This window comes from Pseudomonas sp. S32, assembly GCF_016648095.1.
In the GTDB taxonomy this organism is placed as follows: domain Bacteria; phylum Pseudomonadota; class Gammaproteobacteria; order Pseudomonadales; family Pseudomonadaceae; genus Aquipseudomonas; species Aquipseudomonas parafulva.
This window is the reverse complement of record NZ_JACVVF010000003.1, coordinates 55,903-165,479: the sequence shown is the minus strand read 5'-3', so window position 1 is coordinate 165,479 and position 109,577 is coordinate 55,903. Positions and strand designations below refer to the sequence as shown.

General features: G+C 61.0%; 116 protein-coding genes, 4 tRNA genes and 3 pseudogenes (2 of these 123 only partly in view). 67 read left to right on the top strand and 56 right to left on the bottom strand.

Going from position 1 to position 109,577, the window contains the following annotated elements; all coding sequences use genetic code 11:
- A protein-coding gene (locus IAE38_RS02885; RefSeq protein ID WP_201215715.1) for a histidine phosphatase family protein crosses the window boundary here: on the bottom strand, positions 1 to 489 show its 5' portion. The gene continues 222 nt to the left of window position 1, outside the view; the window shows 489 of its 711 coding nt (coding positions 1-489); it begins with the start codon at positions 487 to 489; its stop codon lies beyond the left edge, outside the window.
- Positions 490 to 686: 197 nt separating this feature from the next.
- On the opposite strand from IAE38_RS02885, the gene sohB reads away from it, so the two are divergent.
- Together sohB and IAE38_RS02875 are read left to right on the top strand one after the other, a co-directional pair.
- Positions 687 to 1,706 (top strand): protease SohB, encoded by a 1,020-nt coding sequence (sohB, locus tag IAE38_RS02880; RefSeq protein WP_201215792.1) that lies wholly within the window; start codon positions 687 to 689, stop codon positions 1,704 to 1,706.
- Positions 1,707 to 1,860: 154 nt separating this feature from the next.
- Positions 1,861 to 1,934: transfer RNA gene (locus IAE38_RS02875), tRNA-Cys, on the top strand.
- 100 nt (positions 1,935 to 2,034) lie between these two features.
- On the opposite strand, the gene IAE38_RS02870 is transcribed toward IAE38_RS02875, so the two are convergent.
- A complete protein-coding gene (locus tag IAE38_RS02870) occupies positions 2,035 to 2,229 on the bottom strand; it encodes a hypothetical protein (protein ID WP_236403420.1) in 195 nt (64 codons plus the stop codon).
- Positions 2,230 to 2,725: 496 nt separating this feature from the next.
- A complete protein-coding gene (locus IAE38_RS02865; protein WP_201215712.1) occupies positions 2,726 to 3,019 on the bottom strand; it encodes a hypothetical protein in 294 nt (97 codons plus the stop codon).
- A gap of 286 nt (positions 3,020 to 3,305) precedes the next feature.
- On the opposite strand from IAE38_RS02865, the gene IAE38_RS02860 reads away from it, so the two are divergent.
- Positions 3,306 to 3,776 carry a lysozyme inhibitor LprI family protein gene (locus IAE38_RS02860; protein ID WP_201215710.1) on the top strand — a complete coding sequence of 157 codons (471 nt, stop codon included), beginning with the start codon at positions 3,306 to 3,308 and terminating at the stop codon, positions 3,774 to 3,776.
- Between the two features lie 523 nt (positions 3,777 to 4,299).
- Here IAE38_RS02860 and IAE38_RS02855 read toward each other — a convergent pair.
- Positions 4,300 to 4,572: a hypothetical protein gene (locus tag IAE38_RS02855; RefSeq protein ID WP_201215796.1), complete on the bottom strand. Its 273-nt coding sequence runs from the start codon at positions 4,570 to 4,572 to the stop codon at positions 4,300 to 4,302.
- A gap of 210 nt (positions 4,573 to 4,782) precedes the next feature.
- Between IAE38_RS02855 and IAE38_RS02850 the strand changes: the two genes are divergently transcribed.
- Entirely contained in the window at positions 4,783 to 5,490 is a 708-nt protein-coding gene (locus IAE38_RS02850) for a hypothetical protein (protein WP_201215708.1), read from the top strand.
- A 77-nt stretch (positions 5,491 to 5,567) separates the two neighbouring features.
- On the opposite strand, the pseudogene IAE38_RS02845 reads toward IAE38_RS02850, so the two are convergent.
- The 3 genes and pseudogenes from IAE38_RS02845 to IAE38_RS02835 form a co-directional block, all read right to left on the bottom strand.
- Positions 5,568 to 6,393: pseudogene (locus IAE38_RS02845) on the bottom strand (DNA cytosine methyltransferase); the annotation flags it as partial.
- Positions 6,394 to 6,679: 286 nt separating this feature from the next.
- Positions 6,680 to 7,567 (bottom strand): annotated as a pseudogene (locus IAE38_RS02840) (IS3 family transposase).
- 254 nt (positions 7,568 to 7,821) lie between these two features.
- Positions 7,822 to 8,010, bottom strand: coding sequence for a hypothetical protein (locus IAE38_RS02835; protein WP_201215706.1), 189 nt, complete (start codon positions 8,008 to 8,010; stop codon positions 7,822 to 7,824).
- A gap of 1,324 nt (positions 8,011 to 9,334) precedes the next feature.
- Between IAE38_RS02835 and IAE38_RS02830 the strand changes: the two genes are divergently transcribed.
- The 3 genes from IAE38_RS02830 (at position 9,335) to bla (ending at position 12,427) form a co-directional block, all read left to right on the top strand.
- Positions 9,335 to 9,640, top strand: coding sequence for an NIPSNAP family protein (locus IAE38_RS02830; RefSeq protein ID WP_201215704.1), 306 nt, complete (start codon positions 9,335 to 9,337; stop codon positions 9,638 to 9,640).
- 370 nt (positions 9,641 to 10,010) lie between these two features.
- Entirely contained in the window at positions 10,011 to 11,342 is a 1,332-nt protein-coding gene (locus tag IAE38_RS02825) for a hypothetical protein (protein ID WP_201215702.1), read from the top strand.
- A 206-nt stretch (positions 11,343 to 11,548) separates the two neighbouring features.
- The gene (gene bla, locus IAE38_RS02820) at positions 11,549 to 12,427 is read left to right on the top strand and encodes a class A beta-lactamase (protein WP_201215700.1); all 879 of its coding nucleotides are present in this window, start codon (positions 11,549 to 11,551) and stop codon (positions 12,425 to 12,427) included.
- A gap of 37 nt (positions 12,428 to 12,464) precedes the next feature.
- Here bla and IAE38_RS02815 read toward each other — a convergent pair whose 3' ends face one another.
- On the bottom strand, positions 12,465 to 13,370 hold the full coding sequence (locus tag IAE38_RS02815; protein WP_201215697.1) for a LysR family transcriptional regulator: 906 nt from the start codon (positions 13,368 to 13,370) through the stop codon (positions 12,465 to 12,467).
- A gap of 93 nt (positions 13,371 to 13,463) precedes the next feature.
- Between IAE38_RS02815 and IAE38_RS02810 the strand changes: the two genes are divergently transcribed.
- The 10 genes from IAE38_RS02810 (at position 13,464) to IAE38_RS02765 (ending at position 19,681) form a co-directional block, all read left to right on the top strand.
- Complete coding sequence (locus IAE38_RS02810; protein WP_201215694.1) at positions 13,464 to 14,408, top strand: ketopantoate reductase family protein; 945 nt, start codon at positions 13,464 to 13,466, stop codon at positions 14,406 to 14,408.
- Complete coding sequence (locus IAE38_RS02805; RefSeq protein ID WP_201215692.1) at positions 14,405 to 14,803, top strand: VOC family protein; 399 nt, start codon at positions 14,405 to 14,407, stop codon at positions 14,801 to 14,803. Before IAE38_RS02810 ends, IAE38_RS02805 begins: the two co-directional genes overlap by 4 nt.
- A complete protein-coding gene (locus IAE38_RS02800; protein ID WP_028633423.1) occupies positions 14,800 to 15,255 on the top strand; it encodes a MaoC family dehydratase in 456 nt (151 codons plus the stop codon). The genes IAE38_RS02805 and IAE38_RS02800 overlap by 4 nt, the downstream gene beginning before the upstream one ends.
- Positions 15,252 to 16,484 carry a CaiB/BaiF CoA transferase family protein gene (locus IAE38_RS02795; protein WP_201162392.1) on the top strand — a complete coding sequence of 411 codons (1,233 nt, stop codon included), beginning with the start codon at positions 15,252 to 15,254 and terminating at the stop codon, positions 16,482 to 16,484. Before IAE38_RS02800 ends, IAE38_RS02795 begins: the two co-directional genes overlap by 4 nt.
- Positions 16,481 to 17,299: a shikimate dehydrogenase gene (aroE, locus tag IAE38_RS02790; protein ID WP_201162390.1), complete on the top strand. Its 819-nt coding sequence runs from the start codon at positions 16,481 to 16,483 to the stop codon at positions 17,297 to 17,299. The genes IAE38_RS02795 and aroE overlap by 4 nt, the downstream gene beginning before the upstream one ends.
- Positions 17,300 to 17,414: 115 nt before the next feature.
- Positions 17,415 to 17,591: a hypothetical protein gene (locus IAE38_RS02785; protein ID WP_154660064.1), complete on the top strand. Its 177-nt coding sequence runs from the start codon at positions 17,415 to 17,417 to the stop codon at positions 17,589 to 17,591.
- A gap of 379 nt (positions 17,592 to 17,970) precedes the next feature.
- Complete coding sequence (locus IAE38_RS02780; RefSeq protein ID WP_201162388.1) at positions 17,971 to 18,666, top strand: lipopolysaccharide kinase InaA family protein; 696 nt, start codon at positions 17,971 to 17,973, stop codon at positions 18,664 to 18,666.
- Positions 18,667 to 18,784: 118 nt separating this feature from the next.
- Entirely contained in the window at positions 18,785 to 19,048 is a 264-nt protein-coding gene (locus IAE38_RS02775) for a hypothetical protein (protein WP_201215689.1), read from the top strand.
- A gap of 94 nt (positions 19,049 to 19,142) precedes the next feature.
- Positions 19,143 to 19,406: a hypothetical protein gene (locus IAE38_RS02770; RefSeq protein WP_201215686.1), complete on the top strand. Its 264-nt coding sequence runs from the start codon at positions 19,143 to 19,145 to the stop codon at positions 19,404 to 19,406.
- A gap of 35 nt (positions 19,407 to 19,441) precedes the next feature.
- Positions 19,442 to 19,681, top strand: coding sequence for a hypothetical protein (locus tag IAE38_RS02765; protein ID WP_201215684.1), 240 nt, complete (start codon positions 19,442 to 19,444; stop codon positions 19,679 to 19,681).
- Between the two features lie 46 nt (positions 19,682 to 19,727).
- Here the strand turns inward: IAE38_RS02765 and IAE38_RS02760 are convergent, their stop codons facing one another.
- The 11 genes from IAE38_RS02760 to IAE38_RS02710 all read right to left on the bottom strand — a co-directional run bounded on the left by IAE38_RS02760 (position 19,728) and on the right by IAE38_RS02710 (position 30,499).
- On the bottom strand, positions 19,728 to 22,202 hold the full coding sequence (locus tag IAE38_RS02760) for a TonB-dependent siderophore receptor (RefSeq protein ID WP_201215681.1): 2,475 nt from the start codon (positions 22,200 to 22,202) through the stop codon (positions 19,728 to 19,730).
- A 93-nt stretch (positions 22,203 to 22,295) separates the two neighbouring features.
- Positions 22,296 to 23,225: a FecR domain-containing protein gene (locus tag IAE38_RS02755; RefSeq protein WP_201215678.1), complete on the bottom strand. Its 930-nt coding sequence runs from the start codon at positions 23,223 to 23,225 to the stop codon at positions 22,296 to 22,298.
- Positions 23,226 to 23,228: 3 nt separating this feature from the next.
- Entirely contained in the window at positions 23,229 to 23,732 is a 504-nt protein-coding gene (locus IAE38_RS02750) for a sigma-70 family RNA polymerase sigma factor (protein WP_201162376.1), read from the bottom strand.
- A 58-nt stretch (positions 23,733 to 23,790) separates the two neighbouring features.
- Positions 23,791 to 24,726: a LysR family transcriptional regulator gene (locus tag IAE38_RS02745; protein ID WP_201215676.1), complete on the bottom strand. Its 936-nt coding sequence runs from the start codon at positions 24,724 to 24,726 to the stop codon at positions 23,791 to 23,793.
- A gap of 8 nt (positions 24,727 to 24,734) precedes the next feature.
- Entirely contained in the window at positions 24,735 to 25,775 is a 1,041-nt protein-coding gene (locus IAE38_RS02740) for a methionine synthase (RefSeq protein ID WP_201215673.1), read from the bottom strand.
- Positions 25,776 to 25,802: 27 nt separating this feature from the next.
- Positions 25,803 to 26,789, bottom strand: coding sequence for a DUF1852 domain-containing protein (locus tag IAE38_RS02735; protein ID WP_201215670.1), 987 nt, complete (start codon positions 26,787 to 26,789; stop codon positions 25,803 to 25,805).
- 131 nt (positions 26,790 to 26,920) lie between these two features.
- The gene (gene hcnC, locus IAE38_RS02730; protein ID WP_201215668.1) at positions 26,921 to 28,159 is read right to left on the bottom strand and encodes a cyanide-forming glycine dehydrogenase subunit HcnC; all 1,239 of its coding nucleotides are present in this window, start codon (positions 28,157 to 28,159) and stop codon (positions 26,921 to 26,923) included.
- A gap of 1 nt (position 28,160) precedes the next feature.
- On the bottom strand, positions 28,161 to 29,555 hold the full coding sequence (hcnB, locus tag IAE38_RS02725; protein WP_201215665.1) for a cyanide-forming glycine dehydrogenase subunit HcnB: 1,395 nt from the start codon (positions 29,553 to 29,555) through the stop codon (positions 28,161 to 28,163).
- On the bottom strand, positions 29,552 to 29,857 hold the full coding sequence (locus IAE38_RS02720) for a (2Fe-2S)-binding protein (protein ID WP_033728003.1): 306 nt from the start codon (positions 29,855 to 29,857) through the stop codon (positions 29,552 to 29,554). Before IAE38_RS02720 ends, hcnB begins: the two co-directional genes overlap by 4 nt.
- Positions 29,858 to 30,006: 149 nt before the next feature.
- Entirely contained in the window at positions 30,007 to 30,243 is a 237-nt protein-coding gene (locus tag IAE38_RS02715) for a hypothetical protein (protein ID WP_028633408.1), read from the bottom strand.
- Between the two features lie 25 nt (positions 30,244 to 30,268).
- Positions 30,269 to 30,499, bottom strand: coding sequence for a hypothetical protein (locus tag IAE38_RS02710; protein WP_201215662.1), 231 nt, complete (start codon positions 30,497 to 30,499; stop codon positions 30,269 to 30,271).
- 202 nt (positions 30,500 to 30,701) lie between these two features.
- Here IAE38_RS02710 and IAE38_RS02705 point away from each other — a divergent pair, with 202 nt between their 5' ends.
- The gene (locus IAE38_RS02705) at positions 30,702 to 31,478 is read left to right on the top strand and encodes an alpha/beta fold hydrolase (RefSeq protein WP_201162364.1); all 777 of its coding nucleotides are present in this window, start codon (positions 30,702 to 30,704) and stop codon (positions 31,476 to 31,478) included.
- On the top strand, positions 31,478 to 32,275 hold the full coding sequence (locus IAE38_RS02700; protein WP_201162363.1) for an SDR family NAD(P)-dependent oxidoreductase: 798 nt from the start codon (positions 31,478 to 31,480) through the stop codon (positions 32,273 to 32,275). The genes IAE38_RS02705 and IAE38_RS02700 overlap by 1 nt, the downstream gene beginning before the upstream one ends.
- A 62-nt stretch (positions 32,276 to 32,337) precedes the next feature.
- On the opposite strand, the gene IAE38_RS02695 is transcribed toward IAE38_RS02700, so the two are convergent.
- Positions 32,338 to 33,018 carry an SOS response-associated peptidase gene (locus IAE38_RS02695; RefSeq protein WP_201215661.1) on the bottom strand — a complete coding sequence of 227 codons (681 nt, stop codon included), beginning with the start codon at positions 33,016 to 33,018 and terminating at the stop codon, positions 32,338 to 32,340.
- Between the two features lie 346 nt (positions 33,019 to 33,364).
- On the opposite strand from IAE38_RS02695, the gene IAE38_RS02690 reads away from it, so the two are divergent.
- A complete protein-coding gene (locus IAE38_RS02690; protein WP_201215660.1) occupies positions 33,365 to 33,583 on the top strand; it encodes a hypothetical protein in 219 nt (72 codons plus the stop codon).
- A gap of 28 nt (positions 33,584 to 33,611) precedes the next feature.
- On the opposite strand, the gene adhP is transcribed toward IAE38_RS02690, so the two are convergent.
- Entirely contained in the window at positions 33,612 to 34,622 is a 1,011-nt protein-coding gene (gene adhP, locus IAE38_RS02685) for an alcohol dehydrogenase AdhP (RefSeq protein ID WP_028633403.1), read from the bottom strand.
- A 429-nt stretch (positions 34,623 to 35,051) separates the two neighbouring features.
- Between adhP and IAE38_RS02680 the strand changes: the two genes are divergently transcribed.
- Positions 35,052 to 35,243, top strand: coding sequence for a hypothetical protein (locus IAE38_RS02680; protein WP_201215659.1), 192 nt, complete (start codon positions 35,052 to 35,054; stop codon positions 35,241 to 35,243).
- 1 nt (position 35,244) lies between these two features.
- Here the strand turns inward: IAE38_RS02680 and IAE38_RS02675 are convergent, their stop codons facing one another.
- Together IAE38_RS02675 and IAE38_RS02670 are read right to left on the bottom strand one after the other, a co-directional pair.
- Complete coding sequence (locus tag IAE38_RS02675; protein WP_201215657.1) at positions 35,245 to 35,658, bottom strand: DoxX family protein; 414 nt, start codon at positions 35,656 to 35,658, stop codon at positions 35,245 to 35,247.
- Between the two features lie 104 nt (positions 35,659 to 35,762).
- Positions 35,763 to 35,847 (bottom strand) — tRNA-Leu (locus tag IAE38_RS02670).
- Between the two features lie 294 nt (positions 35,848 to 36,141).
- Between IAE38_RS02670 and IAE38_RS02665 the strand changes: the two genes are divergently transcribed.
- The 3 genes from IAE38_RS02665 to IAE38_RS02655 are packed head-to-tail and all read left to right on the top strand — an operon-like array spanning position 36,142 to position 39,117.
- The gene (locus IAE38_RS02665) at positions 36,142 to 37,302 is read left to right on the top strand and encodes a two-component system sensor histidine kinase NtrB (protein ID WP_201162356.1); all 1,161 of its coding nucleotides are present in this window, start codon (positions 36,142 to 36,144) and stop codon (positions 37,300 to 37,302) included.
- Between the two features lie 5 nt (positions 37,303 to 37,307).
- The gene (locus tag IAE38_RS02660) at positions 37,308 to 38,753 is read left to right on the top strand and encodes an ATPase domain-containing protein (protein ID WP_201215655.1); all 1,446 of its coding nucleotides are present in this window, start codon (positions 37,308 to 37,310) and stop codon (positions 38,751 to 38,753) included.
- Positions 38,754 to 38,763: 10 nt separating this feature from the next.
- Positions 38,764 to 39,117, top strand: a complete 354-nt coding sequence (locus IAE38_RS02655) for a response regulator (RefSeq protein WP_028633399.1) — start codon at positions 38,764 to 38,766, stop codon at positions 39,115 to 39,117.
- Positions 39,118 to 39,162: 45 nt separating this feature from the next.
- On the opposite strand, the gene csrA is transcribed toward IAE38_RS02655, so the two are convergent.
- From csrA to IAE38_RS02615, 8 genes are all read right to left on the bottom strand, one after another.
- Complete coding sequence (csrA, locus tag IAE38_RS02650) at positions 39,163 to 39,354, bottom strand: carbon storage regulator CsrA (protein WP_028633398.1); 192 nt, start codon at positions 39,352 to 39,354, stop codon at positions 39,163 to 39,165.
- Positions 39,355 to 39,693: 339 nt separating this feature from the next.
- On the bottom strand, positions 39,694 to 40,716 hold the full coding sequence (locus IAE38_RS02645; RefSeq protein WP_201162352.1) for a DNA topoisomerase IB: 1,023 nt from the start codon (positions 40,714 to 40,716) through the stop codon (positions 39,694 to 39,696).
- Positions 40,717 to 40,786: 70 nt separating this feature from the next.
- Positions 40,787 to 41,878 carry a molybdenum ABC transporter ATP-binding protein gene (gene modC / locus IAE38_RS02640; protein WP_201215653.1) on the bottom strand — a complete coding sequence of 364 codons (1,092 nt, stop codon included), beginning with the start codon at positions 41,876 to 41,878 and terminating at the stop codon, positions 40,787 to 40,789.
- A gap of 1 nt (position 41,879) precedes the next feature.
- On the bottom strand, positions 41,880 to 42,560 hold the full coding sequence (gene modB / locus IAE38_RS02635) for a molybdate ABC transporter permease subunit (protein ID WP_028633395.1): 681 nt from the start codon (positions 42,558 to 42,560) through the stop codon (positions 41,880 to 41,882).
- Positions 42,560 to 43,315: a molybdate ABC transporter substrate-binding protein gene (modA, locus tag IAE38_RS02630; protein WP_060483191.1), complete on the bottom strand. Its 756-nt coding sequence runs from the start codon at positions 43,313 to 43,315 to the stop codon at positions 42,560 to 42,562. The genes modB and modA overlap by 1 nt, the downstream gene beginning before the upstream one ends.
- 85 nt (positions 43,316 to 43,400) lie before the next feature.
- The gene (locus tag IAE38_RS02625) at positions 43,401 to 44,477 is read right to left on the bottom strand and encodes an NAD(P)H-dependent flavin oxidoreductase (RefSeq protein WP_201215652.1); all 1,077 of its coding nucleotides are present in this window, start codon (positions 44,475 to 44,477) and stop codon (positions 43,401 to 43,403) included.
- 45 nt (positions 44,478 to 44,522) lie between these two features.
- Entirely contained in the window at positions 44,523 to 44,693 is a 171-nt protein-coding gene (locus tag IAE38_RS02620; protein ID WP_169338813.1) for a hypothetical protein, read from the bottom strand.
- Positions 44,694 to 44,700: 7 nt separating this feature from the next.
- Positions 44,701 to 45,003: a DUF1883 domain-containing protein gene (locus tag IAE38_RS02615; RefSeq protein WP_028633392.1), complete on the bottom strand. Its 303-nt coding sequence runs from the start codon at positions 45,001 to 45,003 to the stop codon at positions 44,701 to 44,703.
- 159 nt (positions 45,004 to 45,162) lie between these two features.
- Between IAE38_RS02615 and IAE38_RS02610 the strand changes: the two genes are divergently transcribed.
- From IAE38_RS02610 to IAE38_RS02575, 8 genes are all read left to right on the top strand, one after another.
- Entirely contained in the window at positions 45,163 to 45,528 is a 366-nt protein-coding gene (locus tag IAE38_RS02610) for a hypothetical protein (RefSeq protein ID WP_028633391.1), read from the top strand.
- 77 nt (positions 45,529 to 45,605) lie between these two features.
- Positions 45,606 to 46,256: a c-type cytochrome gene (locus IAE38_RS02605; RefSeq protein WP_201215650.1), complete on the top strand. Its 651-nt coding sequence runs from the start codon at positions 45,606 to 45,608 to the stop codon at positions 46,254 to 46,256.
- On the top strand, positions 46,253 to 47,167 hold the full coding sequence (locus IAE38_RS02600) for a c-type cytochrome (protein ID WP_028633389.1): 915 nt from the start codon (positions 46,253 to 46,255) through the stop codon (positions 47,165 to 47,167). The genes IAE38_RS02605 and IAE38_RS02600 overlap by 4 nt, the downstream gene beginning before the upstream one ends.
- A 220-nt stretch (positions 47,168 to 47,387) precedes the next feature.
- Positions 47,388 to 48,227, top strand: coding sequence for a UTP--glucose-1-phosphate uridylyltransferase GalU (gene galU / locus IAE38_RS02595; protein WP_028633388.1), 840 nt, complete (start codon positions 47,388 to 47,390; stop codon positions 48,225 to 48,227).
- A 92-nt stretch (positions 48,228 to 48,319) separates the two neighbouring features.
- Positions 48,320 to 49,675 (top strand): glutathione-disulfide reductase, encoded by a 1,356-nt coding sequence (gorA, locus tag IAE38_RS02590; protein WP_201215648.1) that lies wholly within the window; start codon positions 48,320 to 48,322, stop codon positions 49,673 to 49,675.
- A gap of 208 nt (positions 49,676 to 49,883) precedes the next feature.
- Positions 49,884 to 50,447 carry an alkyl hydroperoxide reductase subunit C gene (gene ahpC, locus IAE38_RS02585; RefSeq protein ID WP_004375926.1) on the top strand — a complete coding sequence of 188 codons (564 nt, stop codon included), beginning with the start codon at positions 49,884 to 49,886 and terminating at the stop codon, positions 50,445 to 50,447.
- Positions 50,448 to 50,571: 124 nt separating this feature from the next.
- A complete protein-coding gene (gene ahpF, locus IAE38_RS02580; protein ID WP_201162338.1) occupies positions 50,572 to 52,134 on the top strand; it encodes an alkyl hydroperoxide reductase subunit F in 1,563 nt (520 codons plus the stop codon).
- 101 nt (positions 52,135 to 52,235) lie between these two features.
- On the top strand, positions 52,236 to 52,424 hold the full coding sequence (locus tag IAE38_RS02575) for a hypothetical protein (RefSeq protein ID WP_028633385.1): 189 nt from the start codon (positions 52,236 to 52,238) through the stop codon (positions 52,422 to 52,424).
- A gap of 5 nt (positions 52,425 to 52,429) precedes the next feature.
- Here the strand turns inward: IAE38_RS02575 and IAE38_RS02570 are convergent, their stop codons facing one another.
- The 3 genes from IAE38_RS02570 to nhaR all read right to left on the bottom strand — a co-directional run bounded on the left by IAE38_RS02570 (position 52,430) and on the right by nhaR (position 55,328).
- Positions 52,430 to 53,077: a YceH family protein gene (locus tag IAE38_RS02570; protein ID WP_201215646.1), complete on the bottom strand. Its 648-nt coding sequence runs from the start codon at positions 53,075 to 53,077 to the stop codon at positions 52,430 to 52,432.
- 74 nt (positions 53,078 to 53,151) lie between these two features.
- Positions 53,152 to 54,363 carry a serine/threonine transporter SstT gene (sstT, locus tag IAE38_RS02565; RefSeq protein ID WP_060483198.1) on the bottom strand — a complete coding sequence of 404 codons (1,212 nt, stop codon included), beginning with the start codon at positions 54,361 to 54,363 and terminating at the stop codon, positions 53,152 to 53,154.
- Between the two features lie 71 nt (positions 54,364 to 54,434).
- Positions 54,435 to 55,328 (bottom strand): transcriptional activator NhaR, encoded by an 894-nt coding sequence (nhaR, locus tag IAE38_RS02560; RefSeq protein WP_028633382.1) that lies wholly within the window; start codon positions 55,326 to 55,328, stop codon positions 54,435 to 54,437.
- A 135-nt stretch (positions 55,329 to 55,463) separates the two neighbouring features.
- On the opposite strand from nhaR, the gene IAE38_RS02555 reads away from it, so the two are divergent.
- The gene (locus IAE38_RS02555) at positions 55,464 to 55,703 is read left to right on the top strand and encodes a hypothetical protein (protein ID WP_201162332.1); all 240 of its coding nucleotides are present in this window, start codon (positions 55,464 to 55,466) and stop codon (positions 55,701 to 55,703) included.
- Between the two features lie 28 nt (positions 55,704 to 55,731).
- The gene (locus IAE38_RS02550) at positions 55,732 to 56,484 is read left to right on the top strand and encodes a TerC family protein (protein WP_028633380.1); all 753 of its coding nucleotides are present in this window, start codon (positions 55,732 to 55,734) and stop codon (positions 56,482 to 56,484) included.
- A 63-nt stretch (positions 56,485 to 56,547) separates the two neighbouring features.
- Here IAE38_RS02550 and IAE38_RS02545 read toward each other — a convergent pair whose 3' ends face one another.
- Positions 56,548 to 56,724 carry a hypothetical protein gene (locus IAE38_RS02545; RefSeq protein WP_201211440.1) on the bottom strand — a complete coding sequence of 59 codons (177 nt, stop codon included), beginning with the start codon at positions 56,722 to 56,724 and terminating at the stop codon, positions 56,548 to 56,550.
- A 224-nt stretch (positions 56,725 to 56,948) separates the two neighbouring features.
- Between IAE38_RS02545 and IAE38_RS02540 the strand changes: the two genes are divergently transcribed.
- Positions 56,949 to 57,632 carry a peptidase C39 family protein gene (locus tag IAE38_RS02540; protein ID WP_201215645.1) on the top strand — a complete coding sequence of 228 codons (684 nt, stop codon included), beginning with the start codon at positions 56,949 to 56,951 and terminating at the stop codon, positions 57,630 to 57,632.
- A 53-nt stretch (positions 57,633 to 57,685) separates the two neighbouring features.
- Here IAE38_RS02540 and IAE38_RS02535 read toward each other — a convergent pair whose 3' ends face one another.
- Positions 57,686 to 58,969, bottom strand: a complete 1,284-nt coding sequence (locus tag IAE38_RS02535) for an NAD(P)/FAD-dependent oxidoreductase (protein WP_201215643.1) — start codon at positions 58,967 to 58,969, stop codon at positions 57,686 to 57,688.
- A gap of 201 nt (positions 58,970 to 59,170) precedes the next feature.
- On the opposite strand from IAE38_RS02535, the gene IAE38_RS02530 reads away from it, so the two are divergent.
- Both IAE38_RS02530 and IAE38_RS02525 read left to right on the top strand, forming a co-directional pair.
- A tRNA-Val gene (locus tag IAE38_RS02530) sits at positions 59,171 to 59,247 on the top strand.
- A 132-nt stretch (positions 59,248 to 59,379) separates the two neighbouring features.
- Positions 59,380 to 59,949 (top strand): SPOR domain-containing protein, encoded by a 570-nt coding sequence (locus IAE38_RS02525; protein WP_028633377.1) that lies wholly within the window; start codon positions 59,380 to 59,382, stop codon positions 59,947 to 59,949.
- Positions 59,950 to 59,964: 15 nt separating this feature from the next.
- Here IAE38_RS02525 and IAE38_RS02520 read toward each other — a convergent pair whose 3' ends face one another.
- Together IAE38_RS02520 and IAE38_RS02515 are read right to left on the bottom strand one after the other, a co-directional pair.
- Positions 59,965 to 60,681: an endonuclease gene (locus tag IAE38_RS02520; RefSeq protein WP_201211446.1), complete on the bottom strand. Its 717-nt coding sequence runs from the start codon at positions 60,679 to 60,681 to the stop codon at positions 59,965 to 59,967.
- 6 nt (positions 60,682 to 60,687) lie between these two features.
- The gene (locus IAE38_RS02515; RefSeq protein ID WP_201162320.1) at positions 60,688 to 60,930 is read right to left on the bottom strand and encodes a DUF1654 domain-containing protein; all 243 of its coding nucleotides are present in this window, start codon (positions 60,928 to 60,930) and stop codon (positions 60,688 to 60,690) included.
- A gap of 161 nt (positions 60,931 to 61,091) precedes the next feature.
- On the opposite strand from IAE38_RS02515, the gene IAE38_RS02510 reads away from it, so the two are divergent.
- The gene (locus IAE38_RS02510) at positions 61,092 to 63,200 is read left to right on the top strand and encodes a TonB-dependent receptor (RefSeq protein ID WP_201215789.1); all 2,109 of its coding nucleotides are present in this window, start codon (positions 61,092 to 61,094) and stop codon (positions 63,198 to 63,200) included.
- 9 nt (positions 63,201 to 63,209) lie between these two features.
- Here IAE38_RS02510 and IAE38_RS02505 read toward each other — a convergent pair whose 3' ends face one another.
- The gene (locus tag IAE38_RS02505; protein ID WP_201215642.1) at positions 63,210 to 64,520 is read right to left on the bottom strand and encodes a hypothetical protein; all 1,311 of its coding nucleotides are present in this window, start codon (positions 64,518 to 64,520) and stop codon (positions 63,210 to 63,212) included.
- A 205-nt stretch (positions 64,521 to 64,725) separates the two neighbouring features.
- Complete coding sequence (locus IAE38_RS02500) at positions 64,726 to 65,814, bottom strand: asparaginase (RefSeq protein WP_201162316.1); 1,089 nt, start codon at positions 65,812 to 65,814, stop codon at positions 64,726 to 64,728.
- Positions 65,815 to 66,163: 349 nt separating this feature from the next.
- Here IAE38_RS02500 and IAE38_RS02495 point away from each other — a divergent pair, with 349 nt between their 5' ends.
- From IAE38_RS02495 to IAE38_RS02465, 7 genes are read left to right on the top strand one after another with little or no spacing between them, the layout of a single operon-like run.
- The gene (locus tag IAE38_RS02495; RefSeq protein ID WP_201215641.1) at positions 66,164 to 67,120 is read left to right on the top strand and encodes a sugar ABC transporter substrate-binding protein; all 957 of its coding nucleotides are present in this window, start codon (positions 66,164 to 66,166) and stop codon (positions 67,118 to 67,120) included.
- Positions 67,121 to 67,140: 20 nt separating this feature from the next.
- On the top strand, positions 67,141 to 68,694 hold the full coding sequence (locus tag IAE38_RS02490) for a sugar ABC transporter ATP-binding protein (RefSeq protein ID WP_201215640.1): 1,554 nt from the start codon (positions 67,141 to 67,143) through the stop codon (positions 68,692 to 68,694).
- On the top strand, positions 68,691 to 69,686 hold the full coding sequence (locus tag IAE38_RS02485) for an ABC transporter permease (protein WP_060483210.1): 996 nt from the start codon (positions 68,691 to 68,693) through the stop codon (positions 69,684 to 69,686). Before IAE38_RS02490 ends, IAE38_RS02485 begins: the two co-directional genes overlap by 4 nt.
- Positions 69,687 to 69,690: 4 nt before the next feature.
- Positions 69,691 to 70,713 carry a LacI family DNA-binding transcriptional regulator gene (locus IAE38_RS02480; RefSeq protein WP_201215639.1) on the top strand — a complete coding sequence of 341 codons (1,023 nt, stop codon included), beginning with the start codon at positions 69,691 to 69,693 and terminating at the stop codon, positions 70,711 to 70,713.
- 9 nt (positions 70,714 to 70,722) lie between these two features.
- A complete protein-coding gene (gene rbsK / locus IAE38_RS02475) occupies positions 70,723 to 71,631 on the top strand; it encodes a ribokinase (RefSeq protein WP_201162308.1) in 909 nt (302 codons plus the stop codon).
- Complete coding sequence (rbsD, locus tag IAE38_RS02470) at positions 71,628 to 72,026, top strand: D-ribose pyranase (protein ID WP_060483213.1); 399 nt, start codon at positions 71,628 to 71,630, stop codon at positions 72,024 to 72,026. The genes rbsK and rbsD overlap by 4 nt, the downstream gene beginning before the upstream one ends.
- Positions 72,027 to 72,070: 44 nt before the next feature.
- On the top strand, positions 72,071 to 73,072 hold the full coding sequence (locus IAE38_RS02465; protein WP_201215638.1) for a nucleoside hydrolase: 1,002 nt from the start codon (positions 72,071 to 72,073) through the stop codon (positions 73,070 to 73,072).
- Here IAE38_RS02465 and IAE38_RS02460 read toward each other — a convergent pair.
- On the bottom strand, positions 73,065 to 73,256 hold the full coding sequence (locus IAE38_RS02460) for a hypothetical protein (RefSeq protein WP_028633364.1): 192 nt from the start codon (positions 73,254 to 73,256) through the stop codon (positions 73,065 to 73,067). The two genes, IAE38_RS02465 and IAE38_RS02460, sit on opposite strands and share 8 nt — an antisense overlap.
- Positions 73,257 to 73,513: 257 nt before the next feature.
- Here IAE38_RS02460 and IAE38_RS02455 point away from each other — a divergent pair, with 257 nt between their 5' ends.
- A complete protein-coding gene (locus tag IAE38_RS02455; RefSeq protein ID WP_028633363.1) occupies positions 73,514 to 73,834 on the top strand; it encodes an I78 family peptidase inhibitor in 321 nt (106 codons plus the stop codon).
- Between the two features lie 92 nt (positions 73,835 to 73,926).
- On the opposite strand, the gene IAE38_RS02450 is transcribed toward IAE38_RS02455, so the two are convergent.
- Entirely contained in the window at positions 73,927 to 74,139 is a 213-nt protein-coding gene (locus IAE38_RS02450) for a cold-shock protein (protein WP_028633362.1), read from the bottom strand.
- A gap of 162 nt (positions 74,140 to 74,301) precedes the next feature.
- Positions 74,302 to 74,607, bottom strand: coding sequence for a hypothetical protein (locus tag IAE38_RS02445; protein ID WP_028633361.1), 306 nt, complete (start codon positions 74,605 to 74,607; stop codon positions 74,302 to 74,304).
- 330 nt (positions 74,608 to 74,937) lie between these two features.
- Here IAE38_RS02445 and thrS point away from each other — a divergent pair, with 330 nt between their 5' ends.
- The 14 genes and pseudogenes from thrS (at position 74,938) to IAE38_RS02375 (ending at position 91,376) form a co-directional block, all read left to right on the top strand.
- A complete protein-coding gene (thrS, locus tag IAE38_RS02440) occupies positions 74,938 to 76,860 on the top strand; it encodes a threonine--tRNA ligase (protein ID WP_201215637.1) in 1,923 nt (640 codons plus the stop codon).
- Entirely contained in the window at positions 76,860 to 77,411 is a 552-nt protein-coding gene (gene infC / locus IAE38_RS02435; protein WP_016499016.1) for a translation initiation factor IF-3, read from the top strand. The genes thrS and infC overlap by 1 nt, the downstream gene beginning before the upstream one ends.
- 60 nt (positions 77,412 to 77,471) lie before the next feature.
- Positions 77,472 to 77,666 carry a 50S ribosomal protein L35 gene (gene rpmI, locus IAE38_RS02430; RefSeq protein WP_003250667.1) on the top strand — a complete coding sequence of 65 codons (195 nt, stop codon included), beginning with the start codon at positions 77,472 to 77,474 and terminating at the stop codon, positions 77,664 to 77,666.
- A 27-nt stretch (positions 77,667 to 77,693) separates the two neighbouring features.
- Positions 77,694 to 78,050: a 50S ribosomal protein L20 gene (gene rplT / locus IAE38_RS02425; protein ID WP_003250671.1), complete on the top strand. Its 357-nt coding sequence runs from the start codon at positions 77,694 to 77,696 to the stop codon at positions 78,048 to 78,050.
- 109 nt (positions 78,051 to 78,159) lie between these two features.
- Positions 78,160 to 79,176, top strand: a complete 1,017-nt coding sequence (gene pheS, locus IAE38_RS02420) for a phenylalanine--tRNA ligase subunit alpha (protein ID WP_028633359.1) — start codon at positions 78,160 to 78,162, stop codon at positions 79,174 to 79,176.
- Positions 79,177 to 79,206: 30 nt separating this feature from the next.
- Positions 79,207 to 81,588, top strand: coding sequence for a phenylalanine--tRNA ligase subunit beta (pheT, locus tag IAE38_RS02415; RefSeq protein WP_201215635.1), 2,382 nt, complete (start codon positions 79,207 to 79,209; stop codon positions 81,586 to 81,588).
- A gap of 4 nt (positions 81,589 to 81,592) precedes the next feature.
- A complete protein-coding gene (gene ihfA / locus IAE38_RS02410; protein ID WP_003250679.1) occupies positions 81,593 to 81,895 on the top strand; it encodes an integration host factor subunit alpha in 303 nt (100 codons plus the stop codon).
- Entirely contained in the window at positions 81,876 to 82,232 is a 357-nt protein-coding gene (locus IAE38_RS02405; protein WP_014591553.1) for a MerR family transcriptional regulator, read from the top strand. Before ihfA ends, IAE38_RS02405 begins: the two co-directional genes overlap by 20 nt.
- Positions 82,233 to 82,343: 111 nt before the next feature.
- A tRNA-Pro gene (locus IAE38_RS02400) sits at positions 82,344 to 82,420 on the top strand.
- A 303-nt stretch (positions 82,421 to 82,723) separates the two neighbouring features.
- A pseudogene (locus IAE38_RS02395) lies at positions 82,724 to 82,956 on the top strand (hypothetical protein).
- Between the two features lie 913 nt (positions 82,957 to 83,869).
- Positions 83,870 to 85,030 (top strand): ATP-binding protein, encoded by a 1,161-nt coding sequence (locus tag IAE38_RS02390; protein WP_201215634.1) that lies wholly within the window; start codon positions 83,870 to 83,872, stop codon positions 85,028 to 85,030.
- A 1-nt stretch (position 85,031) separates the two neighbouring features.
- Positions 85,032 to 87,254 (top strand): hypothetical protein, encoded by a 2,223-nt coding sequence (locus tag IAE38_RS02385; RefSeq protein WP_201215632.1) that lies wholly within the window; start codon positions 85,032 to 85,034, stop codon positions 87,252 to 87,254.
- Between the two features lie 259 nt (positions 87,255 to 87,513).
- Positions 87,514 to 89,157, top strand: a complete 1,644-nt coding sequence (locus IAE38_RS02380; RefSeq protein WP_328822886.1) for a HamA C-terminal domain-containing protein — start codon at positions 87,514 to 87,516, stop codon at positions 89,155 to 89,157.
- Positions 89,154 to 91,376 carry a DEAD/DEAH box helicase gene (locus tag IAE38_RS02375; protein ID WP_201215631.1) on the top strand — a complete coding sequence of 741 codons (2,223 nt, stop codon included), beginning with the start codon at positions 89,154 to 89,156 and terminating at the stop codon, positions 91,374 to 91,376. Before IAE38_RS02380 ends, IAE38_RS02375 begins: the two co-directional genes overlap by 4 nt.
- Positions 91,377 to 91,478: 102 nt before the next feature.
- Here the strand turns inward: IAE38_RS02375 and mobH are convergent, their stop codons facing one another.
- Positions 91,479 to 93,206, bottom strand: a complete 1,728-nt coding sequence (gene mobH / locus IAE38_RS02370) for a MobH family relaxase (RefSeq protein ID WP_201215630.1) — start codon at positions 93,204 to 93,206, stop codon at positions 91,479 to 91,481.
- A 233-nt stretch (positions 93,207 to 93,439) separates the two neighbouring features.
- Between mobH and IAE38_RS24135 the strand changes: the two genes are divergently transcribed.
- On the top strand, positions 93,440 to 93,625 hold the full coding sequence (locus IAE38_RS24135) for a DUF7740 domain-containing protein (RefSeq protein ID WP_328822885.1): 186 nt from the start codon (positions 93,440 to 93,442) through the stop codon (positions 93,623 to 93,625).
- 122 nt (positions 93,626 to 93,747) lie between these two features.
- Positions 93,748 to 94,113 (top strand): histone-like nucleoid-structuring protein, MvaT/MvaU family, encoded by a 366-nt coding sequence (locus IAE38_RS02365; RefSeq protein ID WP_201215629.1) that lies wholly within the window; start codon positions 93,748 to 93,750, stop codon positions 94,111 to 94,113.
- Positions 94,114 to 94,195: 82 nt separating this feature from the next.
- Here the strand turns inward: IAE38_RS02365 and IAE38_RS02360 are convergent, their stop codons facing one another.
- From IAE38_RS02360 to IAE38_RS02350, 3 genes are all read right to left on the bottom strand, one after another.
- Positions 94,196 to 95,134, bottom strand: a complete 939-nt coding sequence (locus tag IAE38_RS02360; RefSeq protein ID WP_201215628.1) for an ArdC family protein — start codon at positions 95,132 to 95,134, stop codon at positions 94,196 to 94,198.
- 84 nt (positions 95,135 to 95,218) lie between these two features.
- Positions 95,219 to 95,542: a hypothetical protein gene (locus IAE38_RS02355; RefSeq protein WP_236403378.1), complete on the bottom strand. Its 324-nt coding sequence runs from the start codon at positions 95,540 to 95,542 to the stop codon at positions 95,219 to 95,221.
- Positions 95,543 to 95,840: 298 nt separating this feature from the next.
- Positions 95,841 to 96,206: a DUF3085 domain-containing protein gene (locus IAE38_RS02350; protein WP_201215627.1), complete on the bottom strand. Its 366-nt coding sequence runs from the start codon at positions 96,204 to 96,206 to the stop codon at positions 95,841 to 95,843.
- Positions 96,207 to 96,671: 465 nt separating this feature from the next.
- Between IAE38_RS02350 and IAE38_RS02345 the strand changes: the two genes are divergently transcribed.
- Positions 96,672 to 97,034 (top strand): hypothetical protein, encoded by a 363-nt coding sequence (locus IAE38_RS02345; RefSeq protein WP_201215626.1) that lies wholly within the window; start codon positions 96,672 to 96,674, stop codon positions 97,032 to 97,034.
- Positions 97,035 to 97,038: 4 nt separating this feature from the next.
- Here IAE38_RS02345 and IAE38_RS02340 read toward each other — a convergent pair whose 3' ends face one another.
- Genes IAE38_RS02340 through IAE38_RS02325 form a run of 4 tightly spaced genes read right to left on the bottom strand, consistent with a single transcriptional unit; the run spans position 97,039 to position 101,221 of the window.
- The gene (locus IAE38_RS02340) at positions 97,039 to 98,577 is read right to left on the bottom strand and encodes a conjugal transfer protein TraG N-terminal domain-containing protein (RefSeq protein WP_201215615.1); all 1,539 of its coding nucleotides are present in this window, start codon (positions 98,575 to 98,577) and stop codon (positions 97,039 to 97,041) included.
- Positions 98,578 to 98,586: 9 nt separating this feature from the next.
- Entirely contained in the window at positions 98,587 to 98,892 is a 306-nt protein-coding gene (locus IAE38_RS02335) for a hypothetical protein (RefSeq protein ID WP_201215613.1), read from the bottom strand.
- On the bottom strand, positions 98,889 to 100,244 hold the full coding sequence (locus tag IAE38_RS02330; RefSeq protein ID WP_201215611.1) for an integrating conjugative element protein: 1,356 nt from the start codon (positions 100,242 to 100,244) through the stop codon (positions 98,889 to 98,891). Before IAE38_RS02330 ends, IAE38_RS02335 begins: the two co-directional genes overlap by 4 nt.
- Positions 100,244 to 101,221, bottom strand: coding sequence for a TIGR03756 family integrating conjugative element protein (locus IAE38_RS02325; protein ID WP_201215609.1), 978 nt, complete (start codon positions 101,219 to 101,221; stop codon positions 100,244 to 100,246). The genes IAE38_RS02330 and IAE38_RS02325 overlap by 1 nt, the downstream gene beginning before the upstream one ends.
- 478 nt (positions 101,222 to 101,699) lie before the next feature.
- Between IAE38_RS02325 and IAE38_RS23805 the strand changes: the two genes are divergently transcribed.
- Complete coding sequence (locus tag IAE38_RS23805) at positions 101,700 to 101,915, top strand: hypothetical protein (RefSeq protein WP_236403377.1); 216 nt, start codon at positions 101,700 to 101,702, stop codon at positions 101,913 to 101,915.
- Here IAE38_RS23805 and IAE38_RS02320 read toward each other — a convergent pair.
- Positions 101,869 to 102,597 (bottom strand): SOS response-associated peptidase family protein, encoded by a 729-nt coding sequence (locus IAE38_RS02320; RefSeq protein ID WP_201215781.1) that lies wholly within the window; start codon positions 102,595 to 102,597, stop codon positions 101,869 to 101,871. The genes IAE38_RS23805 and IAE38_RS02320 overlap by 47 nt on opposite strands.
- 102 nt (positions 102,598 to 102,699) lie before the next feature.
- On the opposite strand from IAE38_RS02320, the gene IAE38_RS02315 reads away from it, so the two are divergent.
- Genes IAE38_RS02315 through IAE38_RS02305 form a run of 3 tightly spaced genes read left to right on the top strand, consistent with a single transcriptional unit; the run spans position 102,700 to position 104,583 of the window.
- Entirely contained in the window at positions 102,700 to 103,128 is a 429-nt protein-coding gene (locus IAE38_RS02315) for a LexA family protein (protein ID WP_182375179.1), read from the top strand.
- Positions 103,118 to 104,392 carry a Y-family DNA polymerase gene (locus tag IAE38_RS02310; protein WP_201215608.1) on the top strand — a complete coding sequence of 425 codons (1,275 nt, stop codon included), beginning with the start codon at positions 103,118 to 103,120 and terminating at the stop codon, positions 104,390 to 104,392. The genes IAE38_RS02315 and IAE38_RS02310 overlap by 11 nt, the downstream gene beginning before the upstream one ends.
- Positions 104,386 to 104,583 carry a hypothetical protein gene (locus tag IAE38_RS02305; protein WP_201215606.1) on the top strand — a complete coding sequence of 66 codons (198 nt, stop codon included), beginning with the start codon at positions 104,386 to 104,388 and terminating at the stop codon, positions 104,581 to 104,583. Before IAE38_RS02310 ends, IAE38_RS02305 begins: the two co-directional genes overlap by 7 nt.
- Before the next feature lie 134 nt (positions 104,584 to 104,717).
- Here the strand turns inward: IAE38_RS02305 and IAE38_RS02300 are convergent, their stop codons facing one another.
- The 4 genes in view from IAE38_RS02300 to IAE38_RS02285 are tightly spaced (each overlapping or abutting the next) and all read right to left on the bottom strand, a layout consistent with a single transcriptional unit that may run on beyond the window.
- On the bottom strand, positions 104,718 to 107,459 hold the full coding sequence (locus tag IAE38_RS02300) for a conjugative transfer ATPase (RefSeq protein ID WP_201215604.1): 2,742 nt from the start codon (positions 107,457 to 107,459) through the stop codon (positions 104,718 to 104,720).
- Complete coding sequence (locus IAE38_RS02295) at positions 107,459 to 107,878, bottom strand: TIGR03751 family conjugal transfer lipoprotein (protein WP_201215603.1); 420 nt, start codon at positions 107,876 to 107,878, stop codon at positions 107,459 to 107,461. The genes IAE38_RS02300 and IAE38_RS02295 overlap by 1 nt, the downstream gene beginning before the upstream one ends.
- Positions 107,841 to 109,349, bottom strand: a complete 1,509-nt coding sequence (locus tag IAE38_RS02290; protein ID WP_201215601.1) for a TIGR03752 family integrating conjugative element protein — start codon at positions 109,347 to 109,349, stop codon at positions 107,841 to 107,843. The genes IAE38_RS02295 and IAE38_RS02290 overlap by 38 nt, the downstream gene beginning before the upstream one ends.
- On the bottom strand, positions 109,339 to 109,577 hold the 3' portion of the coding sequence (locus IAE38_RS02285; protein WP_201215599.1) for a TIGR03749 family integrating conjugative element protein. 568 nt of this gene lie beyond the right edge of the window; the window shows 239 of its 807 coding nt (coding positions 569-807); its start codon lies off the right edge, out of view — the gene reads right to left on this strand; it ends in the stop codon at positions 109,339 to 109,341. The genes IAE38_RS02290 and IAE38_RS02285 overlap by 11 nt, the downstream gene beginning before the upstream one ends.

Here is a 109,577-nt window from a genome sequence, read left to right as displayed (position 1 = left end):
GCTGCCCGCAGCCTCCAGCACACGATCCAGGCCGCCCTGTACACGCCTGGTGAATGCAGCCCAGCTTTCCAGGCCTTCCAAGGCATGCTCACCACGGTGCCAGCGTTGAACCATGATGGCGAACAACCGTTGGAATTCGCTTCGGTTGTTGGCGCAGTCCCGCAAAACGTCTAGTGCATTGGGCTCGTCTGCCATCAAGCTTGGCAACAGGGCGCGAATCACTCCGTCGGCATCGAACTCGTTGAACGCAGCGTCGGTCTCAATGGCCGGCACGGGGGAACCCCGGTGGTGCAACGCTTGAAGTGCGAGCCGGGCGGTGTCCTGCTGGCGGCGCAGGTTGCCAGCCACGCAGCGGTCCAGGCGCAGGCCCAATTGAGCCAGGTGTTCACCCAGTGCCTGGCTCTGACGGACGCCGACGGGCGAAAGGACATCGTAGTCATCCGCACCGAAAGAAGCTTGGCCATGTCTGATCAGGTAAAGGTTGCCCACGTAAGCGTCCGGCCTGTTGGTGATTGTTGCCGAGGTTAGGACGCCAAAATCGGGCTGTCAACGAAAAACATACAAGCGTTTGAAAAGGTTGTTTGAAAGATGTTGCCGGCATTTGCAACCGCTGGCGGCACCCCAGGCGCACCGGTATGCTTGCTACAGTTACGCGCCAGATGGCGCAGCAATTCAAAGGAGTCAACGTGGAGTTTCTTGCCGAATACGCAAGCTTTCTCGCCAAAACCGCCACCTTGGTCATCGCCATTCTGGTGGTGCTTTCGGCTGTCGCCGGCCTGCGCGGCAAGGGCCGGCGCAAATCGGGTGGGCATTTGCAGGTTACAAAGCTGAACGATTTCTACAAGGATTTGCGCGAACGCCTGGAGTCAGGCCTGTTCGACAAAGCCGAGCTCAAGGCCTTGCGTAAACAGCAGGGCAAAGCGGAAAAGAAGGTCAAGAAGGCCAAGGCTGAAGATAAAGGCCGGGTCTACGTGCTGGATTTCGACGGCGACATCAAGGCCTCTGCCACGGAAAGCCTGCGTAACGAAATTACCGCGCTGCTTACCCTCGCCACCCCGCGGGACGAGGTGGTACTGCGGCTGGAAAGCGGCGGCGGGCTGGTGCACAGCTATGGCCTGGCAGCTTCGCAGTTGGCACGCATTCGGCAGGCGGGCATACCGCTGACGGTGTGCATCGACAAGGTAGCGGCCAGCGGTGGTTACATGATGGCCTGCATCGGCGAGAAGATCATCAGCGCACCCTTTGCCGTGCTCGGTTCGATCGGCGTGGTTGCCCAGTTGCCCAACGTGAACCGCCTGCTGAAGAAGCACGACATCGATGTCGAGGTGCTGACCGCCGGTGAGTACAAACGCACCCTTACCGTGCTGGGTGAAAATACCGAAAAGGGTCGGGAAAAATTCCAGGAAGACCTCGACGTCACCCATCAGTTGTTCAAGGACTTTGTCGCCCGTTATCGTCCGCAGCTGCACATCGATGAGGTAGCCACTGGCGAAGTCTGGCTAGGCGTCTCGGCACTCAACCGCCAACTGGTGGATGCCCTGCAAACCAGCGACGAGTACATCAGCGACCGCGCCCGCACCGCCAACGTGTTCCACCTGCATTACGCAGAGCGCAAGAGCCTGCAGGAGCGTATCGGCATGGCTGCCAGCGGCACGGTCGAGAACGCTTTGGTAGGGTTGTGGAGCAAACTCAACCGCCTGCGCTAACACCTTGAACCTGTTGAAATTTTTTTTCGATTAGGGGGTTGCAAGGTGAAACGAATGCAGACATAATGGCGCCCATCGAAACGCAGCGAACTTTGAAAAAGGGGCAGCGTTTCAAGGAGATAGCGAAGCGCAAGCGGCTAACTCCGAACTTTGAGGCCGAGTAGCAAAGTGGTTATGCTCCGGATTGCAAATCCGTCTACGCCGGTTCGATTCCGACCTCGGCCTCCATATTCGAAAACCCCGCAGATTAACGTCTGCGGGGTTTTTCTTTGTGCCCTGGAAACCCGGATCGTTTCCGCATCATTGGGCACCGTTTCCTCATCAGTCCCTACTTGGTCGGGCTGACCACCTCACCGACGCTGCGATAAACGCGCTTTGTGATGCCCTCAATTTCCGACGCTGCCTTGGGTCGAATATCAAGAAGCTGGAACTGCCGAACTTTGGTCGCCAAGTGTGCATTGCCGTCGGCGGTAAGCTTCCTGGAGGCCATATCACGCGCTTCGCTGAAGCGATTCCTGAGCATTTCCCCAGTTCATACGCAGGCCGGCGTCGTTGTTTATTAGCCGCGAGCTTCGAACACCCTGCAGCCTCCGCCGCTCCAAGCGCGCGTCGATGACAGGCCCAGTGATCAGTAGGCGGCGGGTTGCTGTTTTGCTTGCCGCAAGCCATGGACCCGATGATAGCGTCGCATAGCAGGCGCTTGTAGTTGTTCTTTCCATCAAGACTCAGGCCGCCACGACGGCGCAGGGAGCTCACGACCTCGTCTACGTTGAGGCCGCTGTCCTTGTGCACGATGTCGAGTTCAGGCTTTTCGGGGGGGTAGATGACCAGAGCCAACTTGGCTTCCGGCCAGAGACCGGCGCGCCAGGCGCTCCACGCAGTTATTAGCGGTGTGGTGGAATCGTTCTGTTGCGGACACAGGTCATCCTTGCCCGCGCATGTCGGCGGGCTTGAGTAGTTGGTGCAGGGATTAGCAGTTGACGGCGAACTGGCAGTCGCGCCGCCAGGGAGGGGAAGAGCTAGGGTGACGGAGAAGTCATCGCCGGACATCCCGCACTCCTGATCGATGTAAACGTCGCCGAGGGCGAAGCCGTTGTCTTGGGGGCGCCTGATGGCGCGTCGACGATCTCGTAGTCGTAGGTGTTCTTGGCGGCTTCAATCTCTTCCTCGACCTGGGCGAACACCACTTCCCTAATCAGCTTCTTCACCATTTCCAGCGCAGGGGCGTTGCGCGCCTGCTGATCAAGATGGTACTGGGTCAGCGCTTTGTCGGCCGCCCGCATGATCTCGAAGCACCTCATCAGTGATTGCAAAGATGTTGCTCATGGCCCCCTGTATATCAGGTAGGCCATGTACAGCAGGGGTAGGGGCATAGAAGGTGTCCTCCAGCATCCAGCAGGGTGTCTCGCTCTTGCCGAAGGCTCATCGCGCGCTCTGATCAAGGTCTTGATTGCGGTTGAAATATTGCGATGCCCCAGCTCAATGGTGATGGCAACGCATACAATGCGTTAGGACCACCTCGGCCCGGCTTTTCGCCGAGCCAAACCCGCCTGGAACGGCACCACGCCGGCCGGGCTATCACTCAGGGAAATGAGAAAAATGAAGACCGCTATCAAGGCCGGTATCGCAGGCGCGGTGCTGGTAGTAGTGGGCGCAGCCCACGCCGAGCTGCACGGCGAAGAAGCAGAGATTGCAGCACGGGATGCAGCGGTGCGTCAGTACGCGGCGAAGCTGGAGGCTGATTGGCAGCAGTGCTTGAGGAAGCCGGAGACCAAAACCACTCAGGATTCAGCTCATTGCGCATATGAAATGCGGGAGGCGGCTAAGGATGCGGTGAAAGAGAAATACCAGAAAGCCCTGGCCACCGCAAAAGAGTACGTCGATGAAGGCTCGCTCCCGAAAAATGTACCGGCCATGATGCCCCAGGCGCAGGCGGCGTGGGAGAAGTTCGTAGAGGCAGATTGCGGCGTGGTGGGTGCTCTCGTCACTGGGACCGCGAGCTCTACCTATCAGATAGTGTGCGAGTACAAGCACCAGATACAACGTCTCCACGACTTGGACGAATGGTGATTTTGATGGTGATTGATAGGCGCAGGTCGTCGTAGTCAGGGCGGTCGTTCGTTTTTCGACGCCTCGATGATTTCTCCGAAGGTTTTCATGGCCTGATTCCAGCGGCCAGGGCCTCAGCCTTCAGTGAGGCGCACGCCACGCCATCCAACGCGCTGTCCTCGGGATACTTCTCGGGGTTCTGCCACTGGCCACGACCTTGACGATCTGCATCAGCAGCCAAGCTTCTGCTTCCGTGAGATCGCGGCCGGTGGCATTGAAGGCTTGGACCGTGTTCACCATGCTGCGGGTGCCCGGGCGTCAGACGACGAGGCATGATGCAGCAGCCTTCGGGGGTCTGCATGACCGGCGCGCTCGGCTCTGCGCTGCCGGATAGGGCTGCAGCGATTCGATGCCCCATGTGCAGCGTGTGCGAATAAAATGTTCCGATCTTGGCGCCGTCCAAGTTGGTAACGCTGTGCAACAGGGTCCGGGTCTCGGCCAGCAGTGCATCCCACTTTGCCAGGCGGTAGCGGAGTTCTTCGGCTTACGCTTTCCAACTATCAACAGCCAGCATTTCATGTTCGAGGCGGCTATCCATTTGCTCCACCAAGCGTGAATCAGTCATCGGGCCCAGCCCAACAATCGGCATCCCAGTCTCCGCCGCATCCCTCCCTGCTTCTTCTTTGGTCCACCAGAAGGCAGTGCCAACCATCCAGGCTATAGGGTCGGGGTAGGGCTGCTGGGCTGTCGCTTGAGGGAAGGCCAGCATGTAATCGCGCAGGTCGGATGCGATATCAAAGTGAAGGCGGTTGTTCATGGCCGCACTGGTCGCAACGGTACGTCTGCGGTTCGAGAGATTCTGTCAGGTACTCCAGCATGTTGCGGTCTGTATCTGCGGCAAGCAGCGTGGGCACGTTGACCCTCTCGGTGTTGCTGGATCGGTTTTCTGTGGGCACGGGGATGCCTCGGGGCCTTGCACTGTGCGAGCATGGGCGCTCAAAAAAAGAATCGATAGGGTTGGTGAGTCGTGGAAGAAAAGGTACTGAAGGCAAATTCTTGGGTAGCTAATTATTTCAACTCAAAGGTTTGCGAATACCAGCACTACCTTGAACAGGTGGTAGGCCACTGTGACACCTCGCTGGCGGGGTTTTCCCAAAACCCCTTGCCCGGCGTCAACGACCTTACGCTTCTTACCTATCCATTCGGCTCGCTCAGCAACATTGTGCAGACCTTGAAAGATGGTGGATCGGTGTTTCTTCCTACTCCCATTACCTGGGCAGACATAAAGACACTCCGTCATGGCGAGTTTTTCTACCTGTCACGTAACGCATCTACGCACGATGGGAACCCGATAATCAACGGATGGGTAGACGGTAAGTACTATGTAGCCCACGATATTGAACGGTTCGATGGCAATGGAAAATTCATCAAAATCCAAAGACCTGTCGAAGACGTCCGTACGTTCACGCTTGAGTTCAGCCTTGACCTCTATGGCCTGCTCGCTGCTCGGTTAACGCTCCTCGGGGATGATCATCAGTTAATCCAGCCGCTCATAGGCCCCTCCGAAATTGAGCAGATCATGGGATCTCAAATGATTCCAGAGGACGTGAGAAAACTTTTTTCAGGTCAACTGGACGTAATCAAGGAGACGGCAGGACAGATAAAAGTTGATCCTGTTGCGAAAGCGCTGGAACAAATCCGTAAAGGTGTCGAGTACATTCGGCGCGTTTCATGACGTTTCTCAGCCGGCTCGACACCGACCTCACTTGTTCGCTTGAGTGTAAGGCGCTGGCCGGCAGTGGCGGAGGGGCACGCGGCTTTCATCGGTGCCTCAATCACACGATGCCCGGCCAGAGGTGGTAGCGCGTTTCCGGCCATGTGCATGATCAGCCGGTGTTCGTCTGGGCGAAGGGTGTCGGCCGGGAATGATATGGCGGCCAGGGTCTCGCTGGCGCTGAGCATCCGCATGCGGTCGCCGTCGACCAGGGCCCAGCGGTCCAGGGTTGTGATGGTGCCGATTGGCCGGTTGATATCGCGGCCGGTGGTGCCGGAGCTTTTGCCGTAGTAAGGCATGGTGAAGCGGTGGCCGAAGCCCTGGCAGCCGGAACGTGCTGGCACTGCTGCAGTTGCAGCTGTATCGGCGCCTTGCTCTTGGTGCAGATCAGGAACAGGCGCACCTGTTGCTGCGGCACGCCAAGGTCGGCGCAATCGACATGAGGTGCGACCCAGTACCCCAGGCGCCGCATCGCATCCACCCAGCAGGGGTAGAGCACCCAGTTCACGAACTCGGGCACGTTCTCGACTACCCAAGCATCTTGTTCCAGCACCTCAGCAGCAGACGGAACGGCCCAGGCCTTGGATCTCGAAGTATAATGCTTCGGGTTTCCGTTCTTCTTGCCGCGGGCCTTTTTGTGGCCCTGGCAGCACGGGGAGGTGATACCGATGTCGGTCGCGGAACTGCTGCCCAGTTGGCTTGGTGCAGGTCTTGGCATACGTGGTTGGTTTCTTGATGGTTGGCTGCGTGCCATTTCACGGCCTCAGGCCAGTGGGTTGCCGCCCAGAGAACCTGGACGCCTGCGGCACGCGCGCCGGTGCTCCATCCGCCAAGGCCGGCGATCAGGTCGATTGCGGTGGTCATGTAGGAGTTACCGCGAGCCCCTTACGGGGCCCGGGCCTTGTCGATTAGAGGACGCCGAACTTCACTTGGAGGCATTTGAGCGCTACGGCGCCCCAGAAAAGCCCGGACGAGAAAACCTTCAGGAATGCGTTGTTGCAGTTGCAGCTCATGTGTAATCCTCACGAGATAAGTCACAAGCGGATTGCCTGTAACTTAATAGTGGGAAGCCACAGCCCCCTTTTTTTGGGGTAGAGATGAAAATTCGTAAAATATTTTCTGTCGCCGCACATGCAGTCGATGTCGTGGATCAACTGATCCCGGACACAGTTTTAAGTTTTTCTTCAGCTTTTGCCGGAGCCAGCCCGTCGTTGAATTGATGCGGGCGGATCCAGTTGTAATGGCTCATCAGGTACTGGCTGATGTCTCGTTGAGTTTGCTGCCCAGTCAGGTACCCCGTGGTAGGTTCTACTCTGATTTCAAGCTACGAAATACCCGCTCCATCGGCGCATTATCCCAGCAGTTGCCTCGCCGGCTCATGCTCTGGCGCATGCGGTAGCGCCACAGTCTCTGGCGGAACTGACGGCTGCGATATTGCGACCCAGTAGCCCTTGAGGTTTCCCACGTTGTTCGTAAGCCACGTCCAGTGCTTTGACCGCGAGGTCTGCGTCCGGCTTTTCTGATAGGGCCCAGCCCACCACTCTGCGTGCATAGAGATCCAGGACAACTGCCAGATATGCCATTTGCCCTGCGCTCAAACGTAAGTGATGTCACCACACCAGACCTGATTTGGCGCTTCCACATCAAACGCCCGGTTCAAAATATTCGGAATGTCTGGCCGCTCCACTGTGGGCTTTTTGTACGCATGCGACCCTGGCTGCTTGCTGACCAGAGCTAGCTCACGCATTAAGCTGCGCACCTTAAACCGCCCGATTTGCTCACCTGCTTCTTGCATCACTACCTTGATGCTACGGCTGCCGGGCGCACTCTTGAATTTTTGCTGGTCTGGCGACAACGCTTTGCTGGCCGGCGTGATGCCGCGACGTTCCTGCTGAGGCTGGTTAACCCAACAGCGTAGGGCCGACTCGACCAAACCGAGCGAGCGGGCTGCTTCGGCATGACTGTAAACTTGATCGAGCACCAGGCAGGCGCCTTCGCGTTTGAACTCAGGGGTAAAGGTACGACGTTGCTTGGTCATCAGACACCTCTCTGTGGCGAGCATTCTCGCCTAAATGGGTGTCCGGTTTCGTTAGACCACTACATAACGATCAGCCAACCGTTAGCATTTTCAGCGCAAGGTGAGATGTTCGGACGGTTACTAATCAGCAGCTAAAAATCGGGCCTATCCGTATTCTAAGCCGTCCATTTCCGGCTGGGAGCAACCCGTTAGGCGTTCCTCAGGCCAATCCCCCAGTCCATAGGCCTTCTGGCAACGGACTGGGGCGAAGAACATTACTGGTTGCGCTCAACGTCGGCCAGGTGACTGTCCAGCACCAAGAGTGCTTCCGTAAGCCCATCGATAGCATCAGTCAGGCCTTTGACAATAATGAGCATGTCATCGCCCTGCTTTTGCGCTTGGGTCAATGCAAATCGCGACCTTGACTTGGCCATTTCGATAGCTGATTTGATGTGCGGCCTCATGATGCTGTCCTTGCTGGCTGGTGGTGATCAAAACTACTACGCCTGAATGATGGCTGTATACTGGCATTTCATCCATGCTGGCTGTCTAATCACCCCGGCTGCTAGAGTCGGGCTTCAAGAGGAATGTCATGCGAATCCTGATAGCTGGCTTGGGGATGGCGATGCTGGCGGGGTGTGTGGCCCCAACGATGAATGAGGCTCGCGGAAAAGGCCCCTATAAAATACTGAACTCGGCTAAGTCCGACCAAGCGCTGGCAAAGTGTGTGCAGTATGCGTGGGAAAATCAGCCGATCTTTGGCGGAGCGCCCGGAGCCACTCTGCAGTCAGGGCATGATGCTGGTTACACGGTCCACACTTTTGGGTCTGAGTATTTTGTCGACATTAGGCCAAGGGGAAGTGGCTCGGAAGCGAGGTACTACGTGGTGCTTGGCAACTGGATCGCCAAAAAACGCCTTTCCGCTTTACAGGGCTGCTTGTAGACCTGGGCCGTAGCAGTTTCCCCTCAGCAAAAGAGCCGTCCCCGGACGGTTTTGACCATGAGGGAAGCGCCTGCCCCTTGGCAGGGTGTTTCGGGCCGTCTCGATTGGCGACCTTATGACTGAGGGGCGGCACTGATAACCAAAGGTTGAAAACCATTGGTACTGTTTCATTTTTATAGGAGGGGACCTATGCGAATTCCTATCGGGGCAATAGTAGTGGCAGCGCTGGCGGGGTGCGCAAGTGTCGGCGACACGCGAAGCAACCCGCCCCTGTTGGAGCTGAAGTCATCGAGGCAGCCTCAACAGGTTGCTGAATGCATCCGTGATGCCTGGCAGAACACCACGGTGCTGGGTGTAAGCGTAGGTGGCATTTTGCAGGCATCTGGAGCCCGCTACTCTGTCTTGGCACCTGACGCACAGGCCCCGCTACACCTGGTCGATGTTAATGCGGCGCCAGGCGGTTCGACCATTCGCTACCACTTTTACCGCACTTGGCAATCACCACTCGAGCGCGTGAAAGATGCGGTCAGGTCATGCAGCATGGGCGCCTGAAAGCACGCTCAGCAGCGCCCCAACTAGCTACCGCATTCGGTTAGACATTGATCTGGTAGGCACGCCGGTGATGGCTTTAGTGCAGAGCCGTCCCGTGGGTGCCGAGGTTCGCATTTACACGCGCAACGGTACGTGGTCCAAATGGGTGATGGTGGCGCGCACCTGCATTTGAACGGGTCTAAAACTAATTCTTCTTCTTCTCAGCCATCACGCTCGCATTGGGGCCCTGCGGTTTTCTGTTGTACCGTGGCCGCCCCCTCTACAATAAAGATCCCAAATCAAGGAGTGATTTAATGGTCACCTGCCATGTCCGTTATATCATTGACCCCTACCAGCTCGATGCATTCGAACGCTATGCTCGCGCTTGGATACCCGTGGTCACCAGAATGGGTGGGCAACACCACGGTTACTTCCTGCCGGCGGAAGGCGCCAACAATGTTGCGTATTGCCTCTTCAGCTTTTCCAGCCTTGCCGACTACGAACGGTACCGGCAAGAAGCCGCCGTCGATCCTGACTGTGTGCGCTTGGTTGATGAAGCGTCCAAACTGAAGTTCATCGTGAGCTACGAGAGAAGCTTCCTTCGCCCTTTGCTTGCGTAATGCTTTTGAGCAAGTGGCCCGCACTGGGTGCGGGCTGACATCCCACCACCTATTTTGAACTGCTCTCGCGAACCCAATCTATCAAACGATTGAGCGCACCTTTACTACGCGGCTCGCACTGATAACGGGGGGAGAGGCATCGCAGGCAAGCGCCGTCGGGCCGGTCGACTGCCCTGGGCCGCTGCCGGAATAGTGGGAACACCCATCAACGAGCGCCCATTGCTCGATACCCCTCTCAGGGCCCCACCACCGGAGCGTTCAATCCCCGCCATCGATGTGGCGCAATCAGCGACCTATCATTTTTGCCAGTTGGAGAGCCACATCCACTGCCTTAGTCTCAAGCCATCCTAACATTGAGGGGTTCACCAACATGTATGCACAATCTCCCGGCACGCCTGACTATGACTACGGCACGCAAGGCGTGGCCGATATTCCGCCCGAACCTGGCTATAACCCGGACGTGGCCTCTCTCCAAGTCGGGCCATCCACCCTCGACGCCAAGGGACGGGTGGTGGTATTCGGCCGTAACCCTGCAGACTCCAGCCCAGGATTGCTCACCCGGCTCAATGCCGATGGCCACTGGGACGAAAGTACCGGCCATGTGGTAGTAGACGCTGCCAATTTGCCCGATGAAACACTGGACTTCAGAGGAATTGTCGGCGCCACGATCAATGGCCAGCAGACCTATTTCGCCGTTGGCTTGCCCACCTATTTCGATGCCAACTTCGAGCAGTATCTAAACTTCATCGGTGTCAGTCGCTTTGATGAATACTTCAAACCGGTCACATCCTTCGGCGATAACGGCCATGCGTTACCAGACCCCGGCGAAGGTTGGCAAACGGGTGACGAAGGCCGCGCAAAAATGCGTCGGGTGGAGGACTCGACGAAAGCGCTTTTATCCTCCGGCGAGCGCCCATTGGCATTTGCGAACGGCTCACTGCGAGCCATCTTCCCCTACACCGTTGGAGATGAGTACGACGAGCACCCGGAAAGCTGGTTGGCGGTCTTCAACCCTGAGACTGGCGAGTTGGTACATGAGCTCGGCGAGGCGCGTGATCTCGGCATGTTGCCACTGACCGACAACGCCGGTTTTTCATTGCGGGTCTTGCGTGCGCACTTCTTCGCCGACGGTAGTTTCCTGGTGCTAGCAGAAAGCACCAACCAACGCGTCATCGTGAGGCGTTACGACCGGCATGGCATCGCCGATGAGCGTTTCAATGATGGCCAGGGGCAGCGAGACCTGTTCGCCGTTCAGGCAAGCATGCGCCTGGGTATATTCTCAAGAAATGGTCGGATCGCTGTATCCAGGGGCGAGGAGTACCAGCTCCAACAACCCACGACAGTATTCGTGTTGGCCGAGTCAGGTGCGAACGACCCAACCTTCAATCGCGGCCAACCCTTAACGCTCGGCAGCGATGGCCATGGTCTGGCCCTGGGCGAGATTTACATCGATGACCAGGATCGCATTGTGCTCGGTGGCGCCCTGCTGACCGCCACCAACGTCGGCCGTTTGCAAGTGTATCGCCTGACACGGTCCGGAGAGCTCGACAGCGCCTTCGGCAACGGGGGGCTGTTCGACGGTGGCCCTGACTTCAGGACGGCAAACAAGGTGTTTGCCAGTGCGCACGGCATACACATCCTGACGCTGTCCCCCACCCGCGGCTCCTACTTCTTGGAAAAGGTGCTCAAGCTGCACGATTGATTGGTTTCTGCGGCACCTTGCGTACCTCACATGCTTGCTGACGCAGAGTCCTTGCGTCAGTACTGCGACCGGTGCCGCCTATAACCCGTCATTCCGATGCGCTCAATAAAAGTTATGCAGCTGCCCATTCCATGGCCAAGCACTGCCCCCAACTCACACGCGCACTGTAGAATCCCACCTCACGCATTCAACACAGGGAGCGCTTAATGGTCCAGCCGGTAACCCGCAGGCAGTTGATCAAATCGGGCATGATTTCAACTTGCGCTGCGGCGGCCTGGCCCACCTGGGCCGCTACCGACATCGACAGCGACCTGTCCACTGTCGAGCACTCATTCAACGTGACCCTGGGCGTCTGGGCCATCGATACGGCATCAGGCAAGACCGTCGCGTACCGCGCTGGGGACCGCTTTGCATTCTGCAGCACCTTCAAAGTCATCCTGGCGGCCGCCATCCTGGCAAAAAGCGCCAAAGACCAGGCACTGCTGGACCGGCGCATCACTTACGCCGCAGACCAGCTGGTGACCTATTCGCCGATTACCGAACAGCACGTCCAAACCGGCATGACGGTTCGCGAACTGTGCGCTGCAGCGCTGCAATACAGCGATAATACGGCGGGTAACTTGCTGCTTGAACTCATCGGTGGCCCAGAAGGGTTGACGGCCTACGCCCGAACCTTGGGTGACCCAGCGTTCAGGTCAGACCGTAATGAGCCTTCACTGAACACCGCTCTACCCGGTGATCCTCGTGATACGACGACGCCCCTGGCCATGGGCGTGACATTGCAAAAGTTGCTGCTTGGAAGTGGCCTTGCGGAGGATGCCCGTCAACAATTGCAGGGCTGGCTGAAAGGCAATACCACCGGTGACAAACGCATCCGCGCCGGCGTGCCACAGGGCTGGTTGGTCGGCGACAAGACTGGCTCTGGAGACTACGGTGTGGCAAACGACGTGGCAGTGATCTGGCCGCCCGGCAAAGCCCCCTGGATCGTTGTAGTGTTCTCGCGCGCCGAGACTAAAGCCTCTGAGTGGAACAATGACGCCATCGCCGCCTCGATGAAAGCGGTTGTCAGCGTACTGGGGCATTAACCCCTTCTGGCGGGGCAGAAGCACCGTTGCCCTGGGGTCACTCCGACTGAAACAGCCCCCGGATCACCTCTCTCAACCAACGGTTACCTGCATCCTGGTGATAACGCGCATGCCAGTGCTGTTTGACCGTGAACCCCTCTACCGCAAAGGGGCAGTCATGCAGCCGGAGCCCGTGCATGTCGGCAAGCGTTTGCCCGATATGCCGGGGCAGGGTCGCGATCAAATCCGTAGACCCTACAATCATGCCCAGGCCAAGAAAACCCGGCAGCTCCAACATGATCCTGCGTTCAATCCCGGCGCGGGTCAGGCTGCCTTCCAGCAGCTTCTGGCCCGTGCCGGCACTGATCTGTACATGCCCTTCGGTCTGGTAGCAGGCAGTGGTCAGGGGCCCCTGCAAGCGGAGGTGTTGCGGGTTGCTCAGGCACACCCAGTCCTGATTGAACAGCACCTGTTGGTACATGCCACCCCCCAGCCATGGCACAAAGCCTATCGCCAGGTCCGCTTCACCGGACTCCAGTGCGCTTTCTGTATTGCCATCGATGCGCACGGCATCGAGGCGTATACCCGGTGCATGGTTGCGCAGGTGGTTGAGGATACGGGGCAGTAACGTGATATGGCTGGCATCACTGACGCACAGGCGAAAGCGTCGCTGGGCAGTAGCCGGTGCAAACTGGGACTCCCAGGTGGTCAGGCGCCGCAGGGATTCCAGCACCTCACGGCACGGGCCGATCAGCTGGTCGGCGCGCGGCGTTGGCGCCATGCCGCCAGGTGTGCGCACGAACAGAGGGTCTTTGAGCTGCTCGCGCAGGCGTGCCAGCCAGATACTGATGGTGGGCTGGCTTTGCCCGAGTTGCTCGGCGGCCCGTGTGACGCTGCGGCAGTGATACAGCACGTCAAACAGCTGCAGCAACTTAGGCTCAGGAAGGTGCTGCAACTCACTCATTATTGCGATTCTTAATGATTGTATTGAGGCCATTGTATAGCGCGAATAAGCTCTGCCGCCTAGTGTGGTCGCAAGCCGAAGGAGGTTTGCGACTTGAAAATATGCATTCTGGGCGCTGGTGCCCTGGGTTGCGCCATTGGCGCGGCCTTGAGCGAAGCCGGGCATGAAACCTGGCTGTTGAACCGCGGGCGTGCGCATGTGGACGCCATCAATCGGGAGGGGCTGCGGGTACAGGACGAACGCGGCGAGCGATGGGTGAAGGTAAATGCCACATCCGATGCGGCGGATGCAGGCGTAGCCGACCTGGTCCTGGTGCTTGTGAAGTCGTTCCACACTGCCGAGGCCATCGCCGGGGCTGCCGCCCTCATCGGCCCGCAGACCGTGGTGCTGTCGCTGCAGAACGGGCTGGGGCATGAGGACATCCTGGCAGCCGCCGTGGGCCGCGAGCGGGTGCTGGCTGGCAAGACCTACGTCGGTGGCGTGATGCTGGCGCCGGGCTGCATCCGTGCCGGCGTGGCCGGCAAGCAGACCTACATCGGCGAGCTGGACGGGGCCGTGACGCACCGCGTGCAGGCCATCGCCGACGCCTTCAATGGTGCCGGGCTGGCGACCGCCGTCAGCGACCACATTCTCGGCACCATGTGGGACAAGTTGCTGGTCAACGTGGCTACCGGCGCGCTCACCGGCATTACCGCCCTCAGCTATGGGCAGTTGTACAGCGAACCCCTGCTGGAACGGACCGCCAAGGCCGCTGTGGCTGAAGCCATGGCCGTTGCCGAGCGTGCCGGGATTTGCCTGGGCCTCACCAGCGCCGACGCCGTCTGGGCCCTCGCCGCTGAAGGGCTGCCGCCAAGTTTTCGCACCTCGATGTTGCAGAGTCTGGAAAAAGGCTCGGTGACTGAAATCGACTTCATCAACGGCTCCGTCGTGCGCTGGGGCGAACGCCACGGCGTGGCCACACCGGTCAACGCCACACTGGTGGCCTGCATCAAGGGCATCGAACGCGCCATGGCCGACAAGCAGAAGGAAACCCTATGAGCCAGCCAAAGGCCTACCTTGAACACGTAGCGTTCTGGGTGAGCGACATCCACTGGCATATCCGCTTTTTCAGCGAGGTATGTGGCATGACGATGCGCGAAGTGCAGGGGAGTGTTGAGCAGCCCTCCCAGTACTGGACGCTGGGTGGTTTGCAGTTCATTCACCAACCCGGCTTCGCCGGCCCGGAAGGCCGCATGGCCCACCTGGGCATCATGTGCGAAGACCTCGCAGCAGCCCTGGCAGCCGCGCAGCGTTTTGACGTGAGCGAGATGCCTCAAGGGCGCAACTGGCTGCGCCTGCCGGACGGTCTGGCTGTTGAGTTCATCCAGGCGCAACCGGCGAACTGCGTCGCCAAGGCCTTGGCCATTGACCCGCGCGCGGAGGTGCAGGCATGAGTGTGGTGGAAAAATACTGGGACGATGCCCGTGAAGGTGACGAATGCCTGAGCCCCACCTACACGGTCACCCGCGAACGGATCCTGGCCTACGCCGACCTCACCGGTGACCACACCCCGGTGCATGTGGATGAGGCCTATGCCAACGCCAGCCACTTCGGCTGCCTGGTCGCCCATGGCCTGTTTGGGTTGTCGATTGCCGACGGATTGAAAACCCAGTGCGAGTACCGCTTTGTACCGGGCATGTCGTTGGGCTGGACCTGGGACTTCGTGCTGCCGATCAAGGTCAACGATGTGCTGCAGGTGCGCATGCGCGTGGGCTCGATGCGCCCGAGCAACAGCAGGCCAGGCTGGGGCATTGTGGTGCTGCCCTCCGAGTTGATCAACCAGCACGGCCAGGTGGTGCAGCGCGGCGAGCACCGCTTGATGGTGCCCAGGAGGGCCGCAGCATGAGCCAGGCCCTTCCATTGGCAGGTATCCGTGTGATCGACTACAGCCACTTCCTGGCCGGGCCATACGTAGGCCGTTGCCTGGCTGCCCTGGGCGCTGAAGTGATCAAGGTCGAGCGGCCAGGCAGCGGCGATGCCGGGCGCCAGCATGCGTATGCACTGGATGACCAGCAAAGCGGCTATTTTCTGCAACTGAACATGGGCAAGCAGGGCGTCAGCGTGAACATGAAGGACCCGCGCGGCAAAGCCTTCATGCAAAGGCTGACCGACTCAGCGGACGTATTCATCGAAAACTATCGCCCGGGCGCCCTGGACAAGCTGGGCCTGGGTTACGCCGAACTGTCGGCGCGCAACCCGCGCCTGGTGTACTGCTCCATATCGGCTTACGGCCATACCGGCCCGGATGCACACCGTGCCGGTTTCGGGCTGATTGCCGAAGCCAAGAGCGGCATCATGCAGATGGTCGGTGTGCCAGGGGAGGCGCCACCGTTGCTGCGTATCTCACTGGGTGACATGTACACCGGCATTCATGCGGTGGCGGCGATCAATGCCGCGCTGCTGGGGCGGGTGAACAGCGGCGCTGGCCAACACATCGACATGGCCCTGTACGACACGCTGGTGTCGATGCACGAGTATGCCGTGCAGTGCTACACGCTGTCTGACGGTACGGTGTTGCCGGAGCAAACCGGCCATGACATGCCTACCTCGACCTTGTACGGGGTGTTCCGCGCGGCCGATGGCGACCTGGTGATCGCGGCCCAGGTCGACGACGCCTGGCAGCGCTTTGCCGCCATGCTCGAAGCCCATGGCGGGCCAGCAGGCTTTGGCAGTGACGCCCGTTATCACAACCTCAACGGCCGTAACATCCACCGCGAATCCATTCTGGCCGTGGTCCGCAGCTGGGTAGGGGCCCGCTCGGTGGCCGATGTACTCGCCTTGCTCGATGCCGTCGACATCCCCAGTGCCAAGGTACAGCGCATTGATGAGGTATTGGCCGACCCGCAAATCCAGGCGCGCAACATGGTGCTTGAGCAAGAGCACCCGCGCTACGGCACCTTGCGCCTGCCCAACCTGCCATTCCGCTTTTCGGGTTGCGATACCACGGTGCATCAGGTTGCCCCAGACCTGGGCGAGCACAACGCGCAAGTCGCGGCTGGGCTTGGCTTCAGCCCCGAAGAAATCACCGCCATGCAGGCGGACGGTGTGTTATTCAGACACGGAGATGCACGATGAGCGACCGCTATGCAGTGATCGGCCGGCCGATCAACCACACCAAATCCCCGTTGATTCATGGCCTGTTTGCCAACGCCACTGGCCAGCAGCTGGAATACGGCGCCATCGAAGGTTCGCTTGAGGCGTTCGAGGCCCAGGTGCACCAGTTTCGCGACGGTGGCGGCCTTGGCATGAATATCACCGCACCCTTCAAACTGCGCGCCTTCGAGCTGGCCGACCAGCGCAGTGAGCGTGCCCGCCTGGCCCGCGCGGCCAATGCGCTGAAGTTCGAGGGTGGCTGCATCACGGCTGAGAACTTCGATGGCATAGGGCTTTTGCGCGATATTGAAGTCAACCTGGGTGAGCCGCTGCGCAACCGCCGGGTGCTGGTGCTGGGGGCCGGTGGTGCAGTGCGGGGGGCGTTGCTGCCATTCCTGGGCGCTGAACCTGCCGAGCTGGTGGTTGCCAATCGAGACATGGCAAAAGCCATGGAATTGCGCAACGAGCTGGACCATCCACGGCTGCGCATCAGCCGCTACGAGGCGCTAGAGGGTCAGGCCTTCGACATCGTGATCAACGCTACCTCGGCGAGCCTGGTGGGTGAACGGCCGCCGTTGCCGGGTCAAGTATTGGGCACTGCACAGTTGGCCTATGAACTGGCCTACGGCAAAGGCCTCACGCCGTTTTTACGGCTGGCAGGGGAGCAGGGCGTTGGACGCCTGGCCGACGGTGTAGGCATGCTGGTGGAGCAAGCGGCCGAAGCGTTTGCCTGGTGGCGGGGCGTGCGCCCGGATACCCGGGCAGTGATCGACCAACTGACCATCCCGCTGGAGTGAGCCATGGGTCGCCACGTGCGGGCTTGGCTTAAAGCCCGCTCGCGCCGTGGCGAGGTGTTTCATTGAACTGCGCCTAGTGAGTTCGGGTCGGTGAGTTAAAGAGGGAGGATCCGCAATGCCAGTCACACTCAGAACACTGACCGATGACGAAATACCGCAGGCTTACCGCGAACCTGACCTCGCCGAGCTGTACGAGGTCGACGACGGGGAGGGTGAGGTTCACTACCTGAAAAGTGACGCAGACGCAGCCAAGCTGGTCGTCGAACTGACAGAGAAACACGCGTCAGCCTGATGGGCCGCCCTGGAGGCGTGCTGCGGCGCGCCAGGCACTGGTTGTCGCGACGCTGGATGACCCCGGCCCGCCAGCGCTGGGCGGGCGTTTTGCTGATTATCCTCGGCCTTGTGGGGTGGTGCCTGAACCCCGGCAGCAGGTGGCCGTGGGTGCTTGCAACAGGGGTTATCTGGCTGCTTGCGGCATGCCCCGCCACCTGGTTTACCAGGAGATCGCACCGCTCACGCCTTGGAAAGCGTCGGGGTTGAGGTTTGAGCCGTAAGTCACGCTTGTCCGAATTTCAAAGCAGGTGTGGGCAATATCTTCGCCATTCGTACGAATTGGCTGATATATTTTCTCCCTCGCCACGTCGTGGCTCATAACAAGTAGTAGGCTCCTCATGACTTACCAACTCTCCTCTGATCTGGGGCCAAACCACCCGCCGGTGAAGGATATCCTCAACGCCCCCGGTGTCTGGGTGGAAGAACCCAATATCCGCAGAGGCGGCGAAAGCGGGGTGCTAAAGGTTGAGGTGGAAGGTTTCACCTTCTACAAAAAGCAGCAGGTTGGGCATATTTACCGCAGCCTGTTGCACCCGTTCGGCTACCCAACGGTTGCCCGCGAAGCCAAGGCCTTGCGCGCTGCCGCTTCGCTTGGCGTGGCTACGCCTGCGCTGCTGCATAGCCATGTGCACAAACAAGCGGGCGAATGGCAGGCCGTGATGGTTACCGCCGCGCTGGACGGGTACCTGTCGCTGGAGGACTTCTACCTGCAAGGCGTGGATAAAACCGTCGGGCCTCGGCGCCACCACGAGATCCTTGAGGCATACGGGCGTGCGCTGGCCAGGTTGAACCTTGGGCGTTGGCAGCATGGTTGCCTGTACCTGAAACATGTATTCGTCGATTTCAGCGAGTCGAGCATCAAGGTAGCCTTGCTCGATTTCGAAAAAGCCCGCCAACGCATGACAGCGACCAAAGCCAGCCGCCATGACCTGCGGCAGGTCAAACGCAGGTCTGGCTGGGAGGCTGCGGAATGGGAGGCCTTCTGCAGAGGCTACCGCTATGGTTACGGCGCTGACGTGGAGCGTCTTCTCTAACCACTCGGATCAACGTGGTGGGCGGTCGCCCACTTTCAGATTTGTCTGAGGATATTTCTCCTGCGGGTCCAGTCGGTAGCCATAACGACTGGACCACCGCTTTTGTGCAGGAGACCTTATGAGTGCCACCAAACGGGAACGTCAGTATCAGGCGTACCAAGCGCTGAAGCAGCTCAGTGATGCTGCCGGCGAAACCATGAAACAGATTGCCTACGACCAGTTTGATCACATCGACTGGCAGGAAACCTGCCGGCTCCACCGCGAGGTATTCGAGCGGTGGATCATCTATGCCCAGGCTCAAGGCCAGCTTCTTTCGAGCCCGAATTCCGATACGCTCAACGCGGTGCCACAATCGGTGGGCGGTTGCCTGCCAACGCGGTGAGGGTGTTAATGATAAATGCAGGTGTGCGCGTGCGGGGTTCTCTGTCTAGAGTTTTCAGTCGAAACACTGATTTCCAAACCACGGAGAGTTACCCATGAAGATAAGGACATTTGCGGCTGCAAGCTTGGCGTTTGCCGCCCTGTTGGGGGTGTCGGCCGCCCAGGCTGAAGGCGAACTCGGCAAGGGCGTGCGGCACGATGTGCGTGAAGTCGACAAAGGTGTGGACCACAGCGCCGATGAAGTCGAAAAAGGCATCCACCACGATGGCGAGGAGATGGAGAAAGGCGCCGACCACCTGGACAAGGAACGCCACAAGGCAGACAAGCACGTTGATAAAGAGGTCAAGAAGGACCTGTAGCCATTCTGGACAACCCCAACCTTGAGGCGCTTTGAATGAAAACTATCATCGCAGTTGCGTTCGGCATTCTGCTGGCCCCAGGTTTTGCACTGGCCAAGGACCACCAGCATGAATGCGAGGCGGCCTTGGATAAACTGAAGGCAGCGACAGAAGCAGACTTCACGCAAAACGGTCATCATGAGCATCAGCAGGCCAAGGAAGCGCATGCGTCCGGGGACTACAAGAAATGCGCTGACCAGGCCAACAAGGCGCTGTCGCATCAGAAGAGCGGCTGATCAAGTCGTTCAGAACGAGCCCAGGATGCGCTGGGCTCACTTACTCTCAGTATTTCGCCCGGATTGTCAGCAGGTAGTTGCGGGGCTCCCCGTAGAAGTTGCCATACTCCGCCATACCCACCGTCGAGTAGTATTTCTTGTCCGTCAGGTTGTTGGCGTTGAGTGACACCGTCCAGTGTGTGTCCAGCGCGTATTCGGCGTGCGCATTCCACACGGCATAGCCCGCCTGCGAAAAGGCGTAGGTGTTGGACGTTTCTTCCAGTTCCCCGTCTGCGCCCCTGGCGTATACCGTACCGCTGACGTAGGCGGGCGTCTGCGCGACAACGCCGCCGCCTACCTTGAACTTGTTCAAGGCGCCCGGGAGTTGGTACGTGGCAAACAATTTGAACAGGTGCTTGGGCGTTACCGTGTTGTAGGCATTGCCGGCAATGTTGTTGCGGGTGGTGTTGAACGTATACCCCAAGGTCGCCTGGAGGCCCTCCGCCAACTGGCCGCTGACTTCCAGGTCTACGCCCTTGCTCACATTTTTGCCGCCGTCACGGTAGCAGCAGTCGGATGCGTCGCCTGGGCGGTCGTAAATGCCTTCGCCGTCGCGGTTCACGTAATAGATGGCCGCGTAGGTATTCACGCGGCCGTCGAACAGCTCGCCCTTGATACCAAACTCGTTGCTCACACCGGTGATGGGTTGCAGCGGTGCGCCTGAACGGTCACGCAATGAGGCCTGGGACTTGTAGATATCGGCGCGGCTGAAGTACAGGCTCCAGGCCGGCGAAAGCGCATAGGTGGCCCCGTAAAAGGGCGTTAACACGTCCCGGTCGCGGAAGAACGTACCCGATGAAGAGCCGTTGGCATTGCGGCGCGTGTAGCGTTGTTCATAGTTGCTGTAGCGGGTGCCGACAATGAGGTGCAGAGGCTCGGCGATGTGTATCCGCCAGCTGCCGTACAGGCCTTTTTGTTCGATGCGCTGGACATCCCGATAACTGAACGCCGAGTCGCTCGCTGAGGAAGGGTAGTCGTGGGGGTCGAACGCATGGATATTATCGATTTCCCGGTACGCCCCCTGGCGGTGATCGGACCCAAAGTAGTTATTTGTCCAGCTGGCCCCAAGCAGGAAGTCGTTCTCGAAACCGCCGAGGGTTTCCGAGCCCTTGACGTTCAGGTCATAGGCCCTGGAATAGTAACCCTGCTGTTGACCCTGCCAATTGGCGGCAGACCCGGCACCGGTTGCCGGGTCGATGGCACCATAAAAGTTGTAGTAACTGCGGTCCTGGTCCATCACCGCCACCGTGGTGTCCAGGGTGGCAGCCCAGCGCTCGCCCAGCTGCTGGTTCAGGGTGGCGAAGTAGGATTGGGTCTTGCTGTTCTTGTAGTCATGAGCCCCGCCCAGGAAGGTGCTGCGTGGCAACTTCAAGTCTGCACCGTCCAATGCTCGTGGCCAGCCGTACGCCTGGTCTGCGGACTTGGCGTCGTCGTTGGTCAGGCCTGCCAGCACGGTGGTGGTGTCGGTGATGTCAGCTTCGATCACGCCATAGAACAGGCTGCGCTCGGCATTGGCGGTGTCGTAGAACATGTCGCGGTTGTTGTAGACCACCACCGTCCGCCCGCGCATCTTGCCGTCCAGAGCCAGCGGGCCGCTCACGTCCAGCTGTGTGCGGTAGTTGTGCCAGCTGCCCACGGACGTTTCCAGGCCATACTGGTTCTCGAAGGTGGGCTTCTTCCTGACCAGGTTGATGGTGCCACCTGGCTCGCCAGCGCCGGAGAACAGGCCGTCGGAGCCGCGCAGTACTTCTACCCGGTCATAGATAGCCATGTCGTGGTCTTTGGGCGAGTAGGTGGCGTTGTCGATAGGTGCGCCGCCATCCACCCGGTAACTGGTAATTTCAAACCCCCGTGACAGGTAACGGGAGTTGGTGAGGCTGCCCTGATAGGGCGTGATGCCGGTGGTTTGCAGCATCACGTCGTTGATGGAGTTGAGGCCCTGGTCTTCGATCCTTTGCCGGGTCATCACGCTGACAGTTTGCGGCGTGTCCTTGATCGACTGGGGCGTCTTGCCGAGGGTGACCTGCCCCGCGGTGTAGGAACCAGTGCCTTCGCTGACCGTACCTGACCAGCCTGCCGACGCATTGACGTCGGTTGGCTGCAGCTGCAGGGCGTGCTCGTCGCTGGCAACCAGGGTGTAGCTGTTGGCCGAGCGCTCCAACGCCTGCAGGCCGGTACCCTGCAACAGCGCGTGCAGCGCTGCTGCGCCAGTGAGGTGGCCCTTTACCCCCATCGAGCGCTTGGCCAGCGTGGTGGCGGGTTCGAACGACAGGTTTGCCCCGGTGACGCGGGCATAGTCAGCGATGGCGTTCTCCAGGTTACCGCCAGCGATATTGAAGTCGTACTGTGCTGCACTGCCCTGCGCCCAGGCCGCCAATGGATAGACGCTGGCCGCCATCGGTGCGGTGAGCAGGGCTGCAGTGATCACCACTGAGCATGCGCGTTTGTTGAAGGGCGGTGAGGGGTGGGCACTCTGTAGCATGTCGGGTCCTTGAGGTGGCAGTGAAGGGCGTCTTTGCGCCTCTACTGACCTAGTCGGACGAGAATCAAAAACACCAACCCCTGGGCGCTGAATTCACGCAGGTTCCACCGTGGCCCAATAGCGGGTGAAGCGGTTGATACGCACAGGCAGTGTGCCGCTGAGGTTGTCCAGCACCCGGTCGGTGTCCCCCAACTGGAATGCCCCCGACACACGCAACCCCGCAACCGCAGGGTCACAGGCCAGGTGCCCCGGGCGGTAGCGTGACAGCTCGTCGATGAACCCCCCCAGGGGCCAGCCACTGACCACCAGCTGGCCGCCACTCCATGCGCCGGTGCCTGCCTGCAGCGGCAGCACCGCGCCGTGGGACGAGGCGGTGAAGCGCAGCTGCTGGCCGGCTTCAAGGTGTACCGTGGCGCCTGCATTAGCCACCTCGATGGCCTGCTCAAGCACGCTGGCCTGGGCCCAGGCGTTCTCGCTGCGCACCAGAAACCGCGCGGCGTGGGTGTGAATTCGGCCTTGTGCAAGCTGCACGATCAGAGGCCGCTGCCCCGGGTCAGTCGCTGTGCCCACCAGCAGTTCGCCATGGTGCAGGGTGATCAGCCGCTCGGTGGCGCTGAAGTCGATGCCCATGGCCGTGCGGGTGTTGAGCGTGACCTGCGTGCCATCCGGCAGCCGCACCTGCTGACGCTGGGCAGTGGCTGTACGATAGGTGGCCAGCGCGCCTTGCCAGGGTGTGACGCTTGCCGCCAGGCCCGCCGCGCTGGCTGCCATGAGCACCCCCAGGACTTTCAACACACTGCGCCTGTCGACGACGGTGGCCTGCAGCAGGGGCCGTGCCGTGACCCCGTCCAGGCGGCCGAAGCTGGCCTGCAAGCGTTCTACCCGCGCCCAGGCCTGAGCGTGGTGCGGGTGGCTGCGTAACCATTCGGCGTGGGCCTTGCAGGCCTGTTCATCGCCCTGGTTGAGGGCAACGTACCAGGTGGCAGCTGCCTCCAGCGTTTTGATGTCCAGCGTATCGTTCAAGGCTCAGTCATCCATCAGCAGCAGGCAATGGGTCATGGCCCGTACGAAATGCTTGCTCACGGTATTGGTCGACAACCCCAGCTGGCGTGCGATCTCCACGTGCTTCAACCCGTCGAGCTGTGCCAGCAAAAACACCTCGCGGGTGCGTGTACCCAGGCCGTCCAACAGTTTGTCGATCTGCACAAGGGCCTGCATGATCATCTCGCGCTGCTCGGCGCAGATCGAAACAGGCGTGGGCGCAGCTGCCAGGCTGTCCAGATAGGCTTGCTCCAGTAGCCGACGCCGGTATTGGTCGATCATCAGGCTGCGGGCGATGCGGCTCAGGTAGCCGCGAGGGAAGCTCAGGCGAACCTGCTGGCGCTGCGCGAGCAGGCGCACGAATGTGTCCTGTGCGATGTCGGCAGCCTGTTCACGGCACCCCAACTTGCGTCTTAGCCAGTGGCGCAGCCATTCGCTGTGTTCAGCATACAGGGCGTGAAACGATTGAGGTTCGGAGGTGTGGGACATCAACAGCAAACCCGTAGGCAGTTTTACTGATAATGTATCTCATTAGTATATTGCCTGCCTACAGGGTGCACGCCGCGCCTCCCACCGCATTCACGCCCTCCAGGGTGGTAAACGAAATATCTTTGGCGGTGAGCAGAAAGTCGCTCATGTAAGCCATCTCCAGCATGTCGCTTCGTACCCCGGCGTACAGCGTTGCCTGCACGCCTTCGGCACCCAGGCGCTTGGCGAGCACGTAGCCACGGGTGGTGTATTCATGCACCGCCCAGTTCGGCAGGCAGCAGACACCCCGGCCGCTGGCCACCAGTTGCATCATCATGATGGTCATTTCTGCCGTGCGTACCTGTGCGGGTTCAAGGTCGGCCGGGTCCAGGAAGCGGGTGAAGATGTCCAGCCGGTCGCGCTCGATGGGGTAGGTGATCAAGGTTTGCCCGGTGAGGTCGGCAGGTTCCACGTAGGCTTTTGCACGCAGCGCATGGTGTTTGTCGATGGCCAGCACGGCCTCGTACCCGAACAGCGGCACGTAGGTGATGCCGGGCAGAGGAATGGGGTCGGAGGTGACCACCAGGTCCAGGTCGCCGCGTGCCAAGGCCGGCAGTGGCGCAAACGACAGCCCCGACGCGAGGTCCAGTTCCACCTCTGGCCAGGCGCTGCGAAACTCGTCCAGCGAGGGCATCAGCCACTGGTAGCAACTGTGGCATTCGATAGCGATGTGCAACCGGTCCGCCGCACCGCCTGCCAGTTTGGCCAGGTTACGCTCGGTGCTGCGGATAAGCGGCAGCACCTGGTCCGCCAACTGCAACAGCTTCAAGCCTGCAGTGGTGAAACGCACCGGTTTGGACTTGCGCACGAACACCGGCATGCCCACCCGGCTTTCCAGCTCGCGAAACTGATGCGACAGCGCCGACTGGGTCAGGTGCAGGCGTTCGGCAGCGTCGGGCAGGCTATCGGCCTCGCGCAGGGCACGCAGGGTGCGCAGGTGTCTGAGGTCGATCACGGGCAGCGCTAAGGCAGTTGCTGCGCAGCGAGCTCACGGCGCACGATGTCGGCACCTGCACTCAGCGCCCGCAGCTTGCCACTGGCCACCTGGCGGGGCAGAGGTGCCATGCCGCAGTTGGTGCACGGGTACAGCTTGTCGGCATCGACAAACGCCAGTGCCTTGCGCAGCGTATTGGCCACTTCTTCTGGCGTTTCGACGGCGTGGGTTGCCACGTCGATGGCACCTACCATCACCTTCTTGCCACGGATCAGTTCGATGAGGTCCATGGGCACGCGCGAGTTGTGGCACTCCAGCGAAACGATGTCGATGCTGGACTGCTGCAGTTTCGGGAACGCTTCCTCGTACTGGCGCCACTCCGAACCCAGTGTCTTTTTCCAGTCGGTGTTGGCCTTGATGCCGTAGCCGTAACAGATATGCACGGCGGTTTCGCATTTCAGGCCTTCGATTGCCCGCTCTAGCGTTGCCACACCCCAGTCGTTCACCTCGTCGAAGAACACATTGAACGCGGGTTCGTCGAACTGGATGATGTCCACGCCAGCCGCTTCCAGCTCGCGGGCTTCCTGGTTGAGAATCTTGGCGAATTCCCAGGCCAGCTTTTCGCGGCTCTTGTAGTGGCTGTCGTAGAGCGTGTCGATCATGGTCATCGGGCCAGGCAATGCCCACTTGATAGGCTGGCGGGTTTGCTGGCGCAGGAACCGCGCATCCTCTACGAACACCGGCTTGAGCCGGGCTACCTCGCCGACCACCGTGGGCACGCTGGCATCGTAGCGGTCACGGATTCGGACGGTTTCGCGCTTTTCGAAATCAACGCCGCTGAGGTGTTCGATGAACGTGGTAACGAAGTGCTGACGGGTCTGTTCGCCGTCGCTGACAATATCGATGCCGGCGTGCTGTTGTTCTTGCAGTGCCAGGCGCAATGCATCCTGCTTGCCTTCGCGCAGGCCAGCGTCTTGCAGCTTCCACGGTGACCACAGGGTTTCAGGCTCTGCGAGCCAGGAGGGTTTCGGCAAGCTGCCGGCGGTTGAAGTGGGCAATAACGTTTTCATGGACAGTAGCCTTGCATGCAGGGGCGGTCAGGCCGCGTAGTTCGCGGACCATTGCTCGAGAATCGTGTGGTAGGGCGTGATGAAGTGCGCTTCGGCAAATCGCCCTTGTTCAATGGCCAGCCGGCTGCGCTCTTCGCGGTCGTACACGATGCGCGTCAGCGAGTAATCACCGTGCTCGAGGCTGGGCTGGTAAGTGGCGCCTGCCACGGCATTGGCATTGTAGATTTCAGGCCGGTAGATCTTCTGGAAGGTGTCCATCGTGCTGACGGTGCTGATCAGTTCCAGGGCGGTGTAATCGTTAAGCAGGTCCCCGGCGAAATAGAAGGCCAGCGGCGCCACACTGTTGGGCGGCATGAAGTAGCGAACGCGCAACCCCATCTTTGCAAAATAGTCATCGGTCAGGGAGTACGCGTCCTGCTGGTACTCGTAACCCAATACCGGGTGCTGGTTCTCGGTACGACGGTAGGTGCGGCTGCTGGAGACACTCAGGCAAATAACCGGCTGTTTTTCAAAGTGCGCCCGGTAGGCGTCCGATTGCAGGAAATGTTTGAACAGCTTGCCATGCAACTCGCCGAAGTGCGCAGGGGTGCTGAATGCCTTGCGGTCGCGGTTGTGCTCCAGCAGCACGACACTGAAATCATAATCGCGCACGTAGGACGAAAAGTTATTACCGACGACGCCTGGCAGGCGGGCCCCTGTTTGCTGGTCGACAACGGTGGTTTTAAGAATTTCGATCAGGGGCAGGGCGGTGCCGCTGCGCCCGCTGCCGATCGCCATTTCGACAGAAATGATATCCAGTTCTACGCGGTAACGGTCGGCGTTTGGGTTGTCCCAATGGGCCAGGGCATTGAAGCGGTTATTGATCATGCCCAAGGTATTGCGCAGGTTTTCCTGGCGCTGCTCACCCCTCGCCAAGTTGGCAAAGTTGGTGGTGATGCGGGTGTTTTCGCAGGGGCGATAATGTTCGTCAAAACTGACGCTTTTAAGGCTGAATGTAAACGGGGAAGTTGTCATGATCGCGAGGTCCACTCAGATGCCAAGGCCTTCAAATTGAGGGGCATCTTAAAGTGGCGCATTGGCCAGGCGGAACTGAAACGATTTCAGCCCGCCTTCAATCCTGTTCATGACGTGACCGGCGCACTGTTTCAGGCCGGGGTGGCTACCTTGTGGAACCGCCGCGCCAGAAACGGCGTGATATCCAGCGGCAGGGCTTCGTCGTGGATCACTTTGTCCAGCATGACCCCTGTGATGGCCGAGGTCAGGATGCCGGTGCGGAAATGCCCGCAGGCATTGAAGTACCCCGGCATGTCGTCCACGGGGCCCAGAATCGGCAGTTCATCTGGCGAGCCTGGCCGCAGGCCGGCCCAGGTGCGCTTCAGGTTGACGTCGGCCAGTGCCGGCACGCAACGGGTTGCACCCTGCACCAGGCTGCTGATCTCCGGGAATGTGGTGGTGACGTCATAGCCCTTTTCCTCGGTGGTACTGCCTATCAGGATTTCGCCGTTATCCTTCTGTGCCATGTAGCAATCGCTGGTGGTGATGCAGCCGTTCAGCAGCTTGGGCAGGCGCTCGGTCAATACGATCTGGCCTTTCACCGGCTTCACCGGAATGGACAGCCCCGTGGCCCATGCACTCAGCTCAGCGGCCCAGGCACCGGCTGCGTTGATCAGGGTGTTGCAATGGAAATCCCCCGCCTGCGCCGTGCGCACGCCCTTGACCCGCCCACCTTGGTGCAACACGCCTGTGACCGGAGTGTTGAGGTACAGGTCGACACCGTTCTGCCGCGCCGCTTCCATATACGCATCGCCCAGGCGATAAGGGCTCACCTGGTGGTCGCAGAGAAACTCCAGGGCGCCATTGGCCTGGTCGGTGACGGCGGGCTCCGTTTCGCGCAAGGCCTTGCGGTCCAGCCAGCGCACCTGCGCCTGCAGGTGCGGGATGTGCCGCACGATGTGCTCGGCGTACAGCTGGTCCTCGTCGTCTTGGATCACGTACTTGAGGCCAGTGCGCTCGAACTTGAAGTCCATGCCATGGCGTTCGATCAGTTCCTGGTGTAGCTGGGGGTACAGCGCATTGGACTGTAAGGCCAGGTCGAAAAAACACTGGGGCAGGATGTGCGGTGTACTCGAATCCACCGCCACTGCCGCGCCATGGGCCTGGCGCTTGGCCTGGGACGAGAGCATGCGAAAGAAGATTACCCCGCAGCCCAGGCCCACCGATTCGCCGATGGCCCACAGCCCCCCGGCCGAGGCGCGGGTGGCGTTGCCAGGGCGCTTGTCGTCGATCAGCGCGATGCGCAGGTTACCGCGCTTTGACAGCTGGTACGCACACGAAGCGCCAATTACTCCGGCGCCGGCGATTACGATGTCGTAGGTCTTGTTCATGTCAGGCCTCCGTGCCCAGGTGCTTGAATGCGGAGAACGGGACGGGGTCCACCGGGAACCTCGGTCTTAACCAGCCCACGTCGGAGCGGCCGGTGGCGGCGCGCAGCCGGTCGCTGCAATAGCCCACGCACATGCGCCCCTGGCAGTCGCCCATGCTGACCCGGGTGCGCATTTTCAGCCCGGCCATGTCCTGCACGCCCTGCTGCAGGGCGAGGTCGATGGCATCCCGGGTGACCTGTTCGCAGCGGCAGATCACCGTGTCGGCCTGTGGCAGGTCGACTTGCGCGGGGCCCCGTGCGGTGTAGCGCTCCACCCCGGAGCGAAAGCGGCCAATGCCCGCCAGTTGCCCCAGGTAACGCTCGCGCCGCTCGATGGCCTGCTCGGCGTTGAGTACGCCGCGCTGGTGCAGAATAGACACCGCCGCAATGCGCCCGGTCAGCATCGCTGCCTCACCCCCGCGGATGCCGGCCATGTCGCCGGCCAGGTGTATGTGCGGCAGGTTGCTCTGCTGCCACGCGTTGTATTCAGCACGCAGGTAACCGTCTGCGCTATAGCCATGGGCCAGCCCCAACTGCTGGCTTAGCTGGGTGCGTGGAATGAAGCCATAACCCACCGCCAGGGTTTGCACCGACTCGCGCTGCACCCGTTTCAGGTCGGCCTGCCAGGCCTGGTCGTAGGGCGCAACGCTGACCTCGCTCAACTCCCCCTCGCCACGCGCCGCCACCACGCCCCAGCCGTAGTGCATGGGGATGCCATGCAATTTGAGATAGCCCAGCATGCTCAGCCCATCGAGAAACAGCTGCGGCTTGTTCATCAGCGCCAGGGTCTCCCGGGCAATGCGGGAGAAGGCACAGGCCTCATATACACCTGCTACTTTGGCGCCGGCCGCATGCAGTTGGCAGGCAACCAGTGGCAGCAACGGGCCGGTACCGGCAATCAATGTACGGCCCAGCGGCTTCACCACGTTGCTCTTGATCTGCAACTGCAACCCGCCCAGCAGCATCACGCCGGGCAAGGTCCAGCCCGGGAATGGCACATTGCGTTCGTGGCAGCCTGCCGCCAGAACCAGTTGTTCATAGCCCACCGGTTGCAGCTGCTCCTGCTCGTCGAGCACCATCAGGTTCTGTTTGTCGGCGCCTACCACGCGGCTGTTGAGGCGCAGGTCGATGTGCCTGGCGCAGGTGGCGAAGTCTGCGTGCAGCTTGCCCAGCGCCTTGCTGTAGCGTGCGCCCAGGTAACCCACGTCTACACCGCTTCTCAGTGGCCCGCGAAACACCACGCCGCCGGGGCGCGACGCTTCGTCGATGAGCACACTGCCCACCCCTTCCTTGGCCAGCTCGATGGCGGCAGCCATACCGGCCGAGCCACCGCCGACAATCACCGGGCGCATGCTCATGCCGGCACCTCGCTACAGATCGGGTTGACCAGCGTTTCGACACGCATGCCCGGGCGTACCACGGTCTGGCAGGCGCGACGCTTGGCGCGCCCGTCGATGGCTACCAGGCAGCAATGGCACACCCCCATGCCGCAGAACGCGCCACTGACCTGGCCATGATCGTTGCGCGCCAGCTGGCGCAAGCCCACGGCGTTGAGCACGCTGAGCACCGTCTCGCCTGGGGCTGCGTTGACGGGTGATCCGTTGATATGGAGGGTGATGGGGTCAGCCGCAAGCGGCTGGATATCGAGGGTTCGTTCCATGAAGTACTCCTGCAATCCGTGTGCATGGGGTGGCACAGAGTACGGAAGATAGTTGCAGGAAAAATTGACCTGGAGCGGTGAATTAGGTGGATTCTATTGTAGGTAAAAATATGAGGTGACAGCCGGTCAAGCCGCTTGCGAGATCAGCATCAGCCCTCGGGAAGGCTGATGCCACAAACGAACTCATCGGAACCTAACCGGTGTGATCCGTACTCCACAACGTAATCCGCACCGCGTCGGCGGGCCTCCACGGTTGCGGTCGCGTGGTCGGCGTACACATCCACCAAATGCCACGGATGGCGATCACGCAATACGCCCCACCCAAACACCCAGCCTTCTTTGAAAGGGTCTTTGGGCAGGTTTTTCGCAAGGCTGCGAATGGTCATGAAAGGCTCCTGATAACACCCGAACTCAGGGCAGGTACAGGATGGTGTAGGACGCGTCACACTTGGGGCCGAGCACCACAGGTTTCTCGAACAGCGTAGTACCGCTCAGCCCGACGCCGTAATGTGCACCGCTGGCTTTTTCCAGGCGAGCCCACAAACCCAGGTCATGGATTTCGATGCGCGTCGCCACGCGGGCATGGTGGCCGAGTTCGTACTCGATGCGCTCTACAACATCTTTGGCTTCTTCTTCTGTCATGCTGTGTGCTCCTCGCCAAACCAAGTACCGCCCACACCCAGGTGAACACCTGTCATGAGCCTTCACAATTAATTAGAGCCCAAGACAGTCGGGTTGGTTCTTTTACCCGACGGACGTGAGGTGCGCGTGCCACCCACCTTAATTTCTGAACTCTTCAAAGTTGCGCCGCCTCAATTGAGAAACATCTTGAGGCAATATTTCGATGCTCCCACACAGCCAGCAAGGTCAAGGCCCCATCACGTTTGTATTGATGCACTTTCTGGGTGGATCCCACCGCACGTGGGGCCCCACATTGCCGTTTCTTGACCGCGAACACACCTGTGTGGCGCTGAATACGCCGGGCTACGGCGATGCTCGCGACGTCACGGGTTATACGGTCGAGCAGATGGCAGACCATGTAGACCTCAGCATTCGTGAGCTCGGGCTGCAGCGTTGCATTCTTGTGGGCCATTCCATGACCGGCAAGGTAGCCGTGGTGCTGGCTTCGCGCCGGCCAGCCTACCTGCAAGGGCTGGTGCTGGTAGCGCCATCGCCACCCGGCCCACAACCGATGAGCGACAGCGACCGTGATAGGCAGCGTGCCTACGGCGCTTCCAGGGAAGAGGCGGAGGCGTTTGTTGATGAATCCAGTTGCCACCGTTTGCCCGAAGCCCTGCGCGAAGTCGCGATTGCCGATGCCCAGTCGGTAAACCTGGAAGCCTGGCGCGCCTGGGTTGACCACGGCAGCCGCGAGGACTGGGAATACCGCATCGGCACCTTGCCTTACCCTGCGCTGCTGATATGCGGCAGTGATGACGTACAGGTCCCCGGCCCAGATGAGCAGCAGCGCACCACCTTGTCCCATTTCCCGGACCACCTGCTGCTGACGCTCCCCGGCGCAGGTCACCTGATGCCCTTGCAAACCCCGCAGGCGTTGGCCCACCCCATGCTCAAATTTGCTGAACGTATCGCTGCATCTACCCCTGAAGGAGAACGTTGATGGACTTAGGCTTGAGTAACCGTGTAGCTCTCATCAGCGGCGCCGCTGGCGGGATAGGCCTGGCAACCGCACACCTGTTGGCGGGTGAGGGTGTAAAGCTGGTATTGACGGACATGGACCCGGACAAGCTGAAAAAGGCTACAGCTGACCTGCAGGGCGAGCCCCTGTTGATTGCCGCAGACATGACTGACCAAGGGGAAGTCGATGGGCTTGTGCGCCAAGCAGAAGCCCACTTTGGCCAGGTGGATATCGTCGTGCACACCGCAGGGGTCACCGGTGCCAAGGGCGACCCGCTCGAGCTGGCGGATGCCGACTACCAGGAGGCCTGGGACACTGACTTCTTCAGCGCTGTGCGCATTGCCCGGGCGGCCATACCGGCCATGCGCAAACGGGGTTGGGGCCGCCTGGTGTGCATCACCTCGGAAAACGCGGTGCAGCCGTATTGGGAAGAGGCCGTGTACAACGTGGCCAAGGCCGCGCTGGCAGCTTTCATCAAGAACCTGTCATACAAGGAAGCAGCCCACGGTGTGCTGTGCAACACCGTATCCCCGGCCTTTATCGAAACAGGCATGACCGACGGCATGATGAAAAAGCGTGCCGAGGAAAAGGGCGTCAGTTTCGATGAGGCGGTGAAGAGCTTCCTGGAAGAAGAACGCCCAGGCATCGTGCAACAGCGGCGTGGCCAGCCAGAAGAGGTGGCGGCAGCCATCGCCTTGCTGGTATCCGAGCGGGCGTCCTTCATCAATGGCAGCAACCTGCGGGTTGACGGCGGGTCGGTGCAGAGCGTTCAGAACTGACCGGTGCCATGCAGCGGGCTGCAATGCGGCCCGCTGCGCCGCCATGGCACAGTTTCAAGGCCTCAGCCGGAAACAGGCTCGATTAAATGGGCGCCTTCGCAGCGCACGTTACCCACACTGGCATCCACCTTGTGCCAGGTAAAGGCTGAGGCTGGGCGGCCGCCGCTGTACACGATGGCCTCTGCCCGTTGCACCGTCGTGCGCGGATCCAGCCATTCCCTGGCCAGGGCTGGTGTAAGCACCAGCGGCTTGCGGGCGTGAATAGCCGCAAGTTCTCCATCCGCAGCCGTAGTAAGCACCACGAAACCACCACCCTGTTCAGGCCTTGCATCTGCCAGGGCGGCGAAGAACAAAGCCTCCCCGTTGGCCGCCTGTATATGGTAGGGCTGCTTGCCTTTCAATGCGCCAGGGTCGCTGACCCACTCGAACCAGCCATTTGCCGGCGCCAAGGCGCGCCCATTGGGCCACAGCGCTTTGAAGAAAGGCGATTGCGTAACCGTTTCGGCCCGTGCATTGATGGGCACCGGGCCCTTGCCAGTGGCCCAGGGTGGCGCCCAACCCCACGGCACCTTGCCCACGCTCAAGCCACCTGGCGCTTCACGTATAAGCGCCGCCTGGCTACGCGGCGCTACGTTGTAGCGGTTGATCGGCGCTTCGTCATAGCCGTTGATTACCACCAGGTCCAGGGCCAGCTGACGCAGGTAGAAGTCCATGCTCTCGTAGAGCGAATAGCGCCCGCACATGGTTTACCTCCCGTCGCTGCTGCTGGCTCGCCAGCACTGCAGGGTATTTGATCTGTATGTATATACAGTTTGCTCTGCATGTGCAGCAAAGGCCAGCGGCCGTGCAGCGATACCGACGGGCGGGTTTGCGCAACGTAGCAGAGAAGGGGGTTTGCCGTGTGCGCCTACCCTGGGTGACTGCTAGGCTGATACTACCTGTCGGTGTTTTTGGCTGAACCTCGCGCAGCAGAGCGGGTCATTATTGAAAGGGTTCGCCAGTTGTCGTGTTTTGCGTTGCCAGTTTCTGAAGGTTGGCTCGCTCAGGTCAGGCTCTTCAGGTGAATCACTGCGGCAATGGAGGCAGGCTATGGATTATTCCAGCATGGTTGAATCGTTGAACAAGATGCTGAAGGCAGCAGCGGATGCGCGTGAGCGTCGCGGGGAGAGTGTGGAGACGAAGGTTGTTGTCGAGGAACAGGTTGATAGCTGTGAAACGGAGCAACTGGAACAACTGTCGTGGAAAGCCGACAGTCGCCCCAGAATGAACCGCTTGGTAGTCGCTCGCGACGGCCGTTGTACGCCGTGAGCGCCCTGGCGCACCGGAGTTCTATGAGTTACTCATTGAACTGGATGACCATGCGGCCTTTTATCTTCCCTTCGATCATTTCTTCGAAAATCTGATTGATGTCTTCTACCGGTCGCAAGGTGACCTTCGGTACGACCTTGCCTTCTGCAGCAAACTGGAAGGCTTCTTCCAAGTCCTGACGCGTACCGACCAGCGAACCGATTACCTGGATGCCGTCCAGTACCAAGCGTGGAATATTCAGGTTCATGGACTCTGTAGGCAAGCCCACCGCTACCAACCGCCCGCCTGCGCGCAGGGCGTCCACGGCTGAGTTGAATGCAGCCTTGGCTACAGCGGTTACAACCGCAGCGTGAGCGCCACCGGTTTTGGCCTGGATGACCTTGGCGGCGTCTTCTTCGAGCGGGTTGATGACCAGATCTGCGCCCATCTCGCTGGCGAAGCGCAGTTGCTCCGGGTTCACGTCGATGGCGATCACCTTGGCGTTGAATACGTTCTTCGCGTACTGCAGGGCCAGGTTGCCCAGCCCACCGAGGCCATAGATGGCGATCCATTGGCCGGGGCGGATGTTGGAGGTTTTCACGGCTTTGTAGGTGGTAACGCCGGCGCAGGTAATGCTGCTGGCAGCGCCAGAATCCAGCCCGTCTGGCACCTTGACCGAGTAGTCGGCCTGCACGATGCAGGCTTCAGCCATACCGCCGTCCACGGTGTAGCCAGCGTTCTTCACATCACGGCACAGGGTTTCGTTACCGCTGGTGCAGTACTCGCAGTGGCCACAGCCTTGGTAGAACCAGGCCACACTGGCGCGGTCGCCCGGTTTGAGCGAAGTAACGCCCGGGCCGACTTCCTGAACGACGCCGATGCCTTCGTGACCCAGCACTACGCCGGTCTTGTCACCGAAGTCGCCATTTTTCACGTGCAGGTCGGTGTGGCACACGCCACAGCACTGCATCTTCAGCAACGCTTCGCCGTGCTCGAGCGGGCGCAGGGTTTTCTCCACGACTTCCACGCGACGGCCTGGTGCAACAACAGCAGCTTTCATATGAACCTCCGTGTTTATCCGGTTTGGCTTGCACATCAGCGGCTAAGCATAGCCCCTGTGTGCGGCGGTAAAACTGCCACAGGTCATGGAAGCGTATGAGGGCGACTGGTAAATCGCGCGCAAAGAAAAGCCCGCGGCAAGGAGGCGGCGGGCTGCAAGAACGTACGGAGCAGGGTCAGAATGCCAATGCAGATGTCAGTATTTCGTGAACGGCAGGTGATGAGAGCGTTCAGGCCAGCAATTGATTTGGGCGTGTGCGCCAGCAGGGTCGCACGCATAAAAGAGCCCGCCACAGTGGGCGGGCAAGATGCGCTTGAAGGGAACACGCACAGGTTGCAAGTGGCGGGTTAAGCCTGCATTAAGCGCGGTATATTTGACCCGTCAGCAGCATCAGCCTATACAGGCGTGCCCATCTACCCAGGAGCCCCCATGCGCGACGACGATGACCTGCACGAACCTGAGCACGATCACTTACTCGACCACGAGTTTCTCTATGAGGGCTATGAGCCGGAGGCCGATGCCCAAGGTGCTGAGGATGAACCGGATGCGCAAGCTCCGGATGACCTCGACGCTGACGAGCGCGATCACCCGGCCTGGTTTGATGATTGTGACGACGACTGACTCAACGCCCGTCTACGGAGAACCGCCCAGGGCCGCTGACAGCCAGCGATAACAGGCCGCCCATGATGGCGAGGTTTTTCAGGAACTGGGTCATGTTGGCGCTGCGTGCAGGCTCGATCATCGTCCAGAACGGGTGGCCCAGCAGTGCAGTGCCCAGTACGAACAGCGCGAACAGCAACGCCAGCGGGCGGGTATAGAAGCCTAGGATCAACAGGATGCCAACCGCAAACTCCATGCAGACGGCAATGCCTGCTGCCAGGGTGGGGGCCGGGGCTCCCAGCGAAGCCATGTAGCTGACTGTGCCGTCAAAACCGGTCAGTTTGACCCAGCCGGAAAACACGAAAAGAGTCATGAGCAAAACGCGGGCGAGCAGCAGGACGAGGTCGCGTTGACCTTCAAGCATCGAATAGCGCATGGCGAGCTTCCAGTGGGCAGGGACAAAAACTACTGTAGCAGGTGCGCGAAACATTGCTGCGCCCAGCAAAAAGGCGCCCGTTGGGGCGCCTTTTTAATAGTGAATGGTGCGAGTGGCGGGACTCGAACCCGCAAGGCTCACGCCGACAGATTTTAAGTCTGCTGTGTATACCAATTCCACCACACTCGCACGCTTGAAAGGGTCGCAGTGACCAGCTCGCTTCCTGGCAGAAGGGCTTCGCAATCAAGCGCGCTTTATAACCCATCGTTATAGTTGAGTCAACTCTAGCACCTATGCTCAACACAGGAGCGTTCGGTCAAATGGAGAATTGACAGGCTGTTGTCGATGGCCCACTGTAGCCCGATCACTGGATCCAAACAGTAGGGCCAGGTGTTGCGGGGCCAGGCTTCAGCGCTTGGTATGTCGTCCAGGGCGACGCCCGATTTTTCATTTTGTCCCTCCCGCTGTGCCAGTGGAGTTCTCATGGTTTCAGCCGATTGCCCGGTTACCCCGGTGATACCCGCCTCGCGATATGAACAGTTGGTTCAGTCGGTGGTGGATTACGCCATCTATATGCTCGACCCTGCTGGCCATGTGGTGTCGTGGAACGCCGGCGCCGAGCGCATCAAGGGCTACACCGCCGACGAGGTGGTTGGGCGGCATTTTTCGATCTTCTTCCCCCCGCAGGATTGCGCTGACGGCCGGCCCGAGCAGCTATTGCGCCAGGCGCTGGAAAGCGGACGGGCGCAGGATGAGGGCTGGCGGGTGCGCAAGGACGGTACGCAGTTCTGGGCGCTGGCGGCCCTGGATGTGATCAGGGACGACGAAGGGCAGGTTGTGGGCCTGGCCAAGGTCACCCGGGATGTAACAGACCGTCGCGAGGCTGCGCTGCAGCTCGATAACGTTCGGGCGCAATTGTTCGAGGCGCAGAAGCTCGAAGCGCTCGGCCAGCTGACGGGTGGCCTGGCCCACGACTTCAACAACCTGCTGACCATCATCATCAGCTCTGCGCGCATGGCGCTGACTTCGGACGACCCGGAGCGCCCCAGGCGCATGTTGCAGAACATCCTGGAGGCCGGGCAGCGTGGTACCGACCTGACCCGCCAGTTGCTCAGCTTTGCTCGCCATCGCAAACTCGATGTGGCCAGTATCGACCCCAGCAGCTTGCTGGATGCTACCCGCGGCCTGCTGGAGCATGCGCTGCCTGATGCCATTCGGCTTGAGGTGCAGGTACAACCCGACCTGCCGCTTATTGAGGTGGATGCCGGGCAGTTGCAGATGGTGCTGCTCAACCTGCTGTTCAATGCACGGGACGCCATCGCAGGGCCGGGGCGCATTGGCTTGACGGTTGGGGTGGTGGGCCTGTCGGGGGAAGTGGAGGGCCTGCACGGCCGCTTTGTCTGCTTCCAGGTTCAGGACAGCGGTGAGGGTATCGCGGCGGACGTACTGCCGCGCATCTTCGAGCCTTTTTTCACCACCAAGGCGTTTGGCAAAGGTACTGGGTTGGGCCTTAGCCAGGTTTACGGCTTCGCCAGGCAGAGCGGCGGGGCCATCAGCGTGCACAGCGTGGCCGGGGAGGGCACGTGCATGCAGCTTTATCTGCCAACCTCTCATGGCCATACACACAGCCTTGCGCACAGGTAGCGAGCATGACACACGAACTCAAGCGGCTGGTGACGGGGATCGAAGGGCTTGATGCACTGCTCAGGGGCGGGCTGGTGGCTGGTGCGGCCTACATCGTTCAGGGGCCACCGGGTGCGGGCAAAACCATTCTGGCCAACCAGTTGGCCTGCGGCCATGTGCGCAGCGGCGGGCGGGTGTTGGTAGCCACCTTGCTCAGCGAGTCTCACGAACGGCTGTTCCAGTATTTGGGCACGCTGGATTTCTTTGACCCGGCGCTGGTAGGTGACCAGATGCAGTTCGTCAGTGCGTTCGATACCCTGGAGCAAGAAGGGCTGGACGCGGTGGTGCGGCTGCTGCGTCAGGAGATTGCCCGGCAAAAGGCCACGCTATTGGTTGTGGACGGGGTGCTCAACGCCCGCGCACGTGCCGAAAATGCACTCGACACCAAGAAGTTCGTCTCCGCCCTCCAGGGCCATGCCGCTTTCGCAGGCTGTACGGTGCTTTTGCTCACCAGCGCGCGGATGGAAGAAGGCAGCCCGGAGCACACTATGGTCGACGGCGTGATCGAACTGGGCGAGCAACTGGTGGGTAGCCGCGCAGTGCGCAGCATTCAACTGCGCAAGACGCGTGGCAGCGCTGCGTTGTCCGGGCGCCATGAGTGCCTGATCGATGGCACTGGCATGCGGGTGTTCCCACGGCTAGAGTCGTTGTTCAGCCACCCCAGCCAGCACGGCAGTTGTGCCCCAGGGCGGGTCAGCAGTGGTGTGCCCAGCCTGGATGACATGCTTGATGGCGGCTTGGCAGCAGCCTCTGTGACCCTGCTGATGGGCCCATCCGGCATTGGCAAGACTTCGCTGGGCCTGGCATTTCTCAGTGCCAGCACGAAGCAGGTGCCAGGGTTGCATTTCGGTTTCTACGAACCGCCCGAACGCCTGCGCAACAAGGCGGCCTCGTTAGGCTTCGATTTTCGTTCGATGGAGCAGGAGGGTAGCCTGCAGTTGTGCTGGCAGCCTACTACTGAAGGCCTGCTGGACCAATTGGGCGCACACCTGATCGAGCAGGTGGATGCCATGGGCGCCAAGCGGGTGGTGATCGACAGCCTGGGTGCTTTCAGCCGGCTGGCCATGGAGCCCACCCGCCTCAACGCGTTTTTCCGGGCATTGACCGGCGAGCTCAGGGCGCGCGATGTGAGTGTGATGCTCACGTGGGAGATGCGCGATATTTTCGGGGCAGAAATCAGCGCCCCGGCGCCCGACCTTTCCAGCATTGTCGACAACCTCATGCTGATGCGCTTCGTTGAGCTCGACTCAACCCTGCGGCGCATGCTCTCCATACTCAAGGTACGCGATGGGCAGCACCATACGTCCCCACACGAGCTGATAATAGGCACGCGGGGCATAAGCCTGCACAAGGCCTTCGAAGGGGCCAGCGGCATGCTTTCGGGCACGGCTGTGGCGAACCCCAGCGGATGATGGCCAGCCCATGAAAACCATCCTCATCGTCGATGACGAGTACCTGATCGCCGAGATTCTGGGCTATGCCCTGGAGGATGAAGGGTTTCAGGTGAGAAAGGCCAGCAACGGGGTCAAGGCGCTTGCAGCGTTGAAGGATGCACCGGTGCAGCTGATCATTACCGATTACATGATGCCGCTGCTCAATGGTGAGGAACTGGCCCGTGCTCTGCGCAAGGACCCGGCGTGGCGCACGCTGCCGATCATTCTCATGAGCGGTGCCCAGGCCAACCAGGGTTGCCCTGACTTGTTCGCAGCCGTGTTTGACAAGCCTTTCGACATGGACCGCATGATCGCGACGGTTCGCGACCTGCTGGGCAACTAATCGGCAAGCAGGCGCATCCATGCTGCCTGGCGAGTGCCTTGGACGTTAGTCTTCGTGCTTTTCCGGGGCTGGGCTGCCGGCCTGAATGCGCTTGAAGATCTCTTCGCGGTGAACCTGGACATCTTTGGGTGCATCGATGCCTATCCTCACCTGCATCCCCTTCACGCCCAAAATGGTGACTTTGATGTCATCGTTGATGACGATGCTCTCGCCAACCTTGCGGGTGAGTATCAGCATGTAGTTCTCCTTGGTGATAAAAAAGTCCGCTGAGCCAGTGCCCTGGCGGTGGGAGCGTGTCCCTCTTCCTTCTCATTAAAGACGCTTTCGGCGGCTAGTAATTCCCCTGGGGAGACAAAAACTGTCGCGTGTTCAGGAGGCAGGCGCCGAGGCAAACCCCTGCGGGTCTGTCGGCCAAGGTGCTCGGTGGCAAGAATAGGGGGGTTGCTGGCCAATGGGAAATTTCTTTGCATGATGGTGGGGATAGACGGGGTTAATGCTAAACCCCGAGTACCACCGGACACCTGTAGGAGCGAGCAGAGCTCGCGATGCGCCGCGCAAGCGGCGCCCAACACACCCTCACCCCGCCTGCTGTTCCTCCAACGCCTGCAAGAACAGCAGCAGGGCAACCTCTTCCGGGTCCAGCCCCTTGCGCACCCGGTTTTTGGGCAGCGCAGCCAGGCGGCCGAGTGCGTAATGTTCAAGCACAGCCGGGTGAATATAACAGCGCCGGCAAACGGCCGGCGTATTGCCCAGGCGCGCGGCCACCTCGCGCACGATCGACGCCACCTGGCGCTTGGCCTCGGTTTCCGGCTCCCAGGCAAGCGGTTTGAGCAGGTCAAGGGCCAGGCTGCTGCCTGCCCAGGTGCGGTAGTCCTTGGCCGTAAAGTCGGCGCCGGTGAGCGTTTGCAGAAACTGGTTAACGTCGCTTGAGCCAATGCTGTGCCGTTGGCCCTCTTCATCGAGGTACTGGAACAACGCCTGGCCCGGCAGCTCCATGCAGCGTTTGAGCAGGCTGGCCAAACGCCGGTCGCGCAAGGTGACATCGTGTTCCACACCGCGCTTGCCGCGGAACTGAAAACGAATGGTGCTGCCTTTCACCTCCACGTGGCGGTTGCGCAGGGTGGTCAGGCCGTAGGAGCGGTTGTCGCGCATGTAGCGCTGGTTGCCGATACGGATCAAGGTGTGGTCCAAAAGGCTCACGACCAACGCCATCACCTTTTCCCGGTCCAGCCCCGGGCGGGCCAGGTGGGTTTCCAGTTGTGCCCGCAGTTTTGGCAGCACCTGGGCAAAGGCGAGCATACGCCCGTACTTGTGCTGGTCCCGGGTTTCGCGCCATTGCGCATGGTAGCGGTACTGCTTGCGGCCCCGGGCATCGCGGCCAGTGGCTTGCAGGTGGCCCTGCGGGTCGGCGCATATCCACACATCGGTATACGCGGGCGGTATGACGAGGGCCGCGATGCGCGCGAGTACCTCAGGGTCGCGCACGCGCTCGCCGTCAGCGTCCTGGTAGATGAAGCGGTCCCGCCAGCGGCGGCGGGTCAGGCCAGGCTGGCTGTCGTCTACATAATGCAGGGATGCGGGAAGCGGGCAGTCAAGCATGGGCGGCAGGCCTCGATCAGGTCACTGATCAATGGACATCAGCCGCTTGACCGTTGCTCCATTCAAATGCTCAGCCCAACAGCGCCACCGACTTGATCTGCGCGAACAGCAACTGGCCGGGGTGCAGGCCGAGCTGGTGCGCCGAGTAGCGGGTAATGCGAGCCAGCAGGGCATTGCCTCCGGCGTCCAGGCTGACCAGCACATGCGCCGGGTTGTCGGCAGGGCGGGTTTCGCACACCCGTACCGGCACGCGGTTGAGGATGCTGGACGCACTGTCGGCATCCAGCGCCAGGCTGACGTCCCGGGCCTGCACTTTCACCCTCAGGGTGCTGCCCATCACGTGTGCCGGGTGGGCGAAGCGCAGCAATGGGCCGCTGCTGCCAGGGAGGCGCAGGTCGAGCAGGTCGTACTGTGGGTCATGGCCAACCACCAGCCCTTCGAACACCACGCCTGCGTCTTCGCTCTGGGCCAGCGACAGGTCAAGGCGGGCGAGGGTTTCGCCGATGGGGCCACTGGCAACCGCCTGGCCTTGTTCCAGCAGCACCAGATGGTCTGCCAGGCGCGCCACTTCGTCCTGGGCATGGCTGACATACACCAACGGGATGTCCAGTTCGTCGTGCAGGCGCTCCAGGTATGGCAGGATTTCGCGCTTGCGTGGCCCGTCGAGCGCAGCCAGCGGCTCGTCCATCAGCAGCAGCCTTGGGCTGCTGAGCAGGGCGCGGGCGATACCTACCCGCTGCGCTTCGCCGCCGGACAGGGTCGCCGGCCGGCGCGCCAGCAGGTGGCCTATGCCCAGCAGCGCGCTGGCCTGTTCAAGGCTGACCTTGCGCTGCGCAGGTGCGACGCGACGCCAGCCAAACTCCAGGTTGCCGCGTACGCTAAGGTGTGGGAACAGGCTGGCTTCCTGGAACACATAGCCCACTGGCCGCAGGTGCGGTGCCACGAAATGGCCCCGGGCGCTGTCTTCCCAGACTTCGCCATTCACCTCCACGTATGCGCTGGCAGCGCGTTCAAGGCCAGCAAGGCAGCGCAGGCAACTGGTCTTGCCCGAGCCGGAGTGGCCGAACAACGCGCTGATACCGCGCCCGGGCAGTTGCAGGTTTACGTCCAGGGTAAAGTCGTCGCGTGCCAGTTTCAGGCGCGCCACAATCGCTTGGGTCATGTCAGCTCCAGCCAGCCTTGCCGCGTCGTCCGGCATACAGCAGGAGCAGCACCAGGAAAGAGAACACCAGCATGGCGCCAGCCAGCCAGTGGGCTTGTGCGTAGGCCATGCCTTCGACGTGATCGAAGATCTGCACCGAGACCACGCGCGTCTTGTCAGGGATGTTGCCGCCAATCATCAGCACCACGCCAAACTCCCCCACGGTATGGGCAAAGCCCAGGATGCTGGCGGTGACGAAGCCTGGGCGCGCCAGTGGCAGCACCACATGCACGAATGTGTCCCACGGGCTGGCCCGCAGTGTGGCGGCCACTTCCAGCGGGCGCTGGCCAATGGCGCCGAAGGCATTCTGCAGGGGCTGCACCACGAACGGCATGGAATAGATCACCGAGCCGATGACCAGGCCGCTGAAGCTGAACACCACGCTGCCCAGGCCCAGTGCCGCCGTGGCCTGGCCCAGCCAGCCGTGGGGGCCCAGGGCGATGAGCAGGTAGAAGCCGATGACCGTAGGGGGCAGCACCAGTGGCAACGCCACCACCGCGCCCACGGGCCCGCGCAACCATGACCGCGTGCGGGCCAGCCACCAGGCGATCGGCGTACCAACCACCAGCAGGATCAGGGTGGTCAGGCTGGCCAGTTTCAAGGTCAGCCAGATTGCACCCAGGTCACTGGCATCCAGTGGCATCAGATTTCATAACCGTAGGACTTGATCACCGCAGCGGCCTTGGGGCCCTTGAGGTAGTCGACCAGCGCCTTGGCAGCCGGGTTGTCCTTGCCCTTTTCCAGAATCACCGCGTCCTGGCGGATAGGGTCGTGCATCGACGCCGGAACGATCCAGGCCGAGCCGCTTTGTACCTTGCCGTCCTTGTAGATTTGCGACAGGGCCACGAAGCCCAGTTCGGCATTGCCGGTGGAGACAAACTGGAATGCCTGGGTGATGTTCTGACCTTCCACCAGTTTAGGCTTGGTGGCCTCGGTCAGGTTCAGCTTCGCCAGTACCTGAGTGGCGGCGAGGCCGTAGGGGGCGGTTTTCGGGTTGGCAATGGACAGGTGCTTGAACTGGTTTTTTTGTAGCACCTCGCCTTTTGCGTCGACGTACCCAGGTTGCGCAGACCACAGGGCCAGGGTGCCGATCGCATAGGTGAAGCGCGACCCTGGCACGATGGCTTTTTCTTCTTCGAGCTTGGCCGGGGTGCTGTCGTCAGCCGACAGGAAGACTTCGAACGGCGCGCCGTTCTTGATTTGTGCGTAGAACTGCCCGGTGGCGCCGTAGGCGGCTACCAGCTTGTGGCCGGTGTCTTTTTCGAAGTCCTGGGCAATGGCCTGAATGGGGGCGGTGAAGTTGGCTGCAACTGCAACCTGGACTTCGTCTGCCCAGGCAGCATTGAGGGCGAACAGGCCGGCCAGTGCAGTGACCAGGTGAGACGGGCGAATACGCATCGATACAGCTCCTTGGGGTTATCGTTATAACCTCAACTATATAGCGATAGGCCATGAAGCGGGAAGAGGGTAGATAAAGCGCTGTTTAAACGCCCACCACCGCCAAGGCGCGTGCGGCGATTTCACGCGTCAGCACAGCGGCCGCTTCGTGCCGGCCCAGCCGCAATGCCTGGCCGGCCCAGAGGTTGCTGAAAGCGCTGTCGCCCTGCGGGTCGGTGATTGCCCGCAAGGGCATCAATGCGCCGCCGGCCAACGGGAAGCGGGGCGCCAATGCGCTCATGGGCCCCAGCTCGCGCATGATGCGGTTGTTGATGCCGCGCGCCGGGCGGCCCGTGAACAGGTTGGTCATTGCCGTATCGCTGGCCGGGGCGGTGTCCAGCGCCTGGCGATGCGCTGGCGACACCTTGGCTTCGGGGCTGAACAGGTAGGCAGTGCCGATTTGTACCGCACACGCACCCAGCGCCAGCGCCGCCACCAGGCCGCGGTGGTCGGCAATGCCGCCTGCGGCGATCACCGGCAGGCCGACCGCATCCACCACCTGCGGCACCAGCGCGAAGGTACCGATCTGGGTGGTGATGTCCTCGCTGAGGAACATGCCCCGGTGGCCACCCGCTTCGGCGCCCATGGCAATGATGGCATCGCAACCGTGGCCCTGCAGCCACACGGCCTCTTCAACGGTGGTTGCGCTGGACAGCACCTTGGCACCCGTGGCCTTCACCCTCTGCAGGTGGGCGGCAGAGGGCAGGCCGAAGTGGAAGCTGACCACCTCTGGGCGCACCTGCTCCACCAGCTGGCAGCTCTGCTCGTCAAACGGTGCACGGTTGGACACCGGCGTTGGCGCATCGAAGTCAGCGCCCAGCTCACGGTAGTAAGGTTCGAGCGCCTGCTTCCAGCGTTGACCTGCCGCGGCATCCGGGGCGGGCGGGGTGTGGCAGAAGAAGTTGAGGTTCAACGGGCGGCCCGGGCAGGCTTGGCGAAAAGTGGACACTTCTTGCCGTACCTGCTCGCCAGTGAGCATTGCACACGGCAAAGCCCCCAGCCCGCCTGCCTCAGCCACGGCGATCGCCATGGCCGAACCTGTCGCCCCCGCCATCGGCGCCTGCAAGATGGGCACTTCGATGCCCAGCAAATCGAGGATACGGCGATCGGGCCAACGGCTCATGCAATGCTCCTTGTGGGGCGGGGGGCAGGGGGGCGGCAGCGGTTGTTAGAGGGCCTTGCTGACCTGGATGTCGCTGATCTTGTCGGCGTCCTCGCCATGGATCTTGCGCAAGGCGTCCAGGGCCTGAGCCTGCGAGTCATCCTGCATCAATGCGAAATCCCAGCGGCGCTGGCCGTCGAGTTTGTATTTGATCACGTACTTGATGGTCTGGGTCATGGTGGCCTTAGCTGAGTTTCGACGATGAACGGCGGATGATCTTGATCTTGTGGGTCAGGCTGGGCTTGCGCGTGACCGAGATCGGGCGCGTGGTCACCGTGTCGAGGGTGATGTTCCAGAAGCCGGTGCTGGGCACGGTGATCTTGGCTGGAAACTTGTCGAAATGCCCGCCGTGGTAAGTGTGACGGCCGCCGTTCTTGAAACTGCGGAAGTTGGCGTCGTTCATCAGGCGGATATTGCAGCGCTGGGAACACTCGACGACGACGATGTCGTCCTCGTTGAGGTGCTCGCGCTGGTGTACGAATTTCATGTGGGGCTCCGCAAAGTCTGGTTCTGCAAATGCGCAAGATACCACGATGTGCACGCACGCCGCCGCCCCGCGCAACGGGCGCGGATAAATCTGCCAAAGCAGGGAGCAAATGCGCCCGGGCACGGTCGAACAGGGCTGGTAATGGTTGAGGTGCAACAGATGAAGTGGATGGTGGCAGCGCTGACCCTGGCGTTGGCAGGTTGTGCCAGCGTGTCGGACATTGAACAGTCGCACGAGACGATGGACGTTATCTCGGGCAAGACACCCCGCGAATTCGCCGATTGCGTGAAGGCCGGGCTTGCGGATTCTCGCGGGCCGCTGCTGGAAGAAAAACGGGGTGATGGCCTGCGGCTGATCGTGCCGCAAAAATTCTCGCCAGGCGCTGGCCCGGCCGCGGTGCTGGATATCGGTGAGCGGGGCAGTGGCAATGGCAGCAGCGTGAAGCTGCACGAGCGCCTGAGCAACTTCCCGTTGCGCCCAGGTGACGTGCGCAAGGCAACCACCCAGTGCATTTCAGGAAGTTGATCTAGCGCAACGGGTCGCGCTCCTTTTGCTTATATGTTTTAGGTCTAAGCATATAACAATAGAAAAGGAGATTCGCGATGACACCCTTCAAACGCGCGGTGCTCGGCAGCCTGCTGGCGCTGAGTTGGCCGGCCGCCCAGGCGGCCGATGGCCAGAAGGTATTTACCCAGGGCGGTGCCGACCCCGCCGCACTGGCGTGCATCGCCTGCCATGGTGCAGACGGCGGTGGCATGGCGGCAGCCGGCTTCCCGCGCCTGGCGGGGTTGCCGGCCGCTTACCTGAGCAAGCAATTGCGCGACTGGCGCACCGGTAGCCGCCGTCAGGCGGTGATGGAGCCGGTGGCCAAGGCCTTGACCGAGGATGAAATCAAGGCAGTCAGCACCTACCTGGCCAGCCTTCCTCAAGCACCAGCCGGCCACCTGCGGCGCCAGCAAATTGCCAATGACCCAACCGAACGGCTGGCCCTGTACGGCGACTGGAGCCGCCAGATCCCGGGGTGCGTGCAATGCCACGGGCCGGGTGGCGCAGGGCTCGGCGAGCACTTCCCGCCACTGACCGGCCAGCCTGCCAGTTACCTGGTGGCGCAACTGGACGCATGGCGCGACGGCAGCCGCAGCAATGACCCCAACCAACTGATGGTAGGCGTGGCCAAGGCCATGACCGCTGACGAGATCAAGGCCGTGGCCGAGTTCTTCGCCCGTTCTGCCAGCCAGGAGGTCAACCCATGAAGCTGCTGATACCCGCCACGCTCCTGCTTGCCGCCGCCACCAGCCAGGCCAGCCCCGTCACCATGGAAGACCAGACACAGCTCAACGTGCCCGATGCCCAGCGCGCGCCGCAGTTCGTACCGCCCGCCGAGGGCGAGCTGCCCGACAATGCGTTCGGCAAGATGGTGCGCGACGGGCATGCCCTGTTCGTCGACACCCGCCGCCTGATGCCCGATGCGGTGGGTAATGGCATGAACTGCAGCAACTGCCATCTGGACCAGGGGCGCATGCCCCATTCGGCGCCGCTGTGGGGTGCCTACCCGATGTACCCGGCCTATCGCAAGAAAAACAACAAGGTGAACACCTATGCCGAGCGCATACAGGGCTGCTTCCAGTTCAGCATGAACGGCAGGCCGCCCGCGGCCGACAGCCCGCAGATGACCGCTTTGGCGGTGTACTCGTACTGGCTGTCGACCCAGGCGCCCACGGGGGTGGAACTGGCCGGGCGCGGTTACCCTGAGGTGCCACAACCCACGGGTGGCTACGACTTCGCCCGTGGCCAGCAGGTGTACCAGGCGCAGTGCGCGATTTGCCACGGTGACCAGGGCGAAGGGCAAAAAGTGGCTGGCGAGTACGTGATGCCGCCGCTGTGGGGCAAGGACTCCTACAACTGGGGCGCCGGGATGCACCGCATCAACACCGCAGCGTCGTTCATCAAGTACAACATGCCGCTGGGCAAGCCCGGCAGCCTCACCGACCAGCAGGCCTGGGACGTGGCGGCATGGATCAACCGCCATGAACGGCCCCAGGACCCGCGCCTGGTGCAAGGCTCCATCGAGAAGACCCGTGTGAAGTTCCATGCCAATGACGGGGTCAACCTGTACGGCCAGAAGGTGGACGGTGTACTGATCGGGCAGGGCACCGGAGGGTAACTGATTGAGCAACCGGCCTTGCCGCCGTTAAGGGGCGGGGCCGGTTGTTTCATCGCCAATGGGCGCTGCCGGGCACATGAAAGTTGGGGCCCCCTTTGAACTATCCCGCCCGCGTTCCCTCTATTTTCCCAATGTGTGGCCGCGGGTGGGGCATTGTAAGGTGACCGCCGCCTGATTAGACTGCGCCAATCCACAGGCCCTAGCCTTTTTAAGGACGTTTATGATCAAGAAATGCTTGTTCCCGGCAGCTGGCTACGGCACCCGCTTCCTGCCTGCTACCAAAGCCATGCCCAAGGAAATGCTGCCGGTGGTCAACAAGCCACTGATCCAGTATGGCGTCGAAGAAGCGTTGGATGCAGGGCTTAGCGAAATCTCCATCGTCACCGGCCGTGGCAAGCGCGCCCTGGAAGACCACTTCGACATCAGCTACGAGCTGGAAAACCAGATCAAGGGCACTGACAAGGAGAAGTACCTGGTAGGCATCCGTCGCCTGCTGAACGAGTGCTCGTTCTCCTACACCCGTCAGACCGAAATGAAAGGCCTGGGCCACGCCATCCTCACCGGCCGCCCGCTGATCGGTGACGAGCCGTTCGCCGTGGTACTGGCCGATGACCTGTGCGTGAACCCGGAAGGTGACGGCGTACTGACCCAGATGGTCAAGCTGTACAACCAGTTCCGCTGCTCGATCGTTGCCATCCAGGAAGTCGACCCGCAGGAAACCAACAAGTACGGTGTGATCGCCGGCGACATGATCCGTGACGATATCTTCCGCGTCACCAACATGGTCGAGAAGCCAAGCCCGGAAGACGCCCCGTCCAACCTGGCCATCATTGGCCGTTACATCCTGACCCCGGACATCTTCGACATCATTGCCAATACCGAACCTGGCAAAGGTGGCGAAATCCAGATCACTGACGCGCTGCTGCACCAGGCACGCAACGGTTGTGTGATCGCCTACAAGTTCAAGGGCCAGCGTTTCGACTGCGGCGGCGCCGAAGGCTACATCGACGCCACCAACTTCTGCTTCGAAAACTACTACAAAACCGGCAAGGCCTACTAAGCGGCAAGCTGCAAGCTGCAAGCTACAAGCCGAGCTGCTTTTTCTTGCAGCTTGAGGCTTGAAGCTTGCAGCTTTTTTTTGGGGGGTAAGACGTGGCTTACGATTTTGATCTGTTCGTGATTGGTGCGGGTTCGGGTGGGGTGCGTGCCGCGCGCTTTGCCGCAGGCTTCGGCGCCAAGGTGGCCGTGGCCGAGAGCCGTTACCTGGGCGGCACCTGCGTCAACGTGGGGTGTGTGCCCAAGAAGCTGCTGGTGTACGGCGCGCACGTGGCCGATGAGCTGGAACAGGCAGCCGGTTACGGCTGGTCGCTGGAAGAAGGGCACTTCGACTGGGGCACGCTGATTGCCAACAAGAACCGCGAAATCGAACGCCTCAACGGCATCTACCGCAACCTGCTGGTCAACAGCGGCGTTACCTTGCTGCAGGGTCATGCGCGCATCACCGGCGCCCATGAACTGGAAATAGAGGGCGAGCGTTATACCGCCGAGCATATCCTCATCGCCACCGGTGGCTGGCCGCAAGTGCCGGATATCCCAGGCAAGGACCTGGCGATCACCTCAAACGAAGCCTTTTACCTCAAGGACCTGCCCCGTCGCGTGCTGGTGGTGGGCGGTGGCTACATCGCCGTTGAGTTCGCCGGTATTTTCCAGGGCCTTGGCGCCGCCACCACGCTGCTGTATCGCGGCGACCTGTTCCTGCGTGGCTTCGATGGTTCGGTACGTACCCACCTCAAGGAAGAACTGGAAAAGCGCGGCCTGGACCTGCAGTTCAATGCCGACATCCAGCGCATCGACAAACTCGAAGACGGCAGCCTGAAAGCCACGCTCAAGGATGGCCGCGAGCTGGTGGCCGACTGCGTGTTCTATGCCACCGGCCGGCGCCCCATGCTGGACAACCTGGGCCTGGAAAACACCGGCGTCGAGCTGGATGAGCGCGGCTATGTACGCGTGGACGACCAGTACCAGACCACCGCACCGTCGATCCTGGCCATTGGTGATGTGATCGGGCGCGTACAGCTCACCCCTGTGGCCCTGGCCGAGGGCATGGCCGTGGCGCGGCGCCTGTTCAAACCCGAGCAGTACCGGCCGGTGGATTACCAGAACATCCCCACTGCGGTCTTCAGCCAGCCCCCGATCGGGACGGTCGGGTTGACCGAGGAGCAGGCGCTGGAAGCCGGGCACAAGGTCAACATCTATGAAAGCCGCTTCCGCGCCATGAAGCTGACCCTCACCGATATCCAGGAAAAGACCCTGATGAAGCTGGTGGTGGATGCCCAGACCGACAAGGTGCTGGGTTGCCACATGGTAGGCCCGGACGCGGGGGAGATCATCCAGGGCCTGGGCGTGGCGTTGAAAGCCGGCGCCACCAAGCAGCAGTTCGACGAAACCATCGGTGTGCACCCAACCGCCGCCGAAGAGTTCGTCACCCTGCGCACCATCACCCGCTAACCAAAGCCCCCCACAAAACCCGTAGGAGCGAGCAAAGCTCGCGATTGGGGCCGCCCAGCGGCCCCCCCAACTTCACCAATCGATCTAACCCCCACCCCCTTCATAGCCAAAACCAATCATCAACATCATGTTTGCCAATGAGCCTTTATCGGGACCAGCGGTTAGGATTCTCTCCGTCAACTGATTCCAACCCATGAAGGAGCTACTCATGCCTATCATCAACAGCCAGGTCAAACCGTTCAACGCTACTGCCTACCACAAGGGCGAATTCGTCCAGGTCAGCGAAGCCGACCTGAAAGGCAAGTGGTCCGTGGTGTTCTTCTACCCGGCCGACTTCACCTTCGTCTGCCCGACCGAACTGGGTGACCTTGCTGACAACTACGCCGAGTTCCAGAAGCTGGGCGTGGAGATCTACGGTGTGTCCACCGACACCCACTTCACCCACAAAGCCTGGCACGACACCTCGGACACCATCGGCAAGATCCAGTACCCGCTGATCGGTGACCCGACCCACGTCATCTCCCGCAACTTCGACGTGCTGATCGAAGAAGCCGGCCTGGCAGACCGTGGTACCTTCGTGATCAACCCAGAAGGCCAGATCAAGATCGTCGAGCTGAACGACGGTGGTGTTGGCCGTGATGCCGCTGAGCTGCTGCGCAAGGTCAAGGCTGCACAATACGTAGCTGCCCACCCAGGCGAAGTGTGCCCAGCCAAGTGGAAAGAAGGCGAAGCCACCCTGGCACCGTCGCTGGACCTGGTCGGCAAGATCTAAGGCCATGTGGCAACCGCGGGCGGTGTGCAGCCGCCAGAGCTGAATGCAGCACCGCCCCGTCAAACGCCCGGGCGACCTCGCCTGGGCGTTTTTGTATCCGAGTTTTGTAAAAGGAATCGCCCGTATGTTGGACGCCACGCTTAAATCGCAACTGAAAACCTACCTGGAGCGGGTCACCCAGCCGATCGAGATTGTTGCCTCCCTCGACGACGGCGCGAAGTCCCGCGAATTGCATGACCTGCTGGTGGAAATCGCCAGCCTGTCCAACCTGATTACCTTGCGCGCCGACGGCGACGACGTGCGCCGGCCTTCGTTCTCGCTGAACCGCCCCAACGGCGAGATCAGCCTGCGCTTTGCCGGCATCCCCATGGGCCACGAATTCACCTCGCTGGTGCTGGCGTTGCTGCAAGTGGGTGGCCACCCGTCCAAGGCCAGTGCTGAGGTGATCGAACAGATCCAGGCGCTGGAAGGCGAGTTCACCTTCGAAACCTACTTCTCGCTGTCCTGCCAGAACTGCCCGGACGTGGTCCAGGCGCTGAACCTGATGGCCGTGCTCAACCCCAACGTGCGGCATGTGGCCATCGACGGTGCGCTGTTCCAGGCCGAAGTGGATGCACGCCAGATCATGGCGGTGCCCAGCGTTTACCTCAACGGTGAAGTGTTCGGCCAGGGCCGTATGGGCCTGGAGGAAATCCTCGGCAAGATCGACACCGGTGCAGGTGCCCGCCAGGCCGAGAAGATCAACGCCAAGCAAGCGTTCGATGTACTGGTGGTGGGCGGTGGCCCGGCCGGCGCCTCGGCCGCTATCTACGCCGCACGCAAAGGTATTCGTACCGGTGTGGCTGCCGAGCGTTTCGGTGGCCAAGTGCTCGACACCCTGGCGATCGAGAACTTTGTTTCGGTGCAGGAAACCGAAGGCCCGAAACTGGCCACCGCGCTGGAAGAGCACGTCAAGCAATACGACGTCGACATCATGAACCTGCAACGGGGCGAAGCGCTGATCCCCGCTACCGACGGCGGCCTGCACGAAGTGCGGCTGGCAGGGGGAGCATCGCTGAAGGCCAAGACCGTGATCCTGGCCACCGGTGCCCGCTGGCGCGAAATGAACGTGCCGGGCGAGCAGCAATACCGCGCCCGTGGCGTGGCCTACTGCCCGCACTGCGATGGCCCGCTGTTCAAGGGCAAGCGGGTGGCGGTGATTGGCGGCGGCAACTCGGGGGTGGAGGCAGCCATCGACCTGGCCGGTATCGTGGCCCAGGTAACGCTGATCGAATTCGACAGCCAACTGCGTGCCGATGCCGTGCTGCAGCGCAAACTGCACAGCCTGCCTAACGTGAAGGTGATTACCAGCGCGCTGACCACCGAGGTGCTGGGCGATGGTGAGAAAGTAACCGGCCTGCGCTACAAGGACCGCGTCACCGATGCGCAGCACGAACTGGCACTGGAAGGCATCTTCGTGCAGATCGGCCTGCTGCCCAACACCGACTGGCTCAAGGGTACCGTCGAGCTGTCGCCCCGCGGCGAGATCATCGTCGATGCCAAAGGGCAGACCAGCATCCCTGGCGTGTTTGCCGCCGGTGACGTGACCACCGTGCCGTACAAGCAGATCGTGATCGCCGTGGGCGAGGGCGCCAAGGCCTCGCTGGCCGCCTTCGACCACCTGATCCGCACCTCCGCGCCGGCTTGACTCAGGCCCGCCCCCGTAAGCGGGGGCGGGTTTGCCGGTTTGGGGCCTTGAAGCCTGAGGGTGTCTATGCTTAGCAGCAAACACCCTCAGGACACCGCACCATGACCCTGATCAGCCGCGAACCGTGGTGGCTCGTGCCGCCCAAGCCCGGGCAGCAAGAGCAGGACCTGCACTGGGGCTACCTGGAAATCTACGCCGACGGCCGCACCGTGTTCGTCGACCAGCGCCCCAGTGATCGCGAACTGGCCGAGCGCAAAAGCTGCCGCAACTTCCCCGAACCTGAACAGTGAATGGCCTAGCCTTCCAGCTCGGCCAGCCGTGCCTCCAGTGCTGCAATGCGCGCTTCCAGGGCGTCGATTCGCTCCTCCGAGGCAGTGGCGCCGCTGCTGCGCGTGCCGCCTTCCTGCTGACGTGCTGCCAGAATTGCATCGGTTTCTGCCGGGTCACCCAGCGCGTGGGTGTAGCGGTCCTCACGTTGGCCCGCCTGCCGCGGCAGGTGCAGGGCCAGGCCACGGGACACCAGGCGCTCGAGCTGGTGCTGCACCTGTTCGGTGTCGTCGAATTCATGCAGGCGGTTGCTGCGGCTCAGCAGTTCGCTCAGGGTTTGCGGCCCACGCAGGAACATCAGGCCCAACAGCACCCGTTGCGCGGGCACCAGCTCCAGCGCCTTGTCTACCCGCTGCTCCCAACGGTCCGCACGGCTGCCCATCTGCAGGCGCGCCATGTCCTGCCCCTCCAGGCTGCGCAGGGCCTGGCCGACCTGGCCTTGGGTCAGGTTCATCACCGGTTCACGGCTGGTCTTCTGGTTGCAGGCCAGCAGCAGCGCGTTGAGCGTGAGCGGGTAGCTTTCGGGGCTGGTGGCCTGTTTTTCGATCAGCGCGCCCAGCACCCGGATCTCGATGCTGTTGAAGCGGCCTTCGCCTGCGCTTTCGTGGTCGGACATGGCCGTGCCTCATCTGTAGGAAAAGGCCACTAGCGTAGGTAAAGCGCGCATGGGCCGCAAGGCGGCCCGGTGTTTCAGGCGCTGCGCCGTGCTTCGCCCTGGCACGCGGCGGCGGTGAACAGCACGTCGGTTGAGGAGTTGAGCGCGGTTTCGGCCGAATCCTGCAGCACGCCGATGATGAAGCCAACGGCCACCACCTGCATGGCGATTTCGCTGGGGATGCCGAACAGGCTGCAGGCCAGCGGGATCAGCAGCAGCGAGCCACCGGCCACGCCTGAAGCGCCACAGGCGCAGACGGCGGCCACCACGCTCAGCAGTATGGCCGTGGGCACGTCCAGGGCAATGCCCAGCGTATGCACGGCCGCCAGCGTGAGCACGGTGATGGTGATCGCGGCGCCAGCCATGTTGATGGTCGCCCCCAGCGGGATGGAAACCGAGTAGGTGTCTTCATGCAGGCCCAGCCGCTCGGCCAAGGCCAGGTTGACCGGGATGTTGGCTGCCGAACTGCGGGTGAAGAACGCCGTGATACCGCTTTCACGCAGGCACAACAGGGTGAGCGGGTACGGGTTGCTGCGGGTTTTCCAGAACACGATCAGCGGGTTCATCACCAGGGCAACAAACAGCATGCAGCCGATCAACACGGCCAGCAGGTGCAGGTAACCGAGCAGGGCGTCGAGGCCCGACTGGGCCAGGGTGGAAGTGACCAGCCCGAAAATGCCCAGTGGCGCGAAGCGGATGACCATGCGCACGATCAAGGTTACGCCGTTGGACAGGTCATCCACCACGGTGCGGGTGGTGTCGCTGGCATGGCGCAAGGCAATGCCCAGGCCGATGGCCCAGGTAAGCACGCCGATGAAGTTGGCGTTCACCAAGGCACTGACGGGGTTGTCGACGGCACTGAGCAGCAGGTTTTGCAGCACCTCGGTGATGCCGCCGGGGGCGCTCAGCGTGGCCTCGCTGGTGTTCAGCACCAGATGCGACGGGAACACCATGCTGGCCAGCACGGCCACCACGGCTGCGCCGAAGGTACTGAGCAAGTACAGCCACAAAATCGGGCGAATATGGGTTTGCTGGCCGTGCCGGTGGTTGGCGATAGAGGCCATCACCAGCACGAACACCAGCACCGGTGCCACCGCCTTGAGCGCGGTGACGAACACCTTGCCCAGAAATGCCAGGTCGCGCGCGACGTTGGGCGCCAGCAGGGCCAGCGCGATGCCGGCCAGCAGGCCGATGACGATCTGCGTCACCAGGCTGGTGCGGTTGATAAGGCGAACAAACGGCGTCATGTGCAGCAAAGTCCTGAAACGTCAAAAGGGCGGGACTTTACCACACCCTCCCACTGGCAGCGCCGTGCTGGCTACCAGTTGAACAGCTCCCGCCGCGCCCCCTCGGTAATCGCCACGATGCCCGGGTGCTTGACCTTGCGCTCCACCGAAATGGCGTAGAAGGATTCGTTCACCGCCTCGGTCTGGCCGATCAGTTGCACGCCGTACTGGCGGCACACCTCGTCGGTGATCACACTGGGTGCCACGAAGATGCCGCTGCCTGATTGGCCAAACGCCTGCATCAAGGCGCTATCGTCGAACTCGCCGACGATGCGCGGCTGGATTTGCTGTTCGCCCAACCAGCGCAGCAGGCGGCTGCGCACCACGGTTTCCTGCCCAGGTATCAGCAGCGGTGCATCCTGCAGGCAGGCAGGGAAGGGGCCGGCATGCCGCTGGGCCAGCGCCGGCGTGGCGAAGAAGCTCAGGCCGCATTCGCCCAGCTTCTGGCTATAGCCTTTGATGTCCAGGTGGTTGGGCATGGGGCTGTCGCTGATGACCAGGTCCAGGCGCTGGATAGCCAGGTCCGCCAGCAGCCGTTCCAGTTTGTCTTCACGGCAGTTGATGCGCAGCACGCCGTCCAGCTCCATGGTCGGTGCCAGCAGGCGGTAGACGATGGGTTTGGGCACCACGTCGGCCACACCTACCCGGAACAGAATCTGCTCCTGCGGCCCTGCGCGCAGCATCGCTTCCAGCTCGCTGCCCAGCTGGAACATCTGCTCTGCGTAGGCCAGGGCCTGGCGCCCGGTTTCGGTCAGCTCCAACTGCCGGCCCACGCGCTGGAACAACTCCAGGCCGTAGGCCTGCTCGAACAGGCTGATCTGGCCGCTTATGGTCTGTGGGGTGAGGTTCAACTGCTCGCTGGCGCGCACGATGCTGCCGGTCTTGGCAACCACCCAGAAGTAGTGCAGCTGGCGATAGTTGAGCATCAGCAACCTCCCGATTCGTTAAAACCGAAGTATACCCTGCAAAAATACGAATTTTACTGATGTATTGGCTTGTCTAGAATTCCGAGCTATCAGGCGCCCTGTGCGCCTTGGCGGTTATACACACGCGAGGCCCCTATGCTCTATCTGAAATCCATCGGTACACCGCTGGTCATGGCACTGGCCCTGCTGAGCCTGGCCGGTTGTGACCAGGCCGAAAAGTCTGCCCAGCAGATGCTGGACCAGGCTGCCCAATCGGCCAAGCAGGCCATCGAAGACACCAACCAGGCCGCACAGCAGGCGCTGAGCGAGGCACTGGGCACCGAAGGCCGCAAGCCCGAGGCCCCGGAGCCAAAACCCGAAACCCAGGACATTTGACCCCTAACCCCGCAGCAGGATGTGAACAATGGAATATTTGCTGGAACTTGCCGCTAGCCCCACAGCCTGGGTGGCCCTCGCCACGCTGGTGGCCATGGAAGTGGTACTGGGTATCGACAACCTGATCTTCATCTCCATCCTTACCAACAAGCTGCCCGTGGCCTACCGCTCCAAGGCGCGGCGCATTGGTATCAGCATGGCGCTGATAATGCGTTTGGCGCTGCTCAGCACTGTCGCCTGGATCGTGCAGCTCACCGACCCGGTGTTCGAGGTGTTCGGTAACGCGTTCTCGTGGAAGGATGTGATTCTGATTGCCGGTGGCCTGTTCCTGCTGTGGAAAGCCACCCGGGAGATTCACGAAAACGTCGACCCGCGCGGTGCCAAGCAGGAATCCAAGGTGGGTTCAACGGTGACCCTGGGCTTTGCGGCGGCGATCTTCCAGATCCTGCTGCTGGACATCGTGTTCTCGGTCGACAGCATCATCACTGCAGTGGGCATGACCGAACACCTGCCGATCATGATCATCGCCGTGATCACTGCGGTGATCGTGATGATGGTGGCGGCCGACCCGCTGGCCAACTTCATCAATGACAACCCCACGGTGGTGATGTTGGCCCTGGGCTTCCTGATCATGATCGGCATGACGCTGATCGCCGAAGGTTTCGGTGCCCATGTGCCGAAGGGCTATGTGTATGCCGCCATGGCGTTCTCGACGGTGATCGAGATGCTGAACATCTTTGCAAGGCGGGCGAGGATGAAGCGCGAAGCGTCCGAAGGCTGACCCGCGCAGGCAGGGCGCCCCAAACGCCGGTGTTCCGGCGCTTGGGGCCTTGGTGTTAACCAGTCAGTGAGCGCCGGCAGGGCGCCGGGCGGGTACCACAGGCCGGGGCTTGGCGGCGGCCTTGGGTTGCACGTGAGGGTGGGCGTGGCGACGGGCGATGCGCAGTACACCCCACAGCATGGCAGCTGCCACGCTCAGCCACATGCACACCAACATGATGATTGCCAGGGTCATGCTCATATCTGTGCCTCCATCTCTACGGCGAGCGCTTTGAACGCCAGCGTTTGCCTTCCAGACACTTGTTTAGTCTAGCCCGGCCTGTGTGACGTTCCATCGAATAACGCCCGATGGCTGCGTGAGATTATTTTCATGTGCCTGTCGGGCTGTACCGCCGCCGCTGTCCGACCTATGATCGCCAGCAGAGCCGGGCGCTGTCTGCCCGACGTTGGTACAAGCGAGTGTCCATGCCGCACCTTTCTTCCAAGCCGCTCATTGCCGCTTCACGCGGGCTGTTGTTGGCCTGCATGGTGGCCGCCACCCTGGCAGGCTGTGCCAGCGCCCCCTCTGAAAGCCTCAAGGCCCTGCCGCAGCGTGTGGAAATCAGCAGCGTGCCGTTCTACCGGGGTAACGCCAACCACAGCGGGGCAATGGCCCTGGCCGCCATGCTGTCGCAACAGGGTGCCCCGATCACCCCGGGGCTGCTGGATGCGCCGCTCAACCTGCCCGAGGGCGCCGACGCGCTGGGCACGGGCATACCGCGTGTGGCGCGGGATTACGGCATGGTGGTCTACCCCTTGGACAAACGGCTGGATGCCCTGCTGGCCCAGGTGGCCGCGGGCTACCCGGTGCTGGTGCGTTACCAGGACGGTTCGGCGTGGTGGAGCGAGCCGCGCTACGCAGTGCTGATCGGCTACGACCGCTACAAGCAGCGGGTGCTGCTGCGCTCAGGCATGCAGCGGCGCCAGCTGATGGCGTTCGATGACTTTGCCGCAGCGTGGGCAAAGGAAGGGAGCTGGGCCCTGCTGGTGCAGCCGCCCAGGCAGCTGCCTGCGCAGGTAGACCGCCAGCGCTGGTTGCAGGCAGCGGATGAGCTGGCCAAAGCAGGCCAGGAACTGGCGGCCAGGCAGGCCGTGGATACCTTGAAGTAGGTTGCGCTTGAGGGTCGAAGGGCTGCCAGGCAGCCCTTGAACGCAAAAGGCCGTTAGAAGCCCAGGCGGTCGCGCAGGCTGTAGTACCAGGCGCCCATGGCGCTGAACGGCACTCGCAGCAGCTGGCCACCCGGGAACGGGTAGTGCGGCAGGCCGGCGAAGGCGTCAAAACGCTCAGCCTGGCCGCGCATGGCCTCGGCCAGCACCTTGCCTGCCAGGTGCGTGTAGGTCACGCCGTGGCCCGAGCAACCTTGCGAATAGTAGATGTTGTCGCCGATGCGGCCGACCTGTGGCAAGCGCGACAGGGTCAGCAGGAAGTTGCCGGTCCAGGCGTAGTCGATTTTTACGTTCTTCAGTTGCGGGAACGCCTTGAGCATTTTCGGGCGAATGATCGCTTCGATGTTGGCCGGGTCACGGGCACCGTACACCACGCCGCCGCCGAAAATCAGGCGCTTGTCGCCGGTGAGGCGGTAGTAGTCCAGCAGGTAGTTGCAGTCTTCGACGCAGTAATCCTGCGGCAACAGCGTGCGTGCCAGCTCGTCGCCCAGGGGCTCGGTGGTGATCACCTGGGTGCCGCAGGGCATGGACTTGCTGGCGAGCTCCGGCACCAGGTTGCCCAGGTAGGCGTTGCCGGCCACGATGATGAACTTGGCGCGCACCTTGCCCTGAGGCGTGTGCACCACCGGGTTGGCTCCGCGCTCGATGCGCACGGCCGGGGTTTGCTCGTAGATCATCCCGCCCAGGGACTCAACGGCTGCCGCTTCGCCCAACGCCAGGTTCAGCGGGTGAATGTGGCCGCCGCTCATGTCCAGCATGCCGCCTACATAATTGTCACAGGCAACCACTTCGCGAATGCGCTTCTGGTCCATCAGTTCCAGTTGGGTGTGGCCGTAGCGTTCCCACAGGCGCTTTTGCGATTCCAGGTGGCCCATCTGCTTGCTGGTGAGGGCCGCGAAGACGCCGCCGTCCTTCAGGTCGCACTGGATGTTGTACTTGGCCACGCGCTCGCGGATGATGCGGCCGCCCTCAAAGGCCATCTGGCCCAGCAGCTGGGCTTCGCGGGCGCCCACGGTGCGTTCGATAACGTCGATGTCGCGGCTGTAGCTGTTGACGATCTGGCCGCCGTTGCGGCCCGATGCACCGAAGCCCACCTTGGCGGCTTCGACGATGCTCACCTTGAAGCCGTTTTCCAGCAGGAACAGGGCGCTGGACAGGCCGGTGTAGCCGGCACCGATGATGCATACATCGGTTTCCACCTCACCCTGCAGCGCCGGACGTGGCGGCACCGGGTTGGCCGAGGCGGCGTAGTAGGACTGGGGGTAGGGGGTGTTAGCCATGCTGCGAAACCTCGTGTTTTATATTTTTAACGAATGTACCGATGCTATCAATAATAATAAACACCCGCTAGTCATCCGTTGAAAATCCCAAACCCCGCGGATTACCCGTCACAGGGAATAAAGGGTTTGCAATTCAGTAGGTTAGCGCGAAAAAAAATGTTGACAGGGGTTTTGGAATGCGTAGAATGCGCACCACACGACAGGCACATAGCTCAGTTGGTTAGAGCACCACCTTGACATGGTGGGGGTCGTTGGTTCGAGTCCAATTGTGCCTACCAAATCCGAAAGGGGCGATCAGCAATGATCGCCCTTTTTGCATGTGCGCCTGACGCAGCGTGTAACGTTTGGTCGCGCTTCGGCCCGGTCCCGGGCATGGTAGACTCCGCCCCTTCGAATCTGGAGGTACACGCGTGCGCAAACTGGCTGTGGTAATGGCGGTGCTCGCCCTGGCGGGCTGTGACAACGAGGTCGAGGGCGTGCACAAGCAGGTGGCAGAACACCTGCAAAACCCCAAGACGGCCAAGTTCGGCAACGTGCGCATCGACACCCAGGGCACTATCTGCGGCCAGGTGCGCGGTAAGGACGATGCCGGGCAATACCAGGCCTACCGCAGCTATGTGGCCATCAAGCGTGACGGGCAGTACGACATCATCGTCGATGATACCGGCAGCAACCTGCGCATCCGCGAACTGTGTGGCGGTGCCGACCTGCAGCGCCGCGCCGAGGCGCTGGCCGACCAGCCTGCGCCCGAGGGGTGGGATGTAGAGGTGATTCAGGGGGCCAACATGGGTGCGCTCAGCGACATGACCGCCCGCCTGATCGAGAAGGGCATCCCGTCATCCGTGGAGTACCGCAACGGTAAGCCTGTGGTGCTGATGGGGCCGTTCCCCAGCCGTGAAGAAGCTCAGGCCCGGCGCGATGAGGTCATGGCCAAGCTGGGTACCGACTCCATCGTCATCCAGCACGGCGCCGCCCGTTAAGGGCAGCGCCAGCCACTATCGGCTGGCGCTGTACGGCCCTTCGGTGCAGGCCTTCAGGTCAACCGCCCCGACAAAGTCATTGCCCCGCCCCATCAGGCACGCTACCCGCTGGTTGCGCTGGTATTCCCAGGGTTGCGGCGGGTAGGTCTTGTTCCACGCCTCGAACAGCTGCCTGTCCTGCCGCGACAGGCGCAGGTTGTACTGCTTGCTCATGTAGAAGTAGGTGCGCGCGATCATGCCGCGGATCGACGGCCGTGGCATGACCTTTTTCGCCTTGAAGTCCACCTGGGTCAGGCACCGGCCATATTGCCCGCTTTGCTCGGGCAGCCAGCCGAAGCTGAAGTTGCTGCGGTCGCCGTTCACCTCGCCAATGCTGGGCACCAGGTTGTGCAGGTCGGCTTCAGCCCGCTTGTAGGCGTCATCATGCTGCGAGCAGGCCTTGCGCCCACCCGTTTGCCAGCACTGGCGCTGATGGCCGATCTGCCACGCCGGCACAATGTGTTCCCATTCAATGCGTGATGCGCGCTGGGCATTTTTGCGCGGGGTGTAGCCGCACGAGGCCATGTTTACCTGGTTGCCTTTGTACTTGCACCCGCAGTAGAACTCGGTGGACTGCGGGGCGTACAGCGTCCATGCCACTTTCTTGGCTTCCTGGAAGGTGCGTGGCGCGTCCGCTTGAGCCAGCGGCGCGAGGGCTGCCAGGCAGGTGGCAGCGATAAGCAAGGCTCTCATGCGCGGTCAGTCTTCCTTGGGCACGGTCCAGAAAATCTGCACGCCGCCATCGTCGCGGTAGGCGAGGGTGACGTTGTCGTTCTCGGCAATTTCTGCCAGCAAGGTGTCCCAGTCCTCCGGGGTTTCCTGTTCCAGCCGAAAGATCAACGCGGCCCGGCTGCGTTGAGCCAGGGGGTTGTTGATGATCTTCTGGATACGCATACCCAATTGTTGGTAGCTGGTCGGGGTGGCAGAGGCGGTGCTGGACACAGGCATTTCCTTGTTTTGCTGTATGCACATACAGTATTTGAGTGTAAGGAATTTCGCAACACCTTGAAGGGCGAGTTCCACACGCCGCGGCCACAGTGTTCGCGCTTGCTGCCAGGGTCTGCTGTAATGGCGGCACTCTCTGGAAATGACTCATGTATCGAATGGTTCTACGTTTCAAATCGCCCACACGCCTGGCACTGGTCTTGGTCGGTGGCTTCGGCACCTGTGCCGAAGCGCTGGCCGACGCGCCCGGCGCCATCGTCATCGACCCGATGGTGGTGACCGGGGCCTACACGCCCACCAGCACGTTCGACCTGCCGTTTTCCGTCGACACGGTGGACCTGTCCAACGGCACGGATGGCCAGTTGGGTGTGAACCTGTCAGAGGTGCTGACCAAGGTGCCAGGGCTGGTGGTGCAGAACCGTCAGAACTACGCCCAGGACCTGCAGGTATCCTCCCGTGGTTATGGCGCCCGTTCAGCGTTCGGGGTAAGGGGCATCAAGCTGCTGAGCGATGGCATCCCCGCCAGCACGCCGGACGGCCAGGGCCAGGCGGCCACGTTGAACCTGGACGTGGCCGACCGCATCGAGGTGCTGCGCGGCCCGGCCGCCACGCTGTACGGCAGCAATGCCGGTGGCGTGATTCAGATGTTCAGCCGGGATGGTCAGGGGCCAGCCCGTGTGGGGGCGCAAACGACGGTTGGCAGCGATGGGTTCAGCAAGCATCACCTGTCTGCAGAAGGCGGCAACGCTATCGGCGGCTTTGTGCTGGATGCCTCGCGCATGGACACCGATGGCTACCGCGACCACAGTGCTGTGCGCCGTGACCAGACCTTTGCCAAGGTGCACGTGAAGCCGGACGAAGATTCACGCCTGGCATTCATCTACAGCAGCCTGGAGCAGAACAACACCCAGGACCCGCTGGGCCAGGTGTGGTCGGCCTACAAGCATGACCCCCGTTCCACGGCAGCGGCGGCCGAGACCTACAACACCCGCAAAAGCATCGACCACCAGCAACTGGGCATGAACTACGAGCGCTACTTCGGTGAGGCCACCCTGCAGTTCAACCTGTATGCCGGCCGGCGCAGCGTGGTGCAGTACCTGTCCATCCCAAGGCAGGTGGCGTCCAACAGCCAGCGCGGTGGCGGGGTGGTGGACTTCGACCGCGAGTTCCACGGCGGCACCTTGCGCTGGGTACAGCCGGTGGCAAGCGTGCCGGGCAATTTCACCTTCACCGTGGGCGCAGACTACGACCAGAGCACCGACGACCGCCGTGGCTTCCAGAACTTCCGTGGCAGCCAGCTGGGCGTCAAAGGCGAATTGCGCCGCGACGAAAAGGACACGGCAACCAGCCTGGACCCCTATGCCCAGGCGCACTGGGAAATCGGCAACTGGACCAGCGAGCTGGGCGTGCGCTACAGCACCATGAAGATGCAGGTGGACGACCACTACCTGGCCAACGGCGATGCCAGCGGCAGCAAGCGCTACCAGAAAGCCAACCCGTCGTTGTCGGTAATGTACGCCTTCACGCCCGACCTGCGCGGCTACGTGAGTGTCGGCAAAGGCTTCGAAACCCCCACCCAGGCAGAGATGGCCTACGCGCCAGGCACCCAGGAACGCTTCAATTTCGGCCTGAGCCCGGCTACCAGCACCCAGTACGAAGTAGGCGCCAAGTACCGCATGGGCGAGCGCACCCGCCTGAATGTGGCGGCGTACGAGATACGCACCGACGATGAAATCATCGTCGCCGAAGCCACCGACGGCCGCACCAGCTACCGCAATGCCGGCCGCACCCTGCGCCGTGGCATCGAAGCCAGCCTGCACAGCGACCTGAGTGACCACTGGCAGACCACCTGGGTGTACACGCGCACCGATGCCCGGTATGCCGATGACTTCAGCCAGGGTGGCAAGGTGATCGACAGCGGCAACCGCCTGCCGGGCGTGCCCCGGGACAACCTGTATGCCGAACTGGTGTGGAAGCCCGCACAGTGGGTGAGCATGGGCGTTGAAGGCCAGTACCGTAGCCAGGTGTACGTGGAAGACAGCAATACCGCCAAGGCAGCCCCCGCCTATGCGGTGTTCAACTGGCGCACCCGCTTCGAGCAGCACGCCGGGCCCTGGACATTCCACCAGCTGGTGCGCCTGGACAACCTGTTCGACCGCCAGTACGTGGGCTCCGTGATCGTGGGCGACAGCAACAGCCGCTACTACGAAGCCGCGCCCGGGCGCGCGTGGTATGCCGGCGCCGGGCTGGAGTATCAGTTCAGGTAGCGAGTGGCCTCAGAACGGCACGGCAACTGTCAGCTGGCTGTACACGTTGGTGCCGTTGCCCCCAACCTGGTTGCCACCATTGCTTTCATCCTTGCGCGGCTGGTACAGGCCCACCAGCGGGCTGATGATCAGGTGCTGGTTCACGGCCCATTCCACGTACAGGTCCAGCTCACGGGCGTCGAGGTTCAGGCGGTTGCGCGTGCTGACAGTGTTGAAGTCGAAGTACAGCGCACCGACCGTGACGTTTTCCAGCGGGGTGGCCTTCAGCCCCACGTGGTGGATGCCGGTGTTGCTGTTGAACGGCCCGGCGTAGTTGGCAGCAACCTCACCCTGGAACCAGGTGCCGTAACCGCTCGACAGGCCGCTGAACAGCGAGTCCCAGCCTGCCGAATAGCGTGTGTAGCGGTAGGTGAGCTGCGGCGCCCAAGGCGCGTCGGCAAAGGTGTAGGCGGCCTGCAGGTACCAGGCTTTTTCCGGGCCGTTGTCTTTGTCCTGCCAGGCGTATTCGAAGCCGAAACTGGCGTTTTCGATGCCGGCGCTGCCTTCGCCGCGCACGCTGTAGACGTTCATGCCTTCGCGGGCTTTTTGGAACTCGCTGGCCCACTGGTCGGCCACATCGATGCCGTGAATCCAGGTGAGCCCCACGGTGCCCAGTTCGTTGGTGTAGTCCAGGGTGCCGGCGCCCAGTTCGGTTTCGGCCTGGGCACGGTTATCGGACTTCAGCCACACCACGCTGCCATGCAGGCCGTCCTTGCCGCCCAGGCGCAGCACGGCGGTGCGGTCAAAGGCGTGGCGTGCGGCCAGGTAAAAGGCGCCGCCACGGTTCAGGGCGCCATCGGCTGGGCCCTTGCCCAGGTTGGGGCCGTCGTCGTTGATCAGAAAACCGCTGCCCAGGCGCACCACCTGGCGGCCGGCGGAAACGTCCACGCCGTCCTTGCCCAGCACCGGGAACAGGTCGCCGGAGCGCCAGCCCAGGTAGGCTTCTTCGGTTTTGGTGGTGCGTTCGGTGCCTAGGGTGTTGCCGGCCGCATCACCGTCGCCCCAGGTACCCGAGCTTACCCAGTTCAACGCGCCGTACAAGGTGCCATTGCCTGCCAGGCCCTGGTCGCCGCTGATGCCGTACTTGATGAAACCTTCGCGCCAGGTAGAGCCGCCGGTGGTGCCGTCATAGTTCTTGCGGCTGTTGAACATGCCCCACACGGCCAGCATGTCGGCGTTGAGGTGGGTGTCGTCATCGGCGTACAGCTCGTAGGCGGCGGCCGCCTGGCTGGCCAGCAAACCTGCCAGGGCCAGGCTGCACAGCGATTGCGGTTTGACCATTTGCACATCCCTCTTGTTTTTGGCTGCCTGTACGGCGCGCTTGTTATACGGGAACCGCTCGCATCTGGCGAGCGGCCATCGCAGTTGGCAGCGATGGCGTATTAGGGCGTGTTTGGGGGAGGGGTGTCTTGTGTGAGGCTGCCAGGGTGTTTGTATACGCTGGCCATAGGCGGGGAAGTTGGGGCCGCCTTGCGGCCCCCGGGCATTAGTACTCCCAGAAGATGCGCTGCAATTCCTTGCTGTCCTGGGTCTTGGTCATGGCCACCATCGCCAGAATGCGCGCCTTTTGCGGGTTCAGGTCATGCGCCACCACCCAGTCGTTCTTGTCATCCGGCTGCTCGGCATTGCGCAGCACGAAACCACCCTGGTTGACGTGGGACGAACGAATGATCTGCACGCCGTTCTTGCGCAGCTCCTGCAGCGCCGGCACCACCCGCGACGACACCGAACCGTTGCCAGTACCTGCATGGATCAGCGCCTTGGCACCGTTTTGCGCCAGCGCCTTGTACGCCGTGTCGGTCACGTTACCGTAGCCATAGGCGATGTCCACCTGGGGCAGGCTGCTGATCTGCTTGATGTCGAACTCCGAATCCAGCGTGTGGCGCTTGGCCGGCAGGCGGAACCAATAGGACTTGCCTTCCACCACCATGCCCATCGGGCCCCAGGCGCTCTTGAAGGCTTCGGTCTTGATGTTCACTGCCTTGCTCACGTCCCGGCCCGACTGGATCTCGTCGTTGAGGGTAACCAGTACGCCCTTGCCGCGGGACTGCTTGTCACTGGCCACGGCCACGGCGTTGTACAGGTTGAGCATGCCGTCAGCCGACATGGCGGTACCGGGGCGCATCGAGCCCACCACCACGATGGGTTTGTCGGTTTTTTCCACCAGGTTCAGGAAGTAGGCGGTTTCTTCCAGAGTGTCGGTGCCGTGGGTGATGACGATGCCATCCACGTCCTTGCTGTCGGCCAGTTCCGCCACGCGCTTGCCCAGTTTCAGCAGGTCTTCGTTGGAAATGCTTTCCGAGGCAATCTGCATCACCTGTTCTCCGCGCACGTTGGCGACATCAGCCAGTTCCGGTACGCCGGCGATCAGTTTGTCGATGCCCAGCTTGGCGGCCTGGTAGGTGGCGCTGTTGGCAGCGCTGGCGCCGGCCCCGGCAATGGTGCCGCCGGTGGCGAGGATGACCACGTTGGCCAGTTTCTGTTGGGCTTCGGCTTCCTTGGCTGAAGCGGTGGCGGGCAGGATCAGCAGCAGGGCGAGTGCGCTGGGGGCGAAGGTTTTCAATGCGGCATTCATCGTTCTTGTTCTCTCTTCCTATTGAGATGGTCGTTATGAGTCGCGCAGAGCTTCAGGCATGTTTCGTACCAGCCGTGTCTGCGCTGCGTGCGCAGGGCCTGCCCGGGTCGCGATTGGCGCGCTGTACGCGTAATCCCACCCCGTTGCCAGCCCTGTGATGTACGAGTATTCCATTCGCAATCCCGAACACGCGTAGGAAAAGGTGTTCGGCTTTTCGGAAAAAGTCTGGATAATCGGCCATGCAGGGTTACCACCAAACGCAATTGACAAAACTAGGTCTTGTTCTCATAGTTAGCCAACGCAAACGTTTGCTTTCCGATAAAAAACACAAGATTCGGAGTCATCGTCCATGAAACTGCCATTCCCCGGCCGCTTGCTGGCCATTGCCGCTGTAACCTCCCTGTCCATGGCCCTGCCGTTGTCTGCCGCCCACGCAGAAGACAAGCCCAAGGTCGCCCTGGTGATGAAGTCCCTGGCCAACGAGTTCTTCCGCACCATGGAAGACGGCGCCAAGGACTACCAGAAAGCCCACGCTGGCGAATTCGACCTGGTTGCCAACGGCATCAAGAACGAAACCGACACCGGCGAACAGATCCGCATCGTTGAACAAATGGTCAACGCCGGCGCCAAGGCGCTGGTAATTGCCCCTGCCGATTCCAAGGCACTGGTGTCGGCGGTGAAAAAAGCCATGGACCAGGGCGTAGTGGTGATCAACATCGACAACCGCCTGGACCCTGAGCTGCTCAAGAGCAAAGGCATCAGCGTGCCGTTCGTAGGCCCCGACAACCGCAAGGGCGCCCGCATGGTGGGCGACTATCTGGCCAAACAGCTCAATGCCGGCGACCAGGTGGGCATCATCGAAGGCGTGTCTACCACCACCAACGCCCAGCAGCGTACTGCCGGCTTCAAGGATGCGATGGACGCCGCACAGATGAAGATCGTGTCGGTGCAAAGCGGCAACTGGGAAATCGACAAGGGCAATGCGGTCGCGGCCTCCATGCTCAACGAATACCCCGACCTGAAGGCCTTGCTGGCCGGCAACGACAGCATGGCCCTGGGCGCCGTGTCTGCCGTGCGCGCTGCCGGCAAGGCTGGCCAAGTGAAAGTGGTGGGCTATGACAACATCAACGCCATCAAGCCCATGATCGCCGATGGCCGCGTACTGGCCACCCTGGACCAGGCGGCCAGCCAGCAGGCGGTGTTCGGTATTCAGGCGGCGCTGAAAATGGTCAAGGGCGAGAAGCCCGATGTGGATGCCGACAACGTCATCCAGACCCCGGTCGAACTGATCACCAAACAGCCCTGATGCTGCCAGGAGAGACGGCCATGTCTGCATCGGCCCAACACGTGGTGCTGACCGCCAGCGGCCTTGGCAAAACCTACGCCCAGCCGGTGCTGGGCGAGGTCAGCCTGACCCTGCGCGCTGGCGAGGTGCTGGCCCTGACGGGTGAGAACGGCGCCGGCAAAAGCACCTTGTCCAAGCTCATCAGTGGCCTGGAAACCCCCACCACCGGGCACATGCAGTACCGTGGCCAGCCCTATGCGCCGGCCAGCCGCAGCGACGCCGAGCGCCTGGGCGTGCGCATGGTGATGCAGGAGCTGAACCTGCTGCCCACCCTGACCGTGGCCGAAAACCTGTTTCTGGACAACCTGCCCAGCCGCTTTGGCTGGGTCAACCACAAACGCCTGCGCCAACTGGCCAGCGCCGCCATGGCACAGGTGGGCCTGGATGCCATCGACCCAGACACGCCGGTCGGCGAGTTGGGCATTGGCCACCAGCAGATGGTCGAGATCGCCCGCAACCTGATCGGCGACTGCCACGTGCTGATTCTGGACGAGCCCACCGCCATGCTAACGGCGCGCGAGGTGGAGCTGCTGTTCACCCAGATCGAGCGCCTGCGCCAGCGTGGTGTGGCCATCGTCTACATCTCCCACCGGCTCGAAGAACTGCAACAGGTGGCCCAGCGCATCGTGGTGCTGCGCGACGGCAAGCTGGTGTGCGATGAGCCCATTCAGCGCTATACCAGCGACCAGTTGGTCAACCTGATGGTGGGGCGTGAGCTGGGCGAGCACATCGACCTGGGCCAGCGGCAGCTGGGGGCGCCGCTGCTGCAGGTGAACAACCTGAGCCGTGGCGACAAGGTGCGCGATGTGTCGTTCGAGGTGCGGGCAGGGGAGATATTTGGTATCTCCGGCCTGATCGGCGCCGGGCGTACCGAACTGCTGCGCCTGATCTACGGCGCAGACGCGGCCGACAGTGGCAGCGTTGCCCTGGGCCAGCCGCCGCAGCGGGTGAGCATCGATTCACCCAAGGCTGCAGTCAAGGCCGGCATCGCCTTGATCACCGAAGACCGCAAGGGCGAGGGCCTGCTGCTGACCCAGTCGATCAGCGCGAACATTGCCCTGGGCAACCTGGGCGCGGTTTCCACCGCCGGCGTGCTGAACGCGGATGCCGAGCGCGCCTTGGCCGAGCGGCAGATCCAGGCCATGCGCATTCGCAGTGCCGGCCCGCATCAGGTGGTGGGCGAGTTGTCGGGCGGTAACCAGCAGAAGGTGGTGATAGGCCGCTGGCTGGAGCGCGACTGCCAGGTGCTGCTGTTCGACGAGCCCACCCGCGGCATCGATGTGGGGGCCAAGTTCGACATCTATGGCCTGCTGGCAGCGCTGGCCCGCCAGGGCAAGGCGCTGGTAGTGGTGTCCAGCGACCTGCGCGAGCTGATGCTGATTTGTGACCGCATCGCCGTGTTATCGGCCGGGCGCCTCATAGACACCTTCGAGCGCGAGCGCTGGAGCCAGGACCAACTGCTGGCCGCGGCCTTTGCCGGTTATCAGAAACGTGACGCAATGCTGCACAGCGCAGCTCCCAGGATGGATGCATGAAAACCACCCCGCTCGACAACCAAGGCGCTGCCCCGGCGCGCCGCAGCGGTACCTACCTGGGCCTGGGTACCTACCTGGGCCTCGCCGGCGCCTTGCTGGCGATGATCGTGCTGTTCTCGTTCCTGAGCAGCCATTTCTGGTCGTATAACACCTTCAGCACCCTGGCCAACCAGATCCCCGACCTGATGGTGCTGGCGGTGGGCATGACCTTCGTGCTGATCATCGGCGGTATCGACCTGTCGGTGGGCTCGGTGCTGGCCCTGGCGGCGTCCACGGTCAGCGTGGCCATTCTGGGGTGGGGCTGGGGCATGGTGCCCGCCGCGCTGCTGGGCATGGCGGTGGCTGCCCTGGCCGGCAGCGTGACCGGTGCCGTGACCGTGGCGTGGCGCATTCCCTCGTTCATCGTTTCGCTGGGCGTGCTGGAGATGGCCCGTGGGCTGGCCTACCAGCTCACCGATTCGCGCACCGCGTACATCGGCGATACCTACGCCTGGTTTTCCAACCCTGTGGCCTTTGGCATCTCGCCTTCCTTCATCATCGCCTTGCTGGTGATCGTGCTGGCCCAGCTGGTACTGACCCGTACGGTGTTCGGCCGCTACCTGATCGGCATCGGTACCAACGAAGAAGCCGTGCGCCTGGCCGGTATCGACCCGCGCCCTTATAAAGTGCTGGTGTTCGCCCTGATGGGCCTGCTGGCCGGCCTGGCGGCGCTGTTCCAGGTGTCGCGCCTGGAGGCGGCCGACCCCAACGCCGGCTCCGGCCTGGAGCTGCAGGTGATCGCCGCCGTGGTGATCGGCGGTACCAGCCTGATGGGCGGGCGCGGCTCGGTCATCAGTACGTTCTTCGGGGTGCTGATCATTTCGGTGCTGGCCGCAGGCCTGGCACAAATTGGCGCCAGTGAGCCGACCAAACGCATCATCACCGGGGCGGTCATCGTCATCGCCGTGGTGCTCGACACTTACCGCAGCCGGCGTGCAGCCCGGCGGACCTGACAACATGGCAACCATCAAAGATGTCGCAGCGCTGGCCGGTATTTCCTACACCACCGTGTCCCATGTGCTGAACAAAACCCGGCCCGTCAGCGAGCCGGTGCGGCAGAAGGTCGAAGACGCGATCCGCCAGCTGGACTACGTGCCCAGCGCCGTGGCGCGCTCGCTGAAAGCGCGCAGCACCGCCACCATCGGCCTGCTGGTGCCCAACAGCGTCAACCCGTACTTTGCCGAGCTGGCCCGGGGCATCGAGGATGCCTGCGAGCGCAACGGCTACTGCGTGATTTTGTGCAACTCGGACGACAACCCGCAAAAGCAGCGCAACTACCTGCGCGTGCTGCTGGAAAAGCGCATCGACGGGCTGGTAGTCGGCTCGGTAGGCCAGGACGACGACCTGCTGCAGAGCCTGGCCGGCGTGCGCACGCCGATGGTGATCGTCGACCGCGAGCTTGAAGGCGTGGATGCCGACCTGGTGCGCATCGACCACGAACAGGGCGCCTATCTGGCCACCCGGCACCTGCTGGAGCTGGGCCACCGCGATATCGCCTACATCGGCGGCCCGGCGCACACCGGGGTGACCCAACTGCGCCTGGGCGGCTTCCATCGCGCCATGGGCGAGGCCGGGGTGCCGGTAATGCCCGGCCGTGTGCAGCACTGCGATTTCACCAGCCCGGGTGGCCATGCCGCCGCCGCGGCCCTGCTCGAAGGCAAGCGGCCCACGGCCATCTTCGCCGGTAACGACATGATCGGGTTTGGCGTATTGCGCGCGGCGGCTGAACGCAACGTCAGCGTACCTGCCGAACTGTCGGTGATCGGTTTTGACGATATCGAACTCAGCCGCTACGTGTATCCACCCTTGACCACGGTCGGCCAGTCCATCCGCGAACTGGGCGAGAGCGCCGCGTCGCTGCTGCTGGCGCGTATCGTTGCGCCGCGTGTTGGCCAGGCGGAGCAACGCATCGTGGCCCCGCGCATTGTGCTGCGCGAATCCACCGGGCCGCGCCCGGATTTGTTCAACGATCACCGCTAAGGAAATGTCATGAGTGCGAAGGTGGTGGTAGTCGGCAGTTTGAACATGGACCTGGTGGCGCGCGCCCAGCGCCTGCCCCGGCCTGGTGAGACGCTGGCCGGCGACCGTTTTTTTACCGCCCCGGGCGGCAAGGGTGCCAACCAGGCCGTCGCGGTGGCGCGGCTGGGCGGCAGCGTGGCCATGGTCGGCAGTGTGGGCGATGACGGCTACGGCCAGCAACTGCGGGACGGCCTGGCGGCCGAGGGTATCGATTGCCAGGGCGTGATCACCTGCCCGGGCGTGTCCAGTGGCGTGGCGCTGATTACCGTGGATGCGGCCAGCCAGAACTGCATCGTCATCATCCCGGGCGGCAACGGCTTGCTGACACCGCAGGCGGTTCAGCGCTTCGACGCGCTGCTGCAAGCTGCCGAAGTGGTGATCTGCCAGCTGGAAGTGCCGCTGGAGACGGTCGCCTGGACCCTGGCCAGGGCATATGAGCTGGGCAAGCAGGTCATCCTCAACCCGGCGCCTGCCAGTGGCCCGCTGCCGGCACCGTGGTACCCGCACATCAACTACCTCACGCCCAACGAAAGCGAGGCCGAGGCGCTGACCGGCATACCGGTCAACGACCAGGCCAGCGCGCTACAGGCAGGTGAGCGGCTGCTGGCGCTGGGCGCTGGCAAGGTGATCATCACCCTTGGCGCGCAGGGCGCGCTGCGGGTAAGCGCTGACGGGCACCAGCACTACCCGGCGCCGGTGGTGCAGCCGCTGGACACCACGGCTGCCGGTGACACCTTCATTGGTGGCTTCGCGGCCGGCCTGGTGCGCGGGCTGGAGGAGGGCGATGCCATTGCGTTCGGCCAGCGCGCCGCTGCGCTGTCGGTGACCCGCGCCGGGGCCCAACCCTCCATTCCCCATCTGGCCGAGGTAGCGCCATGAAGAAGACGCCACTGCTGAACGTCGCCCTGTCCCGCACCATTGCGGGCATGGGGCATGGCGATATCCTGGTGATCGGCGATGCCGGCCTGCCGGTGCCACCCGGGGTGGAGCTGATTGACCTGGCAGTCACGCCCGGCCTGCCTGACTTTGCCAGCGTTTTGCGGGTGGTGTTGAGCGAATTGCAGGTGGAGCGCCACGTGCTGGCCGAGGAAATGCAGACGGTGGTACCCCCGGCGCTGGTGGAAATCGAGCGCCTGAAAGGCAAACTGGGCAAGCGTGAATGGCTGGACCACGAGGCCTTCAAGGTGCTGTCGCGCAGTGCCCGCGCCATCGTGCGCACTGGCGAATGCCAGCCCTACAGCAATATTGCACTGATCTCCGGGGTCACATTCTGAGCCCTGGCTAGCCATAACCCATCGGCAACAGGAGTGCCATCATCATGCTGAAACCCCTGCTACAAGGTATCGCCTTCATGGCCGCAGCTTCGACCGTTCAAGCCGCCCCCATCGACCTGATCATCGACACAGACCCCGGTGCGGACGATGTGGTGGCGCTGTTCCTGGCCATGGCGTCGCCGGATGAACTCAAGGTCCGCGCCATCACCACGGTGGCTGGCAACGTGCGGCTGGAAAAAACCTCGCGCAATGCCCGGCTGGCCCGTGAGTGGGCGGCCCGCGAGGATATCCCGGTGTATGCCGGTGCTGGCCGGCCGCTGGTACGCGCGCCCATCTACGCTGCCGAAGTGCACGGGGAGGAGGGCATCACCGGCGTGCAGGTGCACGAGCCGGCCAAGCCCCTGGCGGCGGGCAATGCGGTGCAGTACCTGGTAGACACGTTGGGCGCGGCCAAGCCCCACAGCATCACGGTGGCCATGCTCGGCCCGCAGACCAACCTGGCACTGGCGCTGATCCAGCGGCCAGAGATTGCCCAGGGCATCAAGGAAGTGGTGGTAATGGGCGGTGCGCACTTCAACGGCGGTAATATCACGCCGGTTGCAGAATTCAACCTGTACGCAGACCCCCATGCCGCGCAGGTGGTGCTGGCCAGTGGCGTGCAGCTGACCTACCTGCCGCTGGATGTGACCCACAAGCTATTGACCAGCGAAGCGCGCCTCAAGCAACTGGCGGCCGTGAATACCCAGGCCAGCAAGCGCGTAGTAGACATACTCAATGCCTACATTACCCATGACATGCAGCTGTATGGCATGCCGGGCGGCCCGGTGCATGATGCCAGCGTGATCGCCTACCTGCTGAAGCCGCAGATGTTCAGCGGCCGGCGCATTCACATGAGTGTCGACAGCCGCGAAGGGCCCACCTTCGGCCAGACGGTTGCCGACTGGTACGGCGTGCTCAAGCAACCTGCCAATGTGATGTGGGTGGAAGAGGGTGACGCCCAGGGCCTGTTCGACCTGCTGGCCGAGCGCCTGGCACGCCTCAAGTAGCGGGGCGGGGCGCGTAGCGCTCGACCACCTGGTCGATAAAGCTGCGCGCCGCTTCGCCGCCACGGTCACGCACCAGCAGGTCGACGGCGATCAGCAGCAGTTCTTCCGGGGTGCCGGGGCTGTACGCGCTCTGGCCCTCCGCCCATTTGACCTTGATGTCGGCATCGATGCTGTGGCTGCTCATGGAAGGCTCTCGCTTGCGGCCTGGACGAAAAAACGAACACCGGACCCTGGTATTCGCAGGAGGCACTATGCCTTCACTTCTTAAAGTAAATCATGACTTTGCAGGGCAAACCAAGGGGCCTTTGGTTGTAGCGGTAAAATTCGGTCACGATTATGCCGCGCCTGGCTCGGGGCGTTCAGGCAGACTTGGGCGGTTTTGCAACGAATTCCTGGTGCGATGGTCGGATCAGGCAGTTCCCATTCGATCTAGGAGGCTTCATGTTCCGTACCCGTGCTTTGTTGGCAACCCTGGCGGTGGCTGGTGTGCTGGCGGGTTGCAGCACTGGCGGTGATGCTGGTGGCACCCAGGCGCCGGCGGCACCGGCTGGCAACGACGGCCGCTGCGAGGCCAGCGGTGCCGATTTTGCCGTTGGCAAGCAAGGCAGCCCCGAGCTGCTGGAGCAGGCGCGCAAGGCCAGTGGCTCGCAGATGGCCCGTATCCTGAAGCCGCATGACGTGGTTACGCTGGAATACCGCTCCGAGCGCTTGAACCTGAACGTGGACGAGCAGGGGCGTGTTACCCGCGTGAACTGCGGTTAACCCTTAACACTTGGCTGCCTGGCTTCCAAGGCAGCCAGCAGCAGCCCAAAAAAAACCCGCCACAAGGGCGGGTTTTTTTACAGCTATCCGAATTACTCCGGACGAACCTGTGCAGCCTGCATGCCCTTCTGGCCGCGCTCGGCGACGAAGGAAACAGTCTGGCCTTCTTTCAGGCTCTTGAAGCCGTCAGATTCGATGGCCTTGAAGTGAACGAACAGGTCGTCGCCGCCGCCTGCTGGGGTGATGAAGCCGAAGCCTTTCTCATCATTGAACCATTTGACGGTGCCGGTTTGGCGATTGGACATGGGTGAATCTCCAGAACATTTAGTATTTTCGGTGGTGCAATGCGGCCGAGGCTACGGAGCACGATGTACATCATAGTCTAATTCTGCGCATCTAGCGCCTTTTACCTGAGCCGGATGTTGATCCAGCGCAATCAACGGGTCGATTGCGCTGGCGGCAGGGCTTCAGCTTTTAGGTGCGCAGGCTTGCTGCACAACGCTCTGCGCCCGCTGCATCAGCTTGGCGTCCACGCCATCCTTGCTGTCTAGGTCAGCAATTTCTTTGTCGCTGAAATTTTTCTTGATCGCTTGCGCGCCACATTCGCAGTGCTTTTTCGCCGCGGCGGCGTCAACGCCCTGGCCGCTGGCCACCTGCGTGCATTGGGCCATGTAGGCACCCTCCTTGCCGGCAGGGAAATTGCCAGCGTTCGCAGCCATTGGCAGCAGCAGTGCGCCAGCGGCCGCCAGGGCCAGAAGAGACGGAACTCGCATAACCGGTTACTCCTTGGGGTTGGTTCTCATCAAGAGTAGGTTGCTTCCGAAAGTCTGATAGGAGACTTACCGGGTAAGTTCACCTGAAACTGCAATTTCCAAATAAATCTGCCTGGCGCAAGAGGTGCGTGCTAGCATGCTCGGCTCGCAGCTAACAGCATGCAGCCTGTAGCTGTTTTTTCCAGTCATCTGGTTCGTCCCTCGCAAGCCGAAAGGCTTCTGCCACTGTGAGGCAGGCTTCCCGTCAACGGAAGGCAGGTCGGATCTTGTACTGGCTCATCCCAACCCACGTGACCTTTGGTAGGGGTCACCACTAGGAGAGGAGGCGCCATGCCCACTATTACTCTTCCCGATGGCAGTCAACGTTCGTTCGATCATTCCGTGTCCGTAGCTGAAGTTGCCGCTTCCATCGGCGCCGGCCTGGCCAAGGCCACCGTGGCCGGCAAGGTCGACGGCAAGCTGGTCGATGCCTGCGACCTCATTCAGAACGACGCCAAGCTGCAGATCATCACCCCTAAAGATGAAGAGGGACTGGAGATCATCCGTCACTCGTGCGCCCACCTGGTCGGCCACGCGGTGAAACAGCTGTACCCGACCGCCAAGATGGTGATCGGCCCGGTGATCGACGAAGGCTTCTATTACGACATCGCCTTCGAACGCCCCTTCACCCCTGATGACCTGGCCGCCATCGAAAAGCGCATGCAGCAGCTGATCGAGAAGGACTACGACGTCATCAAGAAGATGACCCCGCGTGCCGAAGTCATTGATGTGTTCACCGCCCGTGGCGAAGACTACAAGCTGCGCCTGGTCGAAGACATGCCCGACGAGCAGGCCATGGGCCTGTACTATCACGAAGAATACGTCGACATGTGCCGTGGCCCGCACGTGCCGAACACGCGCTTCCTGAAAGCGTTCAAGCTGACCAAGCTGTCCGGCGCCTACTGGCGTGGCGATGCCAAGAACGAGCAGCTGCAACGTGTGTACGGCACCGCCTGGGCTGACAAGAAGCAGCTGGCGGCCTACATCCAACGCATCGAAGAAGCCGAAAAACGCGACCACCGCAAAATCGGCAAGCAGCTCGACCTGTTCCACCTGCAGGAAGAAGCCCCGGGCATGGTGTTCTGGCACGCCAACGGCTGGACCGTGTACCAGGTGCTGGAGCAGTACATGCGCGCCGTGCAGCGCGAAAACGGCTACCAGGAAATCAAGACCCCGCAAGTGGTCGACCGTATTCTGTGGGAGCGTTCCGGCCACTGGTCCAACTACGCCGAGAACATGTTCACCACCTCGTCGGAAAGCCGTGACTACGCGGTAAAACCGATGAACTGCCCGTGCCACGTGCAGGTGTTCAACCAGGGCCTGAAAAGCTACCGCGACCTGCCGCTGCGCCTGGCCGAGTTCGGTGCCTGCCACCGTAACGAGCCCTCCGGTGCCTTGCACGGCATCATGCGCGTACGTGGCTTTGTGCAGGACGACGCGCACATCTTCTGCACCGAAGAACAGGTAAAGAAAGAAGCCGCCGACTTCATCAAGCTGACCCTGGATGTGTACAAGGACTTCGGCTTCACCGACGTCGCCATGAAGCTGTCCACCCGCCCGGCCAAACGTGTGGGCTCCGAAGAGCTGTGGGACCGTGCCGAAGGTGCACTGGCCGACGCCCTGAACGAGTCGGGCCTGGAATGGGAATACCAGCCGGGCGAGGGCGCTTTCTACGGGCCCAAGATCGAGTTCACCCTGCGCGACTGCCTGGGCCGTAACTGGCAGTGCGGTACCCTGCAGTACGACCCGAACCTGCCCGAGCGCCTGGACGCCAGCTACATCGCCGAAGACAACGCCCGCAAGCGCCCGGTGATGCTGCACCGCGCCATCCTCGGTTCGTTCGAGCGCTTCATCGGTATGCTCATCGAGCACTACGCGGGCGTGTTCCCGGCGTGGCTGGCACCTACCCAGGCCGTGATCATGAACATCACCGACAAACAGGCCGATTTCGCCCTTGAAGTGGAGAAATCTCTGAACGGTAGCGGTTTCCGTGCCAAGTCGGACTTGAGAAATGAGAAGATCGGCTTTAAAATCCGCGAGCATACTTTGCTCAAGGTCCCGTACCTTTTGGTTATAGGGGACCGCGAAGTCGAAACGCAAACCGTAGCCGTGCGTACTCGTGAAGGCGCAGACCTGGGCTCCATGCCCGTCGCGCAATTCGCTGAGCTTCTGACACAAGCGGTTTCCCGGCGTGGTCGCCAAGAATCGGAGTAATGACTATTAAGCGTGAAATGAGAAACGATAAGCGTGCTGTACCGAAGGCCCCGATCAACGAGAATATCTCGGCCCGCGAGGTTCGGTTAATTGGCGCAGACGGCGAGCAGGTTGGCATCGTCTCGATTGATGAAGCGCTGCGTATCGCTGATGAAGCGAAGCTGGACCTGGTAGAAATCTCTGCAGACGCGGTACCGCCTGTCTGCAAGGTCATGGACTACGGCAAGCACCTCTTCGAGAAGAAGAAGCAGGCCAACGAAGCCAAGAAAAACCAGAAGCAAATCCAGATCAAAGAAATCAAGTTTCGTCCAGGGACGGAGGATGGGGATTACCAGGTAAAACTACGCAACCTGGTACGTTTCCTTACCGATGGGGACAAGGCCAAGATCTCTCTGAGATTCCGTGGTCGTGAGATGGCCCACCAGGAGCTGGGCATGGAGCTGTTGAAGCGGGTTGAAGCTGACCTGCTTGAATACGGCACCGTTGAGCAGCATCCGAAGATGGAAGGACGCCAGCTTATGATGGTCATCGCCCCCAAGAAAAAGAAGTAATCTCCCGGGCACGGCAGGCCTGATGATTATGTGTAATTTTATCGAATGCGGAGTTCCAACATGCCAAAAATGAAAACCAAGAGCGGTGCTGCGAAGCGCTTCCTGAAGACAGCTTCGGGCTTCAAGCACAAGCACGCTTTCAAGAGCCACATCCTGACCAAAATGTCGACCAAGCGTAAGCGTCAACTGCGCGGTGCCAGCTTGCTGCACCCGTCTGACGTGGCAAAAGTCGAGCGCATGCTGCGCGTTCGTTAATTCTGGTTAAGATAGAGGAAGTTACTCATGGCTCGTGTTAAGCGTGGCGTCATCGCTCGTAAGCGTCACAAGAAAATTCTGAAACTGGCTAAAGGTTACTACGGTGCACGCTCGCGCGTATTCCGCGTAGCCAAGCAAGCGGTCATCAAGGCAGGCCAATACGCCTACCGCGACCGTCGCCAGAAGAAGCGTCAGTTCCGCGCACTGTGGATCGCTCGTATCAACGCCGGTGCCCGCACCAACGGTCTGTCCTACAGCCGTCTGATTGCTGGCCTGAAAAAGGCTTCGATCGAAATCGACCGTAAGGTTCTGGCCGATCTGGCAGTGAACGAAAAAGCGGCGTTTGCTGCGATTGTCGAGAAAGCTAAAGCCGTTCTGGCTTAAGTACCCGCGACAATCACCCGGCGGCGCTAGCGTCGCCGGGCATTGAACGTCATCGATAGGGGAAGAGCCTTCAAAGCTCTTCCCCTATTTTCGTATCTGGAGTCTGTACATGGAAAACCTGGATGCGCTGGTCTCCCAAGCCCTGGAGGCCGTGGAGCGCGCTGAAGACATCAATGCCCTGGAACAGATCCGGGTCAATTATCTCGGCAAGAAAGGCGAGCTGACCCAGGTGATGAAGACCCTGGGCAACCTGCCAGCCGAAGAGCGCCCCAAAGTGGGTGCGCTGATCAACGACGCCAAAGAGCGCGTCACCGTGGTGCTCAACGCACGCAAGGCCGCCTTCGAAGAGGCCGAGCTCAGCGCGCGCCTGGCTGCCGAGTGCATTGATGTTACCCTGCCAGGCCGTGGCCAGGCCACCGGTGGCCTGCACCCCATCACCCGTACACTCGAGCGCATCGAGCAGTTCTTCACCCACATTGGCTACGGCATTGCCGAAGGGCCCGAGGTGGAAGACGACTACCACAACTTCGAAGCGCTCAACATCCCCGGCCACCACCCGGCGCGGGCGATGCACGACACCTTCTACTTCAACGCCAACATGCTGCTGCGCACCCACACCTCGCCGGTACAGGTACGCACCATGGAGTCCACCCAGCCGCCGATTCGCATCGTCTGCCCGGGCCGCGTATACCGCTGCGACTCCGATATCACCCATTCGCCGATGTTCCACCAGGTTGAAGGCCTGCTGATCGACCGCGGCATCAACTTCGCCGACCTCAAGGGCACCATCGAAGAGTTCCTGCGGGTGTTCTTCGAAAAAGAACTGGCCGTGCGTTTCCGCCCGTCGTTCTTCCCCTTCACCGAGCCGTCCGCCGAAGTGGACATCCAGTGCGTGATGTGTTCCGGCAAAGGCTGCCGCGTGTGCAAGCAAACCGGCTGGCTCGAAGTGATGGGCTGCGGCATGGTGCACCCGAACGTGCTGCGCATGTCTGGCATCGACCCAGAAGAGTTCCAGGGCTTCGCCTTCGGCATGGGCGCCGAGCGCCTGGCCATGTTGCGGTATGGCGTCAACGATTTGCGTCTGTTCTTCGATAACGACCTGCGGTTCCTTGCCCAATTCCGCTAGGCCCATCGACGCACATTCTAGGAGAACAGCATGAAATTCAGTGAACAGTGGCTGCGCGGTTGGGTAAACCCGCAAGTCTCCCGTGATGAACTGGTTGCCCGCCTGTCCATGGCCGGCCTTGAAGTCGACAGCGTAACCCCCGCTGCCGGCCAGTTCACCGGCATTGTGGTAGGCGAAATCCTATCCACCGAACAACACCCGGACGCCGACAAGCTGCGCGTGTGCCAAGTGAGCAACGGCCAAGGCACCTTCCAGGTGGTGTGCGGCGCCCCCAACGCCCGCCCAGGCATCAAGATCCCGTTCGCCATGATCGGTGCCGAACTGCCAGGCGACTTCAAGATCAAGAAGGCCAAGCTGCGCGGCGTGGAGTCGTTCGGCATGCTCTGCTCGGCCGCCGAGCTGCAGATCAGCGAAGAAAACGACGGCCTGCTGGAACTGGCAGCCGACGCCCCGGTAGGCGACGACATCCGCCAGTACCTGAGCCTGGACGACGCCAGCATCGAGATCGGCCTCACCCCCAACCGTGGTGACTGCCTGTCCATCGCCGGCCTGGCCCGCGACGTCAGCGCCCTGTACGACGTGCCCGTCACTCGCCCGCTGGTGCCTGCCGTGGTGGCCGCCCACGACGAAGTGCGCCCGGTCGATGTCAGCGCACCGGCTGCCTGCCCGCGTTACCTGGGCCGCGTCATCCGCAACGTCGACCTCAGCAAGCCCACCCCGCTGTGGATGGTCGAGCGCCTGCGCCGCAGCGACGTGCGCAGCATCGACGCCGCCGTCGACATCACCAACTACGTGATGCTCGAACTCGGCCAGCCGATGCATGCCTTCGACCTGGCAGAAATCAATGGCGGCATCCGCGTACGCATGGCCGAAGAGGGCGAAAAGCTGGTGCTGCTCGACGGCCAGGAAGTGGCCCTGCGCGCCGACACCTTGGTGATTGCCGACCACACCCGCGCCTTGGCCATTGCCGGCGTGATGGGTGGCGAGCACAGCGGCGTGAACACCGAAAAAACCCGCGACCTGTTCCTGGAAAGCGCCTTCTTCGAGCCGATTTCCGTCGCCGGTCAAGCCCGTTCCTACGGCCTGCACACCGATGCCTCGCACCGCTACGAGCGCGGCGTAGACTCGCACCTGGCTCGCGAAGCCATGGAGCGCGCCACCGCCCTGTTGCTGGAGATTGTGGGCGGCGAAGCCGGCCCCATCGTCGAAGCCGTCAGCGAGCAGCACCTGCCCAACGTGGCCCCGGTGACCCTGCGCGCCGACCGCATTGCCCAGATGCTCGGCATGGACATGGACCCGGCCCAGGTCGAGCAACTGCTCACCAACCTCGGCCTCGGCATCCAGGCCGACGGGGCAGGGCAGTGGACCGTCACCGTGCCAAGCCATCGCTTCGACATCAGCCTGGAAGTCGACCTGATCGAAGAGCTGGCCCGCCTGTACGGTTACAACAACCTGCCCGTGCGCTACCCGCAGGCCCGCCTGGCCCCGCAAGCCCGCCCCGAAACCCGTGGCGAGCTGCCCACCCTGCGCCGCCTGATGGTCGCCCGCGGTTACCAGGAAGCCATCACCTACAGCTTCATCGACCCGAAACTGTTCGAGCTGTTCAGCCCCGGCGTGCAGCCGCTGCTGCTGGCCAACCCCATCTCCAACGACATGGCCGCCATGCGCGCCTCGTTGTGGCCGGGCCTGGTGAAGGCACTGCAGCACAACCTGAACCGCCAGCAAGACCGCGTGCGCCTGTTCGAAAGCGGCCTGCGCTTCGTCGGCCAGCTGGGTGACCTGCAGCAAGAACCGATGATCGCCGGCGTAGTCACCGGCAGCCGCCTGCCAGAAGGCTGGGCCAACGGCCGCGACAGCATCGACTTCTTCGACGTGAAGGCCGACGTGGAAGCCCTGCTGGGCTACTCCGGTGCCCTCAGCGACTTCACCTTCGCCGCCGGCAAACACCCCGCCCTGCACCCAGGCCAAACCGCGGAAATTCAGCGCGACGGCAAGCTGGTCGGTTACCTTGGCGCCATCCACCCAGAGCTCGCCAAAGCCCTGGACCTGGACCGCCCGGTGTTCGTGTTCGAGCTGGTGCTGGCCCATGTAGTGGAAGGCCGCCTGCCCACATTCAGCGAACTGTCCAAGTTCCCGGAAACCCGTCGTGACCTGGCGTTAATTGCAGGACGTGATGTAGCTTCTCAGGACGTGCTTGACGTAATTCGTGACAATGCAGGCGAATGGCTCACAGACCTCAGGCTGTTTGATGTGTACCAGGGTAAAGGTATTGATCCTGATAGAAAAAGCCTGGCGGTCGGCTTGACCTGGCAGCATCCATCGCGCACTCTTAACGACGATGAGGTGAACACTACCCTGCAGAACATCCTCACCTCGCTAGAACAAAGGTTGAACACCACGTTAAGGAAATAACGGCATGGGTGCTCTGACGAAAGCTGAGATGGCCGAAAGGCTGTACGAGGAGCTGGGGCTTAACAAGCGTGAGGCCAAGGAGCTGGTCGAGCTGTTTTTCGAAGAAATTCGGCACGCACTTGAAGAGAACGAGCAGGTGAAGCTATCGGGTTTCGGTAACTTCGACCTTCGCGACAAACGCCAGCGGCCGGGCCGCAACCCCAAAACCGGGGAAGAAATCCCGATCACCGCACGGCGCGTCGTCACCTTTCGTCCAGGGCAGAAGTTAAAGGCCCGGGTTGAGGCCTATGCTGGAACCAAGCCATAACGACGAACTGCCCCCCATCCCGGGCAAACGGTACTTCACCATTGGTGAAGTGAGCGAACTTTGCGCCGTTAAGCCGCACGTGCTGCGGTATTGGGAGCAGGAGTTCGACCAACTCAACCCTGTGAAGCGGCGGGGCAACCGGCGGTATTACCAGCGCCAAGACGTGCTGATGATCCGCCAGATCCGCGCCCTGCTGTACGACCAGGGCTTCACCATTGGCGGGGCGCGGTTGCGGCTTTCCAGTGATGAGGTGAAGGATGAGTCAAGCCAGTACAAGCAGCTGATTCGGCAGATGATTGTTGAGTTGGAGGATGTGTTGGTGGTGTTGAAGAAGTGACCTTGATGGCGGGTGATGGAATTTTTTGAAAAAAAGCTTCCATTAATCAAAAGGTTAGGGTATCTTCTTCATCGTTCTCAGCGGTAAGGGGAACATGCTTCAAAGCCCAGTCGGGGCGTAGCGCAGCCCGGTAGCGCACTTGCATGGGGTGCAAGGGGTCGAGTGTTCGAATCACTCCGTCCCGACCAAAAAACTCCAAAGAATCCAGTCACTTAGCGGTGACTGGATTTTTTTATGGGCGGTGAAAAATCCAGGTCACCCAGAAATACCCCTACTTATACCCCTACTCGGAGAAAGCGCTAAATCCGCGGCAGGCTTGAGTGCTCATAAATCCCAATGAACAACTGCGTGCGGACGGTGCGTGGCAGCCTGGCATGAACCTCCAGCAGTGCTCTGTCCACGAGCACCTCTTCATGGAGACATCTCGAAGCCAGTCCGCTATGAGTTACCTTGATGCTTTCTTACAAAGGGACTAATGCTAAAGGACTGCTATGGTCATGCAGACACGCTTTGTTGTGATTCCCGCCATGCCACAAGAGAAAGAGCAGTTTCCCCGCCGTATCGGCGTCCCAGCCGTCCTTGGTGCTGGCTACGATCTCTACGATACCTATGGCAATACACCGCTGTTTTGAACTGCCCCACCCAAGCGGAGGCGGAGTATGCCTGTGCAAGTCGGAATAGCCAGGAAGATGCTGAAGGGAGTCGTCTGGTAGGGCACGGGTGAGGTCACGTGCTTTCGCATTCTGCACGGCAGAAGAAAGCCCGCTGCTAGGCGGGCAAGGTCTATCACGTAGGGATAACATGATTGTCCCTATGGAGCCGTGAAAATTGAGTGAAAGAAAAGTCCTCGCTATGTGATCCGTATTAGCCAGGCTCATTCTGCGTGCTCTGGCTCAGCGTCTATTCTATAGCAGCAAGTAACTCCACTAGGTTACCCTGCGGACCGATCACCATCAGGTCGGCATCCATGTGGAACGGATCGTCAGTACACGGCAACTGATGCCGGCAAGTTTTGCTGCCAAGCCACTCGGCCCTTGGATTACAAGCACGAGGTTGGGGCATGCGGTTCATCTTTGATTCTGAGTTTGAATCACTACGCTTCCGCCACTAATTCTCATTAAAGCCCTAATTTATTGAGGCTTTTTTGTGCCTGCACGTTTTTGGTCCCTATCTGGTCTCCCACTTTTAGTTTGGCTTCCTCTGGTCTTCTGCGGATTCGTGAGGGCGGCGGGTACCAGCAACCGAGGGGCGTTTCAATAGCAGTTCAATGTTGGATTATCGTTCACGCTTGCGGCGGCTCCATGGCCGCATAAACGATGCCTGCTGACACTGGCCAGCCCGAACGCAGGCCTGCAGCTCACACAAACTGTGAACCCCGTTTCCGCCGACCCATCACCCCACGCGACCATTGAAGCTCTAGCCATGGGGCTTGTGCTGTAACAAGCACTGCATTGTTGAATAGCAGCTTTGGATGATTCAGGTCGTCGCCTAATTTTTCTGCATCGCGTAGAGTCTGCCGCGTCTTCCGCGAGTGCTGCCCGTTCTGACGCGGTGCTGGAACAAAAGAGTAGGTCATGGCAGTGACGGCTCGAATTAGTCGATACTGCTAGGTCAACGACGGAATGTGAGGGGCGTGAATGCAAATCAGCCGAAAGCTCAACATCTATGAGATCGAGGATCTTTACCTGTCGCACGGTACCGATCCCAACCTCAGGCTTCCCATCAGCATGAGCCACGGTGGTGGTTTGGGCGTCGACGCAGCTTTGGCTCAGTTCATAGTCACTTGGGCACGTGCGTGCGAAAAAACGGTTCTTCACCTGTACGCAGCCGCCGGCGACGATGCCATGACGCAAATCACGCAACTGGCCCAGACTGCTGCAGGGTTTTCAGCATTGATCATGTGCAGTGAAGTCCATGCGCAGGATCATCAGGTCATCGACCGACGCGCAGCGCTGATCGCTATTAGACCTCTGGTCGATGCAATGTTTGAAGGTGAGCTGCGCTATACCGCGGGCACCCGTGGTGCCAGGCCTACAGTGATCAACCTCTTCAGCGTCAATCACGCCAAGCGTGAGTTCATCAAGCCGTTTTACTTCGAGCACGCCACGCCCAAGGTACAACCAAAGTCCTGGTTCTCAACGCTGGTTGATCAGTCGTCGATGCTGATGAACGCACGAGGGGATCGGGGGACGCTGCTCAAAGCAGGACTGCCTGCCCTGGGTAGTGTGCTCTGGGAACTGATTTCGAACGCCGACCAGCACGCGGTGACGGATGTCGACGGGGTCAAGTACAAGAAGGCGCTGCGCGGTACCTCCATCAAGCTCAACCGAATGAGTCGTCAGGATGCGCTTGAGTATTCAGACAACGAGCCCGAGCTGGCCCGCTTCATCCTGAGGCACTACCTGAAAGCAGATGTGTTGGATTTTCTGGAAATCTCAGTGATCGACAGTGGCCCGGGGCTGGCACGTCGTTGGCTGACAGCCAAGGAGATGCGGCCTGTGGAAAGCCTAGAGGCACTGAGCCTAGAGGCTGAGCTTAAGGCCACGCTTGATTGTTTTAAGAAGCACGTCACCTCTAAGCCACAGTCGCCAACCTCAGGTATGGGGCTGCATAACGCCGTCCAGGCACTCAACAAGCTCCAGGCTTTCGTGCGTGTCCGCACAGGGCGGCTTTCATTGCATCAGGCCTTCCAGGGAAGTGACGAGGTTATGGAGTTCAATCCGTCGATTCGATACGGTGGCCGGGTGCTGGCCGCTGTGGAAGGCACAGTATTCACCATCTGCATTCCGGTGAACTGACATGTTCGATCTCATGGATTTCGAAGTCGAGTTGCGCCATGCCGGCAAGCCGATTCACGTCGTGGTGTTCTTCACTGGCCCTGATTTGCTTACCGACACACAAACAGCGCACGCATTGCAGCATCAGCTCTCTGGCTACGTCCTGCCTGACCTTGTGGTGTTCCTGATGCCGGGGTACGTCCTAGACGAATTCCGCACCCATCAGGCGGACGCCACATCGCCCTTGATGGCGGAGCTCAGTCGCAAAGGCCCTGGGTCGCCTCGCACCTACGTGTGTGCGTTTTACGACGTGAATGGCGTCATCGCCGAGTATGTCCACATTTCAGGCCCCAAGCAGCAGTTCGAGGCGCTCATCAAGGGGAACTCCGATGTCATTGCGAAGACTGGCCTGACACATCTCGTCGAGCGCTCGAAAGTGCTGAAAAAGGCGCCGGCAGGCTTCTTCTACTCAAAGCCGTCTTCTCGGGCCTCGAACTACTTCATCCGTGCGGAAGACTTGCTGTCCGAGAGCCTGCACGCCCACTACCTGGCGTTTGTCTGCCTGCCCTTCATTAAGAAGGCTACGGAAGACGGGATGGGGGTGCCCGATACACTATATCTGGACACGATAGCTTTGCTGCCCTTGGCAATGGCCATGCAGATGTACCTGCTGCGGTTTGGGCAGTCTGGCTTTACCAACATCCGGTCTTTCCATTCACACGAAGGCCTCATTAAGGACGGGCCTCTGCCCAAGGCGGTCTCGGCTCTGTGCATCATCTCCGCGTCGACCCAGTGCGGCCTCGCGCAGCAATGGATCAAGGTGAATAGCGCTTCGCCCTCGCGCGTGGCGACCATCCTGTCTTTTGAGCGCTCATCGAAGTCCTGCTCGGTTTTGCATACGCTGAAGCAGCCCGAAGACTTCGAGATGCTAGGGGAGGGCGAAGCAGGTGGGATTCGTCTGATTCGGATTCATGGTGAGCGGTTCGTCGCCGAGCACAGCGAGACCAAGCTGCTGAACATCGGCACTGATCATGCGCCAGCCCTGCTGCAGTCCAAATTCTACTCGTTCATGGGCGCCAACCTGTTCAGCTGCTTCGCCCATGACCGACCAGGACTGAGGCCTCGGACGGTTTGCGTCGATAAAGACAATCTGGTGGCTGCCAGCGACTTTGGCGTATGGTTCGACAGGGTACTGTTGGAGGAGGCTGTCGCGTCCACCCGCTGCATCATCCACGATGACGACTCGGCTAGTGAAGCGCTGGCCGATCGGGCGATCGCTTATCTTGCGACCTGTGGGGTCACAGTCGCGAACAAGGTGTCTTTCGATAAATTCAACCCCAACGTAGCTTTCGAAGGTTCAGTCATCGTCATTGCCGCTGCTGCCGAGCGCGGGTCGCGTCTGCAGAGTGTAAGTCGCCGTCTGCGTACTGCACAGCAAATGGGCACCCGGCTGTACATCACCGGTGCACTCTTCGGTCGCAGCTATGTGCTGATGAAAGATTTGCAGAGCAACCTGACGCAGCCGGCCAAGGATCATAGCCGGTACGTTTTCAAGACCTTCATGGAAATCCCGGCTGCCGAGCTTGCCTGCACTAGCCATTGGGTCGAGGAGCAGCGACTGCTAGGTTCTCTGTACTCGTTCGCGGACACCTTTTCGCCGGCCATCACCCAGCGCATGGACGTATTTGATAACGCCGCCAAGTGTGGGCTTGGTCTGCACCCATTTTGGCCAAGCAGCCACACTGGTGATCCGATGACCCTGAGCCGTGGCTTTGCGTTTGTCGACGGCAAGAAAGATGTACGAGGATCGACGTCGACGGACATCTACCTCACCATCCTATGGATTCTGCAGAACGCCCGGTACAGCGATAAGGTGCAGACCGCCAAGCGACTGGAGTCCGGGGAGCTGCAGCAAGTATTGCTCTCGCCGGATGTGTTCTCGCGCTTTGACGATGGCGTAATCCAGGCTGCATTCTTGCGCGCTGCCGTGCCTGCGGAGCTGGACTACCGGGCGCACGAGACGCACAGCCTTTCGATGGCGGACATTATCCAGCGCGTAGCCGCAGGGTATGGCCAAGAACGCGGTGAGGCCGCCATGGAGTTCGTGATGGCATTGGCGATCGCGAAGATCCGCCTGCACAAGGACGTCGATAGCCGCCTGCGTGCTAGCCTGATCGAGACCCTGTCGCCGTACGTGCCAGAGATCCCTTATCTGCTGGATCCAGAGTGCGATTCTCCCTTGTGATCAATAAACGCGTAAATCGTTGGCTCCTGGCCGTCCGCCACCAGCAGACCTAGATTTGCCAGTCACAGCCTAGCCACTGATAGTGGCTGGGCTGCTGGCTGCTGGGCTTTCGAGTAGTCGAGTTAGAAGGCTGCTAGATTGGTGCGCCGGGAAGCTCTGCGACGTTGAGCAGGCGCGTCACTAGACTGCTGGCTCACGACAGCATGTATCAAAATGCCACCAATGATCTGGACGGAGGAGCGGGATTACCATAAATTCCATGGCCAAAGCTGCCATGGACGTCGAGATGGAACCTAATGATGCCGGCGGAGTCGCTGCCAAGCACGGCTTCATCTTCCAGGATTGTGTTGCTGCCTACTACGTCACCCAGATGTTGCGGGACAAGACCATACAACGCGTTCGGTGCGAAGTCACCGATGACATCGATATCGTTTGCGATGAATTCGTTGAGTTCGTGCAGGTTAAAACTACTGCGAAGGCCCACTGGGCAAGAAACGATCTCGTCGTCCTCGGCACAGGTGTCGGCAAGAAAAAGATCGCCCGCAGCTCGATCCTACATAAGTCCATGGACTGTGAACCCAAGCTCGCAGTGCCGAGGAAATTCAGGATCGTCACGGAGCATCCTGTCAACGTCACCCTCGACTACCTACTCATCAACCGTGATGAGCGTGACGGAAAACCCGGGCGCGATGAGCTGGTCGACTACCTGAACACCAGAACCTCAAATTATGTCGCTGCCAGCGGGGTGGACGTGGTGACGTGGGTTGACGCTGCGTGCTGGGAAGTCTTCCGAACCATGCGCGAGATTGAGCTGCTGGGCATCCGGAACATCCGGCTGGCTTCGTATGACCTTCATGGCGTCATCTTGAGCACTGAAGCAGCAGCGGAGGACATTTGGCGTGGCATACTGGATACAGTCACTCGTAAGGGTGCTATGTCTCGAAGAGTCCACTCAGTTGACAATAAATCCTACCTTCGCTCCGATTTGAACGCCTGGTTCCTGGGCCATGTGGAGGAAGATCAGAAGCGCGCGGGTCGCAAGGTCTACGTTAAACGGCCTCTTCCTCATATCCTGGTTCCATTCCGCAACCCACTAGCCACTCCATGCGCCAAGCGCAATGGTCGCGTCCTGCACCAGCAGTACAGCCTGAAGCGTTACCGCTACAAGCACATCGTCGACAACGTATGCAAATGGCTGGATGAGGTTTTCCTCCGTCCCAACGAGCTGGCAGACATCCACAAGCTGTCGATTGTCGAGCAGGGGCAGCGCCTTAAGAAAACGGTGTTCGCCTCCATTGCAGACGTCCGCTCCTTCCTTGGGCGGGTGCTTCTTCATGCCACGATCCGACAGATGCATGCCAGCCAGCCCATCCCATGCTTGCTTTATCTCCAAGGCAAGGATGAAGAAAAGATCCTTGAAAACGTCCATATCGTTCGCCGAGACCCAGAAGGCGATCAACTCTGGGTCGGTTTCAGTGAGCTTGTGACGGCAGCCAACATCACCACGCGGCTGCCTGAGATCCGTGAACAGCTCTACGAGGAGATCGGCAAGTGTTTCGGCGAGGCTCGGGGCAAAATCCTCGACATCAAGGATGACGACTACCTACTGTCCCACGACATTGATGCCATCCTGGACGAGAGCCACCCGTTCGACGCCCACTTGGATCGGTTCCGGTTTGTACTGTTCATTGGGTACGACTCGACGCTGCTCACTGATCCCGAAACACCGGGGCATGAGGATCATCTGGAGCAAGAAACGGCAGCTCTCTTCGAAGCTTTTGTCGATGACTTGGAACACGACCCAACGTTCGCAGAGCTCACAATCGACGTGTTCATCTACCCAGCTCCGAGTTTGGAGACGTTGACCCAGTTGGTCGACAAGAAGGTCAGGGAGGCCGTGTGACGGAAGTTTACGATGCAGCAAAACTGAGCTTGGGCAGTGATCGGTTCTCAGCGTTCCGCTACCTGTCAGCGGTCAACTCCCTCTTGTCCAACCCAGTCTCCACCTCCCTGGGTAGAGACCTGACAATACGGGCCCTCGATGCCCGAGAGAAATTTACCGACCACACTGTCATTCTGCGCAACATGGTCAGGAAGGCTGGATTGTTCCCTTACCTCAAGAAAGAGTTTTCTGAGCTGTCCCAAGGTGACCGGATTGCTCTGGACGTGTACCGAACGCCGTTCTCGGAAGATTTCGTCTTCCATTCGATGCAATTTCGGATCTTCGACCTGCTCAAGGCTGGCCGCAACGTAGTGCTCAGTGCCCCCACCAGCATGGGCAAGAGTGCCATCGTCGACTCGCTCCTTGGGCTCGGTCGCTTCAATCGGGTCGTCCTGGTGGTACCCACGGTCGCTCTGGCTGACGAGACGCGCAGACGTCTTCAGGAGCGCTTTGGTGAGGTCTATCAGATTATCCACCACAGCTCCCAAGAGTGCCGCAGCGAGAGGGTCGTGTACGTACTGACCCAGGAGCGGGTCAACGAGCGGGATGACATCAAGGCCATCGACCTTTTCGTTATCGACGAATTCTACAAGCTGGCCTTCCAGCAGCTTAAAAACGGCACCACCGACTTCAAAGACGAGCGGGTCATTGAGCTGAACATCGCGCTTAGCAAGTTGCTGAAGGTGTCCAAGCAGTTCTACCTCACAGGGCCCTTCATCAACAGCATTCGGGGTCTGACGGAGCTGGGGTACGACCACACGTTCATCTCCGCCGATTTCAACACCGTGGCGGTTGATGTGCAGACGTTCGGTGTGGATGCCAATGATGACGAAGGCAAACTGGCAATGTTGGCAACTATTGCGCCCCAGTGCGAAGGCGCCACGATCATCTACTGTAAGTCATCCAGCGTTGCTGGCAAGGTAGCCCGCGAACTTGTCCGGCTCGGCTATGGCCAGCCGTTCCAGAGTGAGCATATTGACTGGGTTGCTGAGGAGTTTGACCCGGAGTGGGACTACACCTATGCCCTCAGGAACGGCATTGGTCTGCATTTTGGCGGTCTCCCCAGGGCGCTGCAGCAGTACACCGCCGACCGCTTCAATGCCGGTGACCTTCGGTTCTTACTGTGCACCGCCACCATCATTGAGGGGGTTAACACGGTTGCGAAGAACGTTGTCATTTACGACAACCGTAACGGCACCCGGGGGATCGACAAATTCACCCATGGCAACATCAAGGGCCGTGCGGGCCGGATGGGAATCCATTTCGTTGGCAAGGTCTTCTGCCTGGAAGATGTTCCGGAAGACAACCTGAATCAGGAGGTCGATGTGCCTCTGGGGATTCAGGACGCGGACACGCCCCTCAATCTGCTTGCCAGCGCACAGCCTGATCATTTGTTCGAATACTCCCATGACAGGTTTGAAGCTGCATTCGCGCAGGATCGTTTTTCCATCGACCTGGTCAAGAAGCACTCTTACTTCAGGATGGAACAGTTTGAGCAGCTCTACAGCATGGTAGAGATGCTCAGCGAGGACGACTTCGAGTCCCTCGTGTTTCATTGGTCGCCAGCGCCAGGCTTTTTGACCACCTTGGCAACGATTTGCAGCAAGCTCGTGCCTCGGACGTTTTCCACGAATGGGCTGCAGACCAAAACCCCCGACAACATCCTGGCCAAGTTGACGAACTATCAGAAAGCAGAGAGTTACTCGGACTACCTGAAAGGCCAAATCGAATACACCAAACAGCGGATCAAGGATGATGAAAAGCGGATCAGGATGGGGCAAAAACGGAATAAAGCTGATGAGAAGCTGACCCTTTCTAGCGGGCTCAACAACGACTTGAAGCTAGTGAGCAACACCTTCGGCTACACCATTCCCAAGGTGTTGGGACTGCTGGAAGACGTGGTTCGCTTGCACGCGACCAAGAAGGGCATCCGCAGCACGATTGACTACAGCTACGTCAGGATGGGCTTTGAGAACCTCCATCTGCCGCCAGGTGTGAATGCCCTAGAAGAGATTGGGATCCCCATCCAAACCCTGCACCGCATATCTGAGTTGCTGCAGTTCCCAGAAGGTGCCGGCGTGGATGAGCTGGCTGACTATCTCCGGCAGAACGAGCAGGCTTGGGAGTTTATGGGGTACGTCGACCAGAGCTTCGTCAGGCGTGCGCTGAGTAATGCTTGAGAGAACAGTCAGTGTGATTTCTAGGCTGGGTACCATTGAGTGTGTAAAGCTGCATCCAGGGAATCTTAAATTATGCAGGTGTAATCCTAATATCGGTCGGTTTCATATCTTGTTAACGATTGATCGGTCCAGCGATAGGAATGGATTATCAGCTGTAGGGATGTCGACCGCGCTGTTAACTTCACGTAGCAGGTAACCGTTGAGCGAGCTGGTTTTGCGTGGGCCTTGTACTTTACAGGCCCATATGTTCAGGCCGTTGGGTGTTTTCTGATGTATGTCTAACTTCTCAAATTCACGTTGAACACGCCGCCACATATCGGCGCTGTTACCCGCTCTTGCGTTTCCTGTTTGCTCCGTAACGTAGCGCTGGAAAATGCCCGGAGTGACCAGGAATAAGGTGCCTTTCACGGTGTGAATCTTGGCCTTGCTGTCGTTGATCAATAATCGGTGACTGTGGATTCCTTTGTACAACCACTCAATGAAATTCTCTCCCACGGTAGCGCTGGAGGGAGCAATTGCTGATTCCAGTCCTCCCATTGTCGGTTCATTCTCGACTATCGACTCTTCCAGGATGTCCATCAATTCGTCCAGGTAGTCGAACCCCTGATATGACGGAATGGTGTCGAGTTGTCGTTGTTCACACGCTGTTTTCGCCGGATCTGGGGCAGATTCGCTGGTTTCAGGGGACGGCAGAGGATGATCCACTAAAGGCTCAATGTTGCCACTGAAGCAGTCTGGCCTGGGCTCATCGGCCCAAATCAGGCCCGGCCGCAGGCGAAGAAACGTAAAATGATGCTGCCAGTCCCCGTCTGTGACGGCGGCGCTCCACACCGCTTTCCCTTCACCTGTCGCATCCACCAATCCATGTGATTGCAGCTCATCGAATAAGGCGATATTGGAGGAGGGGATACCATCCACGGATTGAGCCAGCAGGTAGGCACGCAGTTTGTCTGTCGCAGTTTTGCTGACCAACCACAGGTGCTCCTCGGTGAGCCAGCCGGCCGCGCCGGGCTGGTTGAGCTTGAATTCGTTCTTGATCAGGTGGCGCAGCCCCGTCAACAGGTGATGCTGCAGCGAGTGTTTCGGTGCCTGCAAGGCTTTAGCAGGATTGGCCCCGATGTTCTGTGCCGTAGACACCCGGTCGGCTTGCAGTACCAACTCCCCGAGGGTGCCGGCGAGCTCGTAGTGGTCAGCCAGCAAGGACAGCAATTGCCCCCACAAGGCAGGGTAGCTGCTGAGCCAGTCGAGCAGCGCGGGCGTCAAGATCTGGGTATACAGCAGTCCGGCGGCGGCGCCGTGTAGCTGGTAATTCCGGTCGGGGTGGTAGCGGAAGCGGTAAGGCTGGTTCAGGGGGCCGTGCCAGGGGTGCCAGCTTTCACCATTCTGATACTCCACCTGGAGATCAACGGCGATTTTACCAACGTCATGGAGCAGGGCACCGTAGGCAATGGCGGCGCTCCAGGCGTCCGCCTGCGCGGCCTGGTCTTCCGGTGCGGCACCTCTGGGGAGTAGGTGGGACTGGCGCAACTTCAGGCTGCACGCCACCAGTTCCAAGCCGTGGTCGAGCATGCCACCTGGATAAGCATGGTGATGACTTTCGCTGGCCGGGATTTGCTGCACATAGCTGGCGTAACGGCAAATCGGTTCGAGGTAGAGCTCGTCGAACTGTTGTTGGGAGAGGGCCGTGTATTGCCAGATGCGCTCGAGTAGCCTTTTCCGGTGGCCGGCAGCAAGCAGTGATTCTGCCGACAGCGGTTGAAGAAAACCCTCGGCGGCGGGGATGATCTGTTCGGGCACGCCTTTTTGAGGTTTGAGCCACCAGCGTTTCATCGCAGTACCTGACTAACGTTAATGAGGTCCTTTTGCCTTTTCGGATAAGCCTCTTACCCTTGCGCCCCCTTCCATTGACACCATTACCCTTTACCGCCTCGGCCTTTTTCGCGAGTGCGATAATTCGAAGTCTGGCGCGTCGGGTTAGCCGGCCGATCGGCATAGCCGACCCTTTCGAGTGGGGGTAGACTGCCCGGCATCATGTTTATGACCTGGGGCGATGATGACGCTGAGTGGATGCTCTATTGATCGTGTTGCTGGCGGACCGAATTCATGGCACAGATGCTGCCATTCGGTCTGCAGCCAAGCGCTGTGCGAAAAAGATGCCGCGCAGCCAGCGAGACATCTTGTTCAAAATTGGCAACAGCGCGGCGCCTCGCGAAGTGGTGGCGCATCTCTGTCAAAACTTGGCTGACTGATCTGTCACAGAGTTTTGCAATTAATTAGCATGAAATGACTCTTAGATTGGGAATTAATACTCGGATATTGAGTTTGTCTCAGTTACTATCCTCACGTGTCTCATACCTAGGAAAGATTTCTCATGTCCAAACTTGCCGAATTCAAAGCACTGGAAGCGCAGCTGGCCGCACAACTTCAACAGCTGGATGCGATGAAAAACGATTCCGGCCTGAAGCAGGAAATCGAGTTTGAACAGAAGTTGAAGGCCTTGCTGGAAGAGTACGGCATGAGCCTGCGCCAGGTGATCACCATTCTGGACCCGGCCAAGGGCGTGAGCGTGAGTGCCGCAAGCGTGTCGAGCGGCGCTAAGCGCAAGCCGCGCGACGTCAAACGCTACAAGAACCCGCACAGCGGCGAGGTCGTGGAAACCAAGGGTGGCAATCACAAGATCCTCAAGCAGTGGAAGCAGGAGCACGGCTCGGATACCGTCGAGAGCTGGCTGGAGTAATCGACTCCGCATTAGCGGTCGATACCGGCCCTGCCGAAAAACAAAGGCCCCAAATCGGGGCCTTTTTGCTGGTTGAAGGAAATCACGCCGTGAGTCGCTCCGGCGCTTCTGTGGTGCGGTCGGCCTGCAGTGCCAGCAGGAACTCCGAGGCCTCACGGGCTTGGCCACTGGCGCGGAAAATCGCACGCTTGTCTTCCTTGAGGATCTTCAGCCAGGAGGCCAGGTACTCCTCGTGGCGCAATTCTCCCTGGGTGGCGGTCAGTGCGCAGAGAAACGCTGCACCCATTTCCGCGACCAACTCCTCGAAAGCGTAGGCTGCGGAACCGAAAGCGTGCCCGCCGGTGATGCCGTCGCGATTCAGGCGCGATCGATGACCCGACCAGTGAGTCAGCTCGTGTAGGGCAGTCGCATAGTAGCTGCCGACGTCCTCGAACTGGGCTTTGGTGGGCAGTTGGATGCGATCGCGCAGCGGCTGATAGAACGCGCTATCGCCGTAGCAATGCTCGATCTGCGCGCCGCTGGCTAGCAGCAGTTTCTCGGCCGGGGCATGGTCGGTAAATGCGAGCGGCTCGTTGTCCTCAGTGGGGCCTGGCTCCTCGTCAGGCAAGCCTTCGGTCTGCTCGATGTTGAACAGGCAGTGCGTGCGCAAGAGGGCAAACTGCACCATCTTGATATTGCCCTGGTCATCGCAAACGACCTGGCCGTCCTCGTCGTGCGCCTCCTTGCTCATCGGTTTGTACAACACCGCGAGGGTGGATTGCTCGCCCTTGCGCACATGGCCGCCAGCTTTGCGTGCCTGGTTGAAGGTCAGCCAGCGATCCTGGGTGAAACCTCGCAGGCGCGCCTCGGCCCACAGCAGTGGAATGTTGATGCCGGCATAGGGCCGCCGGGTGATGGCGTTGATGGGAAAAGGGGAGTCAGAACTTGAACCGGTGGTGGTCCAGGGTTTGATCCAGGGGATCACGCCTTGGCTCAAGGCGCTGACGATCTTGTTGGTGACATCCAGGTAGATATCGGACATGGCGTTCTCCGGGCATGTAGGGGAACGCTGCCCGGCCGGGAAGGGTTCCCGGTGGGGTAAGTGAGGCAGTAGCGTGCTGCAGGGTTAGAGGGCGGCGATATCTACTACGATCTCGCCGGGTAGCCGGATGAGCAGAAAAGGCGGGCCTCTGCGTGGCGTGATGCGAGCCAGCTGAAGCTGCGGCAGGTGAGCAGATACTGAAGTGCCGTTTTGCCGTAAGCGGTCGAGTTGCAGCTCGATGGGACAGTGTGAAGCACGCGGTGCCGAAGTCAGCACGCTGTTGAGCAGGTCTGCCAAGCGCAGGCCTGACTGTCCAATCGGTTCCTCGCCTGTGGCAGGTTCAATGAACTGCTGCCAAACGCCTGGGCTCAGCACCACCGCATCCGAAAAGCGCTTCATCCTGGACATTGGGACCTCCGCGTAGCTGATCTCGCGACACCTCATGTGAGGTTTGTGCATGGATCTGCTCAAACCGAGCAAGGCATTGAGCAGGGTGCGTCCATGTATTAAACCGCGCTTGGACGTGAGGTCAATCTCCGGCCATACCCTCAATAGAGGGCTCTATCCAGGGAGTTCCAGCGAAGACTTCCGGCCTTAAATTCCTGACAAACGGCGATCTTCAATCGACTCAGGAATGATGCGAAAGGCGTCCAGAGCAGCCCGGTTAAGGTGCCGCTCTGGATACGCGAGGTCCTGGCTTATGCGTTCAAGATTTGCCTGCGAGATCAACTTCGGCCGCCAGGTACAGGTGCGTGGAAGTGGCTTCCACCACCAGCGATCCTGCGGTGCCGCGAAGGCTGGCGAGGACAGGATCATCGATGTCGAAGTACTCGGCAAAATCATCGCCGCCGAATTCATCGCAGGCGCGATTCCACCAGGTGTCGAAATCGTCGACGTTGGGGTTGCAGCCAGTGGCATAGGCCACGCGTTTGCGGCCACCACCATCCGGTTTGCTTTCGCCGATCTCGGACATGAGGTAAACACCGTGGTCCTTCACCAATATCACTCTGCAACCATTGATACCGGCCTTGGCCAAGACGGCGTGAAGTTCAGTGCCTGTGAAACGCAGCATGATGAGATCCTCCAGAGGGTGCGGAGGAACGCCACCCTGTGTGGGAGAGTTCCCAGCACTGGAATGGATGTGAGTAGGGTGCATCGAAGACGCAGGCTCAGTGAGCCTGGGGGATTAGAAAGCGTTCATCACCAGGGAACGGTGACCATGCGAGCTGCCGAACGCGAATCGCATTTCGGGGTAACCATCACATGCGTGACGTAGCCTCAAAGGTTATGGCCACCTGGGGTGCTGGATAACCAGCGATTGCAAAATTGGTTTACCAAGCGAACCGATGTAGCGTCAATGGCGCTTTTCGGTGGAGGCAATGTTCGCGATCCAATGAGCGCCACCGGCGATAATCCGGGTTGTTCAAGTGATCAACGGTCATGGAATTCAGCGACAGAGGAGTAAGCTAAAGCTTGGATCCAAGTTAACGGTAGTGGTTTAGCCGCAAGCCCGGTGACGGGTAAGGGAGGCAATCAAATGTCGACTCTAGCTTCTGCCAGTTCCGGCCGGACCGGTCTCGGCAGGTTTCTTATCCGCACTGCGGTTAGTGCTGGTCGAACGATGCGGCGGCTCGAAACGAAAGTGCTGCACTCCAGCATATTGGTTTCAGTACCTTGCAAGCATCGGCGATTTGGCTTGCAGCTTATCAAGCTGCTCCTCGTCCTTGCGGTTGCGTCAGTCGCACTTTTCCTGGCGATCGGAATGGTTGCTCTCTGGGCCATGGCGGCACTGCCCATTACGGCATCCGGTGATGAGGAACCTGGTGTGCATCAGGTCAGTCACCCACAACATCAACACAAGTATCCAGAACTGTATGACGAGTACGGGTCGCTCAAGTAGAGTCTCATTTGAGTTTCTGGACACCTGCCATTAGCTGTGTTGAGCCTCTTCCTGCTTGTGTCTGAGCCGCCTCTGTTCCACGAGTAAGAAGGGTCTGGATAGCACTTCCCACGTTATATCCCGCCCAACTCATTGCACCGATAAAGATCATCGGCAGCAAAACAAACATTGCGCCCATGACGTACTCGATCACCTGCGCGGTGACCGTTCCGTCCATGAAGCCTGCTGTCGGCAACGACAACAGCGCCTGGTCTGTGATCGATACCTGGTTGTACAGAGTTTCCAGCATGCTCGAGTCGATCCAGCGCGCGAGCTCCCACCAGAACGTCAGCATGTGCAGCGTGAACAGCGCGAATGTGATCGTCATGAGCGCCTTGAGCTGGTAGGTGCTGATCAGCAGTACCAGCGGCAAACTGATGATCGTACCCATGATCATAAAAGCCTGGACCATCGGCAATGCCGCGCGTAACGCATTCATTGCCGGGAAGTTGCTGAACGAGCCCAGCGCAAGGCCGGTGTTGGTGGCCAGGTTGTTGAGCCCTTGCGTCAACGAACCGCCGCGTGCACTGCTGCCGTAGTCCTGGAACACCTGCCCAGGTGTCATGCTCAATGACTGCTGCCGTGGGCTCACCAGCTCGCGCAAGGTGGCGTCTTCGACCTCCGCAGAGGTGTGCCCCGTCAGCCAGCCGCGCAGTTGCGATAGCAGTGATGGATCGACCTCGGCTACCAAGCGATCGCGCAGTCCGATCGTGCCGTCGTCCCACCACTGCTTGCAGGTGGGGTAGCCGGCGCCGTTGTCGAGCCGGGGCAGGGAGGTATCCCGCGTCTCGTCGTACGGCCAATCGACTCGGGGCATTCGCGAGCGGTCGGTATCGTAGTAGCCCGGTGTGTTGAGCAGGTACGTCGAGCCAATCCAGGACGCGTCGTAGCTCTGCGACTCGTCCAGCTCGGGGCGATTGGTGAACAGCCTCGAGCGCGAAAAACCGTAGCAATCCCGGGTGAAGTCGGCAACTTCCTGTAGCAGCACCTGGTCGTTGATCCGCGAACTGTCGATCTCCATGCGCATCGCACGGATGTCGGGCGCGCACGGAATCGATGCGGTCGCCGCGGCGGTGATGCCCTTGCTCATGGCATGCACGAGGAACCACCACACCGGCACGTTCGATGACTTCTCGCCGATGGTGTTGAAAGTCGTGGCCCAGGCCGTGTCGGCGGGCTTGGCCATTGAGACCCCACAGCGCTGGCTCGCGGCATCGTCGAAAGTCAGGGAGGACAGGTTCAGCGGGAAGAACGGCATGCAGCCGAACAGAATGACCACGTAGCTCATCCACAGCCGGTTCTCGACGCGAGGGATCGACAGCAGGCCCTTGTTGCCTTCGTCAGCACCCTGTTGGCGGGCCGACAGCCATTCCTGCAGGATGACCGCACCGAAGGGAGCGGCGAACAGCCCGGTGTCCACTAGCGTATTCCAGATGCCGTTGTTGATGATCCAGGCCAGCAGCGACAGATAGTACTCAAGGTAACTGTTGGTGCTCATGTTCATGACTGCCCCTCACACGCGAGACAGTTCGACCAGGATGATCGAGCTGAAACCGATCAACCCGAGACGCTTTAGCCGTTGCTGGTCCACAGGCGAAGGCCGCATGCGCAACGCTGCGGCCCAACCGGTGAAGATCAGGGTGTACAGCAGGATGCGCCACCACGCGAAGTAGGCGGTAGTCGCCCGCGTGGGTGCGAGCCAATCCAGTTGGGCGGCGGGCAGTTGAAGTGCCATCCAGCCAATCAGCAACATGATCAGCATGGTGCCGAGGATCAGCAGCACGCGGGCGATCATGGACCTCACAGAAATCGGCATCATGGCGTGCTCCTCTCTTGTTCAGCGCGGCGCAGTCGGTCCTGTATCGGGTCGCGCTGATCGATGCTGCGTGAGGCGTCGGCGCCACCGGCGTGGCGATCGAGGACCAGGCTGGCGGTATTGGTGGCCAGCGACTGGCGTACCTGCAGCTCGGTTTGCAGCAGGCGGATCTCGCGTTCCAGGGTTTCCACGTTGCTGTTGAGGGCGGTAGTGGCGGGCTGCGCCGATGCCACGTTCGGTTCGTGGCTGCCGGCGAACAGCGTGCGCTGCAACAGCATCGCCTTGTAGATCACGCTGGACAGCGCGGTTTCACTGGCCAGGCGCCGGGCCAGCAAGTTCTGGTCGGGGTCATCGCGCAGCCCCTCGATGACGCCGCGGGAGACCTGCAGCAAGGGGCTGGAAACTTTGCCGAGGTTCTCTGGGGTGGGCTGATTGGCGCCCGAGACCATGCGCTGCAGGCCTTCCAAGTGTTCCGTGTAGGTTTCCTGTATCAGCGGCGACAGGCCCGTACCGGCGGTTACGCGCAGCGTCTCGCAGTCATCGCAGGTTTCCACCTCGGTTTCACCGAGCACCCGTGTCGCCCATTCAGAGGCCTCCTCGGGGCTCGACCAGGCCTGGCAGATGGCGCCATTCTGGCAAGCCGAACCGAGGGCGGAGGTGTCCTCGACGGATCGGTTGTGCAGCAGGTTGTAGCCGGCCTTAACCACATCCGAAGTCACCCGGATGGGTTGCTGTCCATTACCCCCCGCTTTCTGACCGCCTACCCAGCTGACGCCGTTATTGCCGTTGTTCGACTCGGTATCCTTCACCGCCATTACGGCATCGCCGCCGGACTGCTCGAGGTTGTGCTGCATCTCCTGGTTCTGGGCCAGCGCACCCCATCCGGCCTGGTCGACCTTGTCGGCCATTTTCGCGGCCATTGCCTGGCAGGTGAGTTTGGAACGATCGAAGTCGATGCGCCCCTGCAGTACGCCATTGCTCAGCAGCTCATACAGCCCGGGGTTGGCGCGCTGGATGATCATCGCTGGCAGCGACATGACCGCCTGTGTGGCGTTCTGAATGACGTTGCCCATGATCTGCTGGAAGCCCTGGGTGGCGCCATTGAGCTGGTTCTGCAGGGTGTTCGAGAGATTCATGTTTCCGCACATCATGTTGGCGCGCCAAGACATGCCCACGCCGAGGCCATTGGGTCGGTAGAGTGAGGAGGGTGCTCCCGCCGCCGAACCGCCGCCTATGGTGTACATCACACGGTCGTCCAGGACCGGCGCCTCGTCACCGAGGTGGTACCCATTGTCAGCGGCATGGCCTGCGTCACATATGAGTAAGCACACCAAACCGAGCGCGAGGTTTTTCATCACTGGCCTCCATCAAAGTCGATGCTGAACAGAAACGTCTGACCCATACGCTGGCAGCAGCGGTAGGGCCGCCACAGCGACCAGGCATAGGCGCCGTCGGCGCTCTGGATCGTTGGGCTGGGGAAGATGGCGCAGGTGTTCTGGATTACCGGGACAAGCAACTGCCAGCGGTGGTTGTTGGCGTTGTTTTCCATCACCGGCAGCGGCGGCCAGTAGCCGGGAGCCGGCATAGGCTGCAGAGGTAGATAAACGTGCGGCTGGCCGACGCGGGTAATGAAGTCGCTGGCGCGCTGGGCCATCACGGCAGCCGCCTTGAAATCATCAGGCTGCACCAGAAAGCCGTGTCGCGGATACACGCTGCCCCACATGTCTCCGAGTGCCTGGTTGCCGATCTCGCGCATTCCCGGGACCAGTGCCTGTGGGTAGACGGACTCGGGGATCGCTTGGCGCCACGCCAACGGGTCGAGCGTGCTGAGGTAGTAGGGCGCAAACGGTACGGCTCCGCTTGAGCACGCATAACCGAATGTATGCGCGAAAGCTGTGAGGGCTGCCCCGCCGGGATGGCCAATGCCGTCGACATTCTTGAACCTGGGCAGGTTATCGCGCTGCGGCGAAGGCGTGATCAGGTTGCCACCTCCTTGCGACGCCGGCGTCGGCGCCGACAGCGCCGACATCTCGCTCCAGGGATTGGCGCCGGTGTCGGCATAGCTCGATACCACCAGCTCGGGAATGAAGTGACGGATCTTCGGTGAGGTTCGCACCGTGCAGCCGAACGGTGTGCACAGCAGCCAATAGCAGATGCCGACGACCCGGTACTCCAGGCACTGCAGCGAAGTGACGGAGGCGATGACGGTAGGAGTGGTCAATGCTAGGCACTGCTCGGCGGCCACCAGCAAAACAGTGGCGGTGAAGGCACGGCCACGGCGAGCCTTTCTGGATTTCGGCGCTTTGCTTCGAGTGAAGACGGTGACGTTCATGGGCAACGCTCGGCAGGTGGCAGCGGTGTGCATCCATGCGCCAAGTTTCAGCATCCCGTATTCGAGGCAGTTGGTGGGCGGACAAACCGCGGCCAGGACGATCGTTTTAGGAGGTAGCCGGCTAAAGGGAGCTGATAAGGCAGCATGGCAGGAGTACAAATGTACTCATGTGTCGCGCTATCGAATGTTGTGCGCGATGGGGCCGAGGTGGTCGTTTGGCGTTAGAAATAGGAGCAGGGTATGGGCGAGCGCACTCTTTGGGGATGCTAGACGCCGGTGGAGCGCTCACCCAGCAGGCAGTTGACGTTTGGCGGGAGTTCCGCGCCGCTGAGGTAGGCCCGGCATCTGAGGCGGAAGTTGTCCGGCAGCGATTATTGGCTGATACCCTCTAGCATGCAGCTGTGGACTTTCAGCTGATCAAGTCCGGCCAAGCCGTCCATACCTTTCATTGAACAGCCAAAACTGAGGATGCTTTGAGATGGGGAATAGACCACCGATTCTGTATCCAGACCATCCAATGTTTACCGATGCGGCGGAAGCGCTGAAGAACTATCACGAGGCCCAGGCCGCTGGTGCGCCGCCCCTTGAGGTCGAGCGGCTCCGCCAGATTGCCGAGTCGCAGTATCAGGCTGTGAATGAATACCAGCTCAGAGCGCTAGGTCGCCTTGGCGGCCGTGGTGGCCCTGCTCACTAACCGGCTCAATCAGCTCTGGCCCTTGATTGCGCACGTTTCCGACTGCCTTGCCGACCGGATACCATCGAAAATCCTCTGCCGGGCGGCATCCCGTCTCTACGATCGCCGCAGCGCGTTCGGGCGATGTGCCTGGGTCCAACCATTCCCTAGCTACCTCAGGTGCAAGCACCAAGGGCTTCCTGTCGTGGATGTCGACCAAGCCTTGATCTGCAGCTGCCGTGATAACCACGAATCCATCGTGGTCGTTCGGTTCGATTCCCTGGTGCACCTGCGCAAGTGCGCCAAAGAAAAGCGGGCCGCCGTCGGCGCTCGTGATGTAGTACGGCTGCTTTCGCTTGGGGTCGGCTGAGTCCGGGATCCACTCGAACCAGCCATTTGCAGGGGCTAGGGCTCTACCGCCTGGCCACAACCCCTTGAAAAACCTCCCCGTCATCACCGTTTCTGCTCGAGCATTGATCGGGTCGGGACGTTTCCCCTTCGCCCAAAATGGCGACCATCCCCATTTGACGCGATCCACACTCAGGCCTTCACCGATCTGGCGAATGATTTCGACACGCGTCGAAGGCGCCACGTTGAAGCGACTGATTGGCTCGTGGTCGTATCCATTGATCACCACCAGGTCCAGCGATAGCTGGCGCAGGTAGTGATCCATCGACTCATACATCGAGTACCGTCCGCACATAACCCGCCTCTCGCTTGTCAGAATTTTCATCGCCCAGGATTGACCGGGCACCCAATGCCATATTTACTGTATATGCATACAGTTTGCATTGGACCTTCCATCATGACCATCACATTCTTGGGCGTGCCCACCGGCGGCACTGAACCCTTACCCCTGTATTCGTTTCACGTCCCTGCCGGCTTCCCGTCGCCTGCAGCGGATCACTTGGAAGGCCATATTTCCCTCGATGAGCTATTCGACCTCCGCGCGCCGCATGTGTATCTGGTGAAAGTGGAGGGCGATAGCATGCAGGGCGCCGGCATCTATTCTGGGGATATCGTCATCGTAGACCGGGGGCGAGAAGCGGAGCATGGCGATATCGTTATTGCGGCCGTCAACAGCGAACCGGTATGCAAAAGGCTTCACCGTCGTGACGGAGTGGTAATCCTCAAGTCGGAGAACACAGCGTATCCCCCACGCTACATCATGGAAGGTGACGACCTGGTCGTTTGGGGTGTGGTTCGGTACAGCGTCCGTGATCATGCGCAGTGACCCGGTATTCGCGCTCATTGATTGCAATAGCTTTTACGCAAGCTGTGAGCGCGTGTTCCGGCCGGATCTGGCGAAGACGCCGATTGTCGTACTGAGCAACAACGACGGCTGTGTGATCGCCAGGTCTTACGACGCGAAGCCCTACGTGAAGATGGGTGAGCCTTATTTTCAGGCGAAGGACAAGCTCCGCCGACACGGCGTCGTGGCGTTCAGCAGCAACTACGCTTTGTACGGCGACATGAGCGAGCGGGTTATGACGCTGATCGAATCGATGGTTCCGGCGACTGAGGTCTATAGCATCGATGAATGCTTTGCTGACCTATCCGGCATTCCTGAAAACCTGACCGAGTTCGGGCGAAAGGTTCGATCGAGAATTTTCCAGTGCACGGGCATCCCGGTCGGTGTAGGTATCGCCAGCACAAAGACGCTCGCCAAGCTGGCTAACCATACGGCTAAACGCCTCCAGGCGCAGACCGGCGGAGTGGTGGACATCACTGAGCCGTTCAAGCGCGATTGGGTGCTGCGCAATACCGAGGTGAAAGAGGTATGGGGCATTGGCCGGCGGATGACAGCTCACCTCGAAGCGATGGGCATCCGGACGGCCATGGACTTGGCCAAGGCCGACGCGTGGACACTTCGGCAGAAGTTCAGCGTGGTGGTGGAAAAGACTGCCCGCGAACTGGGCGGCACGCCATGCCTTGAGCTCGATGAGGCTGAACCACCCAAACAAGAAATTTGCTGCAGCCGGATGTTTGGCAAGCGGCTAACCGAGCTGGCGCCAATCAAGCAAGCCGTGGCCACCTACGTCGGGCGAGCGGCGGAGAAGCTCCGCTCCCAAGGTTCGGTGTGCAAGCGCATGCGCGTGAGCATCCGCACGGGGATGTTCAATCCGGACGAGGCCCATCACGCCCAGGGCGCTCTGGTGGAGCTGCCATACCCAACCTGCGACACGCTACTGATGACCAGATTGGCCACCGACGCAGTCGCGCGGGTCTTTCGGCAGGGGTTCCGGTACAGCAAAGCAGAGGTCCTGCTGATGGACCTGCGGCAGCCCGGCGAGTTTTCAGAGGATTTGTTTGCGCTGAAGCAATCAGTTGCATGTGACCGGCTGATGCAGGTGATGGACAACATCAACGAGCGCTGGGGAAGGGGAACGATGCGTGCCGGTAGTGTGCCGGTGGCGCCAGAGTGGGGGATGAGGAGGGAAATGATGAGCCAATCCTTTACGACCAGGATCGATCAGTTGTGGAGGGTCAAATGCTGAACCTTCCTGCGGCGTGGCTGGTTGAACTGAATGATCAGACGGAGCTTCAAGCTGCTCCGTACGGCCGTGCGTTGGTGCTGAACGAGATGGCGTATGCCGACCATCGCCGGCAGGAGATCAGCGATGAGGATTTGACGGAGATGCTCGAGCTTGCGGACGCAGGCAGGGAATGGGCTTTGCTCGAGGATTAGGAGGGTTGGCTCGGGACGGCCTGGGGAGAGGGAGGCGGCAGTCAGTACCGAAACAGGAGGGCGCCCATATCAGCGTGTGGAATCCGCACAGATGCATGGCGCAGGCCATCACCTTACCGCTGATGCGGGAGTGATTATGACATGCCACGCAGGCGATCAATCTCCGCCGCGACCTGTAGGGCAGCCTCCAGCTCGGACTGCTGGTGCTCTTCCATCAAGCGCCAGCGTTGGGCTTTTTCTTCGGGCTCGGTCATGGCCAACGCGAGGTACAGGCTCGGCGGCACAGCACGGAACAGCGTTTCCAGATTCTTCGACAGGACCACGCCCTCGGTGTATTTGCCCGAGGCCTTGCTCGCGGAAAGTAGCAAAGCTTTCTGCGCTGGCGTGAGCTTCTTGAATCGGGCGATCTCCTCGATTTCCGCAGGCGGCATGTTCAAGCAGATCCACCACTCGATCATGTTGAGCATGGTCTGCGCCGCGTCGGGCAAGTCGGCCATGTTCTGTGTTGCTAGCCAGAACCAGGCCCCGAGCTTGCGCCACATCTTCGTACCCTTGACTACAAAGGGTGCCAGCAGCGGGTTCTTGGTGATGATGTGGCCTTCGTCGGTAACCATGATGATCGGTCGCCCCAGGTACTGATCGCGCTCGGCGATGTTGTTCACCGTGTTCATCAGGCTGATGTAGCTGATCGACATCTGCGCCTCGTAACCCTCACGGGCGTACGTGGCGAGGTCGACGATCGTTACGTCGCTCTCCGGCCAGGGTGTGCCAGGCCGGTCGAACAGGGCGCCCTCGAACCCCTGGCAGAATAGGTCGATGGACTCGGCCATCTCCTGCGCGCGCTCGCGACGTTTGTCGGGCAGATGGGTGTCGCTGGCGACCTTACGCAGGGCATCGCGGACATGACGGGTCAGCACCTGCTGCTCAGTCGTCGCGCAGAGTCGGGCGGCATCGAGGATGCACTCGCGGATCAGGCTGCGGTCCGCCCGGGTCAGGCGCGCCTCTTCCTTGGCTTCGCCGCCGGTTATCATCAGCCGCGCGGTGATCTCCAGCTCGCCCAGCACGTCGCGCTGCTCATCACTGTCCGACGCGGCCTCATCCAGGTCTTCAGTCGACAAGCTGGCGACCTGGTCCGGATGTTCGATCAGGCGCCAGGCATGGGCAAACGGCGCCAGGCTCACATCACTGCCCGGTTTGAGCTGAACCTTATTGACGGACAGCCCGAGGGTGGCGAAGTAGTTGCCCTGCAGGCCAAAGGAGTTGCCCGCTTCGACGATGAACAGCCGCGGCCGGTACACGGCCATGACCTGCATCAGGATCGAGACCAGGGTGGCCGACTTGCCGGCGCCCGTCGGGCCAAACAACAGCAGGTGGCCGTTCATGGAGCGGTCAAAGCGCGACAGTGGGTCGAACGACAGCGGCGCGCCACCGCGGTTGAAGAAGGTGATGCCCGGGCTGCCGGTACCGATGCTGCGTCCCCAGAGCGGCAGCAGGTTGGCGACGTGCTGAGCAAACAGCAGCCGGGTGTACCAATTGCGTGTGTCCCGCGCCGGGTTGTAGACCATCGGCAACCAGCGCAAATAGCTGTTGCACGCGGCCACTTCATCGCCCTCGCGCACCGGTTGTAGGCCGGCACCGAGCAGCACATTGGCGGCCTGGATCGAACGCTGGCGCAGCTGCTGTTCATCGGCGCCGCGCAGGTACAGCGCCAACGTGCCACGGTACAGCTTGTGCTGGCGACCAATCAGCGCGCGGGCTTCTTCCACGTCCTGGCGGGTCTGGGTCGAGGCGAGGTTCTCGCCGATGGCTTTGCGCGTCAGGCGATTGAGTTGCTCCTCGAGCACATCCTGGGGCGTGATCACCAGAGTCAGGCTCAGCACCGCCTGCTCGGGCAATTGATCGAACAAGGCGTTCAACGCCTCGCCTTTGCGCGTCTCACCGGTCAACTGGCCGATATGCGGCGGTCTACGCAGCTTGTCGACCACCATCACGGCGTGGGGCTGCTGATCGAAGTACCACAGACCCTGCTCGCTATCGGAGCGCGGTTCCTGGAAGAACAGCCGCTCGGCAAAGTCGTGGTCAAACGGCAGCGGCAGCTCCTCGCCGTCATCCATTTCCGGATAAGGCACACGTCGATAGAACGCGGCGGGGGATTCGCCGATGAGGGCAGGGGCTGGGTTGAACCAAGGCAGCAACCAGGCGTAGAAATCACGCCCGGTCAGGCGTCGAGGGCTGACCCCGCACGCCTGCAGCGAGGCCACCAAGCGGTCGCAGGTGCGGTTCAACAGCTGGACCGGGCTCTGCCCATCCTCGTCAGCCTGCTCCCCCAGCCAGCGGTAGACCACCAGGCGAATCCGCCGATTGCTGCCGCGCCAGGGCAGGTGAGACACCACATGGTCGTCGAACAACCCGCCCGGCTTGCCGACGGCGTCGAGGTGGCGTTGCATCGACGTGAGGAAGGCCTCGGTGAACGGCGTACCTCGCGCGCGCGGCGCGATATAGCGTTCCAGGCGTTCAAGGTACGGGGTGAAGTCACTGTCGTCCTGGCAGAAGAACTGCACCACCCAGGGCGCTTGGTCGAACTCGTCGAAGCTGTCTTGCAACGCATCTTCCAGCGCATCGCGCGCTGCCATTAGCCATTCGGGCTCGCGACCCTCGGTGCCGATCGGCTGCAGCTCGAACACGGCGCCCACGGAACGGTTGTCATCAAGCAGAAAGCACTGTCCCTCTTCCAGATACTCGACCCAGGGCACGTGGTCGGTGAAGCTGGGGTTGTGCGCATACTGGGCGGCCTCGTCGGCCAGGGTGGCGCGCCGGCGCTGTGCCGCGCGCCAGGGCTTCCAGCGGGACGGATCGCGACTCGCGTCATCAGCCATCACAGATCGTCCAGGCGCTCGCCGGGCAGCGCGTACTGGACCTTCTCGTACAACGGGAACACGGTCGAGTAGCCAGGCACCGGCGTTTGTTGGGTACCTGCCAGATGCGGGTAGACGTACATGACCAGGTCTGGATTGGGCAGACGTGGGAACTGGGCACGGATCTCATTGGCGGCGGTGCGCGTATAGGCGCTCTGGTCGTTGATCAGGCGTTCGGGATCAAGCACCGGTCGACGCAGTTCGCCACGCGCCTCCAACAGCTGTTGCTGAGTACCGACCGAGCCACCGCCGTTCCAGATATCAAGCATGGTGTGATCGCCGTGGGGCAGCATTTCTTCCTTGCTGGTGGAGCAGCCGGCCAGGTGCAGGCCGAGCAGCAGGCTAATCCAGATCCAGTACCGAGACGGATGGGCTTTCATGGTTCACTCTCCGGCCTTTGGGTTCGTAGTCGATGCTGATCTCGTTGTCCAGGTGCAGGGCCACTTTGGCCCCGGGCGGCACGTAGATGGCGGCGAAGGCTTCGCCGTAGAGCTTGTTGATCCACTCACGGATGTCGCCAATGCCACCGCTGATCACCGAGTTCAGCGCGCTGTTGCCGCTGTTCTGGCTCAAACCCAGGCTGCCGCTGGCCGAATTGATGAACGAGGTGTTGGTCTGCTCGCTGCCCAAGGCTGCGGCGAAGCCGGCGCCGGCCGCAGTGATCAAGCTCTGGCTGCCCAGATACTGCTGGGCGTTGGAGCGGCGCTCGCCGGAAATGCAGGGAATGCCGTACGGGTCGGAGATGTAGCCCAGGCTGCCACGGATCTTCTCGGTGTCCGAGGTCTGGGTGCTGCTGCGATTGCGGCTGACGATCTTCTGCGGCTGCGGCACCGTGCGGACAGTACCGTTGCTGAAGACGAAGGTGATCGATTCGACCTGGCCGCGCACGCAGGACAACGTCCAGTCACCGGCGGCGGTGCCGCTCATGACCGCGCCGACCACGTCCGGCAGGTCGATGCCGTTGGCAGTGAGGTTGTCTGTCCCTACCAGCACCTTGAACGGATAGGGATCGTTCACTGTGCCGTCCACCGGCACCCGGCCAATGAGCGCGGTCATGGCGATCGAGCCCATCAGCGTCGAATTCTCGGGGATTGTGTAGACGGGACGGGCACCTTCGGTACGGTCCTGGGCGTTCTCTAGGTTACGTTCGCCTATAGCGACGGCACGCAAGCGGTCCTGGCCACGGTCGATAGCGTTGTTGTCCAGACCGTGCAGGTCCTTGAACTTTGAGGTCAACGACGACAGCGGACCATCAGCTTTGCTGGTTTCCTCTTGCCCGGCGTGTGCATTCGACGGCTCGATCCACTGCACCGCATCTGCCGGTGCCTGAGGCCCTGCAAACTGCTGCTCGTCGCCTGGCTCGAGACCGAAGCCCGCGGGAACATCTGACTTCACGGCTGGCTTGCCGGTGAGCTGGTCCTTGAGCCTGGAGAGCAGCCCCTGGGTCTCGCGGTGCTGCTGCTCGGCTTTCTGCCGAGCATCGTTGGCCTGCTGGCGCTGCTCGGTGACCTGTTGGGTGACGCTGCTCAGCGTGCTCTGGATGCGCGTGTCGATGTTGCCTTCGCGCGTTCGCAGTCGGTTGTTCTCGGTCTGCAGGGCATCGTTGCCTTTCTTCAGCGTCTGCATCTCGCTGCGCATTGCCTTGACCTGGCCGATCAGCGTGGCAACGGTGTCGCGCGGGGTGTCGCCGGCGATGCCCAAGGCTTTGGCCTGTTCCGCGCTGAGCGTGGCATTCTCCGGATCGTGAGTGGGCTGGCCATCCGGGGCGGTCACCCAGGACTTGATGATGATCAGCACGATGCCCAACAGGACCGCAGGCACCAACCATTTCAGCAGGCCGTTAGCTTTCATGATCGGCAGCCTCCGGTTTTGGCGGGGGCAACAGCAGCGCATGCTTCAGGTCGCCGCCGCGGGTGACGAGGTAGGCCACGGTGGTATCTTCGGGCGTGCCGGTCAGACCGAGGTCCGTGTGCTGGAAGGTTGCGGCGTACAGCGTGGCTTGCAGGTGGCGCGGGTCCAGCACCACCTTGCCAGGACCACGATTCACGATCTTCACCGCCGTCACCCAGTAGTCGCCCA

Coding starts and splice junctions, on each gene's coding strand:
- IAE38_RS02860 (WP_201215710.1), top strand. CDS start 3,306: ATGAAGACCGCTATCAAGGCCGGTATCGCAGGCGCGGTGCTGGTAGTA.
- IAE38_RS02550 (WP_028633380.1), top strand. CDS start 55,732: ATGGAATATTTGCTGGAACTTGCCGCTAGCCCCACAGCCTGGGTGGCC.
- IAE38_RS02735 (WP_201215670.1), bottom strand. CDS start 26,789: ATGACAACTTCCCCGTTTACATTCAGCCTTAAAAGCGTCAGTTTTGAC.
- IAE38_RS02495 (WP_201215641.1), top strand. CDS start 66,164: ATGAAACTGCCATTCCCCGGCCGCTTGCTGGCCATTGCCGCTGTAACC.
- IAE38_RS23805 (WP_236403377.1), top strand. CDS start 101,700: ATGGGGAATAGACCACCGATTCTGTATCCAGACCATCCAATGTTTACC.
- IAE38_RS02480 (WP_201215639.1), top strand. CDS start 69,691: ATGGCAACCATCAAAGATGTCGCAGCGCTGGCCGGTATTTCCTACACC.
- IAE38_RS02775 (WP_201215689.1), top strand. CDS start 18,785: ATGAGTGCCACCAAACGGGAACGTCAGTATCAGGCGTACCAAGCGCTG.
- IAE38_RS02605 (WP_201215650.1), top strand. CDS start 45,606: ATGACACCCTTCAAACGCGCGGTGCTCGGCAGCCTGCTGGCGCTGAGT.
- IAE38_RS02365 (WP_201215629.1), top strand. CDS start 93,748: ATGTCCAAACTTGCCGAATTCAAAGCACTGGAAGCGCAGCTGGCCGCA.
- galU (WP_028633388.1), top strand. CDS start 47,388: ATGATCAAGAAATGCTTGTTCCCGGCAGCTGGCTACGGCACCCGCTTC.
- adhP (WP_028633403.1), bottom strand. CDS start 34,622: ATGAAAGCTGCTGTTGTTGCACCAGGCCGTCGCGTGGAAGTCGTGGAG.
- IAE38_RS02295 (WP_201215603.1), bottom strand. CDS start 107,878: ATGAAAGCCCATCCGTCTCGGTACTGGATCTGGATTAGCCTGCTGCTC.
- IAE38_RS02740 (WP_201215673.1), bottom strand. CDS start 25,775: ATGAAAACGTTATTGCCCACTTCAACCGCCGGCAGCTTGCCGAAACCC.
- IAE38_RS02855 (WP_201215796.1), bottom strand. CDS start 4,572: ATGAACAACCGCCTTCACTTTGATATCGCATCCGACCTGCGCGATTAC.
- IAE38_RS02720 (WP_033728003.1), bottom strand. CDS start 29,857: ATGGAACGAACCCTCGATATCCAGCCGCTTGCGGCTGACCCCATCACC.
- IAE38_RS02490 (WP_201215640.1), top strand. CDS start 67,141: ATGTCTGCATCGGCCCAACACGTGGTGCTGACCGCCAGCGGCCTTGGC.
- IAE38_RS02540 (WP_201215645.1), top strand. CDS start 56,949: ATGCCGCACCTTTCTTCCAAGCCGCTCATTGCCGCTTCACGCGGGCTG.
- hcnC (WP_201215668.1), bottom strand. CDS start 28,159: ATGAACAAGACCTACGACATCGTAATCGCCGGCGCCGGAGTAATTGGC.
- nhaR (WP_028633382.1), bottom strand. CDS start 55,328: ATGCTCAACTATCGCCAGCTGCACTACTTCTGGGTGGTTGCCAAGACC.
- rbsK (WP_201162308.1), top strand. CDS start 70,723: ATGAGTGCGAAGGTGGTGGTAGTCGGCAGTTTGAACATGGACCTGGTG.
- IAE38_RS02555 (WP_201162332.1), top strand. CDS start 55,464: ATGCTCTATCTGAAATCCATCGGTACACCGCTGGTCATGGCACTGGCC.
- IAE38_RS02330 (WP_201215611.1), bottom strand. CDS start 100,244: ATGAAAAACCTCGCGCTCGGTTTGGTGTGCTTACTCATATGTGACGCA.
- IAE38_RS02300 (WP_201215604.1), bottom strand. CDS start 107,459: ATGGCTGATGACGCGAGTCGCGATCCGTCCCGCTGGAAGCCCTGGCGC.
- IAE38_RS02450 (WP_028633362.1), bottom strand. CDS start 74,139: ATGTCCAATCGCCAAACCGGCACCGTCAAATGGTTCAATGATGAGAAA.
- IAE38_RS02360 (WP_201215628.1), bottom strand. CDS start 95,134: ATGTCCGATATCTACCTGGATGTCACCAACAAGATCGTCAGCGCCTTG.
- IAE38_RS02405 (WP_014591553.1), top strand. CDS start 81,876: ATGCTGGAACCAAGCCATAACGACGAACTGCCCCCCATCCCGGGCAAA.
- pheS (WP_028633359.1), top strand. CDS start 78,160: ATGGAAAACCTGGATGCGCTGGTCTCCCAAGCCCTGGAGGCCGTGGAG.
- IAE38_RS02485 (WP_060483210.1), top strand. CDS start 68,691: ATGAAAACCACCCCGCTCGACAACCAAGGCGCTGCCCCGGCGCGCCGC.
- IAE38_RS02825 (WP_201215702.1), top strand. CDS start 10,011: ATGTATGCACAATCTCCCGGCACGCCTGACTATGACTACGGCACGCAA.
- IAE38_RS02380 (WP_328822886.1), top strand. CDS start 87,514: ATGGCCAAAGCTGCCATGGACGTCGAGATGGAACCTAATGATGCCGGC.
- IAE38_RS02715 (WP_028633408.1), bottom strand. CDS start 30,243: ATGACCATTCGCAGCCTTGCGAAAAACCTGCCCAAAGACCCTTTCAAA.
- IAE38_RS02625 (WP_201215652.1), bottom strand. CDS start 44,477: ATGAGCCGTTGGCCCGATCGCCGTATCCTCGATTTGCTGGGCATCGAA.
- rbsD (WP_060483213.1), top strand. CDS start 71,628: ATGAAGAAGACGCCACTGCTGAACGTCGCCCTGTCCCGCACCATTGCG.
- IAE38_RS02350 (WP_201215627.1), bottom strand. CDS start 96,206: ATGCTGCGTTTCACAGGCACTGAACTTCACGCCGTCTTGGCCAAGGCC.
- IAE38_RS02345 (WP_201215626.1), top strand. CDS start 96,672: ATGTCGACTCTAGCTTCTGCCAGTTCCGGCCGGACCGGTCTCGGCAGG.
- IAE38_RS02545 (WP_201211440.1), bottom strand. CDS start 56,724: ATGAGCATGACCCTGGCAATCATCATGTTGGTGTGCATGTGGCTGAGC.
- IAE38_RS02385 (WP_201215632.1), top strand. CDS start 85,032: ATGTTCGATCTCATGGATTTCGAAGTCGAGTTGCGCCATGCCGGCAAG.
- IAE38_RS02570 (WP_201215646.1), bottom strand. CDS start 53,077: ATGTCCGACCACGAAAGCGCAGGCGAAGGCCGCTTCAACAGCATCGAG.
- IAE38_RS02465 (WP_201215638.1), top strand. CDS start 72,071: ATGCTGAAACCCCTGCTACAAGGTATCGCCTTCATGGCCGCAGCTTCG.
- IAE38_RS02310 (WP_201215608.1), top strand. CDS start 103,118: ATGCGCAGTGACCCGGTATTCGCGCTCATTGATTGCAATAGCTTTTAC.
- IAE38_RS02615 (WP_028633392.1), bottom strand. CDS start 45,003: ATGAAATTCGTACACCAGCGCGAGCACCTCAACGAGGACGACATCGTC.
- IAE38_RS02455 (WP_028633363.1), top strand. CDS start 73,514: ATGTTCCGTACCCGTGCTTTGTTGGCAACCCTGGCGGTGGCTGGTGTG.
- IAE38_RS02710 (WP_201215662.1), bottom strand. CDS start 30,499: ATGACAGAAGAAGAAGCCAAAGATGTTGTAGAGCGCATCGAGTACGAA.
- IAE38_RS02870 (WP_236403420.1), bottom strand. CDS start 2,229: ATGCTCAGGAATCGCTTCAGCGAAGCGCGTGATATGGCCTCCAGGAAG.
- IAE38_RS02770 (WP_201215686.1), top strand. CDS start 19,143: ATGAAGATAAGGACATTTGCGGCTGCAAGCTTGGCGTTTGCCGCCCTG.
- IAE38_RS02610 (WP_028633391.1), top strand. CDS start 45,163: ATGAAGTGGATGGTGGCAGCGCTGACCCTGGCGTTGGCAGGTTGTGCC.
- bla (WP_201215700.1), top strand. CDS start 11,549: ATGGTCCAGCCGGTAACCCGCAGGCAGTTGATCAAATCGGGCATGATT.
- IAE38_RS02680 (WP_201215659.1), top strand. CDS start 35,052: ATGCGCGACGACGATGACCTGCACGAACCTGAGCACGATCACTTACTC.
- IAE38_RS02750 (WP_201162376.1), bottom strand. CDS start 23,732: ATGTCCCACACCTCCGAACCTCAATCGTTTCACGCCCTGTATGCTGAA.
- ahpC (WP_004375926.1), top strand. CDS start 49,884: ATGCCTATCATCAACAGCCAGGTCAAACCGTTCAACGCTACTGCCTAC.
- pheT (WP_201215635.1), top strand. CDS start 79,207: ATGAAATTCAGTGAACAGTGGCTGCGCGGTTGGGTAAACCCGCAAGTC.
- thrS (WP_201215637.1), top strand. CDS start 74,938: ATGCCCACTATTACTCTTCCCGATGGCAGTCAACGTTCGTTCGATCAT.
- IAE38_RS02830 (WP_201215704.1), top strand. CDS start 9,335: ATGGTCACCTGCCATGTCCGTTATATCATTGACCCCTACCAGCTCGAT.
- aroE (WP_201162390.1), top strand. CDS start 16,481: ATGAGCGACCGCTATGCAGTGATCGGCCGGCCGATCAACCACACCAAA.
- IAE38_RS02675 (WP_201215657.1), bottom strand. CDS start 35,658: ATGCGCTATTCGATGCTTGAAGGTCAACGCGACCTCGTCCTGCTGCTC.
- IAE38_RS02835 (WP_201215706.1), bottom strand. CDS start 8,010: ATGAGGCCGCACATCAAATCAGCTATCGAAATGGCCAAGTCAAGGTCG.
- IAE38_RS02390 (WP_201215634.1), top strand. CDS start 83,870: ATGCAAATCAGCCGAAAGCTCAACATCTATGAGATCGAGGATCTTTAC.
- modA (WP_060483191.1), bottom strand. CDS start 43,315: ATGCGTATTCGCCCGTCTCACCTGGTCACTGCACTGGCCGGCCTGTTC.
- IAE38_RS02510 (WP_201215789.1), top strand. CDS start 61,092: ATGGTTCTACGTTTCAAATCGCCCACACGCCTGGCACTGGTCTTGGTC.
- ahpF (WP_201162338.1), top strand. CDS start 50,572: ATGTTGGACGCCACGCTTAAATCGCAACTGAAAACCTACCTGGAGCGG.
- IAE38_RS02335 (WP_201215613.1), bottom strand. CDS start 98,892: ATGATGCCGATTTCTGTGAGGTCCATGATCGCCCGCGTGCTGCTGATC.
- IAE38_RS02500 (WP_201162316.1), bottom strand. CDS start 65,814: ATGAATGCCGCATTGAAAACCTTCGCCCCCAGCGCACTCGCCCTGCTG.
- rpmI (WP_003250667.1), top strand. CDS start 77,472: ATGCCAAAAATGAAAACCAAGAGCGGTGCTGCGAAGCGCTTCCTGAAG.
- IAE38_RS02765 (WP_201215684.1), top strand. CDS start 19,442: ATGAAAACTATCATCGCAGTTGCGTTCGGCATTCTGCTGGCCCCAGGT.
- IAE38_RS02505 (WP_201215642.1), bottom strand. CDS start 64,520: ATGGTCAAACCGCAATCGCTGTGCAGCCTGGCCCTGGCAGGTTTGCTG.
- sstT (WP_060483198.1), bottom strand. CDS start 54,363: ATGACGCCGTTTGTTCGCCTTATCAACCGCACCAGCCTGGTGACGCAG.
- IAE38_RS02340 (WP_201215615.1), bottom strand. CDS start 98,577: ATGAACATGAGCACCAACAGTTACCTTGAGTACTATCTGTCGCTGCTG.
- IAE38_RS02620 (WP_169338813.1), bottom strand. CDS start 44,693: ATGACCCAGACCATCAAGTACGTGATCAAATACAAACTCGACGGCCAG.
- IAE38_RS02760 (WP_201215681.1), bottom strand. CDS start 22,202: ATGCTACAGAGTGCCCACCCCTCACCGCCCTTCAACAAACGCGCATGC.
- IAE38_RS02660 (WP_201215655.1), top strand. CDS start 37,308: ATGACACACGAACTCAAGCGGCTGGTGACGGGGATCGAAGGGCTTGAT.
- IAE38_RS02805 (WP_201215692.1), top strand. CDS start 14,405: ATGAGCCAGCCAAAGGCCTACCTTGAACACGTAGCGTTCTGGGTGAGC.
- IAE38_RS02690 (WP_201215660.1), top strand. CDS start 33,365: ATGGATTATTCCAGCATGGTTGAATCGTTGAACAAGATGCTGAAGGCA.
- IAE38_RS02665 (WP_201162356.1), top strand. CDS start 36,142: ATGGTTTCAGCCGATTGCCCGGTTACCCCGGTGATACCCGCCTCGCGA.
- IAE38_RS02785 (WP_154660064.1), top strand. CDS start 17,415: ATGCCAGTCACACTCAGAACACTGACCGATGACGAAATACCGCAGGCT.
- IAE38_RS02705 (WP_201162364.1), top strand. CDS start 30,702: ATGCTCCCACACAGCCAGCAAGGTCAAGGCCCCATCACGTTTGTATTG.
- hcnB (WP_201215665.1), bottom strand. CDS start 29,555: ATGAGCATGCGCCCGGTGATTGTCGGCGGTGGCTCGGCCGGTATGGCT.
- modB (WP_028633395.1), bottom strand. CDS start 42,560: ATGCCACTGGATGCCAGTGACCTGGGTGCAATCTGGCTGACCTTGAAA.
- IAE38_RS02795 (WP_201162392.1), top strand. CDS start 15,252: ATGAGCCAGGCCCTTCCATTGGCAGGTATCCGTGTGATCGACTACAGC.
- IAE38_RS02290 (WP_201215601.1), bottom strand. CDS start 109,349: ATGAAAGCTAACGGCCTGCTGAAATGGTTGGTGCCTGCGGTCCTGTTG.
- IAE38_RS02800 (WP_028633423.1), top strand. CDS start 14,800: ATGAGTGTGGTGGAAAAATACTGGGACGATGCCCGTGAAGGTGACGAA.
- IAE38_RS02325 (WP_201215609.1), bottom strand. CDS start 101,221: ATGAACGTCACCGTCTTCACTCGAAGCAAAGCGCCGAAATCCAGAAAG.
- IAE38_RS02305 (WP_201215606.1), top strand. CDS start 104,386: ATGCTGAACCTTCCTGCGGCGTGGCTGGTTGAACTGAATGATCAGACG.
- IAE38_RS02655 (WP_028633399.1), top strand. CDS start 38,764: ATGAAAACCATCCTCATCGTCGATGACGAGTACCTGATCGCCGAGATT.
- IAE38_RS02320 (WP_201215781.1), bottom strand. CDS start 102,597: ATGTGCGGACGGTACTCGATGTATGAGTCGATGGATCACTACCTGCGC.
- IAE38_RS02445 (WP_028633361.1), bottom strand. CDS start 74,607: ATGCGAGTTCCGTCTCTTCTGGCCCTGGCGGCCGCTGGCGCACTGCTG.
- IAE38_RS02315 (WP_182375179.1), top strand. CDS start 102,700: ATGACCATCACATTCTTGGGCGTGCCCACCGGCGGCACTGAACCCTTA.
- IAE38_RS02520 (WP_201211446.1), bottom strand. CDS start 60,681: ATGAGAGCCTTGCTTATCGCTGCCACCTGCCTGGCAGCCCTCGCGCCG.
- IAE38_RS02575 (WP_028633385.1), top strand. CDS start 52,236: ATGACCCTGATCAGCCGCGAACCGTGGTGGCTCGTGCCGCCCAAGCCC.
- modC (WP_201215653.1), bottom strand. CDS start 41,878: ATGACCCAAGCGATTGTGGCGCGCCTGAAACTGGCACGCGACGACTTT.
- IAE38_RS02780 (WP_201162388.1), top strand. CDS start 17,971: ATGACTTACCAACTCTCCTCTGATCTGGGGCCAAACCACCCGCCGGTG.
- IAE38_RS02645 (WP_201162352.1), bottom strand. CDS start 40,716: ATGCTTGACTGCCCGCTTCCCGCATCCCTGCATTATGTAGACGACAGC.
- IAE38_RS02535 (WP_201215643.1), bottom strand. CDS start 58,969: ATGGCTAACACCCCCTACCCCCAGTCCTACTACGCCGCCTCGGCCAAC.
- IAE38_RS02700 (WP_201162363.1), top strand. CDS start 31,478: ATGGACTTAGGCTTGAGTAACCGTGTAGCTCTCATCAGCGGCGCCGCT.
- IAE38_RS02695 (WP_201215661.1), bottom strand. CDS start 33,018: ATGTGCGGGCGCTATTCGCTCTACGAGAGCATGGACTTCTACCTGCGT.
- infC (WP_016499016.1), top strand. CDS start 76,860: ATGACTATTAAGCGTGAAATGAGAAACGATAAGCGTGCTGTACCGAAG.
- ihfA (WP_003250679.1), top strand. CDS start 81,593: ATGGGTGCTCTGACGAAAGCTGAGATGGCCGAAAGGCTGTACGAGGAG.
- rplT (WP_003250671.1), top strand. CDS start 77,694: ATGGCTCGTGTTAAGCGTGGCGTCATCGCTCGTAAGCGTCACAAGAAA.
- IAE38_RS02815 (WP_201215697.1), bottom strand. CDS start 13,370: ATGAGTGAGTTGCAGCACCTTCCTGAGCCTAAGTTGCTGCAGCTGTTT.
- mobH (WP_201215630.1), bottom strand. CDS start 93,206: ATGAAACGCTGGTGGCTCAAACCTCAAAAAGGCGTGCCCGAACAGATC.
- IAE38_RS02600 (WP_028633389.1), top strand. CDS start 46,253: ATGAAGCTGCTGATACCCGCCACGCTCCTGCTTGCCGCCGCCACCAGC.
- IAE38_RS02355 (WP_236403378.1), bottom strand. CDS start 95,542: ATGTCCAGGATGAAGCGCTTTTCGGATGCGGTGGTGCTGAGCCCAGGC.
- IAE38_RS02460 (WP_028633364.1), bottom strand. CDS start 73,256: ATGAGCAGCCACAGCATCGATGCCGACATCAAGGTCAAATGGGCGGAG.
- csrA (WP_028633398.1), bottom strand. CDS start 39,354: ATGCTGATACTCACCCGCAAGGTTGGCGAGAGCATCGTCATCAACGAT.